This is a genomic window from Williamsia sp. z34 (assembly GCF_059553395.1).
The window spans coordinates 57,140-172,482 of sequence record NZ_JCANWW010000005.1; the positions used below are offsets into that span (position 1 = coordinate 57,140).

95 protein-coding genes and 1 pseudogene (2 of these 96 running past the window's edge) are annotated in these 115,343 nt (G+C 65.7%); 52 read left to right on the top strand and 44 right to left on the bottom strand.

What is annotated here, in order from left to right; genetic code table 11:
* The 6 genes from AC51GT_RS13870 to AC51GT_RS13895 form a co-directional block, all read left to right on the top strand.
* Positions 1-524 carry the 3' portion of an FAD-dependent oxidoreductase gene (locus AC51GT_RS13870; protein WP_496329145.1) on the top strand. 802 nt of this gene lie to the left of the window's left edge, so only the last 524 of its 1,326 coding nucleotides appear in the window; the start codon falls outside the window, past its left edge; the stop codon is at positions 522-524.
* 209 nt (positions 525-733) lie between these two features.
* Complete coding sequence (locus tag AC51GT_RS13875; protein WP_496329146.1) at positions 734-1,774, top strand: ABC transporter substrate-binding protein; 1,041 nt, start codon at positions 734-736, stop codon at positions 1,772-1,774.
* A gap of 36 nt (positions 1,775-1,810) precedes the next feature.
* A complete protein-coding gene (locus AC51GT_RS13880) occupies positions 1,811-2,599 on the top strand; it encodes an SDR family NAD(P)-dependent oxidoreductase (protein ID WP_496329147.1) in 789 nt (262 codons plus the stop codon).
* The gene (locus AC51GT_RS13885) at positions 2,596-3,762 is read left to right on the top strand and encodes an ABC transporter ATP-binding protein (RefSeq protein ID WP_496329148.1); all 1,167 of its coding nucleotides are present in this window, start codon (positions 2,596-2,598) and stop codon (positions 3,760-3,762) included. Before AC51GT_RS13880 ends, AC51GT_RS13885 begins: the two co-directional genes overlap by 4 nt.
* Positions 3,759-5,459 carry an ABC transporter permease gene (locus AC51GT_RS13890; RefSeq protein WP_496322590.1) on the top strand — a complete coding sequence of 567 codons (1,701 nt, stop codon included), beginning with the start codon at positions 3,759-3,761 and terminating at the stop codon, positions 5,457-5,459. The genes AC51GT_RS13885 and AC51GT_RS13890 overlap by 4 nt, the downstream gene beginning before the upstream one ends.
* Positions 5,460-5,498: 39 nt before the next feature.
* Positions 5,499-6,263 (top strand): SDR family NAD(P)-dependent oxidoreductase, encoded by a 765-nt coding sequence (locus AC51GT_RS13895; protein WP_496329149.1) that lies wholly within the window; start codon positions 5,499-5,501, stop codon positions 6,261-6,263.
* 82 nt (positions 6,264-6,345) lie between these two features.
* Here the strand turns inward: AC51GT_RS13895 and AC51GT_RS13900 are convergent, their stop codons facing one another.
* The 14 genes from AC51GT_RS13900 to AC51GT_RS13965 form a co-directional block, all read right to left on the bottom strand.
* Entirely contained in the window at positions 6,346-7,362 is a 1,017-nt protein-coding gene (locus AC51GT_RS13900; protein WP_496329150.1) for an MBL fold metallo-hydrolase, read from the bottom strand.
* A gap of 10 nt (positions 7,363-7,372) precedes the next feature.
* Positions 7,373-7,708, bottom strand: a complete 336-nt coding sequence (locus tag AC51GT_RS13905) for an EthD family reductase (RefSeq protein WP_496322593.1) — start codon at positions 7,706-7,708, stop codon at positions 7,373-7,375.
* Between the two features lie 69 nt (positions 7,709-7,777).
* Entirely contained in the window at positions 7,778-8,401 is a 624-nt protein-coding gene (locus tag AC51GT_RS13910; RefSeq protein ID WP_496322594.1) for a TetR/AcrR family transcriptional regulator, read from the bottom strand.
* Between the two features lie 48 nt (positions 8,402-8,449).
* Positions 8,450-9,961, bottom strand: coding sequence for a class I adenylate-forming enzyme family protein (locus tag AC51GT_RS13915; RefSeq protein ID WP_496329151.1), 1,512 nt, complete (start codon positions 9,959-9,961; stop codon positions 8,450-8,452).
* 48 nt (positions 9,962-10,009) lie between these two features.
* Positions 10,010-11,059, bottom strand: a complete 1,050-nt coding sequence (locus AC51GT_RS13920; protein WP_496329152.1) for an NAD(P)-dependent alcohol dehydrogenase — start codon at positions 11,057-11,059, stop codon at positions 10,010-10,012.
* Positions 11,059-11,847, bottom strand: a complete 789-nt coding sequence (locus AC51GT_RS13925; protein WP_496329153.1) for an SDR family NAD(P)-dependent oxidoreductase — start codon at positions 11,845-11,847, stop codon at positions 11,059-11,061. Before AC51GT_RS13925 ends, AC51GT_RS13920 begins: the two co-directional genes overlap by 1 nt.
* 34 nt (positions 11,848-11,881) lie before the next feature.
* Entirely contained in the window at positions 11,882-12,640 is a 759-nt protein-coding gene (locus AC51GT_RS13930) for an SDR family NAD(P)-dependent oxidoreductase (protein ID WP_496329154.1), read from the bottom strand.
* Entirely contained in the window at positions 12,637-13,839 is a 1,203-nt protein-coding gene (locus tag AC51GT_RS13935; RefSeq protein ID WP_496329155.1) for an acyl-CoA dehydrogenase family protein, read from the bottom strand. The genes AC51GT_RS13930 and AC51GT_RS13935 overlap by 4 nt, the downstream gene beginning before the upstream one ends.
* Before the next feature lie 29 nt (positions 13,840-13,868).
* Entirely contained in the window at positions 13,869-14,765 is an 897-nt protein-coding gene (locus AC51GT_RS13940; protein ID WP_496329156.1) for a phosphotransferase family protein, read from the bottom strand.
* A 77-nt stretch (positions 14,766-14,842) separates the two neighbouring features.
* Positions 14,843-16,051 (bottom strand): acyl-CoA dehydrogenase family protein, encoded by a 1,209-nt coding sequence (locus tag AC51GT_RS13945; protein WP_496329157.1) that lies wholly within the window; start codon positions 16,049-16,051, stop codon positions 14,843-14,845.
* 29 nt (positions 16,052-16,080) lie between these two features.
* On the bottom strand, positions 16,081-17,232 hold the full coding sequence (locus AC51GT_RS13950; protein ID WP_496322602.1) for a thiolase family protein: 1,152 nt from the start codon (positions 17,230-17,232) through the stop codon (positions 16,081-16,083).
* Complete coding sequence (locus tag AC51GT_RS13955; protein WP_496322603.1) at positions 17,229-17,627, bottom strand: Zn-ribbon domain-containing OB-fold protein; 399 nt, start codon at positions 17,625-17,627, stop codon at positions 17,229-17,231. Before AC51GT_RS13955 ends, AC51GT_RS13950 begins: the two co-directional genes overlap by 4 nt.
* Positions 17,628-17,661: 34 nt before the next feature.
* Entirely contained in the window at positions 17,662-18,450 is a 789-nt protein-coding gene (locus tag AC51GT_RS13960; protein WP_496322604.1) for an enoyl-CoA hydratase/isomerase family protein, read from the bottom strand.
* 95 nt (positions 18,451-18,545) lie between these two features.
* Positions 18,546-19,688, bottom strand: a complete 1,143-nt coding sequence (locus tag AC51GT_RS13965) for an acyl-CoA dehydrogenase family protein (RefSeq protein ID WP_496329158.1) — start codon at positions 19,686-19,688, stop codon at positions 18,546-18,548.
* A 94-nt stretch (positions 19,689-19,782) separates the two neighbouring features.
* On the opposite strand from AC51GT_RS13965, the gene AC51GT_RS13970 reads away from it, so the two are divergent.
* Together AC51GT_RS13970 and AC51GT_RS13975 are read left to right on the top strand one after the other, a co-directional pair.
* Entirely contained in the window at positions 19,783-20,160 is a 378-nt protein-coding gene (locus tag AC51GT_RS13970; RefSeq protein ID WP_496322606.1) for a nuclear transport factor 2 family protein, read from the top strand.
* 3 nt (positions 20,161-20,163) lie between these two features.
* A complete protein-coding gene (locus AC51GT_RS13975; RefSeq protein WP_496329159.1) occupies positions 20,164-20,538 on the top strand; it encodes a hypothetical protein in 375 nt (124 codons plus the stop codon).
* A 123-nt stretch (positions 20,539-20,661) separates the two neighbouring features.
* Here the strand turns inward: AC51GT_RS13975 and AC51GT_RS13980 are convergent, their stop codons facing one another.
* Both AC51GT_RS13980 and AC51GT_RS13985 read right to left on the bottom strand, forming a co-directional pair.
* Entirely contained in the window at positions 20,662-21,654 is a 993-nt protein-coding gene (locus AC51GT_RS13980; RefSeq protein WP_496322608.1) for an adenylate/guanylate cyclase domain-containing protein, read from the bottom strand.
* The gene (locus AC51GT_RS13985) at positions 21,651-22,889 is read right to left on the bottom strand and encodes a TetR/AcrR family transcriptional regulator (protein WP_496322609.1); all 1,239 of its coding nucleotides are present in this window, start codon (positions 22,887-22,889) and stop codon (positions 21,651-21,653) included. The genes AC51GT_RS13980 and AC51GT_RS13985 overlap by 4 nt, the downstream gene beginning before the upstream one ends.
* Before the next feature lie 148 nt (positions 22,890-23,037).
* On the opposite strand from AC51GT_RS13985, the gene AC51GT_RS13990 reads away from it, so the two are divergent.
* Positions 23,038-24,246: an acetyl-CoA C-acetyltransferase gene (locus AC51GT_RS13990; protein WP_496322610.1), complete on the top strand. Its 1,209-nt coding sequence runs from the start codon at positions 23,038-23,040 to the stop codon at positions 24,244-24,246.
* 60 nt (positions 24,247-24,306) lie between these two features.
* Positions 24,307-26,484 (top strand): 3-hydroxyacyl-CoA dehydrogenase NAD-binding domain-containing protein, encoded by a 2,178-nt coding sequence (locus tag AC51GT_RS13995; protein ID WP_496329160.1) that lies wholly within the window; start codon positions 24,307-24,309, stop codon positions 26,482-26,484.
* Positions 26,485-26,566: 82 nt separating this feature from the next.
* Here AC51GT_RS13995 and AC51GT_RS14000 read toward each other — a convergent pair whose 3' ends face one another.
* The 4 genes from AC51GT_RS14000 to AC51GT_RS14015 are packed head-to-tail and all read right to left on the bottom strand — an operon-like array spanning position 26,567 to position 30,259.
* Entirely contained in the window at positions 26,567-27,343 is a 777-nt protein-coding gene (locus AC51GT_RS14000; RefSeq protein ID WP_496329161.1) for an SGNH/GDSL hydrolase family protein, read from the bottom strand.
* Positions 27,344-27,366: 23 nt separating this feature from the next.
* The gene (locus AC51GT_RS14005; protein ID WP_496322613.1) at positions 27,367-28,431 is read right to left on the bottom strand and encodes a DUF8320 family protein; all 1,065 of its coding nucleotides are present in this window, start codon (positions 28,429-28,431) and stop codon (positions 27,367-27,369) included.
* Positions 28,416-29,618 (bottom strand): sensor histidine kinase, encoded by a 1,203-nt coding sequence (locus tag AC51GT_RS14010; RefSeq protein ID WP_496329162.1) that lies wholly within the window; start codon positions 29,616-29,618, stop codon positions 28,416-28,418. Before AC51GT_RS14010 ends, AC51GT_RS14005 begins: the two co-directional genes overlap by 16 nt.
* On the bottom strand, positions 29,615-30,259 hold the full coding sequence (locus AC51GT_RS14015) for a helix-turn-helix transcriptional regulator (RefSeq protein WP_496322615.1): 645 nt from the start codon (positions 30,257-30,259) through the stop codon (positions 29,615-29,617). Before AC51GT_RS14015 ends, AC51GT_RS14010 begins: the two co-directional genes overlap by 4 nt.
* Before the next feature lie 561 nt (positions 30,260-30,820).
* Here AC51GT_RS14015 and AC51GT_RS14020 point away from each other — a divergent pair.
* The 7 genes from AC51GT_RS14020 (at position 30,821) to AC51GT_RS14050 (ending at position 38,596) form a co-directional block, all read left to right on the top strand.
* On the top strand, positions 30,821-32,083 hold the full coding sequence (locus AC51GT_RS14020) for an ABC transporter substrate-binding protein (protein WP_496322616.1): 1,263 nt from the start codon (positions 30,821-30,823) through the stop codon (positions 32,081-32,083).
* 198 nt (positions 32,084-32,281) lie between these two features.
* Positions 32,282-34,297, top strand: a complete 2,016-nt coding sequence (locus AC51GT_RS14025) for an ABC transporter permease (RefSeq protein WP_496329163.1) — start codon at positions 32,282-32,284, stop codon at positions 34,295-34,297.
* The gene (locus AC51GT_RS14030) at positions 34,287-35,111 is read left to right on the top strand and encodes an ABC transporter ATP-binding protein (RefSeq protein ID WP_496329164.1); all 825 of its coding nucleotides are present in this window, start codon (positions 34,287-34,289) and stop codon (positions 35,109-35,111) included. Before AC51GT_RS14025 ends, AC51GT_RS14030 begins: the two co-directional genes overlap by 11 nt.
* Positions 35,108-35,863, top strand: coding sequence for an ABC transporter ATP-binding protein (locus AC51GT_RS14035; RefSeq protein WP_496329165.1), 756 nt, complete (start codon positions 35,108-35,110; stop codon positions 35,861-35,863). Before AC51GT_RS14030 ends, AC51GT_RS14035 begins: the two co-directional genes overlap by 4 nt.
* Positions 35,864-35,976: 113 nt before the next feature.
* On the top strand, positions 35,977-36,591 hold the full coding sequence (locus AC51GT_RS14040; protein ID WP_496322620.1) for a TetR/AcrR family transcriptional regulator: 615 nt from the start codon (positions 35,977-35,979) through the stop codon (positions 36,589-36,591).
* A gap of 27 nt (positions 36,592-36,618) precedes the next feature.
* The gene (locus AC51GT_RS14045) at positions 36,619-37,470 is read left to right on the top strand and encodes an alpha/beta fold hydrolase (protein ID WP_496329166.1); all 852 of its coding nucleotides are present in this window, start codon (positions 36,619-36,621) and stop codon (positions 37,468-37,470) included.
* 208 nt (positions 37,471-37,678) lie between these two features.
* On the top strand, positions 37,679-38,596 hold the full coding sequence (locus AC51GT_RS14050) for a L,D-transpeptidase (protein ID WP_496322622.1): 918 nt from the start codon (positions 37,679-37,681) through the stop codon (positions 38,594-38,596).
* A gap of 79 nt (positions 38,597-38,675) precedes the next feature.
* Here the strand turns inward: AC51GT_RS14050 and AC51GT_RS14055 are convergent, their stop codons facing one another.
* Together AC51GT_RS14055 and AC51GT_RS14060 are read right to left on the bottom strand one after the other, a co-directional pair.
* Entirely contained in the window at positions 38,676-40,682 is a 2,007-nt protein-coding gene (locus AC51GT_RS14055) for a M13 family metallopeptidase (protein WP_496329167.1), read from the bottom strand.
* Between the two features lie 31 nt (positions 40,683-40,713).
* A complete protein-coding gene (locus tag AC51GT_RS14060; protein WP_496329168.1) occupies positions 40,714-41,391 on the bottom strand; it encodes a PAS and ANTAR domain-containing protein in 678 nt (225 codons plus the stop codon).
* A 386-nt stretch (positions 41,392-41,777) separates the two neighbouring features.
* Between AC51GT_RS14060 and AC51GT_RS14065 the strand changes: the two genes are divergently transcribed.
* From AC51GT_RS14065 to AC51GT_RS14075, 3 genes are all read left to right on the top strand, one after another.
* Positions 41,778-42,647, top strand: a complete 870-nt coding sequence (locus AC51GT_RS14065) for an ABC transporter permease (RefSeq protein ID WP_496322625.1) — start codon at positions 41,778-41,780, stop codon at positions 42,645-42,647.
* Between the two features lie 80 nt (positions 42,648-42,727).
* Positions 42,728-43,783, top strand: coding sequence for a taurine ABC transporter substrate-binding protein (locus AC51GT_RS14070; RefSeq protein WP_496329169.1), 1,056 nt, complete (start codon positions 42,728-42,730; stop codon positions 43,781-43,783).
* Complete coding sequence (locus tag AC51GT_RS14075; protein WP_496329170.1) at positions 43,767-44,564, top strand: ABC transporter ATP-binding protein; 798 nt, start codon at positions 43,767-43,769, stop codon at positions 44,562-44,564. The genes AC51GT_RS14070 and AC51GT_RS14075 overlap by 17 nt, the downstream gene beginning before the upstream one ends.
* A gap of 73 nt (positions 44,565-44,637) precedes the next feature.
* Here AC51GT_RS14075 and AC51GT_RS14080 read toward each other — a convergent pair whose 3' ends face one another.
* Positions 44,638-45,408 carry a pirin family protein gene (locus AC51GT_RS14080; RefSeq protein WP_496329171.1) on the bottom strand — a complete coding sequence of 257 codons (771 nt, stop codon included), beginning with the start codon at positions 45,406-45,408 and terminating at the stop codon, positions 44,638-44,640.
* Between the two features lie 170 nt (positions 45,409-45,578).
* On the opposite strand from AC51GT_RS14080, the gene AC51GT_RS14085 reads away from it, so the two are divergent.
* On the top strand, positions 45,579-47,222 hold the full coding sequence (locus AC51GT_RS14085) for an NTF2-like N-terminal transpeptidase domain-containing protein (protein ID WP_496329353.1): 1,644 nt from the start codon (positions 45,579-45,581) through the stop codon (positions 47,220-47,222).
* Between the two features lie 10 nt (positions 47,223-47,232).
* Here AC51GT_RS14085 and AC51GT_RS14090 read toward each other — a convergent pair whose 3' ends face one another.
* The 3 genes from AC51GT_RS14090 to AC51GT_RS14100 all read right to left on the bottom strand — a co-directional run bounded on the left by AC51GT_RS14090 (position 47,233) and on the right by AC51GT_RS14100 (position 50,504).
* A complete protein-coding gene (locus tag AC51GT_RS14090) occupies positions 47,233-48,594 on the bottom strand; it encodes a phosphotransferase family protein (RefSeq protein WP_496329172.1) in 1,362 nt (453 codons plus the stop codon).
* Positions 48,594-49,865, bottom strand: coding sequence for an acyl-CoA dehydrogenase family protein (locus tag AC51GT_RS14095; RefSeq protein ID WP_496329173.1), 1,272 nt, complete (start codon positions 49,863-49,865; stop codon positions 48,594-48,596). The genes AC51GT_RS14090 and AC51GT_RS14095 overlap by 1 nt, the downstream gene beginning before the upstream one ends.
* Positions 49,866-49,940: 75 nt before the next feature.
* A complete protein-coding gene (locus AC51GT_RS14100; RefSeq protein WP_496329174.1) occupies positions 49,941-50,504 on the bottom strand; it encodes a TetR/AcrR family transcriptional regulator in 564 nt (187 codons plus the stop codon).
* A gap of 121 nt (positions 50,505-50,625) precedes the next feature.
* On the opposite strand from AC51GT_RS14100, the gene AC51GT_RS14105 reads away from it, so the two are divergent.
* Complete coding sequence (locus AC51GT_RS14105) at positions 50,626-51,462, top strand: alpha/beta fold hydrolase (RefSeq protein ID WP_496329175.1); 837 nt, start codon at positions 50,626-50,628, stop codon at positions 51,460-51,462.
* A 4-nt stretch (positions 51,463-51,466) separates the two neighbouring features.
* Here AC51GT_RS14105 and AC51GT_RS14110 read toward each other — a convergent pair whose 3' ends face one another.
* Positions 51,467-52,207, bottom strand: a complete 741-nt coding sequence (locus AC51GT_RS14110; RefSeq protein ID WP_496329176.1) for an SDR family oxidoreductase — start codon at positions 52,205-52,207, stop codon at positions 51,467-51,469.
* An 87-nt stretch (positions 52,208-52,294) separates the two neighbouring features.
* Between AC51GT_RS14110 and AC51GT_RS14115 the strand changes: the two genes are divergently transcribed.
* Positions 52,295-53,170, top strand: a complete 876-nt coding sequence (locus tag AC51GT_RS14115) for an RNA polymerase sigma-70 factor (protein ID WP_496329177.1) — start codon at positions 52,295-52,297, stop codon at positions 53,168-53,170.
* Between the two features lie 13 nt (positions 53,171-53,183).
* Here AC51GT_RS14115 and AC51GT_RS14120 read toward each other — a convergent pair whose 3' ends face one another.
* A complete protein-coding gene (locus tag AC51GT_RS14120) occupies positions 53,184-53,582 on the bottom strand; it encodes a DUF3054 domain-containing protein (RefSeq protein WP_496322635.1) in 399 nt (132 codons plus the stop codon).
* A gap of 30 nt (positions 53,583-53,612) precedes the next feature.
* Positions 53,613-54,752 carry a lysylphosphatidylglycerol synthase transmembrane domain-containing protein gene (locus AC51GT_RS14125; protein WP_496322636.1) on the bottom strand — a complete coding sequence of 380 codons (1,140 nt, stop codon included), beginning with the start codon at positions 54,750-54,752 and terminating at the stop codon, positions 53,613-53,615.
* A 125-nt stretch (positions 54,753-54,877) separates the two neighbouring features.
* On the opposite strand from AC51GT_RS14125, the gene AC51GT_RS14130 reads away from it, so the two are divergent.
* From AC51GT_RS14130 to AC51GT_RS14150, 5 genes and pseudogenes are all read left to right on the top strand, one after another.
* Positions 54,878-56,143, top strand: coding sequence for an AI-2E family transporter (locus AC51GT_RS14130; protein ID WP_496322637.1), 1,266 nt, complete (start codon positions 54,878-54,880; stop codon positions 56,141-56,143).
* A gap of 9 nt (positions 56,144-56,152) precedes the next feature.
* Positions 56,153-57,376, top strand: a complete 1,224-nt coding sequence (gene macS / locus AC51GT_RS14135; RefSeq protein WP_496322638.1) for a MacS family sensor histidine kinase — start codon at positions 56,153-56,155, stop codon at positions 57,374-57,376.
* Positions 57,376-58,047 (top strand): response regulator, encoded by a 672-nt coding sequence (locus tag AC51GT_RS14140; RefSeq protein ID WP_496329178.1) that lies wholly within the window; start codon positions 57,376-57,378, stop codon positions 58,045-58,047. Before macS ends, AC51GT_RS14140 begins: the two co-directional genes overlap by 1 nt.
* A gap of 94 nt (positions 58,048-58,141) precedes the next feature.
* Entirely contained in the window at positions 58,142-60,175 is a 2,034-nt protein-coding gene (locus tag AC51GT_RS14145) for a DUF2339 domain-containing protein (protein WP_496329179.1), read from the top strand.
* A 267-nt stretch (positions 60,176-60,442) separates the two neighbouring features.
* Positions 60,443-61,369 (top strand): annotated as a pseudogene (locus AC51GT_RS14150) (alpha/beta hydrolase).
* A gap of 28 nt (positions 61,370-61,397) precedes the next feature.
* On the opposite strand, the gene AC51GT_RS14155 reads toward AC51GT_RS14150, so the two are convergent.
* Positions 61,398-62,042 carry a TetR/AcrR family transcriptional regulator gene (locus AC51GT_RS14155; RefSeq protein ID WP_496329180.1) on the bottom strand — a complete coding sequence of 215 codons (645 nt, stop codon included), beginning with the start codon at positions 62,040-62,042 and terminating at the stop codon, positions 61,398-61,400.
* Between the two features lie 65 nt (positions 62,043-62,107).
* Here AC51GT_RS14155 and AC51GT_RS14160 point away from each other — a divergent pair, with 65 nt between their 5' ends.
* The gene (locus AC51GT_RS14160; protein ID WP_496329181.1) at positions 62,108-63,487 is read left to right on the top strand and encodes an MFS transporter; all 1,380 of its coding nucleotides are present in this window, start codon (positions 62,108-62,110) and stop codon (positions 63,485-63,487) included.
* 81 nt (positions 63,488-63,568) lie between these two features.
* On the opposite strand, the gene AC51GT_RS14165 is transcribed toward AC51GT_RS14160, so the two are convergent.
* The 3 genes from AC51GT_RS14165 to trmB form a co-directional block, all read right to left on the bottom strand.
* Positions 63,569-66,895 (bottom strand): MMPL family transporter, encoded by a 3,327-nt coding sequence (locus tag AC51GT_RS14165; RefSeq protein ID WP_496329182.1) that lies wholly within the window; start codon positions 66,893-66,895, stop codon positions 63,569-63,571.
* Positions 66,896-67,006: 111 nt separating this feature from the next.
* Positions 67,007-67,750, bottom strand: a complete 744-nt coding sequence (locus AC51GT_RS14170; RefSeq protein WP_496322645.1) for an NYN domain-containing protein — start codon at positions 67,748-67,750, stop codon at positions 67,007-67,009.
* Positions 67,747-68,580 (bottom strand): tRNA (guanosine(46)-N7)-methyltransferase TrmB, encoded by an 834-nt coding sequence (gene trmB, locus AC51GT_RS14175; RefSeq protein WP_496329183.1) that lies wholly within the window; start codon positions 68,578-68,580, stop codon positions 67,747-67,749. Before trmB ends, AC51GT_RS14170 begins: the two co-directional genes overlap by 4 nt.
* 126 nt (positions 68,581-68,706) lie before the next feature.
* Between trmB and AC51GT_RS14180 the strand changes: the two genes are divergently transcribed.
* From AC51GT_RS14180 to AC51GT_RS14205, 6 genes are all read left to right on the top strand, one after another.
* Positions 68,707-69,585, top strand: coding sequence for a hypothetical protein (locus AC51GT_RS14180; protein WP_496329184.1), 879 nt, complete (start codon positions 68,707-68,709; stop codon positions 69,583-69,585).
* Positions 69,576-70,985: a hypothetical protein gene (locus AC51GT_RS14185; RefSeq protein ID WP_496329185.1), complete on the top strand. Its 1,410-nt coding sequence runs from the start codon at positions 69,576-69,578 to the stop codon at positions 70,983-70,985. The genes AC51GT_RS14180 and AC51GT_RS14185 overlap by 10 nt, the downstream gene beginning before the upstream one ends.
* A gap of 85 nt (positions 70,986-71,070) precedes the next feature.
* Complete coding sequence (locus AC51GT_RS14190; protein ID WP_496322649.1) at positions 71,071-71,433, top strand: DUF6802 family protein; 363 nt, start codon at positions 71,071-71,073, stop codon at positions 71,431-71,433.
* Between the two features lie 480 nt (positions 71,434-71,913).
* Positions 71,914-73,743 (top strand): phosphoenolpyruvate carboxykinase (GTP), encoded by a 1,830-nt coding sequence (locus tag AC51GT_RS14195; protein ID WP_496322650.1) that lies wholly within the window; start codon positions 71,914-71,916, stop codon positions 73,741-73,743.
* Between the two features lie 332 nt (positions 73,744-74,075).
* On the top strand, positions 74,076-74,858 hold the full coding sequence (locus AC51GT_RS14200) for an ABC transporter ATP-binding protein (protein WP_496322651.1): 783 nt from the start codon (positions 74,076-74,078) through the stop codon (positions 74,856-74,858).
* Positions 74,858-77,395: an ABC transporter permease gene (locus AC51GT_RS14205; RefSeq protein WP_496329186.1), complete on the top strand. Its 2,538-nt coding sequence runs from the start codon at positions 74,858-74,860 to the stop codon at positions 77,393-77,395. The genes AC51GT_RS14200 and AC51GT_RS14205 overlap by 1 nt, the downstream gene beginning before the upstream one ends.
* 98 nt (positions 77,396-77,493) lie before the next feature.
* Here AC51GT_RS14205 and AC51GT_RS14210 read toward each other — a convergent pair whose 3' ends face one another.
* Positions 77,494-78,264, bottom strand: coding sequence for a class I SAM-dependent methyltransferase (locus AC51GT_RS14210; protein ID WP_496329187.1), 771 nt, complete (start codon positions 78,262-78,264; stop codon positions 77,494-77,496).
* Between the two features lie 93 nt (positions 78,265-78,357).
* Here AC51GT_RS14210 and AC51GT_RS14215 point away from each other — a divergent pair, with 93 nt between their 5' ends.
* Positions 78,358-79,512, top strand: coding sequence for a glycosyltransferase family 4 protein (locus tag AC51GT_RS14215; protein WP_496329354.1), 1,155 nt, complete (start codon positions 78,358-78,360; stop codon positions 79,510-79,512).
* On the opposite strand, the gene AC51GT_RS14220 is transcribed toward AC51GT_RS14215, so the two are convergent.
* The 3 genes from AC51GT_RS14220 to AC51GT_RS14230 are packed head-to-tail and all read right to left on the bottom strand — an operon-like array spanning position 79,502 to position 83,124.
* On the bottom strand, positions 79,502-79,951 hold the full coding sequence (locus AC51GT_RS14220; RefSeq protein ID WP_496322654.1) for a nuclear transport factor 2 family protein: 450 nt from the start codon (positions 79,949-79,951) through the stop codon (positions 79,502-79,504). The two genes, AC51GT_RS14215 and AC51GT_RS14220, sit on opposite strands and share 11 nt — an antisense overlap.
* Positions 79,948-81,678, bottom strand: coding sequence for an MmpA family trehalose lipid delivery protein (locus tag AC51GT_RS14225; protein WP_496329188.1), 1,731 nt, complete (start codon positions 81,676-81,678; stop codon positions 79,948-79,950). The genes AC51GT_RS14220 and AC51GT_RS14225 overlap by 4 nt, the downstream gene beginning before the upstream one ends.
* A 9-nt stretch (positions 81,679-81,687) precedes the next feature.
* The gene (locus tag AC51GT_RS14230; RefSeq protein WP_496329189.1) at positions 81,688-83,124 is read right to left on the bottom strand and encodes an aminotransferase-like domain-containing protein; all 1,437 of its coding nucleotides are present in this window, start codon (positions 83,122-83,124) and stop codon (positions 81,688-81,690) included.
* A 28-nt stretch (positions 83,125-83,152) separates the two neighbouring features.
* Here AC51GT_RS14230 and AC51GT_RS14235 point away from each other — a divergent pair, with 28 nt between their 5' ends.
* From AC51GT_RS14235 to AC51GT_RS14245, 3 genes are read left to right on the top strand one after another with little or no spacing between them, the layout of a single operon-like run.
* Positions 83,153-84,163 carry a DMT family transporter gene (locus AC51GT_RS14235; RefSeq protein ID WP_496329190.1) on the top strand — a complete coding sequence of 337 codons (1,011 nt, stop codon included), beginning with the start codon at positions 83,153-83,155 and terminating at the stop codon, positions 84,161-84,163.
* Positions 84,164-84,176: 13 nt separating this feature from the next.
* Positions 84,177-85,379 carry a lipopolysaccharide biosynthesis protein gene (locus AC51GT_RS14240; RefSeq protein WP_496329191.1) on the top strand — a complete coding sequence of 401 codons (1,203 nt, stop codon included), beginning with the start codon at positions 84,177-84,179 and terminating at the stop codon, positions 85,377-85,379.
* On the top strand, positions 85,376-86,356 hold the full coding sequence (locus AC51GT_RS14245) for an LLM class F420-dependent oxidoreductase (RefSeq protein ID WP_496322660.1): 981 nt from the start codon (positions 85,376-85,378) through the stop codon (positions 86,354-86,356). Before AC51GT_RS14240 ends, AC51GT_RS14245 begins: the two co-directional genes overlap by 4 nt.
* Before the next feature lie 3 nt (positions 86,357-86,359).
* Here AC51GT_RS14245 and pgfA read toward each other — a convergent pair whose 3' ends face one another.
* Complete coding sequence (pgfA, locus tag AC51GT_RS14250) at positions 86,360-87,700, bottom strand: cell envelope lipid trafficking protein PgfA (protein ID WP_496329192.1); 1,341 nt, start codon at positions 87,698-87,700, stop codon at positions 86,360-86,362.
* Positions 87,701-87,825: 125 nt separating this feature from the next.
* On the opposite strand from pgfA, the gene AC51GT_RS14255 reads away from it, so the two are divergent.
* A complete protein-coding gene (locus AC51GT_RS14255) occupies positions 87,826-89,076 on the top strand; it encodes an acyltransferase family protein (RefSeq protein WP_496329193.1) in 1,251 nt (416 codons plus the stop codon).
* On the opposite strand, the gene AC51GT_RS14260 is transcribed toward AC51GT_RS14255, so the two are convergent.
* From AC51GT_RS14260 to AC51GT_RS14270, 3 genes are read right to left on the bottom strand one after another with little or no spacing between them, the layout of a single operon-like run.
* Entirely contained in the window at positions 88,984-93,153 is a 4,170-nt protein-coding gene (locus AC51GT_RS14260; RefSeq protein WP_496329194.1) for an alpha-(1->3)-arabinofuranosyltransferase domain-containing protein, read from the bottom strand. The genes AC51GT_RS14255 and AC51GT_RS14260 overlap by 93 nt on opposite strands.
* A 29-nt stretch (positions 93,154-93,182) precedes the next feature.
* On the bottom strand, positions 93,183-93,383 hold the full coding sequence (locus AC51GT_RS14265; RefSeq protein WP_496322664.1) for a DUF2613 family protein: 201 nt from the start codon (positions 93,381-93,383) through the stop codon (positions 93,183-93,185).
* Positions 93,380-93,955, bottom strand: coding sequence for a universal stress protein (locus AC51GT_RS14270; RefSeq protein ID WP_496322665.1), 576 nt, complete (start codon positions 93,953-93,955; stop codon positions 93,380-93,382). The genes AC51GT_RS14265 and AC51GT_RS14270 overlap by 4 nt, the downstream gene beginning before the upstream one ends.
* 90 nt (positions 93,956-94,045) lie before the next feature.
* Here AC51GT_RS14270 and AC51GT_RS14275 point away from each other — a divergent pair, with 90 nt between their 5' ends.
* Entirely contained in the window at positions 94,046-95,233 is a 1,188-nt protein-coding gene (locus AC51GT_RS14275) for a glycoside hydrolase family 3 N-terminal domain-containing protein (RefSeq protein WP_496329195.1), read from the top strand.
* A gap of 80 nt (positions 95,234-95,313) precedes the next feature.
* The gene (locus tag AC51GT_RS14280) at positions 95,314-95,910 is read left to right on the top strand and encodes a TetR/AcrR family transcriptional regulator (protein ID WP_496322667.1); all 597 of its coding nucleotides are present in this window, start codon (positions 95,314-95,316) and stop codon (positions 95,908-95,910) included.
* An 81-nt stretch (positions 95,911-95,991) separates the two neighbouring features.
* Here the strand turns inward: AC51GT_RS14280 and AC51GT_RS14285 are convergent, their stop codons facing one another.
* Both AC51GT_RS14285 and AC51GT_RS14290 read right to left on the bottom strand, forming a co-directional pair.
* Entirely contained in the window at positions 95,992-96,903 is a 912-nt protein-coding gene (locus AC51GT_RS14285; protein WP_496322668.1) for a MaoC/PaaZ C-terminal domain-containing protein, read from the bottom strand.
* Between the two features lies 1 nt (position 96,904).
* Positions 96,905-98,275 carry a 3-oxoacyl-ACP reductase gene (locus AC51GT_RS14290; protein ID WP_496322669.1) on the bottom strand — a complete coding sequence of 457 codons (1,371 nt, stop codon included), beginning with the start codon at positions 98,273-98,275 and terminating at the stop codon, positions 96,905-96,907.
* A gap of 152 nt (positions 98,276-98,427) precedes the next feature.
* On the opposite strand from AC51GT_RS14290, the gene AC51GT_RS14295 reads away from it, so the two are divergent.
* Complete coding sequence (locus tag AC51GT_RS14295; RefSeq protein WP_496322670.1) at positions 98,428-99,789, top strand: acetyl-CoA C-acetyltransferase; 1,362 nt, start codon at positions 98,428-98,430, stop codon at positions 99,787-99,789.
* Between the two features lie 166 nt (positions 99,790-99,955).
* Here the strand turns inward: AC51GT_RS14295 and AC51GT_RS14300 are convergent, their stop codons facing one another.
* Positions 99,956-100,759: an S-methyl-5'-thioadenosine phosphorylase gene (locus tag AC51GT_RS14300; protein WP_496329196.1), complete on the bottom strand. Its 804-nt coding sequence runs from the start codon at positions 100,757-100,759 to the stop codon at positions 99,956-99,958.
* 66 nt (positions 100,760-100,825) lie between these two features.
* Here AC51GT_RS14300 and AC51GT_RS14305 point away from each other — a divergent pair, with 66 nt between their 5' ends.
* The 9 genes from AC51GT_RS14305 to AC51GT_RS14345 all read left to right on the top strand — a co-directional run.
* Complete coding sequence (locus AC51GT_RS14305) at positions 100,826-101,704, top strand: siderophore-interacting protein (RefSeq protein ID WP_496322672.1); 879 nt, start codon at positions 100,826-100,828, stop codon at positions 101,702-101,704.
* Positions 101,705-101,903: 199 nt separating this feature from the next.
* The gene (locus AC51GT_RS14310; protein ID WP_496329197.1) at positions 101,904-103,682 is read left to right on the top strand and encodes an ABC transporter ATP-binding protein; all 1,779 of its coding nucleotides are present in this window, start codon (positions 101,904-101,906) and stop codon (positions 103,680-103,682) included.
* Positions 103,679-105,472: an ABC transporter ATP-binding protein gene (locus tag AC51GT_RS14315; protein ID WP_496329198.1), complete on the top strand. Its 1,794-nt coding sequence runs from the start codon at positions 103,679-103,681 to the stop codon at positions 105,470-105,472. Before AC51GT_RS14310 ends, AC51GT_RS14315 begins: the two co-directional genes overlap by 4 nt.
* Positions 105,473-105,712: 240 nt before the next feature.
* On the top strand, positions 105,713-107,014 hold the full coding sequence (locus tag AC51GT_RS14320; protein ID WP_496329355.1) for a lysine N(6)-hydroxylase/L-ornithine N(5)-oxygenase family protein: 1,302 nt from the start codon (positions 105,713-105,715) through the stop codon (positions 107,012-107,014).
* On the top strand, positions 106,995-107,249 hold the full coding sequence (locus tag AC51GT_RS14325; RefSeq protein ID WP_496322676.1) for an MbtH family protein: 255 nt from the start codon (positions 106,995-106,997) through the stop codon (positions 107,247-107,249). Before AC51GT_RS14320 ends, AC51GT_RS14325 begins: the two co-directional genes overlap by 20 nt.
* Positions 107,249-107,656, top strand: coding sequence for an aspartate 1-decarboxylase (gene panD, locus AC51GT_RS14330; protein ID WP_496322677.1), 408 nt, complete (start codon positions 107,249-107,251; stop codon positions 107,654-107,656). Before AC51GT_RS14325 ends, panD begins: the two co-directional genes overlap by 1 nt.
* A gap of 69 nt (positions 107,657-107,725) precedes the next feature.
* The gene (locus AC51GT_RS14335) at positions 107,726-108,670 is read left to right on the top strand and encodes a methionyl-tRNA formyltransferase (protein ID WP_496329199.1); all 945 of its coding nucleotides are present in this window, start codon (positions 107,726-107,728) and stop codon (positions 108,668-108,670) included.
* A gap of 133 nt (positions 108,671-108,803) precedes the next feature.
* The gene (locus AC51GT_RS14340) at positions 108,804-109,814 is read left to right on the top strand and encodes an ABC transporter substrate-binding protein (RefSeq protein ID WP_496322679.1); all 1,011 of its coding nucleotides are present in this window, start codon (positions 108,804-108,806) and stop codon (positions 109,812-109,814) included.
* A 176-nt stretch (positions 109,815-109,990) separates the two neighbouring features.
* On the top strand, positions 109,991-115,343 hold the 5' end (the start) of the coding sequence (locus AC51GT_RS14345) for an amino acid adenylation domain-containing protein (RefSeq protein ID WP_496329200.1). 6,527 nt of this gene lie beyond the right edge of the window; the window shows 5,353 of its 11,880 coding nt (coding positions 1-5,353); its start codon is at positions 109,991-109,993; its stop codon lies off the right edge, out of view.

Sequence of the window (115,343 nt, forward strand, 5' to 3'; positions counted from 1 at the left end):
CGATGGCCCTTCTGGACCAGCCGGAGAGTCGCGGACTGCTGATCGCCGATGCGCGAGTGCACCGGGACTGGATGCTGGCGTCCTACGTCGAGGGAGCCGTTGCTCTCGACAAATTCGAGTTGGCCGGCAAGCGCGGCGGCCGGGTGGGTATGGCCGAAGAGCTCGAAGAGCTCGAGTACCTGCCCGAGGAGTGGGGCTACGACGGTGTCGCCATAGCTGCGGCGATCACCGAGTTCAATCGCGCCGCCGAGGGCGGTCAGGACCTGACGCCCGGGCGGGAGCGGGATCGCGAACCGCTCGCGGAGGGTCCGTACTACGTCATCGAGACGGTCCCGGCCGTCACTTTTCCCTTCCACGGGATTTTGATCGACGACCAGGCGCGAGTCCTGGACACAGCGGGCGTTCCGATACCGGGCCTGCTTGCGGCCGGATCGGATACCGGTGGTCTGTGGCACGAAGCGTATGCCGGCGGCATCGCATCGGCCCTGGTCTTCGGGCTGACCGCGGCCGCCACGGCTTCCTGATCAGCGGATCGGGTGGGCCTGCTCGGAGCGTGGGATCGCCACTGCACCCAGAAGTGAAAACAAATTCAGTTCAATTGTCCGAAAGTGATTGACACCACAGCCGACGAACAGTAACTTTCAAACTGAAATCAGTTCAGGGAAGATGTATGCGGATCCCGAACTCCCACGCACGTTCAGGGCTCGTCGTCGAGCCCGAAGGGACCAGGAACATGAACACCCTTTCCAAGGCAATCGGGGCCGCGGCCACAGTCTTTGCGTTGCTCGGCACCGTCGCGTGCGGTGGCTCGTCGGGTTCATCGAACGCAGCCGTCGACGGAAGTTGGGACGACGTCGTGGCGGCGGCCAACGACGAGGGCAGCGTGATGCTCTACTCCAGCCAGAAGCCCGCGAACCTCGAAGCGCTCAAGGTGGCTTTCGAGGCGAAATACCCCGAGATCACCATGGAGTTCGTGCGTGGCACCGACCCGGAGATCAACCCCCGGGTCGAGACCGAGAGCAAGACGGGCAAAGGCACCGCCGATGTCCACATGCTCACCGACGCGTCGTGGATCAACACCGCCGCCGAATCGGGTGCGTACTCCGCGGAACTCCTCGGACCCGCTCTCCGGGCGCCGGCGCTCGAACCCGAACGCAGTGTCATCAACAATCGGTTCTTCCTCACCAGCGCCGCGGTCTTCTCGATGGGGTGGAACACCATCGCGGTACCGAATGGGTTGAGCACTCCCGACGACATCATCGATCCCGCATACAAGGGCAAGATCGGCATCGTCAACCCGACCGGAATCGCCTCGTACGTCGACATGTACCGCTTCTTCGCCACCAACTACGGCGAGGACTACTGGAAGCAGCTCGCGGCCCTGAATCCCCGCGTCTACCCCAGCGCACTCGGTGTCGCCCAGGCGCTGACCTCGGGTGAGGTGGTGGTCAGTCCTTCGGTTCAGCCCCTGGTGACCGAGGTGAAAGCCGGCGCGCCGGTCGACTGGGCCCTGCCGGCCAAACCCTGGGGAACGCCCTGGTACACACAGGTTCTCAAGGCTGCCCCGCATCCGAACGCGGCCCAGGTGCTCGCAGACTTCTTGGTGACCGTGGAAGGCCAGACCGCCTTGAATGACGGCTATGCCGCGGTTCTCCCCGACATCCCGGGCGCTGTTGCCCGGGCGCAGGACATCGCTTCTCCCGAGACCGGCGATCTCACCCCGGAAAAGGTTGATCAGTACTCCCAGGAGTGGTCGAAGCTCTTTCAGAGCTGACGCCCTGCGGACACGAACCCGAAAGGTACGACGAAGATGGATGACACGGCAGCTTCGCTGCGCGGAATCAACGTATTGGTGACCGGCGCGTCCGGCGGAATCGGTGGCGCGAGCGCCGAACTGTTTGCGGCGCAGGGTGCGACGGTGTACCTCACCGATGTCGATGACGCAGCGGGGCAGGCCCGGGCGGATGCGCTGGGGCCGAATGCTCACTACCTCCATCTCGATGTGACCGATGAAAGTGACTGGGCGGCAGTCACATCGGCCATGGCGGCGAGTGGTCATGTGCTCAACGTCCTGGTCAACAGTGCCGGTGCGGCAATCAAGGCGCCACTCGAACAGACGTCGCTGGACGGGTTCCGGAAGATGATCGACCTGAACCTGGTCGGTACCTTCCTCGGAATCAAGGCCGCGGCCGAGGCGATGACCGCCGGCGGTTCGATCGTCAACCTGGCCTCACTGCGCGGCGTCCTGGCCACCGCGGAACTCGGTGCATACGGGGCCGCGAAGATGGGTGTGCGCGCACTGACAAAGGTTGCGGCACTGGAGCTCGCCGACCGGGGCATCCGGGTCAACGCGGTCTGCCCGGGCAGCATCGAAACGGAGATCACCTCGGTTCCGGACTTTGCCGCCGATGACACCGTGGCCTACGTCCGCAGCATTCCGATGCAGCGGCGGGGCTCGTCCGAAGAAGTGGCGAAGTCGATCCGCTTCCTCGCCACCGACGACAGCGCATACATCACCGGAACCGACCTGATCATCGACGGTGGTCAGGCAGCGGGCGTCCGGACACCGAAGATCTCGACAGAAGGAGTCGCGAAATGACCTCTCAATTCAAGGTTTCGGGTCTGAAAAAGACCTACGGAACGAATGTGGTCGTCGATGAACTCGACCTCGACATCGAGGAGGGCGAGTTCCTGGTCCTGCTCGGACCCAGCGGATGTGGCAAGACCACCACGCTGCGCTGTCTGGCCGGACTCGAGACCCCACAAGATGGGTCGATCGCGTTCGGGGACAAGATGGTCTTCGATTCCGCCGCCAAGCTCAATGTTCCTGCGCACAAGCGCAATATCGGCATGGTGTTCCAGTCTTACGCGCTGTGGCCGCACATGACGGTCCGCGAGAACATCAAGTACCCCCTCAAGGTCCGCAAGCTGAAGCAGGCGATCTCGGAGGGTGCGGTCGAGGCCGCAGCCGACATGGTCGATTGTGGGACGCTGCTCGATCGGTACCCCTCCCAGCTCAGCGGTGGCCAGCAGCAACGCGTCGCGGTGGCCCGTGGGCTGGTGGCCCAGCCCGACCTGGTGTTGTTCGACGAACCGCTCAGCAACCTCGATGCCCGGTTGCGAGACCAGGTGCGCTCACAAATTCACCAGCTACACCGGAAGCTGGGTTTCACAGCGGTTTTCGTCACCCACGATCAGGCGGAGGCGTTTGCGCTCGGTGACCGGCTGGCGATCATGAAGTCGGGCAAGATCGAACAGTACGACGCCCCGGAACACGTCTTCGAGAAGCCGGCCTCGGAGTACGTGGCCGCGTTCATCGGGATGGGTAACCGGCTCGAACTCAAACGGGGTCACGATGGCTGGATCACCAGCGCCGGTGACATCATCGATCTGAGCGGCGCCGTGGTGCGCGACCGGGCCGACGAGGGTCAGAGTGCGGTCGCCAGGTTCCGGCCGGACGACGTCTTCCTGCACGGGTCGCTCTCCGATGTGCCGGCCGGCAATGTCGCACTGCACGCAGAGTTGGTCGATCACGAATACGGTGGCCGGTACTTCGATGTGATGGTCAAGACCGGAACCGAGCAGCTGTCGTTGCGGGCCAGGGCTTCTGATCACGGAGCTCGGCTGCGTCAGACAACGGCCGGTGCGCCGATGGTCATCAGCTTCTCACCGGACAGTCTGCGGGTCTATGGTGATCCGACCGGTTCCTCGGCAGCCGACCCCGGCCTGGTCGCGGTGGGCAGCGGGAGCATGCCGTCATGACAACTGTCACCGCAGCGGCACCCGCGCGATCTTTCACGATCCCTTCCCACTGGCGGGCCCGGATCGGATACTTCGTGATCCTGGCGGTGCTGGCGTACCTCGTCGTGCTTCCGATGGTCCGGTTGCAGATCCTGGCCTTCGAAGACGGTGCCGCGGGGTACAAGACCCAATACGGTCGTTATGACATCGCGAAGACGCTCTGGACCACGGGAGCGCTGGCCGTCGGCTCGCTGGTGATCGCGATGGTGCTCGGCACGCTGCTGGCGTACGCGGCCAGTCGCCTTCCGCAGAAACTGGCCTGGCTCAAGGTCATCCCGATCCTGCCGATCGTGATGCCAGCGGTCGCCAACATCGTCGGCTGGGCATTTCTGCTCTCGCCCGGGCCCGGCTACCTCAACGTGCTGCTCCGGAAACTTCCGTGGTGGAGCGATCTCGAATCAGGGCCCGTCGATGTGTACAGCGTGCCGTGGATCATCATCCTCACCGGCTTCGGACTCACGTCGTTCGTCTACCTGTTCGTCAGCTCGGGGATGCAGAACATCAGTTCCGAACATCTCGAGGCAGCGCAGACCAGCGGCTCGTCGACGGCCGGGATCTTCTTCAAAGTCGTTCTCCCACTGTTGCGCCCATCGCTCATCTATGGCGGCGGTATTGCGTTGCTGCTCGGGCTGGGACAGTTCACCGGACCGTTGATGCTCGGCCAGAACAGCGGCGTGAAGGTGCTGACCACCGAGATGTACCTGCGGGTCTCGCAATCACCCTCTGACTTCGCCGCCGCTGCGGCAGCCGGGTCACCCCTGGTGATCTTCGGCCTCGCGGTGGTCCTGATCCAGAAGGGGCTGCTGGGCAACCAGTCACGGTTCGTGACCCACGGTGGAAAGTCTTTCGTCAATCCCACCGGAGGCGGAAGGTGGGCCGCTGCCACGATCGCGATCTTCTCGCTGTTCGCGTTGGTGCTGCCGCTGATCGGCCTGATCATCGTCTCCCTGACTCCGTATTGGTCGGGTTCGCTGAGCTGGGATCTGTTCACGCTGGCCAACTACCGAGAACTCTTCGAGACCAACGCGATCGTGGAATCGGTCATCACCAGTGTCGTGACATCGATCGGGGCCGTGGCCGTCTGTATCCCGATCGGCTATCTGATCGCGAATCTCCTTGTGCGAGGACGCCGGTTCAAGATCCTCGGCCTGATCGCAGATCTGATGACGGCCCTGCCACTCGGTATCCCGGCGGTGATCTTCGGTGTCGGCTTCCTGATGGTGTACACCGAGCCGCCGTTCATCCTGTACGGCACCCGGACGGTGATCATCCTGGTCTACATCGTGCTGATGCTGCCGTTCGCGGTCCGCATGCAGATGACATCGATGCTGGCGCTGGGCAACACCTACACCGAGGCGTCGGCCACCAGTGGTGCCTCGCCGATGGTGACCACTCTGCGAATCATGTTGCCGCTCATGCGTCCCACGATCCTCAGTGCCGTTGCGTTGATGTTCATCCTGCTCACCCATGAGTTCGCCGCCTCACTGCTCGTCCGGGCATCGACCACCCAGGTGATGGGCACCCTGCTCTATGACATGTGGCAGAACGGTTCGTACCCACTGGTCGCTGCGATGGCACTGCTGATGACGGCGGTGACCACCGTGGGTGTTGCGATCGCGATGCTCTTCGGTGGACGTAACGTGCTGAGCAAGCTGTAGACGGGCGGGCAAACTGTGAGCCAAAAGGATTCAGGGACCATGACTTCGATGAATACCCGACTGCTCGACAAGGTCGTCCTCGTGACGGGGGCCACCGGCGGGATCGGCATCGAGATCGTCGCCCGACTGGCCGCGGAGGGCGCCCATGTGGTGGTCACCGATGTGGACGGACAGGCATGCGAGGCGTTGGTTTCTTCTCAGGAGCAACCCGATCGGCACCAGCCCCTCGCTCTCGACATCACCCAGGAATCGCAGTGGCAGAGCGTCGTCGAATCCGTCCGCGGGCGATACGGGCGCATCGACGCCCTGGTGAACAACGGCGCCATCGGCAGCCTGGAGACCGTGGTCGATGAGGACCTCGAGCGATACAACCGGGTCATCGCGGTCAGCCAGACCGGTACCTGGCTGGGGATGAAGCATGCCGGCGCGGCCATCGAGCAGAGCGGTGGCGGCTCGATCGTCAACATCTGCTCGATTCTCGGCAGCGTCGGCGGACTGGGTAACAGCTTCGCCTATGCGGCCGCCAAGGGGGCCGTGCGGACGATGACGAAAAACGCTGCGCTGCACTGGGCCACAAAAGGGGTGCGGGTGAACTCCCTGCACCCCGGGTTCATCGAGACGCAGCCCCTGCTGGATCGCTACGCGGGCAGCGATCGGTACCGGTCGATGGTCGCCCACACCCCGATGGGGCGGCTGGGCCGGGCGTCGGAGGTGGCTGCGATGGTGGCGTTCCTGGCCGGCGATGACTCGACCTACGTGACCGGTTCGGAAATGTACGTCGACGGCGGCTGGACCGCTGACTGACCTCACCACAATCGTCCCGAATGGTGATGCCCGAGGGAATATTTCCCTCGGGCATCGCTGTAGGGGATGACTATGGTGAGAATCAGCAACCGCTGAAGAGATCCACACCGTTGTCGGTGGTCACCGTCAGCAGATCGCGGTCGACCAGTACGTCGAGATGGGCGAGGGTCTCGCATGTGGCGACCATCTGATTGAACGAATCCAGCTCGGCGAATCTGCGGTCGCGACGCGTCCAGGTCAGTGCCCGGGCGACCCGGAGGCCAGTGCTCGGACCCAATTCGATTACGGCACTGCGGGTCTGCTCGAGTCGGCGATCATGATGGGCCAGCAGTTCCAGGCAGCGGGCGTGTACGTCGCTGCCGACCGGTCCGTGCGCGGGCGCCATGGTGCTCTCGGGGTGGTCGAGGAGCATTGTCAGCGACTGCAGATACCGGCCCAGAGGGAGTTCCCAGTCGCCGAGTTCGAAGCCGATGGACGGCGTGATGGTCGGCAGAACGTGGTCTCCGGTGTAACAGAGACCTCGATCGATGTCGTGAAAGATCAGGTGGCCCTTAGTGTGTCCGGGAGTGTGCACCGCAACGATGGAATGTCCGGGGATGTCGATCGGCCCGGTGGAGAGCCAGTTGTCCGGCAGTTCCCAATCGCCGGCGAAAAACGGTTCGTCGATCGAACTGCGGTAGGCCTGCTCGGCGATGGCCGTGTCACCGGCTCGGTGCAACTCGCGGATCGAACTCTCCGGGACGTTGCTGCCCAGCCGGGCGATCGCCTCGATACCGGGTGCCTCTGCGCGACCCAGATGAACCCGAGATCCATGGCGGCGGCGCAGTTCTACGGCAAAGGTGTAGTGATCGCGGTGCACATGGGTGACGTAGACGTCGTGGATGTCCGCCGGTGTGCGCCCGATCCGGGTGAGTGCGGCGGAGAGCTCATCGTGGGTCGAAGCCCGGTGCCAGCCACCGTCGATCAGGGCGAGCCCGTTGCTGGTCTCCAGGGCGTACACATTGATCGCCCGCAACCCGTCCTGCGGCATCTGCAGTGGGATCCGGTGCACGCCATCGGTGACCTGTGTGCACCCGGCCTCGGCCCAACCGGCGCTCATGCTCCGGCGGTCATTCCGCGCCGGTGGCGAGTGGGACCATCGTCTTCTCGTCGCCGTACCACATCATCCGGCGACCACCCATGGTGCCGACGTGGTCGACGGCGGCCTGCCACTGTGGACTCGCAAGGGCGGTTTCGAGGGCTTCTCGCGATTCAAAGCTCAAGACGGACAGGCCATCCCAGCCTTCCGAGCGGCCACCGAACGATTCGAGCAGCTCGGTGTGCTGCCAGCGCAGCAACCCCGGCAGTGGATAGGTGACCTCAGCGTGTTCGCCCCGCCACCACGTCATGAACTGCTCATGCGTCCAGTCGGTCGGTCGCGCTGCGATGAGGATCAAGTTGTACATCGAATCTCCTAAGTGAATTCAGTTCATTACGCTCGGCCGACCGAAGAACGGCGCCGAGCGAAGGTGTGATTACTTACTGACGACCCGGACGGCGGCCTCGGTGACCAACGTGGTGATCTCGTCGAGCGTGATCTTGCCGCCGGGCCGATACCAGCGCCAGATGCTGATGACCAGGGCGAGCACGAGGCGGCCCAACAGATGTGGGTCTGAATCGACGAAGTCCCCGGACTTGATGCCCCGGGCGATCAGCTCGGTCCAATCGTGCTCGATCTTGCCGACGAGTTCACGCGATCGGAGGCGTTCGTCCTCTTCTTTGACGGACTGGCGCTCGGTGGCGAGCAGATCCATGTGGTTCTGCAGGATTCGGCGCTGGGAGGCCTCGGTGGGGGATGCCTCCAGCGATGCCGCAACCGCCGCGCGCAGTGCCTCCACCGGATCGGTCACGCCTGCGGTGGCGGCGGTGAACCGTTCGGCCGACTCGGCCAACTCGAGGCGCATGATCGTCAGCAGGCAGTGCGCTTTGGACTCGAAGTAGTGGTAGAGCGCGGTCTGGCCGATACCTACTTCGTCGGCGATCGACGCCCATTTGGTGTGTTCGTAGCCGACTTTGCCGAACTGGTCGATCGCCACCGATAGGATCAGGGTTCGTTTGGATCGCGGACTCTCGCGACGAACCTCGGTATCAGTGGTCATTGGGCCCCCTGGGGTCTGGCATGTACACGTGTCTTCTGACTCTACCTCTCACTGAGGTGAATTAGGGTCAATTTTTGATGCGAGACCGGTGGCCAGACTCACCGCATCCGGTCGCGACAGCTTGCCCACGCGGTTCTGGGGCAAATCGTCGACCGTGAAGAGGTATTCGGGCCACTTGAACTTCGGGAAGTCGGCGGCCGCGAGCTGCTGCGTCGCGGATTCCAGGGTGAGTTGCTCGCCCTGGGTGACCACCAGTGCGGCCGCGCGCTCGCCGAGCATGTCGTCGGGGACCGGGACCACACATACCTGGACGACACCGGGTAGTCCGGCGATGGCCGACTCCATCTCGTTGATGTCGATGTTGCGGCCACCGCGGATGATGATCTGTTTCTGGCGGCCCATCACCGCGATGGTGCCGTCGTCGCCGACCTCGACCAGGTCGCCGGTGGGCAGGAATCCGTCGGGAGTCAGCGCGGGTGCAACCGGGCTGCCGCCGCGGGCATAACCGATGAACATGGACGGCCCCTTGACCTGGGCGTCACCGATCTCGCCGGCGGGCACCGGGACACCGGTGGTGTCGACGGCCCGCACCGTGGTGCCGGGAAACGGGCGGCCGTCGCGTCCGAGTCGGATCGCTGGGGGATCATCGAGCGCAGGGGTGGTGTGTCCCAGGCATTCCGACATCCCGAAGACCCGCAGGAACACGGTTCCCAGTGTGGTCTCGGCGTTTTCGAGGGCGCGCTCGTTCATGGGTCCGCCGCCCACGGTCAGCGCCCGCATGTTCGAGAGCCGGCCCTGCGAACCCTCGGTCACCGACAGTTGCAGTGCCATCGTCGGGACCAGCATCGTCCAGGCGACACGGTGTGTTTCCATCGCGTCGACCGCTGCGGCGGGTGACCACTTCCCGATCGTGACAAGGGAACCGCCGAGATACGCCGGTAGGTACATGCCGAAGCAGAAAGCCGCCACCGACGACAGCGGGACAAAGGCGCCGATGGCCTCACCCGGCCGGAGTCCGACGGTCTCGATCGTGCTCTGGCAGGCGTAACGGATGGCCTCTTCCGATTGCACAACGCATTTCGGGCGTCCGGTCGAACCCGAGGTCATCGCGATCGCAGTGCCACCCTGCCAACGACCGATGTCCCCGAAACCGTTTGTGCCCGAACGCAGCAGACGGGTGTCGAAGGCCTGGATGGAGTTTTCGAACCGTGCGGTGTCCACACCCCAATGCGCCAGCGACGCCGGGTCACCGACAACGATGTCCGGTGCGATGTCTTCCAGTGCCAGCTCGAACTCGGATTCGGTTGCGTGCGGGCTGAACACGGCGACCAGACCGCCCCGCATCCCGACGGCCAGCGCGGTGGCCAGGGTCTGCCAGGTGTTGTCGGCCTGGATGAGTGCGGTCGGCGGTGCCTCGTCGATGGCGGCGATGCGTTCGGCCAGTTCGCGAGCAGCATCGACCACCGTCTTGAGGCTGTGGTTGCCGAGTTCGTCGATGACGGCGATGGAGTCCGGGTCGGCCTGGGCCCGGGCGACCATTTCCTGTGCAAGTTTTTTCACTGCGCTGTCTCTTTCGGGTTGCTGTCTTGTGTCGCGTGCAGGGGGAGCTCAGAGCCCGGGGACCAGAACTCCTCGGCCGGCGAAGGCGCCGGAACGTAGTTGTCGGTAGGCCTCGGGGATGTCTGCGAAACCGAAGCTCGTCACCTCGGAGTGCAGGGTGCCCGCCTGTGCCAACGAGACCACCTCACGCAGATCTGCGGTCGTCCCCCAGAACGGGGCATTGATCTGCCAACCGCTGGGCATACCAAGGTCTTTGCCGACGGCCAGCCGACCACCGGCGGTGCCGACGACGACAATCCGTCCGCCCGGGCCGAGCAGTGCCGGTGCCGGGCCGATGGTGGCCGGCGCGCCGACGAAGTCGAAGATCACGTCGGCGCCGCCCAGTGCGATGATGTCGGCGGCGGCGTCGTCGAGGCTCACGTGGCAGGTCCGAGCGCCCAATTCGATTGCCAGGTCATGAGCTTGGGCACGATTGTCGACCGCGGTGATGTGCCGGACCCCGAACGCCCGCAGGATCTGCACCGCCAGGTGACCGAGTCCACCGATTCCGACAACCACGGCAACGGTCTCCCTGTCGATCAGATCCCTGTGCGTGCGAATTGCGTGGTAGGCGGTCAGCCCGGCGTCGGCCAGGGGCGCGGCCTGTTGCGCGGGCAGGGATCCGGTGGGGACGAGTACATCGGCGGAAGGGGCCAGCATGAGTTCTGCGAGCCCGCCGGGGCGACCGAGGCCGTTGCCGATCGGGGAAAGCCGACCGTCCGGACGGGGCGCGAGGTCGAGGCAATAGTTCTGCCGCCCGCGCCGGCAGTTGCGGCAGGCCCGGCAGGACCAGATGCCGTGTACGACGACTTCTTTGCCGAGCAGGGTGTGGTCGCCGTCCGGTCCGGTGTCGACGACGGTCCCGGCCACCTCGTGTCCGAGCGTCAGCGGGAGGGGGTAATCGAAGCGGTCGGTGGGGGAATCCATGACACTGAGGTCGGAGCGGCACAATCCGGCCGCCCCGACCTTGATCAGGAGTTGTTCACCGGTCGGTGCCGGGTCGTCGATCTCCCGGACCACCGGCGGTCGGCCCCATTCGGTGAGCTGAACGGCCAACATCAGCGGGCGGTCCAGCCGCCGTCGACGATCAGGGTCTGCCCGGTCATGTACGAGGAGGCGTCCGAGGCCAGGAAGAGCACGGCGCCGTTGATCTCGCCGTCGGTACCGCCTCGACCGAGCATGGTGTTGCGACGGACCCAGCCGGCGGACTTGTCGTTGCTGAACAGGCCGTCGGTCATCTCGGTATCAAACCAGCCGGGCACGACCGCATTGACGCGGATACCCCGACGACCCCATTGCCCTGCGAGTTCGCGGGTGAGTCCGAGAGTGCCCGCCTTCGACGCGGCATAGCTGGCGCCGCCGATCGGAGCGGTGGACACCAGCCCGATCACCGACGAGATGTTGATGTACGAGGCCGTTTCGCCCTCCGACAGGCGGGTGGACGCGTACGTCGCGAGATGAAAACCCGCGACGAGGTTGACCTCGAGGATTGAGTTGAACCCGTCGGCCGTTTCGTCTTCGGCATTCGGTGGTCCGGGCATACCCGCATTGTTCACCAGGATGTCGAGGCGACCGGAGTTGTTGTAGGCCTCATCGACGAGGGCCCTGCGGTCGTTGTCGTCGGTGACGTCGCAGCGGACCGGGACGATGCCGGGTACCTCGTCGGCCAGTGCGTTGAGCCGGTCGAGCCGGCGGGCCGCGGCATACACCGTCGCACCGGCGCCCGCGAGTGTCCGGGCGAAACCGAGTCCGAGTCCGGACGAGGCGCCGGTGACGATCGCGGAGCGACCGGACAGCCCGAACATCGAGGACAGCATCGAGTCCGATCCAGAGGTGTTGTCAGTCATCACTTCTCCCGTGCTTCACAGTTCGACGTCGGCATCAGTAGACCGCGGTTCGGCCACCATCGACGGGGATGATGGCTCCGGTCGTGTAACCGGCTGCGTCAGAGGCCAGATGGGTCACCATGCCGGCGATCTCCACCGGCAACCCCAGTCGGCCGGCGGGCAGGCGATCGACGATCTTTCCGATGAACTCGTCATCCCAGTTCTCGGCCATGTCGGTGGCGAAACCGCCTGGCATCACGCAGTTCACCCGCACGGTGGGGCCGTACTCCTGCGCGAACGCCCGGGTCAGGGCATTGAGACCGTTCTTGGCCGCGGCGTACATGGCCTCGGGAGGACTGGGGCGTTCGGCGCCGATGCTCGAGATGTTGATGATCGATCCGCCACCGGCCTTGACCATGCGCTCACCGGCCACGGCCATCAGTCGGAACGGACCCTTGAGATTGACCTCGATCGTCTTGTCCCACAGCCCTTCGGTGACCGAGACGAGGTTCTCGGCCAGCGGCGCGATACCGGCGTTGTTGACGACGATGTCGAGGCTGCCGAACTGCTGGATGATCTGATCGACCGCCGGCTCGATGCTCTCCCACCTGCCCACGTGCAGGGCGAAGGGATGTGCGGTGCCCGGCCCGCTGTCGGCGAGTGAGGCAACGGCTGCTTCGCAGGCCTCGATCTTGCGGCTGGACACGATCACGGTGGCCCCGGCCTCGAGGAGGCCCTTGGCGATGGCAAGTCCCAGACCGCGGCTGGCGCCGGTGACCAGGGCGACCTTGCCGGTCAGGTCCGATGTGCTCATTTGTGCTTCTTCACTTCCAGGCGTGCGATGGTCCGCAGGTGAACTTCGTTGGGGCCGTCTGCGATCTGCAGCGCACGGGTGATGGCATGCAGGCGGGCGAGGATGGTGTCGTCGCTGACGCCGGCGGCACCGTACGTCTGCACGGCGCGGTTGACCACGTTGTGCGCCACCTCCATGGCGGAGACCTTGATCGCCGCGACCTCTGAGCGGGCCGACGCATTGCCCTTGGTGTCCATCAACCACGCGGACTTGAGGACGAGCAGACGGATCTGGTCGATCTCGATGCGGCTGCGGGCAATCCACTCGCGGACGACACCCTGATCGGACAGCGGCCCGCCAAAGGCGATGCGCTCCAACGACCGTTTGCACATCATGTCCAGCGCGCGTTCGGCCATACCGATCGCCCGCATGGCGTAGTGCATCCGGCCGGGTCCGAGTCGTCCCTGGGCGATGGCGAAACCATCACCCTCGGCACCGAGCATGTTGCCGGCCGGCACCCGGACGTCGGTGAACTGGACCTCGCCGTGTCCGAGGCGATCCTTGAATCCGAACATCGGCAGATCGCGCAGGACTTCGATGCCGGGGGCGTCGGCGGGCACCAGGATCATGCTCTGCTGGCGGTAGGTGGGGCCCTCGGGATCGGACTTGCCCATGAAGATGATGAGCTTGCAGTCCGGGTCCATGACGCCGGAGGTGTACCACTTCCGGCCGTTCAGGATGTAGTCGTCGCCGTCACGGGTGATGGTCGAGGTGATGTTGGTGGCATCCGAGCTCGCGACAAACGGCTCTGTCATCGCAAATGCCGAACGGATGCTGCAGTCCAGCAACGGCTTGAGCCACTGCGCTTTCTGCTCCTCGGTGCCGAACATGGCCAGGATCTCCATGTTGCCGGTGTCGGGGGCCGAACAGTTGATGGTCTCGTTGCCGATGATGGAGCGTCCGACGATCTCGGCCAGGGGTGCGTATTCGAGGTTGGTGAGTCCGGCTCCCAGGTTGTCGTGGCACATGAACAGGTTCCACAGTCCCTGTTCGCGGGCGATGGCCTGCAGGTCGCGCATGATCTGCGGTTGCTCGTGCGGGTTCTCGTTGGCCGCGATCTGCTCGTCGTACACCTTCTCGGCGGGGTAGACGTGCTCGGCCATGAAGGTTTCGAGCTTGTCTTTGAGTTCCTCGGTGCGGGCGGAATAGGCGAAATCCACGGTGACTCCTGTGGTTTGGGTGTGTGCGTCTACCGGCGCAGCAGGGCGGTACCGGTCTCGATCAGTCTGTTGATCGTGGCCGGGAGTTTTTCTTGGTCGGGGTCGTGGTGGCGTCCCTCGCGGTGGCGGCGCAGGTTGTGTCCCATGATCGCGGCCATCTTGAGCCGGCCAAGTGCGTTGAACCAGTTCTGATCCGGCAGATCCGAGGATCCTCCGGTGTAGAGCGACATCAGCTCGTCCTCGCTGGGCAGACCGGGGACCTCTCGTCCCACCTCGGGGAAGTTGCTGCCGTCGGCGAAGACCAGGAACCAGCCCAGTTCGACGCGCGGATCGCCGGCACTCCAGATCTCCCAGTCGATCAGGGCGACCGGTTCGAGTCCCTGCGACATGATGTTGCCGAGGCGGTAGTCGCCGTGCACGAGGGTGGGTGTGATGGGCTCGGGGATATCGGCTTCGAGCAACGCGAGCAGCTCGGCACCGCCGACCACGAGCTCCGGTGGGACTGCGCCCAAGGTCCGTGCCCAGCGTGCCAGTTCGTCTGCGGGGGACAGTGGTTCGGCCAGTCCGGGTATCGTTGCGAGGTCGACCGCGTGCAGGAGAGGGAGTACTTCGGCAGCGCGGCGCATGCGGGCGGCGGCGAGTTCGGGTTCCACCGCCGGATCGTCGAGCACCGGTTCGAGTGATTCGCCTGCGACGAACTCCATCGCGAACCAGGCCGGTTCGGTCTCGTCGACCGTGACGATGCGGGGTACGGGGACATCCGTGTCCTCCAGCGCCTTCAGGATTGTGGCCTGGCGCAGCATGTCATGGCGCCCGATCGAACGCTGACCTTCGGGAACCGCCTTGATCACCACGTCGGGGCCGGAGGTGCTGACGCGATAGGTCAGCCCGGAGTGTCCGCCGGGCAGCACCTGGAAATCAGTCATCGTCAGTCCGCAGTCGGACTGCAGCCGCTGTGCGACTCTGGATTTCAGATGCTGTCCCGCCCCTGTTTCTGGGGATGTCATGGTCGCGGCTCCCTCGGTAGGCCGAGCACCCGCTCGGCGATGATGTTGTGCTGGATCTCGTCGGTGCCACCGGCGATCTTGTAACCGGGGGCACCGAGTACGTGCTCACTCCAGGCGTATGTGCCCCATCGGCCGGAGTCGGAGGCGAGGTCCCGACCGAGCAGCATGCGGGCGACCTCGGAGGTCCGGGCCATCGTGTCGGTGGCAAGTAGCTTTCCGAGTGAGGCCTCCGGGCCGGGGTCGTTGCCGGCGACCACCGCGCCGGCCACGCGCATGTTGCTCACGCGCTGCAGGTAGCTCCGGGTCACCAGGTCGGCGACCTTGTCGCGCTCGATCTCGGTCAGTTGACGTCCCAGGTTCTGGGCCAGTGCCACAGCCTGATCGGCGTTGGCCAGCCCGAGGTTGCCGCCGTCGAGACGTTCGGCCGCCAGGACGGTCAGGGCGACCTGCCAGCCCTTTCCGACCGGGCCGAGCCGGTAGGTGTCGTCGAGGACAACGCCCTCGAGGTACACCTCGTTGAATGAGCTGCCGCCGGTCATCTGCCGGATCGGTCGGATGGTGACACCCTCGGCATCCATCGGGACCAGGAAGACGGTGAGGCCGGCATGCTTGGCGACGGTCGGATCGGTACGGCAAACCGCGACACCGAAGTCGGACACCGGTGCGCCCGAGGTCCAGACCTTGTGGCCGTCGATCTGCCACGAACCATTCTCGCTCTGAACAGCTTTGGTGCGGACGGCGGCGAGGTCGGAACCGGCTTCGGTCTCGGAGAACAGCTGGCACGCGATGAGATCGGTGCGCAGCATCGCCCGCACGTAGCGTTCCTTCTGATCTTCGGTGCCCCACTGTGCAATCGTCGGCGCGACCAACTGCTGTGTCACCGAGAACATCTCGGTGCGACGGGGGATGTCGAAGGACTCTTCCGCGCGACGGAAGGCCAGGACGTAGGACAGCGGGAGGTCGCGGCCACCGTACTCGGCAGGCCAGTTCAAGGCGCCCCACCCGGCGTCGTACTTGAGCTTCTCGTAGGCCGAGATCTTGTCGGTGTGTTCGCGCTCCTGCGCGGCGGTCCAGTTCTCGAAGACGGCCACGGAGTCGGAGCCGGTTCCCCAGACCGTTTCGGTGCGGGTCGATGCCACGCTCTGCAGCCACGCGACGGCTTCGTCGGTGAAGGTGGCGAGGTCGGGGAGGGTTTGTGCTGTCACTGGATTACCTTCTGCGCCTGGGGGTCTTGTCAAACGGTCAGAACGGTGCAGGCGCTGATACCGGGAGCGCCGTACACGTGGGTGAAGCCGACTCGGGGAGTACCCGGCACCTGACGGGCGCCTGCCTCTCCGCGGAGCTGGGTGACGATTTCATGGACCTGCCGTAGGCCGGATGCCCCGATCGGCTCGCCGTTGGCGATACATCCGCCATCGGTGTTGATCGGTATCCGACCACCGATCTCGGTTGCACCGGCTGCGATCAGTGCTTCCTGCTCGCCGGGTTCACAGAAACCGCATTCGGCCATGTGCATGATCTCGGCACCGCTCTCGGTGTCCTGCAACTGGGCGACGTCGACGTCCGCCGGGGTCAGCCCGGCCTGCTCGAATGCGGCCTTGGCGGCATCGGCGCTGACGCTGGTCGGTTCCCCGGTGCCCTGGACCGCGGGGCTGAAGACCTCGAACGATCCGAATCTCCTGGTGCGGTGCGTGATCGCCCGCAGATGTACCGGTGTGCGGTCGATCCGGGCGAGGGCCTCGGCGCTCGCGACGACGATGGCGGCCGCGCCCTCGCCGGGAGAACAGAACATGTAGCGCGTCAACGGATCGTTGACCATGTCGGCATTGGCGATGGTCTCGGCGGACATCGGTTCCCGGCGCCAGGCGTTGGGGTTGAGAGTTCCGTTGCGGTAGGCCTTTTCGGCCACCCGGGCCAGGGTGTCCGCGGAGATGTCGTACTTCCGCATGTAACGCGAGATCTTGGCGCCGAAGAACTGGGTGGTGACCATGAGGCCGGCATCGCCGTAACTCTCCGGCAGACCCCACTCTTCGGGGCGTGGGTCGAACGCGCCGCGGGGGTGTTTGTCGAAGCCGACCGCGAGTGCGATGTCGGCGGCGCCTGCCCGCACGGCGTTGACCGCGGAGAACAGTGCGCTGCCACCGGTGGCGCAGCCGTTCTTGACGTTGGTGAAAGGGATTCCGGTGAAGCCCAATTCGGCGACGAGGGTGTCGGCGAGGCCGGATCCGTCGCTGCCGCCGAACGCGACCTGCACATCGGGCCAGGTCAGTCCGGCATCGGCGAGCGCGCGATTGATCGCGGTGACGGCCATGTCGCGTCCGGTGACACCGGGCTGGCGTCCGAACTTGGAGAGTCCGGCTCCGACGATGGAAACAGGCTGTGTCACTGGGAAGCTCCTTGCGTGGTGAAGCGTCCGACCGCGAACCGGGGCACCGGTGAGCTTGCGATCAAGCTCACCGGAGCCCGGTCCAGTTCGGTGAAATCATCACAGTCGAGGATTGCCTCGACCTTGATGCCTTCAGGGAGTTCGACGTAGCCCACTGCGAAAGGTGTGAATCCCTCTGCAGGTGGGACATACGGCGGCGACTTGGGAGGGAAGCGCTGGATCGTGTACGCCCACACCACACCCTCGGTGCTCAGATCCAGTGGATCTGCGGTCGGGGTCACGCATCTGCTGCACATCGTGCTCGCCGGGAATCCGACGGTGCCACAGGTGGAGCATTTGCTGCCGCGGAGTACCGCGGCGGTGGAGGTTTCCGACGACGTCGACGCCTCGTCCATGTCTATCCCTTCGGGTTGAAGATCTGACGGAAGATCAGCGACCGACCCACTTGGGCTCGCGCTTTTCGAGGAATGCGGTGACGCCTTCCTTGCCGTCTTCGGACTGCAGGGCGTTGCCCACAGCGAGGTGTTCCATGACCATCAGCGACTGGATGTCGGCGTCGAGGCCCCGGTCGATGCACATCTTGGTGAGCTTCATCATGAACGGGCTCTTGTCGGTCAGAGTCGCGATGAAATCCTCGACGCGCTGGTCGAGCTGATCGGCCGGTGCCGAATCGTTGATCAGGTCGAAAGCGGAGGCTTCCTGACCCGAGAGCAGCTTGCCGGTGAGCATGAGCTCCTTGGTCTTGCGGATGCCGATCATGCGGGGCAGGCGGTAGATCGGGCCGGCGCCACCGAACAGTGCGCGGCGGATGTGGAAGTCACCGATCTTGGCGTCGTCAGATGCGATTGCGAAGTCACACGAGATCATCAGCTCGAAGCCGCCTGCGGTGACGTAGCCCTCGAGGACTGCCACCGAGGGGGTGTTCATCGAGTAGAGGCGGTCACAGACCTTGGCCGAGAGCACGGCGACGTCCATCGCGGTCGTGCTGCCGATGAAGTCGGACAGCAGCTCATCGAGGTCGAAGCCCGAGCAGAAGGTGTTGTTGACGCCGCGCAGGACCAGAACCTTGAGGTTCGGATCGTTGTCGACCTCGACGATGATCTCGTCGAGACGATGCAGCAGTTCCACGGTGACCGCGTTCTTCTTGTGCGGGCGGTTCAGCCACACGCGGGCAACTTCGCCGTCTTTCTCCAACAGGATGTGATCAGTCTCGATCATGATTGAGCCTTTCTGTCGACCTTCAAAGTTGAACTGGATTCACTTCAGTATTGACCACGGATATGCGTGGCGTCAATACCCAACCTGAACTGGGTTCAGATTCCGATCAGGTTGGCGATCCGGGCCCGGTGGGCGCGCGAATCTCCTTGTAGTGCTTCGTTTCCCATCGCCCGACGGAAATAGGAGTGGGCGGGGTGCTCCCACGTGAAGCCGACACCGCCATGGAGCTGGACGGCTTCTGCGGCCGCACCGATGGCGGCATCGGTGCAGACCGCCCCGGCCACCGCGATGGCCAGGCGGGCGCCGGCCGGGTCCTCGTCGTAGACCGCGGCGGCGTAGCGGCAGGCCGAGCGGGCACGTTCGAGCTCGCGCAGGACGTCGGCCAATCGGTGTTTGACGGCTTGGAACGACCCGATGGGTCGTCCGAACTGGTGTCGGGTCTGGACATACGCGACCGTCATTTCCAGCAGTGCGTCGACGATGCCGGTGTTCTCGCAGGCGAGCGCGAGCGTCGCGAGGTCCTGCAGCCGGGTGCGGATCTGATCATGATCGGCGGCGGTGGTCAGTGGGATCGCCGGAGACTCGCGCAGTGTGAGATCGGCCAGTCGCCGGGTCGGGTCGATGACCTCGCGACCGGATGCAGACAGGTGTTCGCCCGAGGTGGTGGCGAACAGTCGGCGGCCCGCGGTGGTGTCGGCGGACAGGATGATCACATCGGCGCCGGCGCCGCCGAGCACATGCGTCGCTGTGCCGGACAGTGTCCAGGTGTTGCCGTTCTCGTGGGCCCGGACGTCGTCGGTCTGGGCCGTCAGGGAGCTGACCGTCGCGATCGAGGTGCCGGCGAGGACGTTGTCGAGCAGTTCGGATACAGCGTTGTCGGTGGTGGCCGACAGCAGTGCGGCCACGCCCACGGCGGCGGAGGTGTAGACCGGCTCGCAGACCAGGCTGCGGCCGCATTCTTCGAGGATGATCCCGAGTTCGACCATGCCGTAGCCCAGTCCGCCGCGCGCTTCGGGTACCGCCAGTGCGGTCACCGACATGTCGTCGACCAGTTGCTGCCACAGGGTGGACGAATAGCCGAGGGGGGAGTCGGCCGCGGCGCGCACCTGCTCGATGCTGCTGTGTTTGCCGAACAGGCCGCGGATCGCGTCCCGTAGCTCGGCCTGCTCGGTTCCGGGGGTCAGCGTGGAGGGCTCAGAGCGAGGCCAGGGTGCCTCGATGGCTGTGGATGTGGACATGTCGCTCCAATTGACGTGAGTTCAGTTCGTTTTGTTGTCACAGTAACCCGGCATGCTCTCGACAAGGAAGGGTTAACCGAACTAAGTTCATTTCATGAGTATCGAGATCGAGAAGTACTACGCCACCGTCGACAGCGGTCGCCTCGAGGATGCTGTCGCGATGCTGGCCGACGACGTCGAGTTCGCCATGGTCTTGCCCACCGGTATCAAGCACGACCGGGGTCGCGCGGTCATGCTCGGATATCTGCAGGGGCGTCCGCCGGTGGAACGCAAACACGTGGTCCAGCGGGTTGCCGTCGCAGACGACCTGCAATTCGCCCACGGTGCGGTCACCGACGACGGCGTGACAACCGGATTCTTCGTCGGTGTGATGCATCTCGGCGCCGACGGACTGGTCGACCGCTATCAGGTGTCGTTCGATGCCGAGTTCTCGCTGTTGCCGTCCGCTGTTCTGACTGTCGAAGGAGCCTGACCCATGACCGACACCGCCGTCTCCACCCCGATACTCGCCCAGTGGTTCGAATACATGGATTCAGACGACCCCGACCGGGTGCTGACCATGGTCACCGACGACTTCGAGATGTCGGTGCAGTTCTCCAAAGGTGGTGGCCAGGCCGCGGAGTTCGTCGGCGACCACGCCGGTCTGATCGCCTACCTGGCCCAGCGGGAGAAGAGCGTCCTGATCCATCACATCGATGCGGGTTCCGTTGTGGGACAGGTGGAACTGGTCCTCGGGCGGACGGTGCGCGACGGCGGGTTCGAAGCGTCCTTCAACGCGTCGGCGCAGGTCGACGACGAAGGCAAGGTCCGGCGTCTGCTCATCTGTCGCACACCCGAGTTGCAGTTCTGACCCACGCCGTCGACCGTGCCGAAATCACCGTCGACCGTGCCGAAGTTGCACGTGCACAACCGATTTTGGCACGCTCGACAGTCGTTTGGGCACGCTCGACGGTGATATCGGCACGCTCGGCGGTCAGGTGGTGGGTCTGTCTTTCGGTTCCAGCTTCTTGTTCAGTTCCAGGGTGCGGGCCCGAAGTCGTTTGTAGCCACGGACATTCAGTGGTCCGATGGATTTGAAGAAGTAACGTTCGTGCTGGGCGGCCGACGCCAGTGTGGTGTCGACCAGGATGGTGCCGGGGCGAGCTGCACTGGTCAGCCGGGAGGCGATGTTGACGGGTTCTCCGAAGATGTCGCCGAGGCGGGTGAGAACGGTGCCCAGCGCCATCCCGACCCGGAGTGGCGGAAGATCGTGCTCAGCGGAAAGCAGTTGCAGGGCAAGGCCGATCTCGGCGGCGATGATCGGGTCCTCGACCTCGAACATGACCGCGTCACCGATGGTCTTCACCACGTGACCACCGCGCAGGGTGATCGTTTCGTAGGCGTTCGTCTCGAAGCGGTCGAGTAGATTGTCGAGTTCGGTCATGTCGAGCTGGCGCGAGAGGCTCGTGTATCCGACGATGTCGACGAATCCGATCGTGAGGGTGCGGTTCACCCCGTCGGTGGTGGCCAGGGCGTTCTGCAGCGCCGAGGCCAGATGCCGCCGCCAGACGAGCGTCTGCACCCGCTGTACCGCTTTCACCATCGTTGCCAGATCGAGGCTCTCCCTGCCGGATTCGGTGTCGGACCGGATCCGCTCGGCGATGTTGTGTGCCTCCCAGTCGGTCAGGCGTGACATGGTCTGGCCGAGGGCGCGGGCCATCGCCACCTCGAACTCGAGCGGTCGATCCGCGTCGACGGCGTGGATCAGTTGCAGGGCCTGCACATCATCGGCGGTGAAGAGCCGGTCGTCGCTGTTGTCGATCGTGAAACCGAATGCGGTCCAGACGCGGCGGGCGTGCTCTTCCGAGATGTTCAGGGCTGCGGACATGTCCTCGAGTGTGAAGAGCCGCTCACCACCGAGTAGATGCGTTTCGATCGATTCGGCGGTGATCCCGGCGCGGCCCGCGATATCCGGCGGCGGGGTCATGACGCGGATCGAACCGCGGCCACCGGGGTCTGCGGCAACCCGAGGACGCCCTTCATCAGGTAGGCCAGCAGCGCCGGCATCTCGGGACGAGTCCAGTTGCGTCGCAAGCGCATGGCGTCATTGGCGATGGTCAGTGCTGCGTGCACGGTCACTGCGGCCTCCGGGGTGGGAAGGTCGGTCTCGATCTGTTCGACCAGGTTGACCCAGCGTGCCACGTACCGGCGCTGATAGGTGATCAGATCGCCATTGTCGAAGCTCTCGAGCACACTTCGGCTGTTGAAGGACACGGACAGATCGGGTGTTGCGGTGAGCACCTGGACGTAGGAGTCGATCAGGAGGCCGAGCAGTGTGGTCGGGTCCTGGGCCACCGAATAGGCGGCGATCGCGCTGGCCTCGAGTCGGTTGGCGCTGCGCTGGCTGATCCCGATCAGGATGGCCTGCTTGCTCGAGAAATGGTTGTAGACACTGGGTCCGGAGATCCCGACCGCCTCGCCGATCTCGTCGACACCGACGGCGGCGAAACCACGGTGGGCGAACAGCGCCGCGGCGGCGTCGAGGATTTCGTCCCGTCGGCCGGAAGGCTCGGCCAGTGCCCTCGGCAGGGGTTCGATGGGCCGGGCCAGGCCCGGACTCAGTTCGACGACGCGGTCGACCAGTGCAACCAGTCGGGCCACCGCACGCGCGGTGGAGATGCGGGTGCGGTGGACCGACACGCTGCCGTTCACGCTGAGGATTGTCCAGGCGAGCTGGTCGATGTCGCGGGCGGATAGGTCGGTTCGATGCGAGAAGACCGCGCCGGACCACCGGTGCAGGACCTTGTGGGTCCGCCGGGCCACCTCGTCGTTCTGCTCGGGCGACAGGTGGGCCGACGACCAGCGCCACAGCGCCGCGGCATTCGGGTTGGTGACACCGAGGACACAGAGCTTCTCGATGGCCTTGTCGATGGGGACCTCCCCATCGACGGCCGGGGAGAGCGCGGTGTCGGTGCAGCTCTCGATCTCTTCGACACCGGCCATCACCGCGGCGAAGAGGATGGCTTGTTTGTCCGCAAAATGGCGGTAGATGGAGGGTCCGGTCACGCCGGCCGCCTTGGCGATGTCGGTCACCGACACATGGGCGTACCCGCGCGCGAGGAACAGCTCGGCCGCGCGGTCGACCAGTTGGCGTTTGCGGTCGGCGGGGCGACGAGTGCGGCTCGCGGTCCGGCCTGATCCGACATCGGGGTTTGCAGACATTGTGAATCAACCCTAGCGCATGGGCACACCCTTGAATGCATGTTTGTACTCGGGGTATGGTCAACTAAGTTACAGCGCGTTAGCCTTGTGATTGTTTCGGGCGGGCGCGACGAACAGCGCAGTTCATTCTTTGAAAGGAACCCCCAGCGTGACTGATGCATACATCTACGAGGCCATTCGTACGCCTCGTGGCAAGCAGCGGAAGGGCTCGCTGCACACCGTGAAGCCCGTCGACCTCGTGGTCGGCCTGATCAACGAACTCAAGGTTCGCTTCCCCGACATGGACCCCGCCGACATCAACGATGTCGTCCTGGGCATCGTGTCGCCGGTCGGCGAGCAGGGCGCCGTGCTCCCGCGTACCGCAGCACTCGTTGCCGGACTCCCCGAGACCGTCCCCGGAACCCAGGTCAACCGCTTCTGCGCCTCCGGCCTGGAAGCCACCAACCTCGCTGCCCAGAAGGTCGCCTCGGGCTGGGATGACCTGGTCATCGCCGGTGGTGTCGAGTCGATGTCCCGCGTGCCGATGGGCAGTGACGGCGGCGCGATGTTCACCGACCCCACCACCGTCTTCGACCTCTATATCGCCCCGCAGGGCATCGGTGCCGACCTGATCGCCACCCTCGAGGGCTTCTCGCGGGAAGACGTCGACGCCTACGCCGCGGAGTCGCAGCGCCGCGCCGAGGCTGCCTGGTCGGCCGGCTACTTCGCGAAGTCGGTTGTCCCGGTCAAGGACATCAATGGCGTCACCCTGCTCGATCACGACGAGCACCGCCGTCCCGGCAGCACCGTCGAGAGCCTCGGCCAGCTGAAGGCCGCTTTCGCGGGTCTGGCCGCCATGGGTGGCTTCGACGACGTCGCGCGACAGAAGTATGTCAACGTCGAGAAGATCGATCACGTTCACACCGGCGGCAACTCGTCGGGCATCGTCGACGGGGCAGCCCTGGTCCTGGTCGGCAGTGAGGCCGCGGGCAAGAAGGCCGGGATGGTTCCGCGTGCTCGCGTCGTCGCCACCGCTCAGACCGGCAGCGACCCCACGATCATGCTCACCGGCCCCACCCCGGCCACCGAACTCGTCCTCAAGAAGGCCGGCCTGACCACCGACGACATCGACGTCTTCGAGCTCAACGAAGCGTTCGCGTCCGTGGTCATGAAGTGGATGAAGGACCTGAAGATCCCGCACGAGAAGGTCAACGTCAACGGCGGCGCGATCGCCATGGGTCACCCCCTCGGTGCCACCGGCGCGATGATCCTCGGCACCTGCCTCGACGAACTCGAGCGCACCGGCGGCCGCTACGGCCTGGTCACCCTGTGCATCGGTGGCGGCATGGGTGTCGCGACCATCATCGAGCGCATCTGAATCAGCTGACGCTGGTATTGACAGGCTTCTTCCAAACCTTCACGAAAGAACCTTAAAGTTATGACTGACAACATGATTCGCTGGGAGCAAGACGGCGACGGCGTCGTTCTTCTCACCATGGACGACCCCAACCAGGGCGCGAACACGATGAACGACCTCTACGTTTCGTCGATGGCGGCCACCGTCGATCGCCTCGAGGCAGAAAAAGACAACATCACCGGTGTCGTCATCACTTCGGCGAAGAAGACCTTCTTCGCCGGCGGCGACCTCAAAGACATGACCTCGGACAAGAGTGGCATCGACAAGGTCGAGATCGCCACGCAGACCACCGACTACGCGAACGGCATCAAGGCCGTACTGCGCCGGCTCGAGACCCTGGGCAAGCCGGTTGTCGCCGCCATCAACGGTGCTGCACTCGGCGGTGGCCTCGAGATCGCGCTGCACGCCCATCACCGCATCGCGGCCGACGTCAAGGGCACCCAGATCGGCCTGCCCGAGGTGACCCTCGGCCTGCTGCCCGGTGGCGGTGGCGTCACCCGCACCGTGCGTCTGCTCGGTATCCAGAACGCGCTGATGAATGTTCTGTTGCAGGGCAACCGTTTCAGCCCCACCAAGGCCAAGGACACCGGTCTGGTCGACGAGGTCGTCTCCTCCGTCGACGAACTGCTCCCGGCCGCCAAGGCCTGGATCGCCGCCAATCCCGAAGCCGCACAGCCGTGGGACAAGAAGGGTTTCAAGATCCCCGGTGGCGCACCGACGAGTCCGGCTCTGGCGCAGTTGCTTCCGGCCATCCCGTCGCTGCTCCGTCAGCAGCTCAAGGGCGCACCGATGCCCGCGCCGCGCGCCATCATGGCCGCAGCCGTCGAAGGTGCGTATGTCGATGTCGATTCCGCCGATCTGATCGAGACCCGCTACTTCGTGTCCCTGGTGACCGGTCAGATCGCACAGAACATGATCAAGGCGTTCTTCTTCGACCTGAACTACATCAACGGCGGCGGTTCGCGTCCCGAGGGCTACGAGAAGTTCACCGCCAAGAAGGTCGGCGTCATCGGCGCCGGAATGATGGGCGCGGCCATCGCCTACGTATCCGCCAAGGCCGGTATCGAGGTCGTCCTCAAGGACATCAACATCGAAGCTGCCGAAAAGGGCAAGGCCTACTCGGTCAAGCTCGAGGAGAAGGCGCTCTCGCGTGGCAAGACCACAAAGGAGAAGTCCGACGCCCTGCTGGCGCGGATCACCCCGACCGTGGACGCGGCCGACTTCAAGGGTGTCGACCTGGTGATCGAGGCCGCATTCGAGTCGGTCGAGGTCAAGAAGCAGGTCTTCGGTGAGATCGAGGACATCGTCGAACCCGACGCCGTGCTCGGCTCGAACACCTCGACGCTGCCGATCACCATCCTGGCGGAGGGTGTCAAGCGGTCCGAGGACTTCATCGGCATCCACTTCTTCTCGCCGGTCGACAAGATGCCGCTGGTGGAGATCATCAAGGGCGCCAAGACCTCTGACGCGGTCCTGGCCAAGGTCATCGACTACACCCTGCAGATCCGCAAGACCCCGATCGTGGTCAACGACAGCCGCGGCTTCTTCACCTCGCGGGTCATCGGCACCTTCATCAACGAGGCCATCGCGGCCGTCGGCGAAGGCGTCGAGCCGGCGTTCATCGAGCAGGCGGGCGCACAGGCCGGTTACCCGGCACCGCCACTGCAGCTGATGGACGAGCTCACGCTCACACTGCCGCAGAAGATCCGCAAGGAGACCGAGAAGGCACTCGCAGCCGAGGGCAAGCCGGTTCCCCAGCATGGCTCGAATGCGGTGGTGGACAAGATGGTCGACGAGCTCGGTCGTCCGGGCCGCTCCGGTGGCAAGGGCTTCTACGAGTACGACGAGGCCGGCAAGCGCGTTCAGATCTGGCCCGGTCTGCGTGAGGCGTTCTCCTCGGGCAGCACCGAGATTCCCTTCGAGGACATGAAAGAGCGCATGCTCTTCGCCGAGGCCATCGAGACCGTCAAGTGCTTCGACGAGGGTGTCCTGACGTCGGTGCCCGACGCCAACATCGGCTCGATCTTCGGCATCGGCTTCCCCGCGTGGACCGGTGGCGTGATCCAGTACATCAACCAGTACGAGGGTGGACTGCAGGGCTTCGTCGATCGCGCCCGCGATCTGGCGAGCAAGTACGGCAGCCACTTCGAGCCGCCGCAGTCGCTGGTCGACAAGGCAGCCAAGGGCGAGAAGTACTGAGCAGCACGCTGATTGGCGTGGTCTGAAGCCAAAGCCGCGGCCCGGTTCCTCCGAAAGGGGAACCGGGCCGCGGTTTTTCTTTTCAGATCGGCGGCGGTGGGATCACCGGCGACAGCTCGGGACGTTTGGCGCTCATCCCGTCGCCCGTCGAGACGCCGCGCAGTCGGCGGATCATCCACGGCACCAGGAAGGCCCGTGCCCACTGTGCCTCACGGATCATCTTTTGCGCCAACGTCATCGGCTCGGCAGGAGCGAGCGAGACGCCCCACTCCGGGTCACTGCCGGGCAGGCCGAGCGCGTGGGCGGCGCCGGCGGCGAACCGCTCGTGCCCGAACGGCGAGGCGTGCAGTCGATCGAGTGACCAGGACCGGGTGTCGACCAGTACCGGTGCCTCGTGGAGATCGACCAGGATGAAGTCATAGGCGGCGGCGAACCCGCGCATCATCTCGTTCAATGCGAGCAGGCGGGGTTCGAGGCGTTTGGCGATCGGCACCGTCTTGGCCATGTTCGGATAGGTCGAGATGATCACCGTCGCCGACGTGGCGGCCAGCCGCGAGTAGATGTGGTCGAGATCGTGATGAACGTCGTCGAGCGTCGAACTCGCCAACACATCGTTCATCCCGAGCGGGGCGGCGATCAGGTCGGGAGACAGTGCGATCGCGGGCTCGAGCTGCGTATCGCGGATCTGGCGGGTGCGGCGTCCCCGTACCGCGAGGTTCGCGTAATGCAGGTCGGGGTTGGTCAGCGCGAGTTGTTCGGCGAGGCGATCCGCCCATCCGCGGTGGCCGGCGACGTCGTCACCGTCACCGATACCTTCGGTCTGGCTGTCACCGATGGCCACAAAACGAGAGAAATGCACCCAGGAAGTCTAAGGCGTCCGATTCACAGCCGGGGTGCCAACGCTTTGCCGTTGTGGCCGTACTCCACCCTGGTGGTGTCGTCCGGTGTGCTGTGCAGGACCGTGACCAGGGCATCCCGGTGCGGCGGGAGGACCCGGATGGTGAGGGTTCCGGTATCGGCGCGGATGAGGGCGTCGGTGATGGCGCGACAGATCTCGGTACAGACCTCAGGGGGCGCGGTGTCCAGGCCGTGGTCGTCGAGCAGCACCACGTCGACGCCGCGGGAGCGGGCCTGCCGGGCCACGGCCGGGATCGGGGGCCGGTCGAGAGCAGGCGCGCGCAGCGAGTCGCGGAGTCGGGCCTCGACCAGCTTGGCCGCGAGCCGTTCGTCTTCGGTCAGCGGCCGGGATTCTTTCATCTGCTCCAGCAGTGGGCGGGCGAGTTCGTCGAGTTGGGCGAGCCGGGCGTCGCGCTCTTCGAGGATTGCCTTGCCGGCGGCCTCGGCCGCCACCCGCAACGTCCCCTGGCGGCGCAGTTCGAAGATGCTGCGGGCCGCCGGACGGATGGTCCACGCAAAGAACGTGGCCATCAGCAGCGGTGCGAGATTGATGACCGAGATGGAGAGCCCGTACAGCGCACCTTCGCCGGCCATCGCCGTCCACACCATGCAGCTGACCAGTGTCGCCAGCATCCCGATCCACGCCCACAACGGACGTCCGCGTACGGCCATGTAGGCGTAGATGGCCGTCGATGCCCCCAGCGTCCACAGCGGTAGGTGGCCTTCCAGGGGTAGTGCTGTCGTCACGAGATTGAGGTTGATGGCAATCGGGCCGACAGCGGCGAGACACACTGCTGCGGGCGCCGGCAGGGGATCCCCGGGGATGGAGATCAGACTGATCGCGCCGATGCTGACCACAATCCATGCGGCGAACTCGTACCACAGGCCGCCTGCCGGTGGATCCGACCAGCTGACCACCGCGAACGTGATCACGTATGCCGCCACGAGAATTCGCGCGGCGGGGGTGTGCAGTCCGAGGAGTGAACCCGCGTCACCGACCGACCTCGGGTCGTCGATTGTGGTCCGGGTCAGCGTCATCGGCTTTCCCATCCCAGGTACACCCGCGTGCCGGCGCCGGGCCGGGTATCGAGGTGCGCCGTGCCACCGGGAAGGTTGCGCATCCGGCCCAGGATGCTGACGGCGATACCGAGGCGATGCGGGGCAACGGCGGCCGGATCGAAACCGATGCCGTCGTCGGCCACCACCACGCCGAGCCCGGTGTCGGTGATGTTGACATCGACGGTGCGGGTGGTATCCGACCCTGCATGTATCTGGCTGTTGCGTAACGCTTCCGACAATGCCGAACCCATCGTGCGGACCACATCGGCGGGCAGGGCTGCCACCTTCTTGTCCGGATACTCGGAAACGCGGAACAGGGCCTGGTGGTCGGCGTCCACACACGCCGCGCGGAGGTGAGTGGTCGCCTGTTCGGGCGAAAAGTATTGGTCCGGGGCCGATTCGGTTCTGATGTTGTCCAGTTCTTCGAGTGTGGTCGCCGCCATCGCACTGATGATCTCCGGGGGCTGACCCCGGGAGGCGACCAGGAACGTCGACATCACACTGTCGTGGATCAACGCGTCGAACCGTTCGCGCTCGACCGTGCGGGCATGGCCGGCTGCCGCCATCGCAGCGGCGGCATATGTTGTCTCGGTGGTGGAATCGAGGAGGCGGCCGGTCCGCATCGCCATCGCACCACCGCCCACGAACAGGGTGCAGAACATGATCGCGAACATGATCTCCGGAGCCAACACCCAGGCCGAGGAGTCACCGCGGGCGTAGAAGTTGATCAGTTGGACCGCGGTACACCCGACCACCAGATGCGAGAACACCAGTACCGGTGGCCATACGATGACGGCGGCCAGGCTTGCGACACCCGGGAAGAAGGCCAGCCAGACACCGTCGCCGTCCTCGATGGGCGGGCCGTTCCACGCCAGCGGCCAGGTTGCTGCCGCGATCAGAAAAGCGACGGCCGCAACACCGCTGAAGAACTTCATGGGTTGGGGGTCCGACCGAAACGACAACGCCCCCGGCAGCATTCCGGACCCGAAGACGAGCAGTACGTTGACGGGCGTCCACCACCAGTCCATCCGGGGCGCCAACATGCTGATCGCGGGCAGGAGGATGACGAGGTAGGCCAGATAGCCGACGCTGATGAAGCGCGCGAACATGCGAACGAGACGAAGGGTGTTCTCCCCACCGCCGAGATTGCCGGAGTGGAAAAGCGTTTGGCAGCTCATGGTTCCGGCGCCTCCGGCATCGGAAGCAGGCCGTCTTCGACGGCGCGCTTGTAGAGCTCGATCTTGGTTCCGGCCGGCCGGCCGGCATCGGCGTACTTGGCCCGGATCCGGGCCAGATAGTCGTTGACGGTGTGCGGCGTCAATCCGGTCAGTCGGGCGACACGATCTGCCTTCTCGCCCGAGGCGTACAGACTCAGGACGTCGCGCTGGCGAGGACTCAGGCCGACATCGGGGAGTCCGGGGTCGGCGTCGATGGCGGCGGCCCACTCGGTGGTCACGACCTGGCGACCGTCGGCCGCTGCGGCGATCGCCGCCACCACGACCTCGGTCGATTCGGTCTTCCTGACCACACCCAGCACACCGGCTTTGGCGGCCAAGCGCACCAGGTAGGGGTTCTCGGCGCCGGTGAACACCAGCGCCTGCAATCCGGCCGCGCGGAGTTCCTCGACGTTGGCGGTGGGAGAGGATCCGTCCGACAGGCGTAGATCCAGCAGAACCAGATCCAAATCGGCATGCAGAGCGAGTAGTTCGGTGACCGTCGGGGTGGCTGCGGCCACGACCAATCCGGGATGGTCGGCAAGCATGGCCTTGAGTCCCAGGACGACCGACGAGTGGTCCTCCACCACACCTATCCGCTTCACGTCACGCCACTCCGCTGTTCTCGGTCTACCGTCGTCGGCCTCATGTCCGGGTTGGACGAAGGTCACTGCTGCGACACCGGCTGATTCGGGCCCGGGCCAAGGTTTCTTCAGTGCCGAACCGATCCCGACAAAATATAGACGCTGAACGGGTTATCAGTATCAATCCCGAGGGTCCTGTGATCGTTCGGCTCACAAAAGTAAGCCCTACGGGCTACGACATTTAGTGTTCCAAGCGAATTACAAGAATATGCCCGCTCCTACCCGCTGAGCTCGGCATTCTATGCAGGGTCGTGACCATTTCGGGTTGATTCACATCGACGGATCAACGTCCGAACTGCACCTTGACACGCCTGTAAGGCAGGGGCTACTTTTCGAGTGGCCCAGATCACACCCGGGATGGGCACGACGGATGGCAAGAACGCTATTCGGTTGCAACCCCGTGTAACTCGGAGGGTCTGGCCGGGATCAAAGGTGCGCCTGAACATCGCCACTCGCCACTCGCGGATCGATGTTGTCGACGCATATCCATTGCGACCACTCACCGCCGGGAAAGGCATTGAAATGCGCAAGAGAACCGGCCGAATAGCGGCAGCATTTGTTGCGGCGGTGTGTGTCTTTTCCGTCGTCTCCTGTAGCGACGACAGTGATTCCGACAGCGACAACAGTGCGTCTCCGTCGGAGAGCGGCATCAAGGCGGCGGGTGAGTCGATCAAGGTCGGCTTCCTGAACCCGTCCAATGGCCCGATCACCCAGCCGGGTGTCGAGACCGGACAGAAGGCCGCCCTCAACTACATCAACAACGAGTTGGGCGGCATCGCCGGGCGCCCGATCGAGGTCGTGAACTGCGCAGTCGATGTCACGGCACCGGAATCGACCATCGGCTGTGCCAATCAGCTCGTGCAGGCCGGAGTCGTCGCGGTGATAGACGGATACGACGCGGCATCGAGTGCGGCCCTGCCGATTCTGCAATCGGCGAGTATCCCGATGGTCGGCCAGATTCCGTTCGACTCGGTCACCGGTTCGTCGCCGGAGAATCGGGTCTACTTCGGGCCACCGCAGGCCTCGTTCCTGATCGGTGTCATGCAGTCGCTGAAGCAGCAGGGAAAGAACTCTCTGACATTGGCGAACGTCGATGTCGCCGCGGCTCATCAGACATTCGACCGAATTCTCAAACCCCTTGGCGCGCAACTCGGTCTCGAGGTGAGCAGCATCTACTATTCGCCCACCAACCCGAACTACACCGCACTGGCCTCGACCATCAACTCGGGTGATCCCGATGTCGGTGGCCTGTTGACGTCGCAGACCGATGCCAACTGCACCAAGCTGGCCCAGTCGCTGCGCAGTGTCGGCTTCCAGAACACGATGTTCCTGGCGGCCTGCACCGAGTTCATCGACACGATGGGTGCACAAGCGGTCGGCGCGCAGACCTACTCGCCGATCTGGCTGGAACCGGCCAAGGATTCGGCACCGGCGCCGATGCAGGAAAACCTCGACATCACAGAGGAATACGTCGACGAGGCGGGTGGCAACGGGGGCTTCTACGCATACGGCACCTTCGCCACCTTCGTCGACTTCGCCAGGACCCTGGGTGCGGCCGCGCCGACGGAGGTCACCGGACCGACTGTTCTGGCCGCGCTGAAGGCCGTCGACGGTTACCAGAGCTGGCTGGGACCGGTGCTCAGTTGCGGTAAGGCGACAAGCCCCAACTGCACCACGGAGATGTTCGTCTTCGAGGTGACCGGTGACAAGAAGACCGAACCCATCGGGGGTGGGTTGATCCAGCCGAACCCGCAGGCGCTGGCCATGATTCCCGGCGCCAGCTAGCAACGGGGTTACAACGCAACAGATTCGGGGGTGTGCGGCGCGGCAGAGGCCGGGCGGCGCACCCCCGAATCGTCCCCCGCACAAGCGCCGCGTGGGGCGATTTTTCGGGCGCAACAACCCGGGCGGTCCGGTGCGCATGTTCGCACCCTGGCGCCCACCCATGAATCACACGAGCGGGAGTGAGGTGGCCACGGTCTCATGAGTCAGTTTCTGCAGTTCGTTTTCCTCGGCCTATCTGTCGGTGCGATCTATTCGGTCTTCGCGACGTCCCTCGTCGGGATCTACGCCGCGACCGGAGTCATCAACTTCGCACAGGGGTCCATCGCCCTGTGGGCGGTGTATGTTGTTGCCGCACTGCGTACCGATGGCACGTTCGTGCTGCCGATCGGCAGTATCTCGCTGGGTAGCGAGGACGATCCGACAGCGATGGTCCCGGCGATCATCATCGGCGTGGCCACCGCGGCGATCTGGGGGCTGCTGGCCCATCTCCTGATCTTCCGGCCGCTGCGGCGTGCCCCGGTCCTGGCGCAGGTGGTCGCCTCGGTCGGATTGATGCTCTTCATCCAGGCCCTGGTGTCCCTGCGCTTCGAGACCGATTCGCTGATGGCGCTGCCGGTCTTGCCCGAGAAGACTTTTGAACTCGCCGGTGCGGTCATCAATGTCAGCGACCTGCTGCTGGCGGCCACCGCAATCGTCATCGCGGGACTGTTCTGGGCATACTTCCAGCTGACCACCCTCGGAGTGGCCACGCGGGCCGGTGCCGAAGACGAACTCGCCGCCCGGCTCGCCGGATACTCGCCGGACCGACTGGCTGCCATCGTCTGGGTCATCAGCGGCGCGGCGTCCGGTTTGATCGTCGTCCTGGGTGCCTACACCATCGGATTGGACTCGGCGAGCTACACCTTCTACATCATCCCGGCCCTGGCCGTCGCACTCGTCGGCCGCCTGACATCGTTCGGAATCGCCTGCGCGGCCGGGCTTGTACTCGGATCATTCCAGGCGGTCATCCTGTGGGCCGGCACACTCGAGTGGTGGCCGAGCTGGGCGCAGACCGGTCTCGGCGACGCCGTCCCGTTCGTCATCGTGGTCGTTGCCCTGTTCCTGCTCGGTGGAAAGATCCCGTCACGCGGCTCTCTCGGGGAGGCGAAGATGCCGGCGGTGACCATTCCGCGTATCCGCCCGATCCCCGTCGTCGTAATGATCGCGGCAGTGGTGATCGCGGTTCTGTTGACCTCGGGCAGTTGGCGTTTCGGAATTGTGACCTCGATGATCCTGTCTCTCATCGCACTGTCGCTCGTATTGCTCACCGGCTATCTGGGGCAGATCTCACTGGCCAGCATGGCCTTTGCCGGTACCGCCGGGTTCGCGTTGTCGAAGGTGACCATCAACTGGGGCGTGCCCTTCCCGTTCAGCATCCTGATCTCGGCGCTGCTGGCTACCGCGCTGGGTGTGATCGTCGGCGTTCCGGCCCTGCGCATCCGAGGCGCGCAACTCGCGGTGGTGACTTTGGCTGCAGCCCTGGCCATTCAGAGCTTCATCTTCAACAACCCGTCGATCACGCCGTTCGAGGGCAACTTGATCGAGGATCCGAAGCTCTTCGGGTGGGACCTGTCGGTGCGACAGGGGACCGAACTGACGACCATCGAATTCTCGATGATGGTGTTGGTGGTTGTCGGGGTGCTGACGCTGATCGTCCTGCGATTCATGGCGGGTTCGACCGGGCGCGCATTTCTCGCGGTCCGTTCCAACGAACGGGCGGCGGCGTCGGTGGGGATCAACGTCGCGGCGACCAAGTTACTCGGGTTCGCCCTGTCCGCCTTCCTGGCCGGTGTCGGTGGTTGCCTCATCGGCTACAGCCGCGGGCAGTTGTCGGCGGCGTCGTTCACGGTGATCGTCGGTCTGGTCTTGCTGGCCATGACTTACGTCGGCGGTATCACCTCGGTCTGGGGTGCATTCATCGCCGGCATCATCGGTCCGCTCGGCGTCGGATACGTATTCCTCACCCAGACACTCGATCTCGGACAGTACTACCAGCTCATCGCCGCAGGCAGCCTGCTGCTGATGGCCGTGCTCAACCCGGTCGGGGTCGTCGGCGCCGTGCAGGAGACGGTGACGCACATCAAGACCAGGTTCGGCACTTCGTCACCGGCCCAGTCGCCACCACCACCCCCGAACGACAACTCCGAACCGAAAGCGAGTTCTCATGTCGGCTGAAAACACCACGTCGCTGCTGCAGGCCCGTGATCTCTCGGTGCGATACGGCGGCGTGGTCGCCAACGACAACATCGCCCTGTCGGTCGAGGCCGGGGAGATCGTCGGATTGATCGGGCCCAACGGGGCCGGGAAGACCACGTTCGTCGATGCCGTCACCGGATTCACCAGATCAACCGGCGAGGTATCGCTGGCCGGGACCCGTATCGAGAAGCAGAGTCCGCATCGCCGGCGCAGTGCCGGAATGGCCCGCACCTGGCAGGCCGGCGAATTGTTCGTGGACCTGACAGTTGCCGAAAACCTCGCTGTCGCAGTGCAACGTCCGGGGCTGCGAGCTCTGGTCGCCGACGTGTTCACCGGGTCGAAACCACCGGCGGCCACGATCGGCGAGGCGCTGGCGATGGTCGGGCTCACCGACGTCGCCGACCGACGGCCGGGCGAATTGACCCTGGGCCGGCAGAAGATGGTGGGTGTGGCCCGTGCGCTCGTGGGTGGCACGCGGCTCGTGTTGCTCGATGAGCCGGCGGCCGGCCTCGACACCCACGAGAGCAAGGCATTCGGTGCCGAACTGCGGCGGATCGCCGAGACCGGGATCGGCATCCTGCTGATCGATCACGACATGTCGCTGGTCTTGGAAGTGTGTGACCGGCTGTATGTCCTGGACTTCGGACGGGTCATCGCTTCCGGGGCACCGCAGGACATCCGGGACAACCCGGAGGTAATTGCGGCGTATCTCGGCAGCCCCGAGGTCACCGAGGCCGACATCGATCTCGACGGCGCACCCGGCGTCGGACTGCAGAAAGGGGACGCCGGATGAGTACAGGTGTTGTTACGCAACCGGTTCTGACGATCGAGGGAATCACCGTCGGATACGACGGCGTGCCCGCCGTCCGGGACCTCGATGCGCGTGTGCATGCGGGTGAGATCCTGGCACTGCTCGGTCCGAACGGGGCGGGCAAGACCACCACGCTGCTCGCGGCGGTCGGGGCGTTGCCGGTGATGGCGGGGACCATCACAGCGCTCGGGGAGCCGTTGGACAAGAGGATCGAACGCAACGCCCGGCGCGGCGTCACGCTGGTGCCGGACAATCGAGGTGTCTTCCACAAGCTCTCGGTCTCCGACAACCTTCGACTGGCGCATCGCAAGGGTGGCGCCGATGTGGACGTCGTCTTCGAATACTTCCCGAAGCTCAAAGGTTTGCGGGGACGCAAGTGCGGCAACCTCTCCGGCGGCGAGCAGCAGATGCTGGCCCTGGCCAAGGCGTTGTTGCCCCGCCCCAAGGTGTTGCTCATCGACGAACTCAGCCTGGGACTGTCGCCGATCGCGGTGAAGGATCTGCTGCCCCGACTACGCGCCATCGCCGACGAACAAAAGATGGCGATCGTATTGGTGGAGCAGCACATCGACCTCGCGCTTGCGATAGCGGATTCGGCGATCGTGCTGCACCACGGTCGGGTGGCATTGTCCGGTCCCGCAGCCGAACTCAGTGCCCAGCGTGAAAGGGTTGAGGCCGCATACTTCGGTCTGGTCGACGGCCCCGATGATGAGGCGGCAGCCTCCGCAGGCTGAGACAAAACCGTATACCCGTAGAGGAAACGATTGTGTCGAACACGCCACGCGCGTCCGCAAGTCGGTCCAAAACCACTCGGAGCACCCGTAATCGGCCGACCGACAGTGAGCTGATGGATGCTGCGCTGGCCGTGATCGCCGACGTCGGTGCCCGGCGGGCGACCATGGACATGATCGCCGAGCGTGCGGGCACGTCCCGGGTCACGCTGTACGCGCACTTCGGTTCTCGGGATTCGTTGGTCGACGCGGTACTCGATCGCGAGATGAGCACGCTGACCCGGTGGAAACTCGCCGCCTATGACCAGGGCGACGAGATGGCCTACGGCGACCACACCCGGTACTCGGTGGAGGTCCTCTTCGAATACGCACGCCGCAATCCAGAAGGGTTCCGGGTGTTGCTGACGAACCGGGAGGAACATCGCGAATCCGCGCGGCAACTGTCGGCCGCATTGGAACCCAGACTCGCGCAACGTCTCCGGGCTGCGTTCTCCAAACGTGGGCACCACGTCGGTGTCGGGGTCGACGTCCTGGCCTCGATGCTGATCGGGATGACCCTCGATGTCGCCCACCGCGCGGTGATCGTGGCGGGGGCGAGCATCGATACCGCCTGCGAGTTGGCGGTGTCATCCGCGCTGTCGGTCCTGCGGACGGTGGATGTGGTCCAGTTGCAGGCGATCGACCGATCTCTGGGCGCAGAAACGGTCGAAAACCACCCAAGTGGTACATGAAACTGGAACACGTTCTAGTCTGGTTCGGTGGACGTGACATATGAGACCAGCAAGCGAGAACTACCGACCGATGCCGGCGTGCTGCGCTATCACGAGGCAGGGTCGGGACCACCTCTGATCCTGCTCCACGGGTCGGGCCCGGGTGTCACCGGTTGGCGGAATTACCGGGGCAACATCGGTGTCTTCGCGCAGACCCACCACTGCTACGTCCTGGAGTTCCCGGGGTTCGGGGTCAGCGATCCGGTCAAGGGTCATCCGGTCCTGACCGCCGGTTCGTCGGTGATCCGATTCATGGACGCCCTCGGTATCGAGTCGGCGCCGATCATCGGCAATTCGATGGGCGGCGTGGTCGGCGTCAACCTGGCGATCAAGAAGCCGGACCGGGTGAGCAAGCTGGTCACCATCGGTGGTGTGGGACCCAATGTCTTCAGTCCCGGTCCGAGCGAGGGTCTGCGGTTGCTACAGGAGTTCACCGATGCGCCCGACCGCGAGAAGTTGATCCGCTGGCTGACCGGAATGGTCTACGACCGGGACCTGATCACCGAGGACTTGATCGAGGAGCGCTGGGAGGCGGCGATCAATCCGGACGCGCAGGCCACCGCCCAGATGATGTACGGCTCGGCGGCATTCGAGATGCAGCAACAGTTCATGGCTGCATCCGATACCCCGCCGTACTGGTCGATGATGCACAAGGTGAGCTGTCCGACGCTGTTGACCTGGGGGCGCGATGACCGGGTCAGCCCTCCCGACATGGCGATGCTGCCGATGCGGCTGATCCCCGACGCCGAGCTGCACGTCTTCCCGAAATGCGGTCACTGGGTGATGATCGAGGCCAAGACCGCGTTCGAGGGTGCGGTTCTCGATTTCCTCTCGCGCTGAGGGCGGGCCGTCGTAGTCGTCCGTTCTGACGGCACTTACCAGCGTATTCGGCGGTTTCATTGACATCTGACGACCGATCCCGTCGTGGTCGGGGGAGTTCGTGATGAATGGTTGCGCGCTGACGTATCTTGGGCAATCTGGCGCCGATCGCCGTTTCCGGCGCAGTGGGCACGCTCTGTTGCACAGGCGATGATCAAAGGGACGTTGCATGCAGCTCGGCATCATCGGTGGCCGCCTCGCGGGGCGTGTGGTGCTGGTCGTTGTCAGCGGCACCCTGGTCGCCGGTGGTTCGGTCGTGTCGGTGCAGGCTGATCCACTCTGGCCGGGCGGTCCGGATGTTCCGGGGTTGTCCACGCCGCGCATCCCATTGCCCGATCCCGGCGCAGTCAAACCGTCCGATGAGCAGCCGTTGGCGCGCGCCAACTTCTCCACTCCCGTACTCGATCCGGTCGACGGTGAGACCGTCGGCATCGCCCAGCCGGTCATCATCTCGTTCACGGCGGCGATCGGGGACAGGGAGACCGCCGAGAAGGCGATCCGGGTGTCCACCGAACCCGAGGTCGACGGCGCCTACCGCTGGGTGGGCAACAGAGAGCTGCGCTGGAAGCCGGCCGGATTCTGGCCGGCCGGAACCAAGGTCAAGGTGCAGGCCGGAAGTGCGGCCGCAGGGTTTTCCGTCGGAGAGGAATGGGTCGCAACGGCCGACGACAACACCCACACCATCACGGTGTCCGTCGACGGCACGACGGCACGCACCATCCCGACATCCATGGGCGCCAACGAGAATCCGACACCCAACGGCGTCTACACGGTCGGTGAGCGGTTCGCCGACATGTACCTGGACTCCTCCACGTACGGCGTGCCGGTCGATTCGCCGGGTGGCTACCGCACCTATGTCGAGTACGCGACGCGGTTGTCGAACAGTGGCATATTCCTGCATGCGGCGCCGTGGTCCGTCGGCCAGCAAGGCAATACCAACGTCTCGCGTGGTGGCCTCAACGTGAGTACCGACGACGCGCGATGGTTTTTCGAGAATGCCCCCAAAGGTGCCCCGGTCGTCGTCCAGAACACCGTCGGCGGAACAGTTGATCCCGCCGACGGGCTCACCGACTTCACCGCTCCCTGACCCCGATGATGTGGCCTTTTGGCGAACAAACCCGCAGGTGGACGCCGCCAAAAGGGCACATCATCGGGGTGGGGGAGCGCTACCAGATGTGGACGCGTTCAGGTTCCGGGAGATACAGGGCGTCGTCGGCCCTGACATCGAACGCCTCATAGAAGGCATCGATGTTGCTGATCACGCCGTTGCAGCGGAACTCCGGCGGTGAATGCGGATCGATGGACAGCCGACGGATCGCCTCGGCATCCCGAGTCTTGGTGCGCCACACCTGTGCCCACCCGTAGAACACCCGCTGCAGGCCGGTCAGTCCGTCGATCACCGGCGCGGACTTGCCGTCGAGCGCGATCTGATAGGCGACCAGCGAGATGGACAGACCGCCGAGGTCGCCGATGTTCTCGCCGATGGTGAACTCGCCGTTGACCTTGTACTTCTCGTCGAGGCCCTTGGGTGTGAAGTGGCTGTACTGCTCGATGAGTTTCTTTGTCCGGGTGCCGAACTCGGCGCGGTCGGCGTCGGTCCACCAGTCGATCAGGTTGCCGTCACCGTCGTACTTGGCGCCCTGGTCGTCAAAACCGTGGCCGATCTCGTGCCCGATCACCGCGCCGATCCCACCGTAGTTCGCGGCATCGTCGGCCTCGGGATCGAAGAAGGGCGGCTGCAGGATCGCGGCCGGGAAGACGATCTCGTTCATTCCCGGGTTGTAATAGGCGTTGACGGTCTGCGGCGTCATGAACCATTCGTCGTGGTCCACCGGCTCGCCGATCTTCGCGAACTCCCGATCCTCCTCGAAAGCGCTTGCCCGAGCGATGTTCCCGAACAGGTCATCGCGCTCGATGGTCAGCGACGAATAGTCCCGCCACGTCGCCGGATAGCCGATCTTGGGGGTGAACTTCTCCAGTTTGACGAGCGCCTTCTCGCGGGTCGCCGGGCTCATCCAATCAAGGTCGGTGATGTTGCGGCGGTAGGCCTTCACCAGATTCTCGATGAGCTCGTCCATCCGGGCCTTGGCCTGGGGTGGAAAATGCTTGGCGACATACAGTTTGCCGACGGCGAACCCGAGACCCTGTTCGACCAGGCCCACACCGCGCTTCCAGCGGTCGCGGATGACCTCGGAGCCGGTGAGGGTCTTGCCGTAGAACGCGAAGTTCTCGGCCACGAACTCGTCGGACAGATACGGCGCCGCCGAATGCAGCAACCGCCATTGTGCCCAGAGTTTCCACTCGGCCAGGTCGCGCTCGGCGAAGAGCGCCGCGACGCCGGAGATGAACGAAGGCTGTCCGACGACCACTTCGCCGAATGTTTCCCCGGCCGGGGTGCTCAATCCCGCGGTCCAGGCATCGAGATCGAAACCGGTTGCCTCGGACTTGAATTCCGCCAATGTGCGCAAGTTGTAGGTGAGGTCGGCGTCGCGGCGGCGGACAACGTCCCAGTGCTGCGCGGCGATCGCCGTCTCGAGGTCGACGACGGTCGCGGCGGCACCTTCGGGGTCGTCGAAACCAGCCAGCCGGAACATCTTTGCGACGTGTTCGCGGTATGCGGCGAGCGACTCGGCGTGGTTCTCTTCGCGATAATACGATTCGTCGGGTAGTCCGAGCCCGGACTGTGTGATGTGGACGAGATAGCGATCCGATGCCTTGGCGTCGGTGTCGACGTAGTAGCCCAGCAGGCCGCCGATGCCCCGGCGCTGCTGCGCGCCGATCAGGCGGGCCAGCTCGGTGCGGTCTGCTGCGTCGGACAGCGCTGCCAGATCGGCCCGGATCGGTTCGATGCCGAGTGAGTTGATCCGTTCCTCGTCCATGAAGCTGGCGTACAGGTCGCCGATCTTCTGGGCGTCACTGCCGGGTTCCGGCGAGGACTCGGCGCACTCGGTGATCAGGTCGCGGACGTTTTCCTCGGCGCGATCGCGGAGCACATGGAAGGCGCCGTCCACGGCCCGGTCGTCGGGAATCACGTGGTCGCGTAACCACACGCCGTTCACGTGTTCGAACAGGTCGTCTTGGGGCCGCACGGAATCATCGACCCAGCGCAGGTCGATTCCGGACCGGGGATCCGGCGATTCGGTGGCGGCAGCGGTCTCGGTTGATGAAGTCACCAGACCATCCTGGCACTCCTCGGCCGGTTCGTCAGCTGCCGTTGAGCGCAGACCCCTCCCGCTGGTGCGCGGTGAGCAGCAGATGGTCGAATGCGCGACGGCTTTCGTCGCTGACCGGAACCGCTCCGACCGCTGCATCGACGATGCTCTGGGCCAGCGCGCGAAGTTTGGTGTTGGTCTGCTGTGAACGCCAGGTCAGCACCTCGAACGCCCGATCATCAGAGATGGCGTAGGTGAGCATCAACATGCCCTTGGCCTGCTCGATCACCGCCCGGGACGCCGCGAAATCCTTGACCGCGGCGTCCATCGTTTCTTTCAACTCTGTTTTATGTGCCTCTGTAAGGTCCACATAGAACCCTTCGGTGCCGATCAGCTTTCCGGATGGGTCGGTCATCCGGTCGCCGATCACGAGTACGTGACGAACCCTGCCGGCGCGGTCGATGATGCGATGGCGGCTGCTGAACGCCTTGCCCTCGAGAAGTTCGTGGACGACGTGCTCGACGCGTTGACGGTCTTCGGGGTGTTTGTGGGACAGCAGTAGTTCAGTGGTCGGGGTGACCTCGCCGGGGCCGTAGCCGTGGATCGCGGCGACCTCGTCGGACCAGAACCACTGCTGCGCTTCGATGAGGAAGCGGAAGCTGCCCGCATGCTGAATGACACCCCCGAGCACTTGTTCGACCTGCTCGGTGCCGGTGCTGTCCCGCTCCATCACTTGCTCCCTCGTGCCCTCTGGCAATGGTTGTCGGTCGCCTGACAATCGTCCCAACGGACGTGATCGTCTGGCGACACAGCTCGCGATCCGACGAGCTAACGATTATGTAACACGAAGCTGCGATGGCAGAAGGCGACCGCCTGCCACATACCAGCTATGAACTTACCGGTAAAGGATTGAACCCGGACCAAATCCAACGCCGCGGGCGGGGGAAGTGCTGGGCTAACGTGACGCGGTGTTCATGACAACCCCGGTGCGCATGCTCTCGGTGGACCTCTGCCGCCTCGAGTCGCAGAACTGTTGTCGGTGAGCATCTTTCCGTAGGCCGTCCGCTCGGGAGCCTTCGGTGTCATTCCCTCTCCATCAGTCACCAGGGGTCCGCAGTGTCCGTAGTTCCCGCCATCGAGAAGCCGTCGGAAACCGCCGGCCCGGATGCGCCGCTCTCCCGCCGTCGGGGGACGCGTGTTCGGCCGTTGTTGTCGCGGGTCGGACTGCCGTTGCTGTCCCTGGTCGTGTTCGTCGCGCTCTGGCAGCTCGTGGTCGGTCTGAAGCTGTGGAACGAGACGCTGGTGCCGCCCCCGTCCGCGGTGTGGGACGCCTTCGTGAAGACCTCGACCACCACTGACGGTGTGCGGGGATACGCCGGCAAGTACCTGTGGGAACACCTGCTGATCAGCCTCGAGCGGATCGGTTACGGCATCGCCATCGGCATCCTGGTGGGAATTGCCTTCGGCCTGCTGATGGGTACCTTCGGCAAGATTCGTGCGTTGTTCGAACCCTGGATCACCTTCCTGCGCACGTTGCCGCCACTGGCCTACTTCTCCTTGCTGATCATCTGGCTCGGCATCAACGAGGAACCCAAGATCACGCTGCTGGCGATCGCCGCCTTCCCGCCGGTTGCGGTGGCGACCACATCGGCCGTCCTGGCGGCGCCGCAAGGTCTGGTCGAGGCCGCGAAAGCGCTGGGTGCAAGCAAGTTCGACGTCATCAAGGACGTGGTGGTCCCATCGGCACTGCCGGAGACGTTCACCGGTATCCGCCTCGCGGTCGGCGTTGCGTACTCGTCGCTCGTCGCGGCAGAACTCGTCAACGGACTTCCCGGTATCGGCGGAATGGTCAGGGACGCATCCAATTACAACAACACGCCGGTGGTCCTGGTCGGGATCATCGCCATCGGAGCCTCCGGGCTGATCATCGACGGACTGCTCCAGCTCATCGAGCGCAAGACCGTCCCCTGGCGCGGCCGGGTCTGATCGCGGCCGCCCACCGATTTCTTTCGTACCCCCTGTTTGTGCAACGTCGAGTCCCACTAGAGAAAGAACCCCCCACTCCCATGAGTCGCTCCCTCATATCTGCTCGCCTACGCCGGCGACGGGTCACGTTCGTCGCCGCGCTGTCCGCCCTGGCCCTCACGCTCGGTCTCGCCGCCTGCTCCGACGACAGCGACGGCGGCAAGACGATCACCATCGGCTACCAGTCGTTCCCCAGCGGAGACCTGATCGTCAAGAATCAGAAGTGGCTCGAAGAGGCCCTGCCGGATTACACCATCGAATGGACCAAGTTCGAGTCCGGCGCCACGATCAACCAGGCCTTCATCGCCAACTCGATCGACATCGGCGCCATCGGATCGAGCCCGGTCGCCAGAGGCCTGTCCGGGACCTCACCGATCGAATACAAGGTGGCGTTCGTGCTCGACGTCGCCGGGGACAACGAAGCCCTCGTCGTACGCGACGGGACCAACATCAACAGTGTTGCCGAACTGAAGGGCAAGACCATCGGCACCGCACTGGCGTCGACAGCGCACTACAGTCTGCTCGTCGCACTGGAACAGGCCGGACTGTCGGCCGACGACGTCAAGATCGTCGACCTGCAACCCCAGGCCATCCTCGCGGCCTGGGAACGGGGTGACATCGATGCCGCCTACACCTGGCTGCCGACCCTCGATGAGCTTCGCAAGACCGGTAAGGACCTGGTCACGAGCCGGGCGATCGGTGAATCCGGCAACCCCACCCTGGACCTCGGGGTGGTGTCGAACCAGCTGATCTCCGACGACCCCGCCGCGGTCGACGCCTGGCGTAAGGTGCAGGCCCGGGCGCTGGACCTGATCAACAACGATCCCGCGGCCGCCGCGGGATTCGTCGGACAAGAACTCGGCATCAGCGCCGACGAAGCCCTTGGCCAGCTCAAGCAGGGCGTGTTCCTGACCCCTGCACAGATCGCGTCGCCGCAGTGGCTGGGTACACCCGGCGCGGTGGGCAACCTCGCGAACAACCTGCTCAGCGCGGCCGAGTTCCTCGCGGCGCAGAAGCAGATCGAGAAAGCGCCGACTCTGGAAGAGTTGCAGCAGGCGATCTACGTGGAAGGCCTGCCAGGTGCCCTCGACCAGTGATGACCGGTCGGTGAGCGCGGTCCGGCTCGACGCCGTGGAGCACCGCTACGGCAGCGGTCCCGATGCGGTGACCGCAGTGGGTCCGGTGTCCCTTGACGTCCCGGCCGGGGAGTTCCTGGTCCTGGTCGGGGCCTCGGGGTGTGGCAAGAGCACGTTGCTGCGACTGATCGCCGGCTTCGAACAACCCACCGCGGGTGCGGTCGAGGTGCTCGGGCGCGCCCCGGTCCCGGGAGAATCGGCCGGGGTGGTGTTCCAACAGCCACGGCTGTTCCCGTGGCGGACGGTGGGCGGCAACGTCGACCTGGCGTTGAAGTACGCCGGTGTGGCGAAGTCCGAGCGGACCACCCGGCGGGATGAATTGCTCGAACGGGTCGGGCTCGAAGGTACGGCGGAACGTCGCATCTGGGAGATCTCGGGAGGCCAGCAACAGCGCGTCGCCATTGCCAGGGCACTGGCGGCGGAGAATCCACTGTTCCTGCTCGACGAGCCGTTTGCGGCTCTGGACGCCCTGACCCGTGAGCGGTTGCAGGAAGATGTCCGGTCCGTGAGCACGGACACCGGCCGCACATCGGTATTCGTCACCCACAGCGCCGACGAAGCGGTGTTCCTGGGTTCGCGGATCGTGGTGCTCACCAAACGGCCCGGCAAGGTCGCGCTCGACCTGAAGGTGGATCTGCCACGCGGTCACGTCGACTACGACGAACTCCGCAACTCGAGCGACTACAACGCGCTGCGATCGGAGGTCAGCCACGCGGTCAAGGCCGCTGCGGTTGCCGCCTGACCACCGTCCATCGGCCCGCTCGACGGTGATATCGGCCCGCTCGACGGTGATATCGGCCCGCTCGACGGGGGGTTCAGCCGCCGAGGGTGCGGTGCATCTCCCAGACGAGGACCTCGGTGGCGGTGATCGCGGTGAGACGTTCACCGCCGCCGCCGGTGATCCGGACGGTGTCCCCGGCGTGGAGGTCGTCGGGCATGGGTTCGAGCCGGGCCGACCCGGAGGCGATGAAGACGTGTCCCCAGGGCAGATCGGGCAGGGTCACCGATTGCCCGGCGTCGAGCCTGGCGACATGGAAGGCCACCGAGTTGTTGCCGATCCGGATGGCCGAGTCATAGGCGGGTATGCCCGAGGCGACGGTCACCAGCGACCCGGACCGCAACTCGTCGGCGACATCGAGTTGCTCGTAGCCGGGTTCGGTACCGGTGTCGTCGGGCAGGACCCACATCTGGATGTAGTGCACCGGCTCGGCGCCGGTCGGAACCGGGCGGCCGCCGCGGACCAATCCGCCCCGCCAGGTGTCGTTGCGCTCGGAGTGGGTGACACCGCTGCCCGCGCTCATCCGTTGCGCCAGACCGGGATAGATGGCGCCCGCATGATCCATCGAATCCTGGTGGACCAGCGACCCTGACAGCACCCACGTCACGATCTCCATATTGCGATGCGGGTGGGTGTCGAAGCCTTGCTGTGGCGCAACGGTTTCGTCGTTGTGAACCATCAGGACACCGTGATGTGTGTTGTCCGGATCGTAGTGGTCGCCAAAGGAAAAACCGTGCCGAGAATCGAGCCAGTCGAGACCGGTGACAGGTCGATCATTCGAGCGAAATGCAAAATACCTGGAGCTCACCTTTTCAATACTCCACCCCCAATCCGCGATGGTGCAAAAATGGCAGAAGGCGTCTGACACAGCCGGGATGCCAAGGATTAAGGGTAGTTACAGGATCGTGACGACCTCGTAAGCAAGTTGGAAACCACATTGGTGCCGTTCACCCTGTTACAGGAGTGAAAATTGTGACTATGCATCGTTCCCCGGGCCGCCTCGCGGCCACCTCCGTTTTCGCGCTTGTCTGCGCGCTCGCCGTTGCTTCCTGTGGCAACTTCGGCGAGTCCACCGACACGGGTGCCGGAGCGATGCTGAGCGACTTCGCGAAGGCCATCGAAGACCAGGATCCCACTGCCACCGCGTTGCTGACCTCGTCGCCGGAATTGGCCATGAAGTCCTATGAGGCAACGTTCGAGGAGATGGCCGCGGAGAAGGTCGATGTCGATGTCCAACGGGCCGAAGAATATTCCGACGGCACCGCAACTTTCGAGGTCGAGACCACTTGGATTCTCGGTGACGACCGCGAGTTCCAGACGACCACAGAGGGGTCGGCGCGCAAACTGACCCCGGGCTGGCGGGTGCAGTGGGAGCCAGGTCTGCTCGCCGAGGACCTGTCGACCGGCGGCAGCCTGCGCCAGGTCCGCACCGATGCCACGCCGGCGCCCGCGGTGCTCGACCGTTTCGGCAAGCGGATGCTCACCCAACAGACGATCAACAACATCATCCTCGACCCCACGGCGACCGGTGACGTCGTCGGTTCCGTCGCGAGGCTCGCCAGGACCATCGAGCCACTGGCCCAACTGATCACCCCGGACGTCATCAACCGCCAGCTGGCCGACGCCGACAACAGGCCGGTGACCGTCGTGTCGGTCCGTGAGTCCGACATGATCGCGCTGGCCGGCGATCCGGCGTCCATCCCGGGGGTGTCGATCGCCAAGGAACCCAAGCTGGTTCTGCTCGACCGCCGGCTCGATTCACCGGTCTTCGACGGTGTGCGCGACTACTGGCAGGCGATTCTCGACGCCACCTCGGGCTGGGCCGTGCAGGGTGTGGCACCCGGCCAGGCACCGGTGCAGCTCGCCGGCGAGCAGGGACCCCCCGGACCCGACGTGACCACCAACATTGATCCGAACATCCAGCTCGACGCCCTCGACGCCGTGGTCGAGGTGGCGCAGCCGGCCTCGATCCTGGTGGTGGATGCGAATACCGGACAGATCCGGGCGTCGATGCGCAACGACCAGGCCGAGGTCTCCGACATCCGGATCGACAAGAAGTACACCCCGGGCGCGACCCTGGGCCCGGTGGCCGACGTGATCAACAGGGCGGCCGGTTCTGACGATGCCAAGGCCGAAGCGCTGCTCGGTCCGCTGGGACTGGGCGTCGACTTCACGGTCGCCGGTGTACGCCCCGCATCTGCCGCCGACGAGAAGCCCATGGTCAAGCCGATGACCTTCCGGTCCGAGGATCTGCGGGTGTCGGCGCTGAACATGGCGACGCTCGGTGTGGCCGTTGCGCGCGGGAGCTCGGTGGCCCCGTCCGTGATCGCCGGTGTCGCCGGACAGGTCGAAGGCGGTGAACTCGGTGCCGTCGATCCCGAGGTTCTCGCCGCGGTCGAGGGCGCGATGAAGGCCACCGCCGCCGACGGTGGCGCCAGCGACCTGGTCAACGCACCGGGCCTGCGAGCCCTGGTGGGCACCAACGGACCCCAGGGACCCGGCTGGTTTGTCGGGATCCAAGGTGACCGGGTGTTCGTCGTCTACTGCGAAGGCGAGAAGTCCGGTAGTGCCGCACTGGCGGTCGCGCAGCGTTTCCTGACCCCGCGGCCGCACGCGCAGTAGAACCGGACCCTCACAGCTCCAGATACCGCGGGTTGGCCACCATCAGCCGATCGGTGACCGCGGCCCGCACCACCGCGATGACCCGCGGGTCCTGTGGGTTCACCTCGCCGGCTCGGATCGCCAGTGCCAACTCGGCTTCGGAGTCGAAGCCCAGGTCGGCCAGCGCGTGGCGCTGACGATCGAGCGGGGCCGGCCCGGCGTCGAGTTCACGTTCGACGATGTCCAGCACGTTCGCGGCGACGCGGGCCCCGAATCGGGTTGCGTCCCCGACATCGTCACCGGCCATCACCGCGGTGCGAAGAAACTCCGACACCGCGTTGACGAGCTCGGCGGCGGTGGGACGTCCGTAGAGCCCGGGTTCGTTTGCCGGATCGGGTGGATCGGCCACCGCATCGGTCGGCCGGCCCAGTGCGAGGAGGATGTCGTGCTCCTGTTCGCAGACCCGTCGTCCGATCGCCGCGAGTTCCACCGACCGCTGTCTGCCCGACAGATGCCGCTGCGCCATCTGCGCGCAGACGATGCTCCACCACACGGTGCGGTAGAGCTGCCACCACCGCACTGCCTCGATGTCCGGTCGCGCTCCGGCGATCTCGGCGTAACCGTCGAGCAGTTCGTCGGCGGTGCCGAATCCACCGACCTCCGGGGCGGTCCCGAACCGCCAGCACTTGACCAGCAGCCAGCCGAGATCTTCGCGGGGGTCGCCGATATGGGTGAGTTCCCAGTCCAGGACCGCCTCGAGTCCGGCGTCGGAGATGAGCAGGTTCCCGTTGCGGAAATCGCCGTGCACCACCGTCTCCGGAACCGGTTCCGGCCGGTACAGCGCGAGTGCGGCCAGCGCGATCTCGGTCACCGCGGACGGGGTGTCGAGGTCTAGATACGACTGCCGCAGTTCGTCGAGGCCGCTGCGGACCCCGCTCCGCAGTGCCGGCACCGCATCCGGCGGGATCGAGTGGATACGGGCCAGGGTGCGGCCGAGTTCGGCGGCCAGGCCCGCACGCGCCCCGGCATAACGGTCGTCGCGCAACAGTTTTCGCGGAATCGTCTCACCGTCGATGTACTCACAGATGAGGTACGGGGCACCGAGTGCCTCGGTGTCGTCGGAGAAGTCGATCACCCGGGGTACCGGGACACCGGCCTGCGCCGCCGCCGAGATCGCCTCCGATTCACGGCTCATCCCCTGCGGTCCGTGCGGGGCGCCGGGCTGACGTCGCAAGATCAGCCGCTGCGATTCGGCTCCGCGCCGGCAGGTGAACGACCAGGTCTCGCTGTTGGCCCCGGCGGTCAGCCTGCGCAGATCCGCCACCTGCGCGTCCTCGCCGAGGACCGCGCCCAGAGCCCTGGCCAGGAGGTCGGCGATGTCGTTCTGCGCCATCAGCTCTGGGAGGTGGGTCGGTTACGGCGGGGACCGGCGTAACCGAACAGATAGCCGGCGATCTTACGGATCTGTACCTCGTCGGAACCCTCGGTGATCCGGTATCGGCGGTGGTGCCGGTAGATGTGCTCGAAGGGCATGTGCCGGGTGTAGCCCATGCCGCCGTGGACCTGGATGGCCTGGTCGGCGGCGTCGCAGACCAATCGGTTGGCGCGGTAGTTGCACATGGAGACACGGTCACTGATCTCCGGATGGGGGAGCCGGTCCATCTCCCAGGCCGTCTTGCGAACCAACCCGCGGACCATCTCGGCCTCGGTGTGCAGCTCGACCAAGGGGAACTGGATCGCCTGGCGACTCGACAGGGGAGCACCGAAAGTGATCCGCTGCCCGGCATATTCGACACTGCGGTCGATGCAGTACTGGGCCGCACCGACCCCCGAGGCGGCCTGACGGATCCGGTTCTCGTGCACAAACGTCTGCGCGACGGCGAGTCCCTCGCCTTCTTCGCCGAAGATCGCCGAGTCCGGGACCTCGACGTCGGTGATGGTGACCTCGGCGTGGTCGGTGGGCATGTTGAACGTCCACCATTGGAAGTCGACCGAGAATCCGGGGGCGTCGGTCGGAACAAAGAACGCCGTGATTCCCCGCGCGTCACCGTCTTTGCCCGATGTCCGGGCGAACACCACATCGTGGGTGGCGTTGTGCATACCCGAGTTGAAGCGCTTGCCGCCGTTGATGACCCACGAGTCACCGGCCCGGCGGGCGGTGGTTTCCATCCACGTGGCATCGCTGCCGTGATCGGGTTCGGTCAGGCCGAATCCGATCCGGGCCTCACCGCGGATCATCGGTTCCAGGAACTCGTCTTGCTGCGCTGTGGTGCCATGGCCGAGCAGCATGTGGGCGAACGGGAAGTTGCCCACGATCGACGATTCGTTCTGTAGGTCGTTGTGCAGGCCGAGGCCCTTGTGCGCCAGGTGCTCCCGGATGATGGCCATGTCCAGGTTGCTGCCACCGCGACCACCGATCTCGGTCGGCAGGGCGTACCGCAACCAGCCCGCCTCGTCGGCGAGCCGGCGCATCTGCCCGAGCAGCTCTTCCCATTCGGGACGTGGAACGCCGCCGCCCTCGAAATCGGTCCGCGCCCACTCGCGCCGGTGGTCGAAGAAGCGGATGTTGTCGTCTGCTTCTTGCAACGGCCGGATCTGCGTGTCGATGAACTCGTCGATCTCACGCAGGGTGGTGGTGATCGCCTCGGGGACGGCATAGTCCACGGTCGGGGTCCTTCCCGTTGACGGGTGTTGCGGTGAACAATCGTTCAGGGCGACCGTAACGGGTTTTGGGGACGATCAAAGGGGTATGGCCTGGTCGATCAGAATCACGGCGGCGGACCGGGCATGCCGGGCGACCTCGGGATCGCCGCAGATCGCCGACATCGATTGCGCCCCTTCGGCGAGGATGGTGAGTTGGATGCCGAGTGCCTCTTCGCCTCCGGCCTGTTCGACCAGGTCGGCCATCAACCGCTGGAACGCCTGCTTGTGTTCCCGGACCGCGGCGGCGACGTCCGGGAACGTCGCCCCGAGTTCACCGAAGGCGTTCATGAAGCCACAACCCCGATAGTCGTCCTGACCGAACCACTCGAACAGGAAGTCGTAGATCGCCAGGATCTTGTCGCGGGCCGTGGGAGCCGACTCGGTCGCCTGGGCAACCGCGGTCTCCCACATCTTCCGGCGGTGGTCGAGCACCGCGAGTACCACGTCGTCCTTCGACGGGAAGGTGGCGTAGAGCCGCTTCAGTGAGACCGATGCCTCTGCCCTGATCTGCGCCATCGTCACCGCCTGGATCCCATGGCTGTAGAAGAGCCGGTCGGCGGCTTCGACGATCAGCTCGCGCGACTCTGCATTGTTTTTCATCGGTACCGCCTTGCGTGGAGAACGTTCATTCTCTACAGTAGCAACCACGTCAGAGAATGATCATTCTCCGGCGGGTGTGATCCCGAACCGCTTGTCCCACTCGACGCTGAAAGGCGATGCCATGCCGTACGTCACCGTTGGAACCGAGAACACCACGAACATCGATCTCTACTACGAGGATCACGGCACCGGGCAGCCCGTCGTGCTGATCCACGGATTCCCCCTGGACGGGCATTCCTGGGAGAAACAGAGCGCTGCGCTGCTCGACGCCGGATACCGGGTGATCACCTACGATCGTCGCGGCTTCGGGCAGTCGAGCCGGCCGACCGTCGGATACGACTACGACACCTTCGCCGCCGACCTGAACACCGTCCTGGAAACGTTGGACGTGAAAGATGCCGTCCTGGTGGGATTCTCGATGGGCACCGGAGAGGTCGCCCGGTACATCGGCAGCTACGGCTCCGGCCGGGTCGCCAAGGCCGCCTTCCTGGCCTCGCTCGAGCCGTACCTGCTCAAGACCGACGACAACCCCGACGGTGCCGCTCCGCGGGAGTTCTTCGAGGACATCGTCGCGAGCATCAAGAAGGACCGCTACGCCTACTTCACCGAGTTCTACGCCGGCTTCTACAACACCGATGAGTTCCTCGGGACGCGGCTGAGCGAGGAGGCGTTGCGCAACAGCTGGAACGTCGCCGCCGGATCCGGGGCCTTCGCCTCGGCGGCAGCGCCGTTGACGTGGTTCACCGACTTCCGCGGTGACATCCCGAAAATCGATGTGCCCACCCTGATCGTCCACGGCACCGCAGACAACATCCTGCCGATCGACGCCACCGGACGCCTGTTCTCTCGCCTGTTGCCCGAGGCGGAGTACGTCGAGATCGAGGGCGCCCCGCACGGCTTGCTGTGGACGCACGCGGACGAGATCAACGAGGTGCTGCTGAAGTTCCTGGCGCGCTGAGATATCACCGGTATTTCTCGACGAGGTACTGCTCGAAGTTCCGCTGCCCGAAGGGGGTTCCGGGAACCAGGTTTTCGCCATCGGAAAAGGCCTTGAAGAGCTTGCCGGGCACTCGCAGCGGCAGGGGTGGGCGGTGCGAACGCCGGGCCTTTCTCCAGGCGGCGAGCAGGTCCGCGGCAGTGCGCTGCTGTGGTCCGCCGATGTCGTCGACCCGGCCCGACGGTGCTTCCTCGGCGAGTTCGACCAACCGGGCCGCGACGTCCTGCGGGGCGATCGGCTGGAACCGGATCGACGGGGTGAGAAGCACCGGCAGGAATCGCTGCGCACTGAACAGGGTGTCTACGAACGGGTGGAACTGGGTGGACCGCTGCAACGTCAACGGCACGCCGGAATGCAATGCCAGTTCTTCGATGTCGAGGCGCTGACGGTAGAAGGACATCGGGATCTTGTCGATGCCGACGATCGAGAGCAACACAACATGCCGGACGCGGGCATCCGCCGCCGCGGCGAAGAGGTTCTCGGCGATCCGAATGTCTTTGGCACCGTTGGTCGTCGCGAGGTGGATGACCGTGTCGACGCCCGATATGGCAGCGGCCAACCCGGCACCGCTGTGCAGATCGCCGGCGACCAGCCCCGGTCCGCTCCGGCGGCTCAGGGCCCGGACGTCGTGGCCCTGCGCGCGTAACCGGGCGGTGGTGGGGGTCCCGATCGTCCCGGTGGCCCCGGTGATCAAATAGGTCGTCATCGTTCGATCCTCTCGCCGACTGCGTTTGGCTGGTATTGGTTGAGACCGACGGCAGAACGCGTTCGTGACGAGAACGGGGTCGGAGTGATGCAGGACACGGCATTGGCCGCATTCGAGAAGGTCCGGCCCCGACTGTTCGGCGTCGCCTACCGGATGATGGGGTCGGTCACCGAAGCCGACGATGTACTACAGGACGCCTGGTTGCGATGGCAGGGGGCAGACCGGGACGCGGTGCGCAATCCCGAGGCGTTCCTGACCACGATCGTCACCCGGCTCTCGCTAAATGCGCTGACCTCCGCGCGTGCGACCCGCGAGACCTACGTCGGCTCCTGGCTTCCCGAACCGGTGTCGACGGGCGATGACCCGGCCCTCGGTGCCGATCGTGCCGAGGCGCTGGAGCTGGCCGTGGTGATGTTGCTCGAACGTCTCGACCCGGCCGAGCGGGCGGCCTACGTGCTCCGGGAGGCTTTCGCATACCCGTACCGCCAGATCGGAGAGGTGCTCGCTGTCAGTGAGGCGGCGGCCCGTCAGCTCGCTCATCGGGCCCGGGGGCACATCGGGCGCGAACGTGCCACCAAGATCGACCCGGTCGAACGCGAGCGCATCATGACGGCGTTTGCAGCCGCGGCGACCTGCGGGGACCTCGCCGCGCTCGAATCGGTGCTGACGGCGGACGTTGTCTCGATCAGTGACGGCGGTGGTGTTGTCAGTGCGGCCAGGATGCCGGTGGTCGGCCGCGCCAAGGTGGCCAGGTTTGTGCTCGGGGCGCTCGCGAAGTTCGCCGCCGGTTCACATCCGGTAATGGTGCAGGTGAACGGAAGTCCCGCAGTGCTGACGGTGCGCGACGGTGAACCGGACACATTGCTGGCGTTCGAGGTGGGACCCGAAGGGATCAGCAGACTGCTGTTCGTCCGGAATCCGCACAAACTCACGCAGTTGCGGGCCCTCCACCAGCGGGTGTAGTGCCTGCCGTGGATCAGGCAGTGACGGACCGGCGGATCATCCTGATCCGAACGCCGCGCCATCCGAGCAGGAAGACGCCGAGGACGATCGTGGCGACGATGATGAAGCTCAACGCCACGCCCTGGTGGAACTGCTGACGCAACAGCATGCCGATGGCGACCGCGCCGACCCAGACCAGCACGCCGTCCGGGAACAGGCGTTCGGGCCGGAAGTCATAGGTGTGACCGTGGTCGGAACGCATGTGTGCGTAGAGATAGGCCAGCGACCATCCGATCGCCGCGCCGAGCGCAAAGGGCCAGGCGGTACTGAAGACGCCTTGGACGGAGAGGCCCTCGTCATGATTCATCCGGCCGATGAAGGCGAAGACGATTACCGCCAAGAGGTCTGCAAAGGCGGTGAACAATCGGCGCATACCCGCCACGTTAGCGGGCACCGGGTGCGTTCAGCGAACCGTGTCGGGCGGTGATTCGCCGTCTTCCGGGCTCTCGCCTTCGGGCGATGTCGACTTGTTGCGTCTGAGTTCGGCGTCTATCTCTGCCTCGATCTTCACTTCGACCTCGTCGGGGCTTTCCAGGGAGCGGTATGTGGTGCGGAACTTCACGAAGATCACCACCCAGCCGACCAGCGAGACCAACAGGTAGCTGATCATCCGGTACACCAACACGGCGGTCACCGCTTCACCGGCGCCCATGCCCGCCGAGGTGAGCGCGGGCACCAGGACCCCGTCCACGACGCCGAGGCCACCCGGGAGCAACGGGATGGCAGTACCCACGGCCTTCGACGCGGCATAAGCCACCATCAGCCCTGAGATACTCGGCTGACCTCCCACGGCGTAACACGCAAACGCCAGACAGGCGACGTCGGCGACCCAGTTGAACAGCGACCAGCCGAAGGCGGTGGTCGTTTCCCTGGGTTTGAGCTGGACGGCCTTCAGTTGCCGCAGGATCTCCTGCCAGCGCTCGACGCCGTGGTCGGCGGCCTTGTCGCGCGTGTTGTTGATCCAGCGCAGGAGTGTGACACCGAGGCCCTCGACCGAGTGTGGGTGGCGCGCGATGTACTGGGCCACGACCGCAAACGCCAAAAAGCCGCTGATCGAGAAGATGATCGAGAACGGGCTGGTCTGGGCACCTGCGAGCAGTGCGCCACCAAGGCCGAGGACTGCGAGCCCCACGCCCATCAGCAACCCGGACATCACCACCTGCCAGGAGGCGACCACCGGAGTGGCGCCCCACCTGCGGGTTTCGCGGTAGGTGAAGGCCGGGGAGAGGACCTGACCGCCGGGCATCGTCTGGCTCAGCGAGTTCGCGGCCAGGACCACCGACAGCGACTGCCACTGCTTGACCTTGAGGCCCGCTGATCGCAGCAATGCGCGCTGGACCTGGGCGAAACTGTCCATCGACAGCATCGCGGCCAGAATGCACAGCGCAACCCACTCCCACTCGATCTCGTCGAGGTGAAACCACGTTTCCCGGAGCTTGGGCCAGACCAGGTAGGCCTCGACGCCGAGGATCACCAGAACGAGTGCGAGTGTCAGCCAGCGCACCCACCAAAAGCGGCGGCGGGGTCTGTTCGTCGCCGTCATGATCTGCAGCCTAGCGGCCCAGAGTGTCCGACTCGGTGACAGGAGGCATGAATGTACGAACCGACGCCTCTGGCGAACGGTGTTGTCCAGCGCGCACAGGCCACCTTCAGTCTAGTGTTGCGCTGGTGAGCGAGGCGAAAAACTTGAGTAGTAGTGACGTAGTCGACAGTCACCCGGCCGACCGCCTCAAAGTGCACCCCGTTGTCCGCGCTGCGGCCGAATGGTCCTGGCGATTGCTGGCGATAGCCGCCGGACTGTTCGTGGTGTCGATGGTCGTCTCCGAATACGAAGAGGTGTTCGTACCGATCGGCCTGGCGGTGCTGGGCACCGCGTTCCTTGTCCCGGTCGTCGATTGGCTCGACCGTCGCGGCATTCCTCGCGCGCTCGCGGTTCTGGGGACGTTGCTCGTCGCCATCGGATTGCTCGCGGGGATCATGGCTTTCGTCGTTCAGCAGTTCATCGACGGGCTTCCGGAGCTGACCGAGCAGATCACCAAGACCATCAACGAGAGCCGCAGCTGGCTGGTCGACGGACCCTTCAATCTCGCCGAGGACCAGATCGCACATCTCGGCGATGACGCCATCAAGGTCCTGAAGGACAACCAGGACAAGGTCACCTCGGGCGCATTGTCGACTGCCACCACGGTCGGGGAGATCGTCACCGGCGCGTTCCTGATGCTCTTCCTGATGATCTTCTTCCTCTACGGTGGCGGTCAGATCTGGCGGTTCCTGACCCTCGCGGTGCCGGTGACATCCCGCGAAAAGGTCTGGGAGGCAGGACAAAACGGTTTCGGTTCGCTGGTCGGATACGTGCGGGCGACCGTGGTCGTGGCGGCCACCGACGCGATCGCCATCGGAGCCGGCCTGGCGATCCTGCAGGTTCCGCTGGCCTTGCCGCTGGCCTCGCTCGTGTTCATCGGTGCATTCATCCCGATCGTGGGCGCGCTGGTGACCGGTGGGCTCGCGGTGCTGGTCACCCTGGTCACGCAGGGCTGGATTGCCGCCCTGATCGCGCTGGCTGTGGTGATTGCGGTGATGCAGCTCGAAGGCCATGTCCTACAGCCGTTCTTGCTCGGACGGTCGGTGCGGTTGCATCCGGTGGCGGTGGTGCTCGGTATCGCCGCGGGCCTGATCACGGCGGGCATCGTCGGTGGTCTGCTGGCCGTGCCGGTCATCGCATTCTTGAATACGGCGGTCCGCACGCTGGTGGCGAAATCGCACCTTGTCGAAGCTGATCCGGATCTCGCGGAGTTCGCCGCGGTCACCGGCGGTGAACACGACCGGATGTACGAGGCCACCCCGGACAAACCGAAGTGGGACGAGTTCGATCCCCTCCGGGCCTCCGGCGCGACACCGGACAACGAGCAGGACCACGCGGGCGAGTCCAGCTGAGGGCGTGGCGTGACCCGATCCTCGAGCGCACTGCGGCGACCATCCGGCACCGACGACGATCCGGTGGCGCCGCTGTGGCGCGGCGCCCAGGTGTTTCGTCTCCTGAGTTACCTCTACGCCTTGGGTTTTCAACTCGCTGTCTACGACGACTACGAGCGGGCGGGCTGGAGCTGGTTCTGTTTTGCACTGCTCACGCTGTGGACGGGCGCCAGCACGATCCTTTATCTGAAGGGACCCGGGCGTCGCTGGGGCTGGGTCGTCACCGATCTGGTGGTGGCCTGCGGTCTGATCGTCGCGACCAGAGCGCTGGCCTCGGCGCAGTGGGCCGCGGACAACCAGTCGTTTCCGACCACGTTGTGGGCGACCAATGCAGTTGTGGCCGCGGCGATCCTGGGCGGTCCGGTGGTGGGCGCGGTCTTCGGTCTCGCGGTCCGGGTGGCCAGCGCTGTGGCCAAAGGTGGCTACGACCTGAACGTCGGACGGGATGCGACCGTGGTGGTGTTGCTGGCGGTGGGTGTCGGCGTCGGGCTGGCCGCCAATTCGGCACGTCGCAATCAGGAGCGGATCACCCGGGCCCTACGCCTGGCCGCGGCGGCGTCGGAACGGGATCGGCTCAGCAGGCAGGTGCACGACGGGGTGCTGCAGGTCCTGGCCCTGATCAGCAGAAGGGGTGCCGAGATCGGTGGAGAGACAGCCCAGCTCGCGCAGATGGCCGGCGAGCAGGAGCGTTCGCTACGCCGGCTGATCGCCGACATCGAACCGCCGCTGATGGACAAGGGCGCGGCCGAGGTGGATCTGCGCCTGCTCCTGCGACCCCACGCCGACGATCTGGTGACGGTGAGCGAACCGGGAGAACCGGTGCTGCTGGACCACTTTCGGGCAATCGAACTCGAGGCGGCGGTCGTCAACGCGCTCGACAACGTACGGTTGCACGCCGGGCCCGGAGCGCGGACGTATGTCCTTGTCGAAGATCTCGATGACGAGGTCGTGGTGAGCATCCGTGATGATGGGACCGGTATCGCCGACGGCCGCCTCCGTGAGGCAACCGCCGCGGGTCGGCTGGGTGTGTCGCAGTCGATCGTGGGCCGGATCGAAGCACTCGGCGGTACGGCGGAACTCGACACCGGCCCCGGTGAGGGAACCGAATGGGAACTCACGGTGCCGAAAGGGACGGGTCATGCAGGGCCGGGTTCGGACCCGGGTGTGACGAACAAGGACGAGGGGCGGATCTGATGGCCGATACGGGGCAGGGAATGCTGCGGGTGATGGTGGTCGACGACCATCCGATGTGGCGCGACGGAGTTGCCCGCGACCTGTCCGACGCGGGGTTCGACGTCGTGGCCGTTGCCGACAGCGTGGCCGCCGCGACCGCACGTGGCCGTGCGGTTCGACCGGATGTGGTGCTGATGGACATGCAGTTGCCCGACGGCAACGGAGCGCAGGCCACCGCCTCGATCCTCGAGAACTCTCCCCACACAAGGGTGCTCGTGCTCTCGGCGTCAGATGAACGCGACGACGTACTCGAGGCGGTCAAGGCGGGCGCCTGCGGCTACCTGGTCAAGAGCGCATCGAAGGAAGAGTTGCTGGCGGCGGTGCGGTCGACGGCGGCCGGACAGGCGGTGTTCACCCCGGGGTTGGCCGGCCTGGTACTTGGCGAGTATCGGCGTATCGCCCGCGACCCCGGTCGGGCCGTCGACGCGCCGGCCCTCACCGACCGGGAGACCGAGGTGTTGCGGTACGTCGCAAAGGGGTTGAGTGCCAAGCAGATCGCGTCGAAGCTCACCCTGAGTCACCGGACCGTGGAAAACCATGTGCAGGCGACCCTGCGAAAGTTGCAGCTGGGCAATCGGGTCGAGTTGACCCGTTACGCCATCGAACACGGACTCGACACCGAATCGGAATGAGCCGCCCGGCGGCCCGTCCCCTCGTGGTAAGTCCCTAGGTGAACCGAGTAGTGCTACTCATCCGCGACGACGCCCGCCCCGCGACGATCGATACATGACCCAACCGAACGAAGCTGTCATCAGCCGACTGTCCACTGAGTTCACCTCATTGTCGAATCAGTTTGCTCGTGTGTCGGGCGATCTGAACGAACTGCATTCCGTGCTCACGCAGCTCAAAGAGCAACCAGTACGCCCGCAGGCAACCCCACCACCTGCACCGGTCCTGCATCCCCAACCTGCGCCGGCACCGCAACCGATCCCGCCGTCGGTGGCACAGGTCCCGCCGATGTCGGCGCCGGTCCCACCGCCGCAGGCCTGGCCGCCGCACCCGAAAGCCCCTGCGGCCCATCGGTACGGCGCGCCTGCCCCGAGATCTCAGGCCCAGCGCCCACCGGCCCCCACCGCTCCCTACGCATCGCACCACGGTGCCACCGCCCCTCGACCGCCCGGACCCCCACCACCGGCCACACCGACACTGTGGCAGCGGTTGACCGCTGAATCCGGCGGTGGCCTGATCGGCAAAATCCTCGCGGTCGCCGGTGTGACGGTGACGTTGATCGGCGTGGTGATGATGCTCGTTCTGGCCGCGCAGGCCGGAATCCTGCGGCCGGAGATCAGGGTCGCGGCCGGTGGCGCGCTGGCGATCGCGCTCATCGTGATCGCGATTCGGATGGCACAGCGTCCCGGCGGACGGGTAGGTGCGATCGCACTGTCGTCCACCGGGATTGCCGCTGCTTACCTCGATGTTGTTGCGGTGACCCGGATCTACGACTGGCTACCCGATTACGGCGGGCTTGTTCTGGCCGGACTGATCACGTTCACCGGATTGTTGTTGGCCCGTCGCTGGGATTCGGAACATCTGGGACTGCTCGTCCTGGTGCCGGTCTTCATCCTCGCTCCCGTGCTCACCGAGGGACCGTCTCTGTTGTTGGTCGGATTCATGTTGGCCATGGCGATCGGATCGTTCCCGATCCAACTCGGCCAAGACTGGATCTGGTTGCACGGGGTCCGGGTCATCGCCGGAACGTCGGCGCTTCTCGCGTGGATCGCGGCAAGCGTTGTCGGAGGCGACACGCACGTCGTGTCGGGGGCGGTCGCAATGGTCGTCCACGCCGCATTCGGGACCATCACCTCGGCGGTTCTGGTGCGTGGCACCAGGTTGCCCTCGCTGACCGCGCTGTTCGGTTGCGCCACCGCACTTCCGATCCTCCTGTCGCCCCTGGTGTTCGACCGGACGGTCGCTGCGGGACTGATCTGGGGATCGGCCGCACTGCTGCTGGCGGTGGCGTTGACAGCTCGTGGCCGGCACTCCCACATCCGGCACATCTACGCAACAGGTGCTGCACTGGTCGCGGTCATCGCAGTGGCGGTGGCCTTCGAGGGTCCGGTGACCGCCCCGGTGCTGCTCGCGATGTCGATCGTGATCGCGGTGGCCGCACGGCACGATCTGATCGGACGGATGATCGCCACGGCGATCGGAGTTCTCGGCGGGTTCGGATACCTGGCCATCTCTCCGCCGGAGCAACTGTTCGAATCGTCTGAACTCGCTGTTTCCCATGCTGTTTCGGTGATCGTTGCCAGCCTTCTGGTCGTGGCTGCCATCTGGATCCTGATGTGGTCGTGGTACCGGGCCGCGGAACGTCATTCGGCCGGGAACGTCCAGATCTTCGGAATCCTCGGCGCACTGGCCTCGCTCTACGCCGTGACCGCGTTGACGGTGAGTGCCGGCGTCGCGCTCGGTGGTCCCGACGGAGGGTTCCTCGGCGGCCACGTGGCGGCAACCATCTGCTGGATGGTCGTCGCGGCCGGTCTGTTGGTCATCTCCATCTCGATCGCGAAGGGTCGCCGGATGTTCGGTGGCATCAGCCGGAACATCGTTGTGGGCGCCGGACTCCTGCTGGCCGCGGCGGCAGTGGCGAAGCTGTTCCTCTTCGATCTGGCGACCTTGAATGGCATCTTCCGGGTCACGGTCTTCATCGTGGTCGGCCTGATCCTGTTGGCGCTGGGTTCGGGATACGCCCGGGCACTGGGGCAGGGCGGCGCGACGTCTTCACCGGATCAACCCTCGCCGCAGCCCATGGGTGTCTGACACCCTCTGGCACAACCGGATTGCAGTCCCCTTGAACCCCCTGGTCCGTCAGCCTTATGGCGGCGGGCCAGGGGGTTTGTCAGGTGGGACCGGCCGCGACGGTACATCCGATGGTGGTGTTCCGGTGCGGACTGGGTGCGGGATGATCCGGTGGACAACAGCTTCGGTCAGCGGTCTCGACCCGGCTCTGTGTGCGCCCGGCGCGCAGTGCTCATGAAGCCGGAAAGCGAGTTGTCACAACTGCCCCCATCGTCAAGACTCGGGTGCATGAGCGTGATCGAATATACCGAGGTCGACCGGTACGCGAGCTTCCTTCCGGAAGATCGTCGCCGGTCCATGCGTCCACCGACCACCACCTGGTGGCCATGGCGCGACCATCGGGTGCACATCGCCCGGGCGGTGGCGCCGGAGGCGTCGGCCCGAGTGCTTGTCGTCCACGGCGCCGGTGGGCATGCGGGCGCGCTCTGGCCGTTGGCCGGCGTCATCGCCGCCGAGAACATTGACGTACTCGTGCCGGATCTGCCGCTGTACGGCAGGACGCGATGCCCCCAGCGGCGTGCGGTGCGGTACCGACACTGGGTGGATCTGCTCTGCGGCCTGGTGGTCGCCGAAAAGGCAGCGGACCCGCGTCCGCTGATCCTGTTCGGCGCCAGCATGGGTGGACTGCTGGCCTATGAGACCGCAGCGCGGACAGGCATTGTCGATGCGGTGATGGCAACATGCCTGCTCGACCCGAAAGATCGCACGGCGCGAGAGAGCGCCGCACGTCTGCGGGTCATGGGGCGTAGCGCACCCCGTACGTTGCCGATGCTGTCGCGTGTCGCCGGTGATGTGGCAGTACCGATTCGCTGGCTGTCGCCGATGTCGGCGATGAGCAATGATCCCGAGCTCGCGAGGTTGTGCGCCTCGGATCCGATGGGCGGCGGAAGCCGGGTGCCACTGGGATTTCTGGCCGACTGGTTCACCTTTGAGCACACCCCGCCCGAGCGGTATCGCGGTCCGGCGGTGACGCTCGTGCATCCCGGAGCCGACAGGTGGACTCCGCCGGAGAACAGTGAACGTTTCGCCAAACGTATTGCGGGAACGAAACATTAGCTGCGGTTGGAGAATTGCGGACACTATCCGGTGGAAGAACCCGGACTCACGCAGCTCGAGGCGGCCGTGCGGTCGGTGCTGGATTCGGTGACGGCGTAGGCGCGCGCCCGGGCCTCCCGGCCTCGGATCAGCGGGCGTAGGCCCGCAGGAATGTGTCGAGACCGGCCATCACGGCGCGGGTGAAGTCGTCGTCGCTGATGGTCACCGTCCCCAGCCGGCTCATCTCCGGCAGTTCCGCGCTGATCAGGGCGAGGAACTGACGGGCGGCCAGCGCCGGGTCGGGGATGGACAGATGGCCGGCCCCGCTGAGTCGGGCGAGTTTGTCCGCGAGCAAGGCGAGCACTGGCGCGGCGGCATTGTCGAGAACGTATTGATAAACCGACGGGTCTCGGACGACCGCCGCGTGCAGCTGTCGGTTGAGTGAGATGGAGCAGTGGCTGCGCCCGCAATCGGCCAGCCGCAGGGCGGCCTCGGACAAGACCTGCCGCCACGCGACGCAGTCGGGATCGATCTCGAGGACGGCTTCGGTGGCCCGGGCGTTCAGGGTCTGGGCGGCAAAGGCGACATGATCGCGAAACAGCTGTTCTTTGCTCCCGAAGTGGTTGTAGATGGTCGGCTTCGACACCCCCGATTTGGCCGCCACCGCGTCGATGCTGGTGCGCTCGTATCCCTCATTGTCGAAGATCTCACCGGCCGCTCGCAGGATGGCCTCCCGCTTGCCCGGACGCAGTCGTCTCGCGGGTTGTTCGCCGGTGACCTGCGTGGACGTCATGGTTGCAGATTCTACCCGCCACCGACTCTTGACTACACTAAACGGTGTAGTTTAGTTTGATCGACATGGCCATAGACGTGGAGAAGCCGCCGGCCGGACAGTCCGAAAAGGCTCCGGCGCTGATCATCGTGCTGTTGGCGCTCGCCGCCTTCATGGCCGTACTCGACGGCACAGCCGTCACCACCCTTCTCGACCAGTTCGGGGAATCCTTCGATGCGCCGATGACGTCGGTGGTGTGGGTCGTCGCGGGCTACCTGCTGGCGGCCGCGCTGGTGCTGCCCGTCTCCGGCGCTTTGCTGGAGAGGTTCGGCGGGCGCAAGCTGATCGTCACCGCGCTGTTTCTGTTCGTGGCCGGCTCGGTACTGACGACTGCGGCCTGGTCGATCGAGAGTCTGATCGCCTTCCGGGTGCTCCAGGGTTTCGGTGGTGGATTGCTGGAGCCGACGTCGCTGAGTCTGGCGGCGGCGGTCGCCGGCAAGGAACGCATGGGCAAGGTGATGGGGCTGCTCTCGATGGTGATCAATTTCGCGCCCATCGCAGGGCCCCTGCTCGGCGGCTTCCTGAGCGGCCCGGACACCTGGTACTGGATCTTCTGGATCAACGTACCGATCGGTGCAGTGATCCTGGTGGGTGCGTTGATGTTGCTGCCGAAGCGGACGCCGGGTGAGGTGGGCGCGGCCGGCCGGCCGGACATCAGGGGACTGTTGTTGCTGTCGCCGGGCTTTGCCGCCGTGCTCGTCGCGGTGGAGCAGGCCGGCAGTGGATCGCCCTGGCGGATAACGATTCCCGCCCTTGCCGGGGTCGCACTACTGGCCGGCTACGTCTGGCACGCACTTCGTACACCCGAGCCGGTGATCGACCTCCGGATGCTCACCAGGTCGCGCGGCTACGCGGCAAGTCTCGGTGTGATGGCGATGGTCGGTTTCATCATGTATTCGCAACTGGTGATGTTGCCCGAATTGGCCCGCAACGAGTTCGGGCGAGACGGTGCGATGGCGGGGATCATCGTCGCGTCCCTGGGTCTGGGACTGTTGTTCGGCATGAGTGTCGCAGGGGCACTGAGCGATCGGATTGGGCCGCGCCCGCTGGTATCCGGCGGGGGTGCACTCACCGCGGCCCTGATGTTGTCGGTGGCGCTGACCATCGATGTGATCGCACTGCCGGTGTTACTCGCCCTGTACGTGTTGATCGGCGTCACCTTCGGATCGGTTGCCTCGCCGACCTTCTCCAACGTCTACCGGGTGGTCCCGGAAAGTGCGGTGCCGCAGGCCACCACATCGCTGTTCATCACGGTCCAGCTGGCCGCTGCCGCCGGTGCCACCCTGATGGGTTTGTTGCTGTCGGGGTCGTCGACCGACTGGGCGGTGAACCTCGGTGTCCTCGCCGCTGTGGCGGGCACCGCCGGAGTAATCGCACTGTTGCTGCCGAAACAGTTGTCGCAGTAGGGGATACGGCGGTCGAGGGGACGCGGCTGAAACCAGTACCGGCCGACCGTTCGGTGAACGGCCGGCCGGTACCGGTGTCGATCAGTTGTCGGAGTCGTTGCCGCGACGGAGGAGATCACGGACGCTGATCTGCCCATCGCCCCGACCGCGGGCCCGCCGCCCACCGCTCGACGAAGAATCCTCGGACTCGACGTCCTCCGGTTGTTGTTGCTGCTGCGGCTGCGGCTGCGGCGGTTGTGGCGCCGGAGTCGGTGCAGCGGGCTGCGGCCGGTTCTGCCGCGGCGGAACCGATTGCGCCGGGTTGCGCGGTGCTGCCGACTGCTCCGGATTGAGCGAGGCGATCAGCGGCGCCCCACCGTGCGAACCCAGTTCCGGGCGACGCCGCAACGGGCTGCTCTGCTCACCGTCGTACGGACCGGTCGTCGTGGGACCTCGACCCGAAGGATCCTGTCGCCCGGCCGGAACCGTTCGGGGACCGGGACTTCGGGGCTCGGCGGGCCGACTGGTCGGTCCGGTCGTGCCGCCGGACTGGATCGGTTGCGGACGCGGTGGGCGACCCGGCTGACGCGTCGGTTCGGATCCCCCGACGGGAGTTCCGTTGGTGGGCATCGACGGGCCGGTTCCGGAACCGTTGGTGGCCGGGCCATCGTTGCCGCCCAGGCGGATACCGCCTGCGCCCAGGCTCCAGCCGCCGGTGTCGGGCCCATTCCTGCGGGCATCACCCCGACTGGGTGTCCGGGGGACGACCGGATCGGAATTGGGCGCCGGACGACTCGGTGAACGCCGGATCGGTCCGCTGACCGGGGGCTCCGACGGACGGGCAGGACGGTGTACCGGACCGGAATCGGTCCGGGGTGCGGGCATCCGGCCGGTGGGTGCGGGCGCCTGACCATTCCGGTTCGGCAACGCCGCGGTGGAACCCGGTGACGGTGGCACCCGGGGACCCGACGGCCGGTCCGGATCGGATTGGCCGCCACCACGTCCGGAACCGGGCGATGGGCGAGGACCCTGGGGTGGCCGATTGACGGGGCCGGACTGCCGGGTGGGGCCGGCGGCGGCACCGACGGCGACCGGTTGTTTACGGTCGGTGGCCGAGGATGTGCGGAAGGCAGAGGTGGGTGCCTCGGCGACAACGGCTCCCGCCATGCGGTCACCGCGGGCGGCCTGAGCCGAACGGCCGGCACCGATTTCGTCGTCGAGGATCGTCTCTCCGAGCCCGATCTTCTCCTGCACCTTCTTCATCCACTGCGGAGCCCACCAGCAGTCGTCGCCCAGCAGTTTCATGATCGCCGGCACGAGCAGCATGCGGATGATGGTGGCGTCCAAGATCAACGCGGCGATCATGCCGAACGCGATGTACTTCATCATCACGATCTCCGACAGACCGAACGCCCCGGTCACCACCACCAGGATCGCGGCGGCAGCGGTGATGATCCGCCCGGTGTGCGCGGTGCCCCGTCTGATCGCATCGGTGGTGCTGGCACCCTTCTGTCTCTCCTCGACCATGCGGGAGAGCAAGAACACCTCGTAGTCGGTCGAGAGGCCGTAGATGATGGCGATGATCAGCACGAGGACCGCAGACATCAGCGGGCCAGGGGTGAAGTTCGCGATCGATGAGCCGTGACCGTCGATGAAGATCCACGTCAGGATGCCGAGGGTGGCACCGAGGCCCAATGCCGAGACCAGCGCCGCCTTGATCGGCAACACCACCGAGCCGAACGCCAGGAACATCAGCAGGCTCGTCACCAGGATCAGCATCACCACCATCAACGGCAGGTCGGAGAGCAATGCGTTGATCGAATCCTGGGTCAGTGCCGGCGTTCCGGCGACGTACATCTGCAGACCCTGGGTGTCGATCGCCCGGAGTTCGTCGACGGCCTCACCGGCTGTGTTGATGTCGATCAGGCCGGCCGACATCTCGACGAGGTCGCCCTCGGCCAGAGCCCCGTCGAGGGTGAACTCCTTGGTGAAACCGGGGATCTCGTTGGCCTGATCGGCGATCGCCTGCAGTTTGGCCGCGTCGTCGTTGCTCTCGGGGTCGTAGAGGATGACGAGCTTGATCTCTTCGGCACGCTCGGTGGGGAAGAACTCGTCGAAGTGCTGCTGTGCGACGCGGGTGTCGTTGCTCGGCGGCAGGTACTTCTCGGTGATGCCGCCGAACTGGATGCCGGCGAACGGGATGATCAGGGCCAGGAGCAGCAGGACCACGGGGATCGCGATCTTGAGCGGATGCCGCATGACCCAGCCGGCGAGCTTGCCCCAGAAACCGTCCTCGACCTCTTTTTTGGTCTTGGTCCGGCGCAGGAAGGAAAAGCCCCACATGTCGATCCGGGGACCGAGGATCGACAGGATCGCGGGCAGGACCGTCAGGGAACAGACGGCGGCGAGGGTGACCGACGCGATCGCACCGTAGGCCACCGACTTCAGGAAGCCCTGCGGGAATATCAGCAGACAGGCCAGCGCGGCCACGATGATCGTCGCCGAGAAGACCACCGTCTGCCCGGCGGTCATCACGGTTCTTCGAACCGCGCTCGGGGTGTCATAGCCCTCCGCGAGTTCCTCTCGGAAGCGGCTGACGATGAACAATCCGTAGTCGATGGCAATGCCGAGCCCGATCAGCGTCACCACCGATTGGGCGAAGACGTTCAGTTCGGTGACCTGGGCCAGGACCTTCATGATGCCGAGCGAGCCGGCGATCGTCAGACCACCGACCACCACCGGCAGACAGGCGGCGATCACCCCGCCGAAGATGAAGAACAGCATGATCGCCACCAGCGGCAGCGCGATGATCTCCGCGCGTTTGATGTCCTCGTCCATACCGGCCGACATCGCGCCCGAGACCGGTTGCAGACCGGCCAACTCGAACGTTGTGCCAGGTAGGTTGTACTTCGTCGCGAGATCGTCGAAGAACGGGGCGACCTTCTTGTAGTTGTTCAGGATCGTGGTGTCATCGTCACCGCGGATGCCGATACTGATGAAGGCGTGTTCGAGGGAGTCATCGAACAACCGGTCCCGGATCTGTTGCTGAGCGCCCTTCTGGAACTCGTTGGTCGTGGCGGAGAACGGGTCGATGATGCCGGGATCGTTGCGGTCGACGATGTCCGGGTACTGCGCCACCAGATCCTCGACGATCTGCTCGACCTTGACCCCGAAGGCCGGGTCGTCGACCTTGGTGCCGGCCGGCGGCGTGACCAGCAGGATCACGTCCGACTTGTGGTCGCGGCCGAGGATCTCGTCGCGCAGCTGCGAGCCCGCGACGGACTCGGAACCGGGATCGAACCAGCCGGACTGACTCAGATGCTTGTTCAGGTCGAGACCGTAGAGGCCGAGACCGGCCATCAATGCGACCATCACCGCGATGACCGCAAAGCGCATCCGGTACACGAAGTTGCCTATGGCACCAAACACCGCAGCGTCCTTTCTGTACTCAGGCCGTCATTGTGGTCGCGCAGATTCTCATCGGCGGATAGGTGGTCACATCGGGGACCGGGCGTGCACACCACTGTGGATAGTTTGCTTTCAGTTCTGGCGGCCGGACAGCAACGCTGTGAGCGGCCGGAAGGGAGCCAACCAGGCGCCTTCCTCGGGAAGCGAATCCAGGTTGATCCGCGGCAGGGGCTCGCGGAACACACCGGGGATGTCCTCAAGGTCTACAAACTCCAAACTCTCCGACGTCAGTGCCCACGCGGCGTGTTCCCGGAAACCGAGTACCTGCACGGGCACACCATCGGAGGCCACATCGAGCAGCAGCTCCCGGAAGGCCTGCCCGTCCGCCGATGCGACGATCAGACCGGCCAGCCCCACAGTGTGCCTACGCAGCTCGATGTGGTCGAGCATGTCCGAGTCCACGTCGCTGTCTTCATCGACCTTGGGCTTGGCAAAAACAGCAAAACCAACATTACGCAACGCCTCGACCCAAGGCCGGACCACTTCGGCGGTACCAGGGGCGATGTTGGTGAAGACGGTGGCCTCGGGGATCGGTGAGTAACCGACCTTGGGACGGTCCTGACCTTCGGCGGCCACCCGGGGCACCGATGCGGAGATGTCCGCGGTCCGGCTCAGCAGCCACCGGCCCAGCGCGTCGAATCGGGGCCGGTGAGCTGCGGTGGGACGGCCACCGAGGATCGAACCGAGCCCCATGTCGAGGTTGGGGGCATCCCAGATCAGGAGGACCCGCGATTCCTGGCTCGCGCCCGAGATGGTGTGGGCGACCGAGTTGTCGGGTCCGCGGGCGGCGTCATCGCCGTACGACGCGGGGCTCATCGGGGCACCCGTGTGAGAACGAACTCAGTGACCGGGCGACCTTCGACCGCGGCCCGTCCTTCGAACTTGGTGACCGGGCGCTGCGTGGAGAACGGGACCTTCTCGTCGGTCGGGACCAGCAGGGACTGCCCGGCGAGGACCTCGGCGATCGATTCGGCGTACTCGGCGTGGTCGGTCGCGATGTGCAGTGCGCCACCGTCGGCCAGGACCTCGGCGATCAGTGCGACGGTCTCCGGTTGCAGTAGCCGCCGCTTGTGATGCCGGGCCTTCGGCCAGGGATCGGGGAAGAACACCCGGACCCCGGTCAGCGATGCCGGCGCGAGCATGTTCTTCAGGACGATGATGGCATCGCCCCGGATGATCCGGATGTTCGTCAGGTGTTCCCGGTCGATGGCTCCGACGAGCTGGGCGATGCCCGGCCGGTAGACGTCGACCGCGATGACGTCGTTCTCGGGTTCGGCGGCCGCCATCGCCGCGGTCGAGGTACCGGTTCCGCAGCCGATCTCCAAGATCAGCGGTGCACTACGGCCGAACCATGCGACGGGATCGATCCGTTCGGTTTCGCTGACGTCGCGGCCCACGGACGGCCACAGGCGCTCCCAGTTGGCCTGCTGGGTGGGGGTCAGACTGCCGCGCCGGGTCCGGAAACTGGTCACCCGGGGATAGAGCCGGGCGCGTTCGCGGCGCTGGGCCTCATCAGCGGCCGAGGGGGAGGTATCGGCGACCTCCGGCAGGGCCGGGGAGGGGACGTCGGATTCGGTATCGACGCCCTGGTCGGTGTCCGCATTCGGGTTCGAGCGTGGGCTGGTCACCGGCCCATAGTCCCGCATTACGCACGGATGTGACAGCAGGGGTTGACCAACCACCTGCCGATTGTTACCTGCAAGTGACCGGAACCATAGCGACACGCGCCGCGTCTGACCTGTTGGCGGCTGGTTTTCCTCCGGGAGGGTGAATTGGATCAATCAGATCTGCGGATCGGGGATGCGGCGTATGCCGATCTGGCGGTTCGGCTGCAGACGTTGTCTGCGCGGGTAGCGGGAGCCGCCGACCTCGAGCGGTCGGTGGCGGAGCTGCACGGTCCGCTGCGGGTGGCGGTGACCGGACGTTTCGGTACCGGTCGTGACACGCTCGCCAGCGCCCTGCGCCGCCGCTTCGACGTCAGTCCGATCGGCCCCGGCGACAACCCCGAGGACGCCGACGCCCGGCTCCATCTCCTGGCGGGCTGGCCCCGGGCCGACGACATCGTGGCGCTGGCGGGCAGTGACCCCCGAGGCAGTCTGGTGCTGCTGGGGAAGGCGGACAGTCTGGGATCCTGGCCGGCAGCGCGGACCCGGGCTGCGGAGTGCGCCCAGGAACTGGGCCGACCGGTGATCCCGGTGATGCCGCTGCTGGTGGTCGCCGATCTCGGTGAGGATGAGATCGACCTGCTCTCGGAGATGGCCGCGGCCGGCGAACACGTGCCGCCCATGCAGGCCACATTCGTCGACGTCGGCGGACCGGGGCAGCGGCTGCAGCGGATGGCGTTGCTGCGTCGTCTCGACGCCTACGGAATCGCCGCCGCGATCGCGGTCCTGCGCCACACCCGCTGCTCGGCGGCGGAGATCTCCGAGCTGCTCATGCAGCGCAGCGGGCTCGATGCGTTGATCGAGCCGCTCCGGGCCTTCGCCGCCGCCGCTCCGGCCGTACGCCTGCGCCGGGTGGCAGCAGAACTCGAAATCCTTGCCGCACAGGGTGTTCTGCGCGACGAGATCGAAGATCTGCTGGCGGGATCGATGCTCGCCGCCGCGACGGTGGGGCAAACTGCGGCACCGGAGGCCCTCGGATGGACGTGATGCAGATGAGGTCGGTCATCGCCGAGGTCGCCGAGTTGACCGGAAGCGGGCTGGCCGGCATCGACGCAACCGATGTCGTGGTCGGCGGCACCGGCAAGGTCGGGGTCACGTCGGTGACCCGGGTCCTCGGTGACCACGGAGTGCGGGCCCGGGAGTTGTCCGAATCGGGGCGACGGGCGGCGGTGGCGTTGCTGATCCTCGACCCGTCGTCCGGGGTGTCCGACACCGAGGTCGACGTGGTGCGGCGATTGAGCGGATGCGCGTCCCTGGTGGCCGTGGTCTGCAACAAGATCGACGCCTACTGGGATTGGCCGACGTTGCTGAAGGTCAACCGGGGCATCGTCGACCCCGACGGCAGGATGCCGATCTTCGCCGTGTCGGCGGCCGCGGCGCTGGCGGGTCACCAGCTCGAATCCGGGTTCGATGAACTGATCGAGTGGCTCGACGACCAGGTGAACGGTCCGGCCCGCCCGGAACGACTCGAATCCCTCGAAGCGGAACGGCGCCTCGACGACCTCATCACCGAACTCGCGACCGAGCCCGGCGACCCGGCCGCGGATCTGCTGGCGCAGCGCGCGACCGTCATCGCCTCCCGTGACCGTGGCCGGTCCGACCGGCTGGCGGCGCTGCGCGGGGGCGTCAACCAGATCCGGGCGGCAGCCGTCACCGAACTCGACGATGCGGCACGCGAGCTGTCGGCCGCTGCCGCGGCCCGGGCGTCCGCAGTGAACCGACCGGGCGCCGAAGAGTTCGAGCGGTGGCTCCGCGGAAGGCTCACCCGACTGCGGGATCGGGCCCAGCAGCGCTTCGACGAGGACCGCAGTGCGCTTGAATATCGGGCGTTGCTCGGCCTCGAACCAGTGGGACCACCGCCGGCCCGCCCGTCGGTGCCCGTCGAGTTGCCGCCGGTGCCCCCGAAGGGTCGAGGCGTGGAGGAGGCCTTGCTGGTGGTCTTCGGTGCCTCCGCCGGACTCGGTCTGGGCCGGCTCCTGGTCATGCCCCTCTCCGCGGTCCACACGCTGCAGTGGATCGCGATGCCGCTGACGCTGCTGCTCGGGGCCGCGATCGCGGTCGGATTGGTGCGGTTGCGGCGCCTGTCGTCGTTACGAACGTCCATGGCGGCCTGGGCAGGCGAAGCGATCGCCACCACGCGCGGTCGCCTCGAACAGGATGTGGCGCGTCAGGTGCAGGCCGCCGAATCCGTGATCGGCGGCAGACTGGCGCGGTTCTACGAGCGTCGGGCGCAGACGGTGTCCGACCAGGTGGCCGAACTCGACATGCGGATCCGGGTGGGCCGCCGGTCGGCCCCCGAATCACGGCAGCAGGATCTGCGCCGACTCGAGGCGGCGGTCCGGGCGCGGGACCGTCTCGACGAGGTCCTCGTCGCCATCGGTCACTGATCTGCTCGGCGCGGAACCAACGGACTCCTCCGATGCGTCCAAGGCATCGGACCTGCGACCACTACAACCCCCGGGGGCGCACGAGATGGATGGCGAGTTCGGACCCGAGTTCTGTGACGATCCGGTCGATCGGGGGCCGGCAATTCACGCGGCCGCCGCGATCACCCCCGACCTCGTCGGGGGGAGCGATCCGTACGACAACCTGTGGATCGTCGAGAACGACAGGGTCTGGGATCTCGGTCCCGCCGATCTGGACACCGACGCAGACGGGGTGGCCGACTCCCTGACGCGCACCGGTCCGGCGGGGATGACGGTCTACACCGACAGCGATCGTGACGGACAGGTCGATCTGATCACCGAGGTGAACCGCGACGGCGGATACCGGACGTCACGGCTCGATCCGGACAGCGGCCGATGGACGGCCACCGACAGCGGTCGACTCGAATAGGGAATTCGTGAGCTCCCGATAAATGTGTCGTGCAAACAAATCCGATATTCACGAAGATCAACTCGATCGGAAATGCCTTGTTTTAGTTGCGTGAAGTAACTCGTTGGCCCGACAAGGAGCGAATGCGCGGGGCCTTCCAACCGAACCCGGTGCCGCGGTCGGTGGAGGTGGTGCCACCAGCTCTTCCCTCCTGGTCACGACTGCGCTCACGTGCGAAATCACGGAGGAGCCGGTGGATTTTCACGGACAGCGCTAAGCTCGAATAGCCGATTTCGCGATTATTGTCACAGCTGTAACTTGGACTGCGATCAAGTATTTGATCACCTCGCGTGATGAGATGTGCCGTAACGCACGTACCCGATTGACCGGATCGGGTGCGGTCGAAGTAATCTGACAACGCACCCCACGGAGGGGCTGACCGGCGCAGACGCACACCTTGGCGTTACCGACACCGGCCGGTCACCAGCAGGAGAGATAACAATGACTTCAGCGACAATTCCTGGTTTGGACCCCGACAGCGCTCCCACGTCGCACTCTGAGCTCCTGGCTTGGGTGCGGGAGATCGCCGAACTGACCCAGCCGGACCAGGTTGTCTGGTCTGACGGCTCCGACGCCGAGTGGGATCGCCTCACCGCAGAGTTGGTGGCGGCAGGCACCCTGACCAAGTTGAACGAGGAGCGCAAGCCCAACTCGTTCCTGGCCCACTCCGACCCCGCCGACGTCGCGCGGGTCGAGTCACGGACCTACATCTGCTCGAAGAACGAGGTCGACGCCGGCCCGACGAACAACTGGGTCGATCCGACCGAGATGCGCGCCACGATGACCGACCTCTACCGCGGCAGCATGCGCGGACGCACGATGTACGTCATCCCGTTCTGCATGGGACCGCTCGGCTCGGACGACCCGAAGCTCGGCGTCGAGATCACCGACTCCGCCTACGTCGTGCTCTCGATGCGGATCATGACCCGCGTCGGACCCGAAGTGATCGCCGCCCTCGGTGAGGACCGGTTCTTCGTCAAGGCGCTGCACTCGCTGGGCGCGCCGCTCGAAGCCGGCCAGCAGGATGTGCCGTGGCCGTGCAACTCGGAAAAGTACATCACCCACTTCCCTGAGGACCGCGAGATCTGGTCCTACGGTTCCGGCTACGGCGGCAACGCGCTGCTGGGCAAGAAGTGCTACTCGCTGCGGATCGCCTCGGCGATGGCACACGACGAGGGCTGGCTCGCCGAGCACATGCTGATCCTCAAGCTGATCAGCCCGGAGGACAAGGCCTACTACATCGCGGCCGCGTTCCCGAGCGCCTGTGGCAAGACCAACCTCGCGATGATCCAGCCGACGATCCCGGGCTGGCGTGCCGAGACCCTGGGCGACGACATCGCCTGGATGCGTTTCGGTGAAGACGGCCGGCTGTACGCGGTGAACCCCGAATTCGGTTTCTTCGGTGTCGCTCCCGGCACGAACTACAGCTCCAACCCGAACGCGATGAAGACCATCGAGGCCGGCAACACGCTCTACACGAACGTGGCGCTGACCGACGACGGCGACATCTGGTGGGAGGGGCTCGAGGGCGAGCACAAGCACCTCATCGACTGGCGGGGCAACGACTGGACGCCGGATTCCGATACGCCCGCGGCGCACCCGAACTCGCGGTACTGCACGCCGATGGCACAGTGCCCGATCATGGCTCCCGAGTGGGACGACCCGCAGGGTGTGCCGATCTCGGCCATCCTGTTCGGTGGCCGTCGCAAGACCACGGTCCCGCTGGTCACCGAGGCCCGCAACTGGCAGCACGGTGTCTTCATGGGTGCCACGGTCGGCTCCGAGCAGACCGCAGCCGCCGAGGGCACCGTCGGTGCCATCCGCCGCGATCCGATGGCCATGCTGCCGTTCCTCGGCTACAACGTGGGCGACTATCTCAACCACTGGATCGACCTCGGCAAGAACGCCGATGAGTCCAAGCTGCCGAAGGTCTTCTACGTCAACTGGTTCCGTCGCGGCGACGACAAGCGCTTCCTGTGGCCAGGATTCGGTGAGAACAGCCGCGTGCTGAAGTGGATCGTCGAACGCATCGAGGGCAAGGCCGGCGGTGTCGAGACCCCGATCGGGATCGTGGCCACCCCCGAGTCGCTCGACCTCGACGGACTCGATGTGTCCGCGGCAGACGTCGCCGAGGCCCTCGCGGTCGACAACGACGAATGGCTCGGCGAGATCCCGTCGATCGAGGAGTGGTTCAACTTCGTCGGCGAAAAGCTGCCCACCGGTCTGCAGGACGAGTTCGACGCCCTCAAGCAGCGATTGGGCGCCGAGTAGTCCGAGGTCTCCTCAGACCGCATTGCATTCGCACAAGCACCTACAGGCACCGCCTGTGGGTGCTTGTGCATTATTGAGGTGGATCGTTAATCGGTTGCGTGTGATGATCGGGTTCATCCCTACTTGTCAGGACGAATCCAGATCGGTGGCGAACGCGGCCGGCGGAGGATGTGGGGGGAAAGATCAGGGTGGTCCCCGATGATTCGGGGGCGCCCGGGCAGTCACTATTTGTACTGCCCGACAGGCCGGCATCTTTCGCTGTATCCGCTCATCGCGAATCGGCGACGCCAGAGTTCGTCCATCACTGACCCGACATCGAGAAAGGCCAGAACATGACTGCCCCACCGACCGCAGTTGCAGCCCGCGCGACCGATTTGAGGAAGGTGTACGGCAGCGGCGACACGCAGGTGGTCGCGCTCGCAGGTGTCTCCGTGGACTTCGTCCGCGGTGAGTTCACCGCGATCATGGGCCCGTCGGGTTCCGGCAAGTCGACGCTCATGCATTGTCTGGCCGGCCTCGACACCGCGAGCAGCGGCTCGGTGAGCATCGGCGACACCGACCTGTCCGGCCTGTCCGACAAACAGATGACGATGCTGCGCCGCGACCGGATCGGTTTCGTGTTCCAGTCGTTCAACCTGGTGCCGACCCTGACCGCACGTGAGAACATCACGCTGCCGATCGACATCGCCGGCCGCAAGCCAGACCAGGAGTGGTTCGACACCGTCATCGGCCGCCTCGGCATCGGCGATCGCCTCGACCATCGTCCCAGCGAACTGTCCGGTGGACAGCAGCAGCGGGTCGCCTGTGCGCGCGCGCTGGTCGGCCGACCGGAGATCATCTTCGGTGACGAGCCGACCGGCAACCTCGACTCCCGTTCCTCGGGCGAGGTGCTCAGCATTCTGCGGGCCTCGGTCAGCGAGTTCGGCCAGACCGTGGTGATCGTGACCCACGATCCGCGGGCGGCCAGCTACGCCGATCGCGTGATCTTCCTCGCCGACGGTCAGATCGTCCAGGAACTCCGGAACCCCGACGCCGACGAGATCTTCGAATACATGAAGAACCTCGACGAGACCCCGTCGACCGGAGGCTTCGCCAAAGCTCCCCGGGAGCTGTGATGGCCTCGAACACCATGCGAAAGGTGTCGCTGAGAAACCTTGCGGCACACAAACTCCGGCTCGTCCTGACAGTGTTGTCGGTCGTGCTGGGCACGGCGTTCGTGGCCGGCTCGATGGTCTTCACCGCGACGATCTCCTCTGCCTTCGACGGGATCTTCGACAAGGCCGCGCTCGGGGTGGACACCCAGGTCTCGCCCAAGGATTCCAACTCGTCCGGCGTCCCGGATTCGGTGCTGACCCAGTTGCAGGACAACAAGTCCGAACTCGGTATCGCCAAGATCCTGCCGACATATTCCGGACCGGCAACCATCGCCAAGAAATACGGTAAGGCGTTGCAGACCGGGGGTGCGCCGAGTGTCGGCAGCGCCTTCGTGCCGCCGGAGCAGCGGTTGTCGGATGTCGAGAGCGACCTCATCGAAGGTCGCGCACCCGAGGCGCCGAACGAGGTGGCCCTCAACAAGTCGTCCGCCGAGGACGCCGACCTGCAGGTGGGTTCGACCACCAAGGTCGCGACCAGCCGGGGCAGCGATGCGCCGGTGGAGGTCACGATCGTCGGAATCCTCGATATTCCCGGGGCGACAAGTGGTTTCACGAACGTGCAGTTCCTCGAGTCGACGGCGCGGGACTTGTTCACCGATGGTTCGCACTCGCAGACGATCGATCTGCAGGCGGTGGCCGGGGTCAGCGCTGACGAGCTCAAGTCGCGGGTGGCCGGCCTGCTCGGCGACGACTACAAGCTGCGGACCGGCGACCAGGTCCGGCAGGACGAGAAAGACAACGTCAACCAGTTCCTCGATGTCTTCAACTACATCCTGCTGGCGTTCGCCGCCATCGGTCTGATCGTGGGAACGTTCATCATCTACAACACCTTCTCGATGATCGTCGCCCAGCGGGTGCGAGAGTTGGCTCTGCTGCGGGCGATCGGCGCGAGCCGAAAACAGGTCACCCGCTCGGTATTGCTCGAGGCGTTCGTCGTCGGATTGATCGGCGCGCTGGTCGGGTTGGCCGCCGGCATCGGTATCGCGGCGTTGCTGCGGGCGCTGACGGCATCAACCGGGCTTCCGAGCACGTCGCTGCAGGTCGGCCCGTCGTCGATCATCGCCTGCCTGGTGGTGGGTATCGGTGTGACGATGATCAGTGCGTATGCGCCTGCCCGCCGGGCCTCCAAGGTGTCGCCGGTCGAGGCGATGCGGGAGAGTGCGACCGACGGTCAGGCCTCTCTCAAGGTCCGGACCATCATCGGAATCGTGTTGGGTGTCATCGCAATTGTGTTGCTGGCAATCGGTGCGTCCGGGGAAGGCGGCAATGCGGCCGCCACGGTCGGCCTCGGTGCGCTGGTGATGATCTTCGCGGTGGTCTTCGCCTCCCCGGCGCTGTCCCGGCCGGCGGTCCGGGCACTCGGTGCGGTGCTGGCCCGACCGTTCGGCAAGATCGGGCAGCTGGCCCGGACCAACGCCGTCCGTAACCCGAGGCGTACGGCTGCAACAGCGTTCGCGTTGACGCTGGGACTGATGCTGGTCGCGGTCATCGGCACGCTCGGATCGACCTTCAAGGGCACGATCGACGACGCGATCGACACCGGGTTGAACGCGAACCTGATCGTCTCGGGTTCACAGGGAAGTGGGTTCTCGCCCTTGGTGAGTGAGGCCATCGGGGACATCGACGGTGTCGAATCCGTGGTGTCGTTCGGTGCGGTCCAGGCCGAGGCCGACGGTGAATCGGTCTTCGGTTTCTCGCCGAACGGCGACATGTACTCCGTGACCCCCTACAAGATGGTCGACGGTCCGACGACGATCGAGCCGGACGGCATCATCTTCAGCGAGCGGGTGGCCAAGGAGAACGGTTTCAAGGTCGGCGACGTCGTCGAGTTCAGCAACTATGACGGAACTGTTGTCCCGGTGACGGTGACCGGCATCTTCGAGGACAACCCGCTGGTCGATCCGTGGGCGATGGGCACCGACGCCTATGAGCGGCTGATCCCGGAACCGTTGCGGACGGACGTGTTCGCGGCGGTCAAGACCGTTCCGGGTGCCGATGTCGATCAGATCAGCGAACGGATCGAGGACGTCACCGCCGACTATCTGACGGTGAAGGTCCAGACGCCGTCGGAGTTCAAGGGCGAGCAGTCGTCGCAGATCGATCAGATGCTCAGTGTGCTGTACGCGATGCTCGGACTCGCGCTGGTGATCGCGGTGCTCGGCATCGTGAACACGCTGGCGCTGTCGGTGATCGAACGCAAACGAGAGATCGGTATGTTGCGGGCGATCGGCATGGCCAGGTGGCAGGTGCGCCGGACCATCTACGTCGAATCGTTGCTCATCGCGATCTTCGGTGCGGTCCTGGGCGTCGTGCTCGGTGTCGCGTTCGGTTGGGCGCTGGTGCGGACCCTGCGGTACTGGGGTCTGGGAGATCCCGTCCTGCCGACGGGTCTGATCATCATCACCCTCGTCGGGGCGGCCTTTGTGGGTGTGGCCGCCGCGTTGTGGCCGGCGTCGCGCGCGGCCAAGACCAAACCGCTGGAGGCGATCGCCGAATAGCCATCCCGACAGCGGGTCGTCACCGATCCGCTGTGCCCAAGCCCCTGTGCCGTGTCCCGGTGCAGGGGCTTGGTGCATTTTCGACGCGAGGTCGCCGGTCAGTTCTTGCGGAACATCAGGACCAGGTTGCTGCCCAGGAGTTCTCGCAGCACCGGCACCCGCATGATCCACCACATCCGGCCGGGCAGATAGCGCGGGAATGCGGCGAGGAGCGTGGCCTGTTCGGCCGGGACCGAACGGGCCCAGCGCAGACCGTCCGCCGCGGTCACCTTGAACAGGGATGTGCCATAGAGGTTCTTCGGGGGATGACCGTGTTTGCGGGTGTACCGGCGAGCGGCCCGGGCACCGCCGAAGTAATGGGTCAGACCCATCTCGTGGCCGCCGAATGGGCCGTACCAGAGGGTGTAGCTCAGCAACACCAGTCCGCCGGGTTTGGTGACCCGCAACATCTCTTCGGCCATCGTCCACGGATCCCGCACGTGTTCGGCCACGTTCGACGAGTAGCAGATGTCGACGCTGCCCGAGAAGATCGGCAGCGCCATGCCCGAGCCCCGGACACTGGCGGGTTGGGGGAGTCCGGCCGCGTGCATCTCGGTGGCGTCCGGTTCGACGGAGACGTAATCGGCGCCACGTGATCGGAACACCTCGGCGAAGTAACCCGGGCCGCCGCCCACGTCGAGGACGGTCAATCCCTCGAGTCCGGTGTGGTTGACGTCTTGGTGCAAGGCCTCGATGAGTTCGACGGAGTCGTCGGCCAGTGCCCCGTAGAACCGGTCCGGATCAGGCTGTTCGTATCGGAAATGGTTCAGCAGAGCAGCCGATCGCGGCAACGTTGCCCGCTTTTGCGCTCGGGAAGTGGCAGCGTTCACGGGCCAAAGGATACGGGTGGTGCAGGTCCGCGGCCGCGGCCGCTACCCTGTCTGGAAGTGAAACCCGTCGACGCCACCCCACCGAAGGCACCTCTGCGTGAGGTGCTGTTGCTGTGTTGGCGCGACAGTGACCATCCGCAGGGTGGCGGCAGCGAGCGCTACCTCGAACGGGTCGGCGCCGAACTGGCCGGTCGCGGGGTGAAGGTGACATTCCGGACTGCGGGATACCGGGGTGCTCCGGCCACCGAGTCGCGGGCCGGGATGACGGTGTCCCGGGGTGGTGGACGCCTGAGTGTGTACCCACGGGCGATGGCCGCGATCCTGGCCGCCCGTATCGGCCGCGGATCGCTGGCCGGGATCAACCCCGACGTGGTGATCGACACCCAGAACGGGATCCCGTTCTTTGCGCGCTGGGTGAGCCCGGCGCCGGTGGTGGTGCTGGTGCATCACTGCCACAAACGGCAATGGCCGGTGGCCGGTGCGCTGATGGGCAAGGTCGGCTGGTTCATCGAGTCGTGGCTCTCGCCGCGGGTACATCGCGACGCGCAATACCTGACCGTCTCCCTTCCCTCGGCGGAGGATCTGGTCTCGATGGGTGTGGATGGCGAGCGGGTGGCCGTGGTTCGCGCCGGGACCGATCCGTCGCCGGTTGCCGTACCTGATGTGCCGATCGAGTCCGACTCACCTCGGCTCTGTGTGCTGTCCCGGTTGGTGCCGCACAAGCAGATCGAACACGCACTCGAGGTGACGGCCCGGATCTCGGTGACCCGTCCCGACGTGATGCTCGATGTGATCGGCGACGGATGGTGGTCGGAAGAGTTGCGGGCCAAGGCGTCTGACCTCGGGATCGATGAGCGTGTGGTGTTCCACGGGCACGTCAGCGAGGAGCGCAAGCATCAGCTCCTGGCCGGTGCCGCGGTACACCTGATGCCCTCGCGTACCGAGGGCTGGGGGCTGGCGGTGATCGAGGCCGCGGGGTACGGCGTCCCGACCGTCGGCTATCGGTCGTCGCGTGGTCTGACCGATTCGGTGGTCGATGGGGTGACCGGCGTGCTGGTCGACAACATCGACGAACTCGGCACTGTGACAGCGCAATTGCTCGACGAACCGGCATGGCGCCAGGATCTGGGCAACAAGGCGCGCGAGCGTGCCGGTGGCTATTCGTGGGCGGCAGCCGCGACCGGCGTCACCCAGGTGCTCGCCGCGGCAGTGGCCGGCAAGCCGATCTCCGGACTCGTCAAAGGTTGAGTGCCGCTCCGGGTTTGCAGGTGAAACTCGGCACGTCGTCGAGCGAGAGCGTCGCCTCGTAGGTGCGCTGGTAGCCGGTGGCGCAGATCTTCCAGCCCTGCGGGGTCCGACGGTAGCGATCGCTGTAGAAGGCCGCGCCGAACAGCATGAACTTGAAGTCGGTCACGATCACCCGGTCCTGCAGGTACCACTGACCGGTTGCCTCGTCGCCGTCCACGGTGATCTCCGGATGATCGGCGCGATGTTCGGTGATCACCGCCGGGCCCACCGACGAACGCATGAAGTCCACCAAGGTGGTGCGGTCGCGAAACGACAGGCTTTCACCGTATTCGCCGGTGACATCGGTGGTGAGTGTGTCTTCGAAGTCGTCCCACGCCTTGGTGTCCAGGGCCCGCAGGTAGCGGTACTTGACCTGTTTGATGGCTTCGATGTCGTTCACTGGCTGACCTTCTTCCGGCGGCTTGATCGGTGCGCCCATTGCAGCACAATCACCACAAACCCATTGGCGATCAGCACAATCCACAACAGGTGCGCACTCCAGACCAGTGCCCGGTCGACGGCGGAAGCGGAGAACGTCCGAGGATCGGGGATCCGGTGGACGCGCAGGTCGGGACCGTCGAAAACCTGGGTGGTCCCGGCCAGCGTCCGCTGGGCCGGTGCCTCGGCAGGGAGCCGGCCCTCGACGAGGATCCACCCGACACCGAGATCTGCGAGGACCTCCGGGGAGGCACCCGATAGCAGAGCCGATTCCGCGGCGGTGGCCCGTGAATCGGTGCGATCGACAACCGTGCCGCCGACCAGGAGTTCTCCGGTCTGCAGCACGTCGGCGCGCAGCAGCCGGGGCGCCGGGTCGAGCGAGACGTGACCGGTGAACTCGTAGCGCCGGTTCATCCCGGTCGGTAGCAGCAGGACGTCGCCCTCGTCGGCCGGAATGAGGTCGGCGACCTGCTGCCAGTCGGCCGGATAGGTACTGACGGTGAGCTTGCCGCCGACACCCCACGCGAGGTCGGGCAGTGGCGCGATGATGAGAACCGCTGCCACCGTGGCCGCGAACGCCCGTGGCACCCATCGCCCGCACGTCTGCACCGCTGCGGCGGCGGCGAGCGCATACAGGGGGACGGCCAGTGCGGTCCACTTCTGGGTGTCACGCAGCAGACCTGCACCGGGGATGGTGTCCACCGCCCACTCGAGGACCGCGATGCCCGGAGCGGTGGCCGCTGCGAGGACGAGCACCATCGTCACCACGGCGAGGGCCGCGGCCGCGGACACCAGCGGATTGCGCCGGCGGCGACAGAGCGCAGGCAGCCCCGCGGCGACGACGATCAGCAGCAATACCGTCGCGACCGCGGCCCAGCCGGAGGTTCGGCTGGCCGGGACGGCGCCGGCATTCCAGATACCGCCGAGCCCGAGCACCGAACCGACCGTGCCCAGGCCGGGCTCGGCGCGGGCGGCGAAGACCGACACGGAGGCCGGATCAGCTGTGGCAGTGCCGGATCCCAGCAGCGAGGAGATGATCCAGGGGAGTGCCGAACACACCCACAGCGCCGCGGTCACCGCCCCGGTCCGCACGGCGACCCGGCCCGGATCGCCGATCGCGGACGGGACCACCAGCGCGGCGATCAGGGTGAACAGGGCGAGCATCGAGCCGGTGGGCGTCAGGCCGGCCACGGCCAGGGTGGCCGCCAGCATCGACCAGCCGGTGAAATCTGGGTGTCGGCGAACCCGGTTCGCGCACAAGAAGATCCAGGCGACTGCGGCGTAACCGAACAGCAGACTCCAGTGTCCCTGCAGAAGACGTTCTGCGACATAGGGATTCCAGATGGCGATCGTGGTACCGACCAGCATGCCCGGTAGGCCGACCCCGGGTAGCGCCACCCGGACCAGGCGACCGTAACCGGCCCCGGCCAGAACCAGCGCCAGCGTCGTGAGCACCTTCACGACGAGCCCGCCGTCGACCACCTGCGAGGCCAGCGCGATGAACCAATCCTGCGGGACTGCGCGTGGGGCGCCGACTCCCAGGCCGATCGTCGAATCGGTGAGATGCGATCGGGGCGTGCTGACCATGTCCGCGATCAACAGGTGACCGGAACCCAGCAGCGGCGCGGTGATCACCAGTGAGAGGGTGGCGCTGGTCAGCCACAGCGTGATCCAGTGCCCGCGGGTCATGAACGGACCCTAACGGACTGATGTGTGGGCGCCGGATCCGGTGACTCCGGACTCGGAAGGGTTCAGGACCCGGGCCAGGCGGGCCACCGCTTCCCCGATCATCGGAACCGGTGTCTCGCCGTAGGTCAGGCGCAGATGCGAGTGATCGAAACCGCCGGGAAACCAGGGGTGGCCCTCTCCGACCAGGACACCTTCGGCGTGTGCGGCGGCGGTGACATCACGGTCGTCGACACCGTCCGGCAGCCGCACCAGCAGGTGCATCCCGCCGTGTGGCACCGCGGTTACGGAGATCTGCGGGATCAGCCGGGTCAGCGCCCCCACCAGGGCATCTCGGCGCTGCCCGAGTGCCCGCCGGACCATCTGGTTGTGGCGGGGCCAGGCCGGTGACCGCAAGAACTCCACCGCGGTCTCCTGGATCGGCCCCGACACATAGAAGTCGTCGAGGGTCTTGGCGGCCCGGAGTCGCGCCAGTGCAGGGCCCCTGGCGTAGAGCGCCGCCACGCGGATGCCCGGCCCCACCGGTTTGGTCAGGGAACGGATATGTACCACATGACCATTCGGGTCGCCGCTGATCAACGGAGCCGGTGGCTCGCGGTCGATACCGAGGTAGCGGGCGTATTCGTCCTCGATCACGAACAGCGAGTGCTGCTGCGCCAGCGACAACACCTCGCGGCGACGGCTGCTCGAGAGGGTGGCGCCGCCTGGATTGGCGAAGACCGGTTGCAGCACCACCAGGCGGCTACCGGTGCGTTCGATGGCGTCGGCGAGCAGGTCGGTCCGGATGCCGTCGGAGTCGGTGGGTACCGGGATGACGTCCGCCCCGTGGTTGCGCGCGACGGCGATGATGCCGGTGTACGTGGGGCTTTCGACGATGATGGGATCTCCGGGACGGACCAGGGCCCGGATCGCGACCGACAGTGCGCTCTGACCGCCTGCGGTCACGATCACCTCGGAGGCGTGGACGCCGTCGATCTCGGAGGCGAACCAACGGCGTAGTTCGTCGCTGCCCTCGACCGGATAACGGCCCCAACTCGGGATGCGTTTGATCGCGCGGGTCATCGCGGCGTCGAGCGCTGCGCGGGGGATCAGTTCGTCGTCGAGGTAGCCGCCCTTGAGACGGATGACATCCGATCCCGGAATCCGCCACAGGTCGAGTGTCCTCGTGAGTTCCGGGGGTACTCGGCTGCCGAGTATCGGTTCCTGCCAGGAGGTGTCGGCAGGGGTATGCGGCGGGGGTGCGGCCGCGACGAAGGAACCGGCGCCGGGACGGACGTCGACCAGGCCCAGGGCGGCGAGTTCTCTCAGGACGCGGTGTACCGAGTTCGGTGACACCCGGTGCTGTTCCTGGAGCACGCGGACGGATGGGAGTCGCGTGCCGGGGCGGCTTTCGGCGATGATGCCCCGAAGACTTTCGCGGAGAACCGATACTCCGCTATCGTTCAACATGAACACAGATGATAACGGTTCGCCCGGAATGGCGATAGCGGATAACGCCGGCCGGCCCCGGATCCTCCCGGCGGGAGTCCTGCTCGGCGGACTCGGCATCCTCGCCTTCAGCTTCTCGTTGCCGATGAACAAACTCGCGGTCGCCGGAATCGATGCCTACACCGTGACCGCCCTGCGGGCGGCCTTCGCCGGCCTGCTGGCCCTGGTCTACCTCTTGATGCGGCGTCCGTCGATGCCCGGACGCCACGATGTGGTGTTGCTGGTGTGCTCCGGAATGGGTGTGGTGGTGGGGTTTCCGCTCTTCTCGTCATTGGCGCTCGAACGCATCGATTCGGCCACCACCGCGGTCATCAACGGGCTCTTGCCCGCATTGACCGCGACGTTTGCCGCGCTGGTGGGCCGTGAGCGCCTGCCGCCGGTGTTCTGGATGGCGACCGGCGCCGGTGTTGTCGTCCTGACCGCGTACCTGCTCGCCACCAGTCCGGAGGGTCTCGGGGGCTTCTCGCTGGATTGGGGCCACCTGTGGATGGTGCTGGCCACGATCAGCGGCGGATTCGGTTACGCCTGCGGTGGTTCGGTCGCCAAGCGGATCGGCGGGGCCCAGAGCATCTCGTGGTCGCTGGTGTTGTTGCTGCCGCTGTCGATCCCGGCCGCGGTCGTCGGGATGCTGTTCGGGACGGTGTCGCTGACCGCCTCCGTGGTCGCCGGGATGGTCTACCTCACCGTGATCTCGCAGTTCCTTGGATTCTTCGCCTGGTACGGCGGTCTGGCCCGCGGCGGCATCGCCCGGATCGGCCAGCTCCAGCAGATCCAGCCCCTCCTGACGATCGTGTGGTCGGCCCTGTTGCTCGGCGAGCGACTCGACGCCTGGATCTATCTCGTCGGACTCATCCTGAGCCTGCTCGTCTGGGTCGCTCAGCGGGCCCGACTCCAGACCACGGCTCCCCCGCAAATTCGCGCCACATACGTGCGTTCGCGCCCGTTGCAACCGGCGCGTGTGCAGGCAGGTGGCGCGAATTCCTCTGACGACGGGCCCTGAGACACTGAACGCCATGGCGAATCGGATGGCGGGTGTCGGGGGTGTTGCGGTCGGCACGATGGTCGCCAACATCTGCGGATACCTGATCCACCTGCCCGCCGCCCGCTGGCTGACCGAGAGTGACTACGGCGAGTTCGCCGTCCTGCTCCAGTCGATGCTGATCCTCGGGGTCCCGGCGCTGGCCCTGCAGGTGGTGATCGCCCGGGAAGTGGTGCGGGGCCGGGCAACTGCCGATCTGATCTCGATCACGTTGCGCACCACGGTCGCGGTGCTGATCGCCGCGGTGATTGCGGTCCCGGGGATGATGGCGATCGCCGATACCGGTACCGCCGCCACGATCGCGGCGTTCGCCACCGCCCCGCTGCTGGTCCTGATCGCCGCCGGACAAGGAATTCTGCAAGGGCGGCAACACTTCTCGATCCTGTCGTGGGTGCTGGCCGCGGTCGGGATCCTGCGGACCGTGCCGGGCATCGTCATCCTCGCGGCCGGCGGTGGTGCCGCCGGTGCGCTGACCGCAACCGCCGGTGGTGCCGCGCTCGCCGCCGCGGGTGTCTGGGTCGCGGTGACGCGGACGACCACGGTCCCGGCCGCACAGGGCGGGTCCGCGCAGGCACTGGCGCTGTCCATGGTGCTGCGGGCCTCCCAGGTCCAGCTGGTACTCATCGCACTGTCGTCCGCCGACCTGCTGCTGTCCCGGCCGGTGCTCGGTGAACAGGACGCCGGCGTCTACGCCTTCGGGACCATCGCGACCAAGGCCGCCTTCTGGTTGCCGCAGGCGATCGGGGTGGTGCTGTTCCCGCAGTTCGCCGACGCCGCGCAGTCGCGTGAGGCGTTGAAGACCGCGGTCATCTGGCTGGCCGGGATCGGTGCGGTGGTGGTGGCCGGCGCCGCCATCTGCGCGCCGCTGGTCCCGGTACTCGTCGGCGACGAGTACCGTCCGGTGGTCCCGATCCTGTGGGTGTTCGCACTCACCGGCAGTGCCCTGTCGATTCTGCAGGTGGGCCTGCTCGCCGCGATCGCCGCCGACCGCACCCTGGTGGCCGCACTGAGTTGGGTGGTCCTGGTGGCCGAGATCGTGGTGATCGTGGTGTGGGCACACAGCATCACGACGCTGGCGGTGACCGCCGCGACCTGTGCGGTGATCGGGACCGGCCTGACTTTTGCTGCGCTGACAACACATCGCCGGATGGGCAACAGTCGTACTGTGGATGCATGAGCATCCGACTCGGTTATCAGATTCCCAATTTCACCTATCCCGGTGGCGTCGCAGAACTCTTCCCGACGGTCATCGCGCAGGCCCAGGAAGCCGAAAAAGCGGGATTCGACACGGTTTTGGTGATGGACCATTTCTACCAATTGCCGGGTATCGGTGATCCGGACGAACCGATGCTCGAGGCGTACACCACGCTGGGTGCCCTGGCGACCGCGACGTCGACGATCAATCTGTCGACCCTGGTCACCGGCAACACCTATCGCAATCCGGCGATGCTGGCCAAGACCATCACCACGCTCGACGTGATCAGCGGCGGACGCGCGATCCTCGGAATCGGTGCCGGCTGGTACGAACTCGAGCACTACGAAATGGGTTACGAGTTCGGTACATTCACCGAGCGGTTCGAACGCCTCGAAGAGGCCCTACAGATCATCGAGCCGATGTTGCGCGGCAACAAGCCCGAACTCGACGGCAAGTGGTACCAGGCCCACGGCACCCGCAACCATCCCCAACTGCGTACCGACCTGCCGATCATGCTCGGCGGTGGTGGCGAGAAGAAGACGTTCGGGCTCGCGGCGCGCTATGCCCAGCACCTCAACATCATCGCCTCCGTCAGTGAATTGCCGCGCAAACTCGAGGCACTGGCGAAACGGTGCGAGGAGGTCGGCCGGGACCGCAGCACGCTCAAGACGAGCTTTCTGGCGACCGTGATCCTCGATCCGGACGGTGACAAGGCGCGTGAGACCCTCGTCGACATGATGAAAGTCCGCGGACTCGACAGCGACGTGATCGGGGCCGATGAATGGGCTGCGGCCACGGATCGGTTCTTTGTCGGCTCACCCGAGGAGGTCGCGGTGCAGCTCAAGACCCGGGTCCTCGACGTCGGCATCGACGGCATCACCATCAACATGATCTCCAACGGCCATGTCCCGGGGATGATCACCCTTGCCGGAAAAGCGTTGTCCCCGTTGGTCAACTGACCATCAGGAGCGGCGGGGCGGCGACCAGTCGCTGAATCCGTCACCTTCGTCCCGGATGATCGGGATCTGCCGGGTCTGATCCGGATCGTAGGGTTGCTGCCCGTACTGCTGTTCCGGATGGGTGGATCCCGGGTGGGTGGAATCCTCGGGGTGCCGCTGATCCGGATCGGCGGGTCCGTCGGCGGCCACAGCCGGCTTCGGGTCGCCACCGGAACGGAACAGCAGCCAGATACCCAGCGCGAGCAGGACAACCCCGACGATGCCGAAGATGATCGGGATCCAGCGAGCCCACAGCGTGATCGGATCGCTCAGACTCTTTGCGTCCGAAGCCAATTCCTCTTGCGTGGTCTGGTCGTACGAGAAGACGACGTCCAGCGCGGTGAGGCGGTAGTCGATCATCTCCTTCGGTGAATCATCGCTCACGTTCAGCTTGTAATCCTGCCGAATGTGTTGCCGCTCATTGAGAATCGTTCCGCTGACCGGATCGACGTAGAGGTCGCGGGTGCTGGTCTGCACCAGCGAGGCCGGCAACTTGTCGCTGTTGCGGTAGTCGGGGAATCCGCCGTACCAGCCTGCCGTCTGATCGAGGGAGGTGTTCGGCAACTGCTGATCGTTGGCATCGACGAGTGTGCTCAGGTCGACCTCCGGAACCTCTTGGGTGAAGTGGTAGGCCTTCACGCCGTGGATCTCGGTCTTGTCGTCGACGTACGTCAGCGGATTGGTGGTCCGGGTCGTCAGGTCGAAGTACTGGTACTTGTCGCTCTTCTCGACACCGAACGGAAAGCGGTACTGCAGGCCGGTGCGGTCGGGGAGGCTGACGCTGTTGTCGCTGGCGTCGACCTTGACCTCGGACTGTCCGCCGCCGGAGATCGCGGGTTCGGCGGTCTCTCGGTTGGTGGTGACGAGGTCGCGCGTGGCGGTCAGCAGGGAGGACATGCAGCCGTCCTGCCCACCGGTCGCCGACGGGGTGATCGTCTCATCGCCGCTGGTGTACGAGTCGATCCTGGTCGAGTTGCCGGCCTGGAAGGTGACGATGTTGCTGTCGGCCGGGTCCACCACGATGACCCGCTGCTGCTGCGTGAGACGGGCGTCGGAGACCTCCGCGCGGGCCTCGTCGACCGAACAGCTGTTGAAGATCTTGGCCGGCTGGGAGTCACTTCCGGACACCGTCGGCTGCGGCTGGCTCGTCGCGACGCTGGTGATGTCGAGGTCCATCGGGGTCTTCTTGAGCGTGTCGACGAAATAGAGCGGCAGCGCGATGGCCGCCACCAGCAACAACGTTCCGAAGAAGATCGCGACCGGACCTGCGAGGTCCTTTGCAGACATCCGTGGCGTAGGTGCCATCCGGCGGTTCTCCTTCGAGGGTTGGGCGGCAAGGCTTGCAGCACAGCGAGACTAACAGTCACAGCCCCGGCCTTCAGTGCCTTGAAGCCGCCGGCACCCGGCGCGCCGGGTACTTTGGGCACATCATGAGCTCTCAGCGGCCGGTCGCCGGTTTCAACCGAGCACTCGAAGGCATGCGTGCGGTCGCCGCCGTCGGTGTCATTGTCACGCACGTCGCTTTCCAGACCGGCTCGGTGGATGGAAGCATGTTGGGAGCGGTCTGGGGCCGGTTCGATATGGCGGTGGCCCTGTTCTTCGCGCTCTCCGGCTATCTCCTGTGGCGTCCGCATGCCGAAGCCGCCAGGGACCCGCGCCGGAAGGTGGCCTCGACCTGGCGATATCTGCGGCACCGGGTGGTCCGGATCTGGCCCGCCTACGTGGTGGTCGTGGTGGTGGTCCTGTGTCTGCTCCCGGATGCGCGACCGGCGAGTTTCACCGTCTGGATCGCGAACCTGACGTTGACCCAGGTCTATGTGCCGTTGACGTTGACCGCCGGGCTGACCCAGATGTGGAGCCTGTCGGTGGAGGTCAGTTTCTACCTGGCGCTGCCGTTGATCGCCTGGTTGATGGTGCGTCTGCGCGGGACTGCGGCACGGTGGCGGATCCCGGTGCTGGTCGGGACCGGGATCATCAGCCTGGGCTGGGCCTGGGTGGCCGATACGCTGCCGTTGGCAGCCGGGGTCGAGGCCAAGAACTGGCTGCCCGGCCACCTGCCGTGGTTCCTGTGCGGTCTGGTGCTGGCCGAACTGGGAACAACGAGTGCGGTCGGCATTCGCGGATGGTTCGTGCGCCTGGGGAGCCGGCAGTGGTTGATGGCCGGTGTGGCGGTGGTGGCCTTTGCGCTCTCGTGCACCGAACTCGCCGGACCGACCGGACTGGCCCCGCTCGAGCCGTGGCAGTTCGCGGTCAAGATGGTGTTGGGCGTGATCATCGGTTTCGCCCTGATCGCCCCGCTGACACTGGTTCCCGGCCGGAGCCACCGATTCCTGGACTCGGCGCCGATGCAGGCGCTGGGCCGATGGTCGTACTCCATCTTCATCTGGCATCTGGTGGTGCTTGCCTGGGTCTTTCCCCTGGGCGGGATCGTCCCGTTCTCGGGGTCGATGTTCGTGGTGTTCACGCTGACCCTGCTGTTGACCATCGGGGTGTCGGCGGCCTGCTATGCGTGGATCGAGGAGCCGACCCGGCAGTGGTTGCGCGAGCGCGAGGCGCGCGCGGCAGCGGCCGAAGCCGGGCGCGAGAGGCTATCGCCGAAACCGGTACCGCAGGCGGATCAGCCACCGCGGCACATCGATCGCCAGCCACGCGAGGAGTACGACCGCCAGCAGAGCCGGTAACTGAACCCACCAGTCCCAGCCGGTGTAGCCCAGCGACGAACGCCACGGGCCCGAAGCCAGCCCAAAGGTCGCCAGCAGCATCATGATTGCGACGATCCCCGCGCCGAAGTTCCGGCGTCGGCCACGGCGGGCGAGCACTGCCGTGACGGTGACCGTGCCGGCGACAACCGCCGAGACGACCAGTCCGACCGCCCCGGTCAGCAGGTAGACGGCGCCCGCCAACATCAGCGGAGCGACGATGCCGGCCCGGATCGGCTGTGCCACCGGGGTGATCGGCGCCGGTGAGCGGCGGGTCGGCAGCAGTGTGGCGACGAACAGCAGTGCGACGAGCGCCAGACCGATCCCGATGGACCACCGATATGGCTGGTCGAGCGGGAACGTCAGCGAGATGGCGCCCGCGTACCCGGCCGGGATGATCCAGCCCTGCTGCCAGCCGTTGACGGTCAATGATTCGAGCGTGCTGTCACCGGCCCGGGCCTCCCAGCCGGGGTTCGCGCTCTCGGGAACGATCAGAACCCGCTCCTCGGATGCGGCGGCCACCTCGACCCGGCGATCGGTCGCGTCCCAGCGGGTGACCGTGGTCGGGTCCGGGACGGCGCGCGGGATCTGCGCCCCGGCGGCGGTCAGTGTCACCGCCGAGACCGAGAACGCCTCGCCGGGGTTGACCGCGAGTTCCTGTTCACCGGCCGGGAGTTCAAGAGCCGTGGTGCCACAGAGCGTGGCCCGGATCGGTGCGCCCGACCGCAGTGCCGCTGCGGTGGTCTTCAGTGAGAAACGCGCGGCGGTCCCGGCGATGGTGAGTCCGGGGCCCTCGAAGCAGTTCACCTCGATCGGCCGGTCCGGGTCGGCCGGGGGCAGGTCGGCGCCCAGCACCTCGACCTCGGCGATGCCGGTCGGGGCCAGGTCGGCGAACCCGAGGCTGTTCGCGTCGAGGATCTCCCGCTTCTGAAGGATCACGATGGTGATCGCGGAGGTCTCATGTGGATCGAGTGCGATGACGCCGTCGTCGCCGACCTCCCGAACCTGTCGGCCGTTTCCGAGATCGACGCCGACCAGCAGGGGATCGGCGGGGAACTGCCGGGACGGGACGGTGATCTTCAGGCCGTCCACGACCTGTGGTGTCGGCAATTGCAGCCGGAGTGTGGGGTCGGCGTCGCCGCTCTCGCCGGCGCGGGCGATCCAGCTGGTGCCCGGATCACCGTCGACGGCGGCAGACGGTCCGCCGCGGGGATCGATCATGGCCGATTCACCGGACGCGGTGATCTCGGTGGGGTCGGAGAGCAAGGCGGTCAACGCTTCTGACGGTCTGGCGGTGACCGTCACCGAGGGTTCGACCGTCACGGGGGACGGGACCGACAGCACCCGGCCGAAGGTGCCCGGCTCTTCGGTGGGCAGGCTCAATGAATCCGAGCAGAGCGTCACGCCGCCGTCCGGGACGCAGGCCGCGCGGCCGGGTAGTTCCGGTCCGAGGTCCCATTGTGAGACCTGCTGACCGGCAACCAGTTCGGGGAGCACGATCCGGTGCCGGATCGGGAGGACCCGGTCGGTCGCGGCATCCCGCAACTCGACCTCGGAGATCACGAATTGATTTCCGGCAGTGTGGTTCTCGGTGTCGACGGCGCGGATCTGCACCCACCGGGTCGGTCCGCTCGGCGGGACGACCCTGGTCACGGTGCCGGGAGAGACCCCGGAGGCGACGGTGCTGCCGGCCTCGGTGGTGATCAGCAGGGTCGAGACGCCGGGTCCCAGGGCTGTTCCCAGGGTGATGTCGAGGGCGAGCCGCTCGCGGGGCTCGGCGAAATCGAGCTGCAGCCACTGCCCGACCGCGGAGTCCAGTCCGCGGCTGACCCAGCTGGTGTTCGGGTTCTGATCAAAGGCGGCCGAAGGTGCAGAGCCCGGGGAACTCTGGCCCAGTTGCGTGGCATCGGAGGCTGATCCGGATGCGCTGACCGACAATTGATCGGACCGGCCGTCGAGCAGCCATTCGCCCTGTACCAGGGGCTGGCCGTCGACCGGATAGTCGGCCACGGCGTTCTGCGTCAGCCGGGGGTCGTCGGGGGTGCGGATGCCGGAACTGTGGTCGTCGACGCGGCCGAAGTCGACCTCCCGGTTGGTGGGTGTGTCGGTGACAACCATCGGGACCTCGGGCAGGCCGGCCTTGTCGGCATCGGACTGCAGGACGACCGGTCCCAGCGGCGGCTCGTCGGCGATCGCTGCGTTGTTCTGCAGCTGGGCCAGGGATTCGGGCCCACCGGCGACACGTGGCATCGCGTCCAGCGGGACGGTCGCGGGCCGGGTTCCCGGGAAGGCGACGCTCGAGTCGACCCGGAAGATCTGGATCGCGGGCAGTTTCGGCCGCAACCCGCTGTCGGACACGATGTCGTCGTCGATGGTGGGGGCTCCCACCTCGGGGCCGAATGTGGCGACCCGGCTCATCCCGGGTGATCCGGCGATCGCATTCTGCGCCAGCACCGGACGGGCAGATCGGGAGGTGGTGGGATCGAGGTCGGCGCGGACCACCACGTAGGAGATGCCCTGCTGGGCAAGGGTCGCGGCCAGTCCTGGCATCGGCGTGCCGGCGGCGATCGCCCGTTGCACCGAATCCATCGCCCGGATCGCGCCCGGCGGGGTCAGCGGGATGGCGTCGCGGACAGCCCACGGCTCGTCGGCCAGGACCTGCAGCGGTTCGTCGCGGGTCAGGCCCCAGGTCTGGTTGGCGAACGGAGAGCCGGGCACCACCATCGCACGACGGTTTTCATCCGCACCGTTGTCGTCGAGCCAGTCGGCGGTGTCCTCCCAGTACGACGGGATGGCGCTGTAACTGCCGGGCGCGGCGAGTGATCGGGTCCAGACCATCGAACCGGCGGCGAGGAGGGCGACCAGCACCACGACTGCGGCCGCCACCGGCTTCGACCGTTCGGGGTGCGCGAACGCGACCCGCATACCCCGCCAACCGACGGTTTGCGGGGTGGGAACCCGGGCCAGCAGGTGTGCGATGCCCAGGGCCAGCGGGATCCGGATCAGCGGTTCCCACTTGTGGACGTTGCGCAGTGGGGCGCCGGTGCCGTCGAGGAAGACGCGAATCGATTCCCCGATGGGCGATCCCAGCTGGCCGGGGTAGCCCAGGCAGATCAGTAGCAGGCCGACGATCAGGATGACGGTCAGGCGGCCCCGCGCGGGCATCGCCCGCATCGCCAATCCGGTGAGCCCGGCCGCGGCCAGGACGCCCGTGGCCACGACCGCGGCGGGTTGGGAGACCAGTCCCGCACCGGCCACGCGTTCCGGGGAGACGAACGGCGTCCACGCGCTGGTCCCCCGGAGAACCTCGGTCAGAGACACCCATTCGGTGGTCACCCGCGACGATTCGATGAAGTCCAGGAACGGGGGGCTGACCTGCGACAAGATGAGAAGCGGCACGATCCACCAGAGGCAGGCCATCACACCGCCGAACAGCCACCAGACGCCGAACCGCCACCAGCGGGCGGCACCGCCACGCAGGGGTGTGTGCAACAGCCACCAGATGATGGCCGCCGACGCCGCGGCCAGGGTTGCCACCGCGTTGACCGCGCCCATCAGGGCGAGTGCGCAGGCGGATTCGAAGGCCAGGCGGCGAGGGGTTTTGGTCGGCACCTGATGATTGAGTGCCATCACCACGGGGGCGAGGACCCAGGGCGCCAGCATCATCGGCAGGGTCTCGGACGAGATCGAGCCGAGGGTGGTCAGGACCCGGGGACTGGTGACGAAGACAAGGGCCGCGAAGATCCGGGACCACCGTGAACCGACCCCGAGGGCGTCCGCGAGACGGACGAACCCCACGAATCCGACCCACAGCAGGACTGCCCACCACAGCCGTTGGGTGATCCACGCGGGTATCGACAGCAGATCACCGAGCGCAAAGAACGCGCCGTGGGGAAAGAAGTACCCGTAGGCCTGGTTCTGCACCTGCCCGAGCGGTGCGATCGACGACCACAGATGCGCCGCCCGACCGAGGAATCCGAGTGGATCCCCGGTCAGGTCGAGTTTGGTGTCGGCCGATATCAGGCCAGGGGACTGGAGGAACGACGCGAACAGCGCCACGAGAGCTGCATACAGCAGTCCTCGTTTGGTCAGTTTGTGACTCCGGCGTTGTCTCGGGTGCCGTAGTCGACAGTTCCCTCGACAAAGCCGCTTCCAGCGTCGAAGCTGTTCACGTCCGTGGCCGGCGAATCCTCGGACGTGAGCACGCCGCCCAGGAAGACAGCGGCGATGGCGAATACAACGCCCAGAACTCCGGCCACAGCGCCCGCAATCAGGCGGTTGTTCATCATGGGTGCGAAGTTACCATCCTGGCCTTCGACCTACGCAGTGCGCGTGGGTCTTCGGTCCGCCGGTCGCATCCGGCGGGGACCACCAGGACCGGACGATGGCAGTGCTTGAGGACGTGCTCGGACACGCTGCTGTGCAGTAGTGCCCGCAGACCGGAGGCCCCGCTGGTGCCGGTGACCAGGATGTCGACCTCGAGTGTGTCGGCGGCGTCGACCAGTGCGGCCCATACGGTCGAGTCGACTTCGGCCAGACGGCCCTGCGCGTTGAGGCCCGCGGCGATGGCCCGCTGGACGCCCTGGGTGTTCCGATCGCGCGCCTCGTCGTGCAGTGCGTCGTCGATGCCCTGGTCGACCACCGAATGCAGGACCGGCTGCATACCGCCCGACAGTGCCGAGAGCCGCGCGCTCTGGTGCACGCCCGACTCCCATGCGGTCACCACGAAAGCGGTGTGGGATTGCAGGAACCGACCGGCATAGTCGATCGCCCGATCGGCGTTCTCGCTGCCGTCGTAGGCGATCATGATGGTGTCTTGTCCGGTGTGCCCCGGTTTGTCGGTGGTTTGCTGCCCGGACATGGTGTGCCTCCTGTACAAGGTCCTCCGAGGTCGAGGATACCCGTCGAATGTAATGGACATCACACCACGATGCCGTGCAAGACTCGTTTTATGTTCTCCAAACACCGTCCCCGCCGCACCATGGCCGCGTTGACGATCGTCCTCGCCTCAGTTCTGGCCGCCTGTGGTGACGGAGATGAACCCGAGGAGCTGTTGAGCAGCGGGGAGTCGTCGTCGAGCTCGGCCGCGCCACCTGCGACATCCGGTACGCCGATGGTGACGCCTGCGGTCTGTGGCGCCTCCGAGTTGGAGGCGATGTCGCTGCGGCAAAAGCTGGCCCAGTTGCTCATGGTGGGGGTCACCGGTACGTCCGATGCGCTCGATGTGGTGCAGCGTGAGCAGGTCGGTGGAATCTTCATCGGCAGTTGGACGGACCTGTCGATCCTCACCGATGGTGGCGTGGGCGCGGTGCAGGATGCTGCGGACTTCCCGGTGATGGTCTCGGTGGACCAGGAGGGTGGCCGGGTCTCGCGGTTGTCGTCGCTGGGCATCGACGGACCCTCGGCCCGTGAGATGGCGCAGACGATGACCCCGGAGCAGGTGCGCGAGCTGGCGACGTCGCAGGGGCGGCAGATGAGTGAACTGGGCATCACGGTGGACTACGCGCCGGTCGTCGATGTCAGTGCGGAGTCGGACAACGAGGTGATCGGGGACCGCTCGTTCAGCGATGATCCCGAGACGGTGACCATCTACGCCGAGGCGTACGCCCGGGGACTGCAGGACGCGGGCATCATGCCGGTGTTCAAGCATTTCCCCGGACACGGCAGCGGTTCGGGGGATTCGCACACCGGCACGGTCGCCACACCGCCGCTGGCGGAACTGCAGACCAGCGACCTGGTGCCGTACCGGACCCTGGTCACGATGCCCGGTGTCAGTGTGATGATGGGACACCTCATCGTCCCGGGACTGACCGGCCCGGACACCCCGGCGAGCATCAGCCCGGAGGCGATTTCGCTGCTGCGTGAGGGCACCGGCTACGACGCACCGCCGTTCGATGGCCCGATCTTCACCGACGATCTGTCCGGGATGGCGGCGATCTCGGCGAAGTACGGCATCGAGAGGGCGACCACCCTGGCGTTGTCCGCGGGTGCCGACATCGCGCTGTGGCTCTCGACGGACGCCGTCCCGGCGGTTCTGGACACGTTGACCACGGCGGTGAACAGTGGTGAACTCCCGGCCGATCAGGTGGACTCCTCGGTGGTCCGGGTACTGCGCGCCAAGGGTGTCCTGGACTGCTAGCGGGGGCCCGCATCTGAGCCCGGAGGAACTTACCGGCTGGTAAGATGCACAGGATTCGAACGTCTAGGGAAGTTGGTGTCGTGGCCGGAGGAACCAAACGCTTGCCGCGCGCCGTCCGCGAGCAGCAGATGCTCGATGCCGCGGTGCACGTCTTCGCCGCCAACGGCTTCCGTGAGACCTCGATGGATGCGATCGCCGCGGAGGCGGACATCAGCAAACCGATGCTCTACCTCTATTACGGGTCCAAGGACGAACTCTTCGGTGCCTGCATCAACCGCGAGGGCGCCCGGTTCATCGAGGCGATGAGCGCCGGGTTCGACCCGAACCTCAAGCAGCGCGATCAGGCCCGGACGGTCATCTACGACTTCCTGCACTATGTGCACAACAACCGGGAGTCGTGGCGGGTGCTCTACCGGTTGGCCAGCGGGCAGGCGAAGTTCGCCGGTCTCGTCGCCGCCAGTCGGGCCCGGCTGATCGAGATGGTCGCCGACCTCCTCCGTCGCGGCACCACCGTCCCGCATCCGAGTGACACCGACTTCGAACTGATGGCCGTGGCGCTCGTCGGTGCCGGTGAGGCCGTCGCCGACCGGATCTCCGAGGGCGACATCGACCTCGACTCGGCTGCCGACCTGATGGTCTCGATGGGCTGGCGCGGCCTGGCCGGAGACCGCCCCTAACCCCCGATGATGTGCCCTTTTGGCGAACATAATGCCTGGTCGGCACCGCCAAAAGGCCACATCATCGGGGTTTGGGAGCCGTCAGCGGAGGGTTGCGGTGAGGTGAGGGTAGCCCTTTTTCGGGTTCAGGACGGAGATGTCGAAACCGGCGAAGGGTCGAGCTCCGGCTCCGCCTTCGTCTCCACCGTCAACCCGTTTGGTGTAGACATTCACCTTCGCCGGCAGGATCAGGGGCTTGCCGAACTTCACGTTGTAGGTGACGCGGTCACCGAGTTGTCCCTCGGTGTTCGCCACCACCCTCGCTGCCGTCCACATGCCATGCGCGATGGCCCGGGGGAACCCGAACGCCTTGGCGCTCAGGTTGCCGGTGTGAATCGGGTTCCGGTCGCCACTGGCTGCGGCGTATTTGCGGATCAGGCCCAGGTTGGCGACCAGGGTGGCGTCCGGCGGCGGGGGCCGATGTTCGGCCGGCGCCGGCGGACGTGGTCCATCCGACAGGCTGGTGTGCTGCTGGCTCAGGAACGTCGCCGTCTGCCGGGTGACCAATTCGCTGCCCACCGAGAACTCGGAGATGACGTCGACGAGCATCCCCTTGCGATGCTCACGCAGGTTCTCGGCGTGGGTCTCGATGGTCAGTGGCTCACGGACATTGATCGGGCGCAGTCGCTCGATGTTGTTCTCCATGTGCACAGAACCGATCGCGGTCAGCGGAAAGTCCTTGGCCACAAGTAGTTTCATCACCAGCGGGAACTGCAGCACGAATGGGAACGTGAGCGGAAGGGTGTCGCCGTATTGCTGGCCGGTGCACGCGCAGTAGTCACGCAGCTGACCGAGGTCGACCTCCACGTCCGGCAGGCGCAGTACGGTGTCGGGCAGTACGGCATCAGGGGACACCCGCCCGGACTTGCCGACCACCGGGAGCATGGCGGTCACGGCGCGACGATAGATGTCGCCGGTGGCCGGAAAGTCCTTCAGGGTAACGGTTTTCGACATATCAGGCCCCCAGCATGCTCTGACCACAGACGCGCACGACGTTGCCGGTGACAGCACTCGAGGCCGGGTTGGCGAAGTATGCGACCGTCTCGGCGACGTCGACGGTCTGTCCGCCCTGCTGCAACGAGCTGATCCGACGGCCGACCTCGCGGGTGGCCAGCGGGATCGCGGCGGTCATCGCGGTTTCGATGAACCCGGGAGCCACGGCATTGATGGTGATCTTCTTCTCGGCCAGGATCGGAGCGTAGGTGTCGACCAGGCCGATGACCCCGGCCTTGGAGGTGCCGTAGTTGGTCTGGCCGCGGTTGCCGGCGATGCCGGCGATCGACGACACATCGATGACCGAGCCGCCTTCGCGCAGTGCGCCGGCTTCGAGCAGATCGTCGACAAGTTTTTGCGGCGCAATCAGGTTGACGCCGATGACCGAGCTCCAGCGGGCGTCGTCCATGTTGGCGAGCAGCTTGTCCCGGGTGATTCCGGCGTTGTTGACGATGATGTCGAGGCCACCGTGGCGGGACAGCACGTGTTCGGCGATCTTGGCGCCGGCGTCGGGCGCGGTGACGTCGAGTGGCAGCGAGGTGCCGCCGACCTTGTTCGCGGTGGCGGAGAGTGCATCACCGGCGGCCGGGATGTCGGCGGCGATGACGTGGGCGCCGTCGCGGGCGAGGACCTCGGCGATGGTGGCGCCGATACCGCGGGCCGCACCGGTCACGAGCGCGACCTTGCCCTGCAGCGGCTTGTCCCAGCTCGCCGGGGCGACGGCGTCCTTCTCATCGACGCGGATGACCTGGGCATCGACGAACGCGGACTTGGCCGAGAGCAGGAATCGGAGCGTTGATTCGAGGCCGGACAGTCCGGTCTTGGCGTCGGGCGAGACGTAGACGAGCTGCGCGGTCGAGCCCTTGCGCAATTCCTTGCCCAACGACCGGGTGAAACCTTCCAGCGCGCGTTGGGCGATGTGTTCGTTCGGTGTCTTCGCGAGTTCGGGTGTGGTGCCGATGACCACGAACCGGGCGCAGCTGCCGGTCTGGCGCATGGCCGGACCGAAGAATTCGAAGAGCAGCGACAGCTCGGACGACTGGGTGATACCGGTGGCGTCGAGGACCACGGCGCCGAGCTTGTCGGCTCCCCGGCCTGCGGTGTTGTTCGTGATCAGCTCATATCCACTGTCCGGGTCGCCGAGCATCTCGCGCAGCGGCTCGATCAATCGGCCGTTGCCGCCGAGCAGGACGGGACCGGTGAGGGCGGGTTCGCCGGCCCGGTAACGACGGAGATGGGGTGGCTGCGGAAGGCCGATCTTCCCGGCGAGGAACGACCCCGGGCCGGAGTTCACAAACGTCGAATACAGGTCGGTGGTTCCGTTGGAAGGCACGTGCACTCCTTGGGTTCTCAAGCGGGGTTTCGGACGCATCGGTGTTGTTTGCACCACCCGATCGGGGGTAACCCCCGGGGCGGAGTCGACAACGAACTTACTCGGGAGTAAGAATACGCCATAAGAGCCATCCACAACTTGGGAGATCCGCAGTGGCAACGAATAACGGCGCAACGAACAACGGGCCTGACAACGGTTCCGCAGACACCAGCGGTGGCGGCGCCACATCGCGCAAGACCCGCAGCGTGCGGCCGGTGGCGATCGTCGGCGGCAACCGGATCCCGTTTGCCCGCCAGGACGGCGCCTACGCCAAGGCGAGTAACCAGGACATGTTCACCGCCACGCTGAACGGGCTGGTCAGCCGGTTCAACCTGCAGGGACAGCGACTAGGGATGGTCGCCGGCGGAGCCGTGCTCAAGCACTCCCGCGACTTCAATCTGATCCGCGAGTCGGTGCTGGGATCGGCGCTGTCCCCGTACACGCCCGCCTTCGACCTGCAGCAGGCCTGCGGCACCGGCCTGCAGGCGATCTCGGCGGTTGCCGACGGCATCGCCACCGGCAAGTTCGACGTCGGCATCGGCGGCGGCGTCGACACCACCTCCGATGCCCCGATCGGCGTGTCCGAGGGCATGCGGCAGGCGATGCTGGCCGTGAACCGGGCCCGCAGCACGCCCGCCCGGATCAAGGCGATCGCCAAGCTCCCGACCTCCCTGGGCATCGAGATCCCGCGCAACGGAGAGCCGCGCACCGGGATGTCGATGGGCGACCACGCGGCCATCACGGCCAAGGAATTCGGCATCAAACGGGAAGATCAGGACGAACTCGCCGCGGCCAGCCACCAGAAGATGGCCGCCGCCTACGACCGGGGATTCTTCGACGACCTCGTCACGCCGTTTCAGGGCCTGACCCGCGATCAGAACCTGCGTCCGGGCAGCACCGTGGAGAAGCTGGCCACACTCAAGCCGGTATTCGGTGTTTCGCTCGGCGACGCCACGATGACGGCAGGCAACTCCACGCCGTTGACCGACGGCGCCTCGGCGGTGTTGCTGAGCACGGACGAATGGGCCGCGCAGCAGAAGCTTCCGGTGTTGGCACACCTCGTCGACGTCGAGACGGCCGCGGTCGACTACGTAAACGGCCCCGACGGTCTGCTGATGGCCCCCACTTACGCGATCCCGCGGCTGCTCGAGCGCAACGGTCTGACCCTGCAGGATTTCGACTTCTACGAGATCCACGAGGCGTTCGCGTCGGTTGTGCTGTGCACACTGGCCGCGTTCGAATCCGACGAGTACTGCAAGGAGCGCCTCGGCCTCGACGGCGCACTGGGCAGCATCGACCGCTCGAAGCTGAACGTCAACGGCTCGTCGCTGGCCGCCGGTCACCCGTTTGCCGCCACCGGTGGACGGATCGTGGCCCAGGCCGCCAAGCAGATCAGCGAGAACGGTGGGGGCCGTGCCCTCATCTCGATCTGCGCTGCCGGCGGGCAGGGCGTCACGGCCATCATCGAGGCCTGATCCCGGGCAATCCGGACGGCCGAAATCTCCTTGGCGAGAATTGCTCGATGACCGTGTAACGCCTCACAGAACCTCGGCGATGAACCTGATGACTCCGGTTGAGCTACATGACCCCCGACCCTGTAGCTCAACCGGTGTCGTTGTATCCGGGCCCGTTCGGCCCGGGTCAGGAGATCGGGTTCATCACGGACGCGATCTCGTGTTCGCCTTGCGCGCAATGGCATTCGGACTGTCGGGCGGCCTCGCGGATCGCTGTGGTCAACACATCGCGCATCAGGCTCAGGCCTTCTTGGAACACGGCGAACACCTGTGAGGCCATCACTCCCTCGCCGGCCACCAGACCGGCGTCGGTGTCGGTGACCAAGGCGACCGAGGCGTAACACATCTTCAGTTCCCGGGCCAGCACGGCTTCGGGCTGACCGGTCATGTTGATCAGGGTGAACCCCTGGCCCGCATACGCCCGGCTTTCGGCGCGGGTCGAGAACCGTGGCCCCTGGACCACCACCATCGTGCCGTCGACGACGGCTTCGGGCGCGGCGGTGGACAACACCCTCCGCAAGGTGGGGCAGTAGGGGTCGGCGAACGCGACGTGGACGGCCGGTCCGTCGAAGAAGGTCTGGGCCCGGCCGGAGGTGCGGTCCACGAGTTGATCGGGGATCACCATGGTCCCGGGCTCGAGGTCTGGGTTGAGCCCGCCGACCGCGCAGGGCGCGAAGATCCGGCGTACACCGACCGACCGCAGGGCCCAGGCGTTGGCCCGATAGGGAACGGTGTGCGGTGCATATTCGTGGGACAGCCCGTGCCTGGGAAGAAATGCGACCGGCACGCCGTCGACGTCGCCGATGGTGATCGCGGCACTCGGGTCGCCATACGGGGTGTCGACGATGACCTGCCGCGCGCCGGGTTCGAAGAACGAATAGAAGCCGGATCCGCCGATGATCCCGATACGTGGCTCAGTGTCTGCGCTCATGGATTCAGCCTGCCTCAGCCGATCAACCCTGTCGAAACGTGTATCGCTTAGGCTAGCCTTCCTCCCATGGGTTTTTCACGTGCAAAAGTGGTCGAGGTCGCGGAGCTGAATCCGCGTTTGCGGAGGATCCGACTGGAGGTTCCCGACCTCGCCGACATTGCACTGCCCGAGCTCGCCGACGAGGTCGTCGGCATCTATTTCCCGGTCGACGGCCAGGACTCGCCACCCGACATGGAGTGCCGGGACGGGATCTGGGGCTACTACGACGTCGATCCGGTGCCCGAGGGCCGTAACTACACGGTTCGTGGCATCGAGCCCGGCACCAACGTGATGACCGTCGATTTTGTTGTCCACGACCACGGCGTCGCCACGATGTGGGCGCAGCGCGCGAAGGTCGGCGACGAGGTGGCGATGTCTCACGGACGTGGGTGGTACCGCCCCGAACCCACCACCGACTGGCAGTTGCTGGTTGCCGACCTGGCCGGATTGCCCGCGCTGGCGCGAATCATCGAAGAGCTGCCCGAGGGAGCGCGCGCCACGGCGATCGTGGAAGTTGTCGACGAAAGCGACCTCGACTACCTGCCCTCGCGAGATGGCGTCGAGCTCATCTCACTGGTGGGCAGTGGCAACGGAAATGGGGACAGCCGCCTCGACGTCGCGGTCGAGGAGTTCGAGCATCCCGAAGGCCGCGGCTATTGCTGGTTCGCCGCCGAGGCGAAGGCGTCGCGTGCGGTGCGCAAACATCTGCGCCGCCAGTTCGGCTGGAAGACCGAGCAGTGCGACATCATCGGGTACTGGCGTTTCGACGGTGAGAAGTGGGCGCGCAAGTTCTCCGAACAGGGCGCGCAGGCGCTCGAGGTGTACACGAAGGCGCTCGCCGAGGGGAAGAGCCCGAAGGTCGCCAACGAAATTTACGACGATGCGCTCGAGCGGGTCGGGTTGTAGCAGGCACGTTCTGCCCGCGCCCGGGACGATTGTGCGCCCCGGGGTGGTACTAGGGTGTCGCCACGAGTGCAGATCGGGCATCTGACGGGGTGCGGGCGACTCACCAGCGCAGATATCCGATCTGCGAAATGACTGATCTGCGAAATGACTGATCTGCGCGACGACTGATCTGCGCGACGACTAGGGCCGGAGGCTTCGGGTGGATTCTGACAGGTACGACCCCGGTACCAGGTTGCCGGTGTTCCTGGTTCCACCCGCGGAACCGGTTCGTGGCAAAGAGATTCGGGTCGACGCCGACACGACGCCGCGGCGGTTTGCCCTCCGCACGATCTTCGGTGCGGGTAAGTACACGATCCCGGCCGCGATCCTGATGGTCGGCCATTTTGTCGGCGAGGCGCTTGTCCCGGTGATCATGGGTATCGCCATCGACCGGGCGGTGGCCACCGGCGACGTCGGATCGCTGGTGATCTGGCTGATCGCTTTGGCCGCCGACTTCGTCCTGTTGTCGTATACCTGGCGCTTCGGTGAACGGCTCGCCGTCTATGGGCAGACGATGGTCGAGCACCAGTTCCGGATGCGCGTGACCGATCGGATCCTGAACCCGATGGGGATGGCGGGCCCGGCCCGTCTGCCGGGTGTGTCACTCAACATCGCGACCTCCGACGTCAACCGGTTGTCGATGGCGGTCTTCATCGCGGTGTTCCCGATCGGTGAGATGGCCGCGGTGTTGGTGGCCGGCGGCGTACTCCTGTTCATCTCGTGGCCGCTGGGCCTGGCGATCCTGGTCGGAACCCCGGTGCTGCTCTGGATTCTCGATCTCACCGGAGGCCCGCTGCGGGCGCGGACCGAGCAGGAACAGGAGGTGTCCGGGGAGGCGGCAGGCACCGCCACCGATCTGGTGGCAGGCCTGCGCATCGTGAAGGGTCTCGGTGCCGAAGCCGAGGCCGGACGCCGCTACCGGGCGGCCAGCTCGCGGGCCCGCGACGCCGCCATTCGCGCCGGGCGCACGCAGGGTGCGTATACCGGTGTGATGCAGATGATTTCGGCCCTCTTCGTGGTGGGCGTGTGCATCGCGGCGGGGCTGATGGCGCTCGACGGGAAGGTGAGTCTGGGTGAACTGATCACCGTGGTCGGGCTCACCCAGTTCATGATGGGGCCGTTGAACAACTTGGGCACCAACTTCGGCCGGGTCTGGAACAGTGCGGTTCCGTGTGCAAAACGGGTGCTGTCCGTGTTGCAGGCGGATCCGGCGACGAGGACCGGCGACGTCCGAGATGCTGTCGGGGCGTTGTCGTTCCACCATGTCACGATCGGTCCGGTCGAGGATCTCGACCTGACGCTGCCCACCGACGGTGTGGTCGTTGTCGTCTGTCCCCCCGAGGTCACCGAGGCCATCAGTTCGGTGCTGTCCAGGAGGGCCCATCCCGATTCCGGGCAGGTGACGGTCGGCGACATCGATCTGTTCGATCTGCACGGCGAGGTGACCGGCGAGCTGATCCGGACCGTGCCGCACGCCCCGGACCTGTTCGAGGGCACGGTGCTGGAGAACATCGGTGCCGGGGTGCCCGAAGGGCCCGATCGTGATTCGCGGATCACCAGAGCGATTTTCGCGGCCGCCTGCGACGATGTCGCGGACGTACTGCCGAATGGCTTGGAGACCCCGGTCGGTGAGGCCGGCCGGATGTTGTCGGGTGGTCAACGTCAGCGGGTGAGTCTGGCCCGGGCGCTGGCCGCGGATTCGGCGATCCTGGTGCTCAACGATCCGACCACCGCGGTCGATTCGGTCACCGAAGCGACCGTTGTCTCCCGCCTGCATCAGGCGCGGGCCGGCCGGACGACCGTGGTGTTCACCAATTCGCCTGCGTTGCTCGAGATTTCCGATCAGGTGGTCATCATCGAAGGCGGGCGACTGATTTACCAGGGTGCCCTGGCGGACGCCGAGTCGATGCTCGCCGGAACGCTCGGGGGTGGCCGGTGAGTACCCCGATGTCGAACTCGAAACTCATGGTCACCGATTTTTCGTTGACGATGCGGTATCTGCGGACGCAATTGCGTAGGCACACCGCGCAACTGTTGCTGCTTGCGGTGGTCATGACCCTGGCCGCCGGTCTGGGTCTGGTCACCCCGCGTTCGCTGGGCACGATCATCGACATCGTGAACGGCGACAGCGGCAATGGCGATGCCGCCGAGATCTGGCGGCTGGCCGCCGTCATGGCGGCCTCCGCGGTCGGTGCCGCGATCTTCGCGGCCCTCGGAGTCGTGTTGTCGGCCAGGATATTCGAGGCGATCCTCGCCGACCTGCGCGAGGAGATGATCGCGGCGTCACTGACGTTGAAGCTGTCGCGGATCGAGGGCGCAGGCAGCGGTGACCTGGTGTCGCGGGCAACGGCGGATGTCAGCACCGTGAGTGAGGCGATCAGCAAAGCCGTGCCCGCGGTACTGACCGCGGTCTTCACCATCGGTGTCACATTTGTCGGATTGGCCGCCCTCGACTGGCGATTCCTGATCGTGATCCTGTTGGTGATCCCGGTGTACGTCAACGGGATCCGGATGTATCTGCGGCACGCCCCCGTGCTCTATGCGGCGCAGCGCGAGGCCACCGCGGACCGGGCGCATCACGTGCTCGGTGCGATCCAGGGGCTCGAATCAGTGCACGCATTCCGGTTGTCGGCTCTGCTGAACCGGCGGATCGATCGGCACTCGTGGGAAGTGGTCCGCTGGTCGATCCGGGCGAGTGTGCTCTTCAGTCGCCTGGGTGTCCGGGTGAACACCGGCGAATTCGTCGGCATGACAACCATTTTGATCGTGGGATTCTTCCTGGTCGACGGGAACTCCCTGACCATCGGCGCGGTCACCGCGGCGATGTTGTTCTTCCTGCTGCTCTTCGACCCGATCGGCATGCTGCTGTTCGTTGTCGATGACCTGCAGTCCGGCGCGGCAGCGCTGGGCCGGATCGTCGGAGTGATCGAAGAATCGAAATCGGTGCCGGACCCCATCGCGCCGGGCGCGCCGAAACCATCGGCACCGCTGCTCGAACTGGAGGGCATCAGTCACGGCTATTCGGCCGAACACGAGGTGTTGCACGACATCTCACTGACCCTCGTCGACGGCGAACACGTCGCGGTGGTGGGACCATCCGGTGCCGGAAAGACCACCTTGGCGACGATCGTGGCCGGTGTCCATCGGCCGACGGTCGGCCGGGTCCGGCTGGCGGGTGTGGACATCGCGTCGGTGGAACCCTCGGAACTGTCCCGTTCGATCGCCCTTGTCACGCAGGAAGTCCATGTCTTCGCAGGCACACTGGCAGCCGATCTGCGGATGGCTGCGCCCGAGGCCACCGACGAGGACCTGTCCGCCGCACTCGAACTCGTCGGCGCCGGTGGGTGGGTGCGCAACCTGCCCGACGGTATCCGGACGGAGGTGGGTTCGGAAGGACACCAGCTCACACCGATGCAGTCACAGCAACTCGCGCTCGCGCGGCTCGTACTGCTCGATCCCAAGGTTGCGATACTCGATGAGGCGACCGCCGACGCGGGCAGTGTCGGTGCCGGGGTACTCGAGGAGTCGGCGCAGGCCGCCCTGAAGGGCCGGACCGCGTTGATCGTCGCGCATCGGTTGAGCCAGGCCGCCCGCGCCGACCGGATCGTGTTCATGGAGCGTGGCCGGATCGTGGAGGTGGGTACGCATGCAGATCTGGTGGCGCGGGGAGGTCGCTACTGCGAGCTCTGGAACGCCTGGTCGCGGGGACGTGGGGTGTCGAGCAAATAGTTGCGGATCAGGCCGGTCGATATAAAGCCTATATAAATCTGAGTTACCCTGGGTAGAAATATCAGGCTAGGCTAACTGTGTATTTCTGGTGGTCGATACGGCCCCTGCAGATCGATCAGCAGACGCCACAGGTAGGAGAGTGCTCATGGTCCACGACGTGCGCAACAGATGCACCGGTACCCGACGGGATCCGGCGAGCCGGGAGCAGACGCCGGCCGCACGGGGATCGGCGGCCAATTCATGAACGCCGAGTTCGACGTCGTGGGCGTGGGTTTCGGTCCTTCGAATCTCGCCCTGGCGGTTGCACTCGAGGAGCACAACCGTGATTGCGATCCCGCCGACCGGATCACCTCGTGCTTTGTCGAGAAGCAGAGCCGATTCGGATGGCACCGGGGGATGTTGTTGCCGGGGACCACGATGCAGATCTCGTTCCTCAAGGACCTGGTCACGCAGCGGGACGCCACGAGTCGATATTCCTTCCTCAACTATTTGTCCCAGCGCGACCGGTTGACGCATTTCATCAACCAGCAGAGCTTCTTTCCCACCCGGATCGAATTCCACGACTACCTCGAATGGGCGGCGGAGCAGGTGGATGAACTGGTTCTGTACGGCGCCGAGGTGACGGGTGTGCGCCAGGTCGCAGGCGCGTTCGAGGTGTGCATCAGTGGGCGCGCGCCGGTCACCGCACGCAACGTGGTGGTCGCGGGCGGCCTGCGGGCCAAGCTCCCGGACGGTGTCGCCTCGAGTGCTCGGGTATTCCACAATCATCGACTGCTGGATCACCTGCGCGTCCTGCCGACGCCCACACACCACCGGTTCGTGGTTGTCGGGGCCGGGCAGAGTTCGGCGGAAGTTGCCGCTTACCTGCATGATGCGTATCCGGAGGCAGAAGTTCACGCCGTCTTCGGAAAGTACGGCTACACGCCGGCCGACGACAGCCCCTACGCCAATCGCATCTTCGATCCGGAGGCGGTGGTCGAATTCCACAGCGCTTCGGTCGAACTCCGTCAGCAGCTGCTCGACTATCACCGGGCCACCAACTACTCCGCGGTGGATCTGCCACTGATCGAAGAGCTCTACCGGCGAGAGTATTCCGAGCGGGTCTCCGATAGCCGCCGACTGTTTGTGCACGGGGCATCCGAGATCGCCGACGTGTCGGACTACGGAGACGGCGTCACCGTCCGGATCGGTCACCGGACGACCCGGGATCACACCGAAATCGATTGTGATGCGATAATATTCGCGACCGGATTTCAGCCGGTGGCCCTTGCGGAGCTGCTCGGTCCGCTGGCGGATGAATGTCAGGTCGACGAGCAGGGCAGGCCGCTCATCGATCGCGAGTACCGCATCGTGACCAATGATGGGGTCGAAGGCGACATCTACCTCCAGGGCAATACCGAACACACGCACGGACTGACATCGACCCTGCTCTCGAATCTTGCTGTGCGAGCGGGCGAATTGGTGAACTCACTGGCCGGCAGACCGCGTGTCGGTGATATGGACACGGAAGGAGTGCCCACTCTTGTCGACAAATCCTTTTGATGACGAAGACGGAACGTTCTATGTGGTGGTGAACGGCGAAGAGCAGTATTCGTTGTGGCCGACTTTTGCGACGGTGCCGCCGGGCTGGACAATAGTGCACGGAAGTGATGGGTCGACGTCGAGGCAGTCGTGTCTCGATCACGTCGAACAGCAATGGACCGATATGCGACCGAAGAGCCTTCGGGACGCCATGGACCTCGCGCCCGCGCAGGTCGCATCGAGTCCGGGGAATTGATGTTGCGCACTCTGGTGAACGGAAAAATCCACCGCGCCACCGTCACCCAGGCCGATCTGCATTACGTCGGATCCGTCACCATCGACGAAACCCTTTTGAAGGCGGCGGATCTCGTCGAGGGCGAGAAGGTCACCATCGTCGATATCACCAACGGGTCACGGTTGGAGACGTATGTCATCACCGGCGCCGCCGGCAGTGGGGTCATCTGTATCAACGGTGCCGCGGCCCATCTGGTGGACCCGGGTGATCTGGTGATCATCATGTCCTATGTCCAGCTCGACGAGGCCGAGGTACTGGTGCACGAGACCAAGGTGGTCCACGTCGACGGGAACAACTCGATCGTGGCCCTGGGAAATGATGTGGCGCAGCCGGTTCCGGGTGCGGTTGATCAGATCTCGTCGCGGTGAGACAGTAATACCCGCGGTGAACCCCGTCCGGTGTCGAAGTGACCGGGCGAACTCTATGGAAGGTGAACGATGCGTGTCGTGATGTTCGGGTATCAGACGTGGGGGTACAGGACCCTCGAGGCGCTGATCGGATCCGATCACGAGGTCGCCCTGGTGGTGACCCACCCGGTGAGTGAGCAGCGGTACGAGTCGATCTGGGCCGATTCCGTGGAGGATCTGGCCCGGTCGAACGGGGTCGAGGTAGAACTCGCCACCCGGCCGACGGCGGAGTTGATCGACCGTGTGAAGCTCGCCGAACCCGACATCATCGTCGCCAACAACTGGCGAACCTGGTTGCCCAGGGAGCTGTTCGACCTCCCGCCACATGGCACCCTGAATCTCCATGATTCGTTGCTGCCGCGGTTCACCGGTTTTTCCCCGGTGATCTGGGCGATGATCAGCGGGGCATCCGAAACCGGGTTGACGGCACACCGGATGGACGACGATCTCGACACCGGAGATGTGCTGGTACAGAGGTCGGTTCCGATCGGGCCCACCGACACCGCGACCGAACTCGTCGGTGCCACGATCGATCTGATCCCCGAGGTGCTGCTCGATGCGCTCTCGCAGATCGAGTCCGGGACCGCGACGTGGACGCCACAGAACCTGGACGATCGGACATTCTTCCACAAGCGGTCCGAGCGTGACAGCCTGATCGATTGGTCCTGGCCGGCAGAGGATCTCGATCGGCTCGTCCGGGCATTGTCCGACCCCTACCCGAACGCGTACACGTTTGCGCGCGGTCAGCGCATCCGGATCACCAAGGCGCGGGTTTCGCGGGGAGTCTACGGGGGTACCCCCGGCCGGATCTTCATCAAGGAGGGTGACGGCATGGTGATCGTGGCCGGCCCGAACGCGCATCGGGGCCAGAACCATGGCCTGGTGCTCGAACGGGTTCGCACCGATGACGACGTCGAACACCACGCACTGGACTTCTTCCCGCACGGCGGCGGATACCTGTCCGGCGACGCATAGATCAACTCGCGGCGACCCCGCGTCGGCCATTTGAACCTATACAGAGAGTGCCTCAAAAGGTACTATCGCAAGGATCATCTGGATGGCGCAGGGCACGACTGGCTCTGCCTGCAAGTAAAGGAAGTCGCACAAAGTGAAATCCAATAGTCGAGCCACGGGAATGGCGGGCCGGGTGGCGATCCTGGCATTCGCCCTCATGCTCCCGGCCGCATGCTCGAGCGACTCCGATGCCGGTTCGTCTGATGAATCGGCCGTGACGGTCACGGGCGCGTACGGCGAGACCGTCGTCGAAGAGACGCCGCAGCGCGTGGTCGCGATGTCGGCCACCGATGCCGATTTCCTACTCTCCGTCGGCGTGACGCCGATCGCGATTCCGAGTATGCCGCAAACAGATGCGGCGACCAACGGGACGAGCATCTACCCCTGGGCAGAGGGTAAGTACCCGGCCGATACACCGAAGATCGCCGCCCCTTCCACTGATTTCAGCATCGAAGCCGTTGCGGCGCTCGACCCGGATCTCATTGTGGCGACCGGCTTCTGGGGCCTCGATGAGACGTCCTTCGCGGCGCTGTCCGAGATCGCTCCGGTGCTGCATTTCGACACCGAGGCCAACGCTGATCCGTGGCAGGACAACGTGCGCAAGATCGGCCAGGTCGTCGATCGCGCCGACGAGGCGGAGGCGAGCATCTCCTCCGCCGAGGCGGCGGTGGCGACTGCCAAGACCGACAACCCGGTGTTGGCGGGCAAGACATACAACGCGATCATCTCGCCGTCCGAAGATGGTGTGTACGTGTTGTGTTCGACCGACGACAACATGGCACGGGTGATGGCCGACCTCGGGCTCGTGCTCAGTGACTACGCGCAGACCGTCGAATGTGACGGCGGAAAGGGCGAGGTCTCCTGGGAGAACCTGCCCAATCTGGACGCCGATCTGCTGTGGGTGATCCCCGATACCCCCGATCAGGTGCAGGTCCTGGAGGCGCAGCCGCTGTGGCCGACGCTGACCGCCGTGACCAAGGGTGCGGTGGCCGTGGTGCCGAAGACCGAGGGTGTGCCGTTCGCACTCGCCTTCCCGTCGCCGCTCAGCCTTGAGTGGGGCGTGAACCAGCTGGCTCCGCAATTGGCAGCTGCTGCAAGCAAATAGGCGATTCGCGTCAGTGTGAATCGGCGGTGAGCCACCCCGGCCTGGCCGGGGTGGCTCACCGCGTTCTCGGGGCATCCGATCAACCGCCGCCACTTCATATAGCCTAAACTGATAGGCAAGTACGCGTGAGGTCGTGCAGATAGTCCGACCGGGGTGTCACGGAGGGTTCGGTTCACATGACTGACACGTTCGAAACAACCACTGCAGGCGTTGTCCCAGCGGCACCGGGCGGTGAATATGCCGGTGGCACTGTGGATCTGCTTGCCGACGCCGACATCGATGCCGGCTTCGGCCAACCTCCGATCCGCCTGTCGCTCGCGGTGACGGGCGTGCACGGACTTCCGGAACCCACTGTCGCATGGGCCGTTCGACGGTGGTTCAGTCACTACTCGGGCCTGCTGCGCGGGTCGGTGAACGGGCCGGCGCCCGCATACCGGGCGAGCACCGAGCGTGGCGATCTGAGCACCCCGTACCCCGGCGCCGTCGTCGATGCCACCTGCCTCGTCGACACCACCGGCGGTGTTTTGGAACTGATGATCGGCGTCACCACCAACGATCTCGACGAGGTCTGGATCTCCGGCGCCGCCGCCGTCATCCGCCGACTGGCCCACGACCGTCTCGAGAATCGTGAGAGCTCCGTTGCCCTCGGCGATGGGCGGGGCGTACTCGCGCAGTACCTTCTCGAAGCGGGGTCGCCAGAGCTGCTCGAACGTGATCATTGGTCCCAATTCACCACCGAGCTCGAGGAACTCGAGCCGGCGACCATTGCGAGCGACCGGGCCAACCGTGAGACCGGGTCCGCGCACGCGAATTGCCATCGGCTCCGAATCCATGCACCGGCGGCGGACTCCGGGACTTCTTCGAGGGTCGTGGCGGTCGGATCGGTGCTGCGGGCACTCGTGGATGTGCAGGCGCTCGAAGGTGATACCGCCGACGGCGTGCTCATCGACGTCGAGGAGCCGGCCCGAACGGATCGCTGGGCATTGATCCCGGGCCGGATCCGTCGTCGGTTCCCGCTCTTGATCCCGGACGAACTCATCGCCGCCGACTCCGATTCCGAGTACCTCGCAGGCCTGTCCGCCGTGGTGGACATCGATGGCCCGACCGCCGCGGATCACGGCGCGCTGCGATTCACGAATCCCTTGGCCGAAGGCATGTTCGACGATCTGGCCGAAGCCGACATCCTGGTCTCGATCCGCTTCGGTGACGCACTGCCCGCCTCGGATCACCGCGATGGCGAACAGACCGCGTTCGGTCGGTACGCGGTCGTGGTGACGGTCTGGATCGGTGCGACGGCGATCGACGGGCAACGACCGGTGGTCGTCGACGTGACGATTCGCCCCGATGCCCGGCCCGGTGCCGAGGATCTGGCCACGTCCGTGGCGGCCTCTCTGGGTGCCTGGGGTGCCGGACATCTCGATGACGTGGTCGGCCTGGGCTCTGTTCTTGCTGCCGATCCGGTGGCGGCGTCGCTGGTGTCCGTCGATGATGACACCAGCGCGCGTATCGAGGCATTGTTCGGAACGCCGCGAGATGTGTTGCCCGTCTCGGCACTTCAAGAGGGTCTCCTCTTTCACCTGCAGTCCGCGCAGGCGTCGCAGGCGAGCGACCTGTACGCATCGCAGTTCCATCTGACCATCGACGGTCATGTCGATGCGGACCGGATGCGGGATGCGGTGCGTGCGTTGTTGTTGCGTCACCCGAACCTGGCGGCAGGCTTTGTCACGCTCGGTCACCGCACGTTGTCGGTGGTCCCGTCCGTCATCGAGGTCCCCTTCCGTCGCCTGGGTCGCGACGTGTGGCGGAAGGACTTCGACACCGTTGCGCAGGTGTTCGAACGCGAACGCGCCCAGCCGTTCTCCGCCACCGAGCCGCCGTTGATCCGCTTCGTGCTGATCGAGGTCGCGCAGCGCAGTTCGGTACTGTGCGTCACCTTCGAGCACATCCTGGCCGACGGATGGTCCGCGGGCCTGATGATGGATACGCTCCTCGATCTGTACACCGACCCGTCGGGGAGGTCGCTGCCCGAGGCAGTCCCGTTCCGGACCTACCTGCAATGGTTGGCAGGCCGGGATCGGTCTGCGGCCCGCGACACCTGGGGTCGTCAACTGTCGGGATTCGACGAGCCGACCCTGCTATGCCCGGAGGCCGCGACGATCGCGGCGACGACGGCGATGGCCAGGGATCACCACGAAGACCTCTCCCGATCGCTCAGTGACGACATCCGGGTCGCTGCCGCGGCCACCGGCGTCACCGTGAGCACGTTCCTGCAGACGGCCTGGGGTATCACCCTGTCGCGGTTGGTCGGCAAGGACGATGTCGTCTTCGGCACCACCGTGTCCGGTCGACCCGCCGACCTCGAAGGTGCGGAATCAATTGTGGGGCTGCTGTTCAACACCGTTCCGGTGCGGTTGACGCTGCGTCCGGATCAGACGGTGGCCCAGGCGCTGACCGACCTTCACGCGCGCAACATGGACGTCCTCGAACACCCGTACATCGGGCTCGGTGACATGCAGGCGATGGTGGGTCTGCGAACCCTGTTCGACACCCTCTTCATCATCCAGAACCATCCGGGGCGTCGGGAGGGACAGTCCTACGGTCCGGACGGCGAGATGAGCGTCGCCGATGCCGCGCTGACCGACTCGACCCACTATCCGGTCTCCTTCGCGTTGTATCCCGGTGAGCAGATCCACGTGCGGTGCGCCTACCGCGGCGATCTGCTGACCGCCGAACAGGTTGCCGTACTGGTGGATCGACTGCGCGGTGTGCTGCTGGACATGTCGGCGAGTACCGCGTCGCCGGTCGGCAGAATCGCGGTGGCCACCGACGGCGAACTCGCGCTGGTCGCCTCCGATTGGAATGCGACCGCCCGCGAGATCGAACCCGTCACCGTTGCAGAGCTTTTCGATGCCGGTGTGGCCCGGACACCGGACGAGATCGCGCTGCGCTCGGATCGGATGTGCCTGACGTTTGCCGAACTCAGCACGCGGGTCCACCAATACGCCCGCGCGTTACGCGTCCGCGGTGTCGCCCCGGAATCCCGGGTGATCCTGATGCTTCCTCGGGACGAGCGGATGATCATCTCGATGTTCGCGACCTTTGCGGTCGGGGCGGCATACGTGCCTGTCGATTCGGACTACCCGGTCGACCGGATCGGATACATGATCGAGGCCGCCGCGCCGACCCTGGTCGTGACGACCACCGCTCTCGCGGCGCGGCTGGGATCGGTGGACTGTGCCGTCCTCGACCTCGACGATGCGGGTGTGATCAACGAACTCGGTGCCTACGCGCCCGGACCGCTGTCGGCCGAAGAACTCGGTACGCCGGTACATCTGGACAATCTCGCCTACATCATCTTCACCTCGGGCTCGACCGGTCGGCCCAAAGGTGTTGCCGTGCCGTACCGGGGCCTGACCAACATGTACTTCAACCACGCCGAGCGCATCTTCGATCGGGTTGTCGCAGGACAGGGCGGACGCCGGATGCGGATCGCCCACACCACCTCCTTCTCCTTCGACGCCTCGTGGGAGCAACTGTTCTGGCTGCTGGCCGGACACGAGGTGCACGTGATCGACGAGGACATGCGCCGGGATCCGGCCGCGTTGCTCGCCTACTACGACCGCGAGGCGATCGACGGATTCGACGTGACGCCGTCGTATGCGATGTATCTGATCGAGCAGGGACTGCTGGAGCGCGATCGTCCGCGTGGCCTGTCGGTGTCGCAGACCGCGGCCGGCGTCGTGTTCGTCTCGCTCGGCGGCGAGGCCGTACCGGATGTGCTCTGGACCGCACTACGGGAAGCGCCCGGGGTGGAGGGCTACAACCTCTACGGCCCAACCGAATACACCATAAACGCACTGGGCGCCGATGTCGCCGACAGCACCGTGTCCTCGGTGGGGAACCCGATCTTCAACACCCGTGCGCACATCCTGGACTCCGGACTCAATCCGGCCCTCCCCGGTGTTGCCGGCGAACTGTATCTCGCCGGCGCGGGAACCGCGCGTGGCTACTTCGAACAGCCGTCGATGACCGGTCACCGATTTGTCGCCTGCCCGTGGGGCGATGGTGAGCGGATGTACCGCACCGGCGACCTGGCGCGGTGGCGTGCCGACGGCAGCATCGAATACCTGGGCCGGGTCGATGACCAGGTGAAGATCCGGGGCTATCGCATCGAACTGGGGGAGATCGTCAACGTCCTGCTCGACGCACCGGGTGTCGGGCAGGCGACCGTGGTCGTCCGCGACGGTGCCGCCGGTCCGATCCTGGTCGCGTATGTGGTTGCTGCGGAGCATCATCGGCAGATCGACCCCGATGCTCTTCGCTCGCACGTCGCACAGAGACTGCCGGACTACATGGTCCCGTCGGCCTTCGGCGTGATCACCGAGATACCGCTGACCATCAACGGCAAGGTCGATACCAGGGCCCTTCCGGCAGTGGACACCGGCGAGGACGTCCACGTGGCACCGCGCACGGCGACCGAAGAGGTAGTCGCCGAGGTCATCGCCTCGATCCTGGATCTCGACCGGGTATCGGTGGACGACGACTTCTTCGCGCTGGGCGGTCATTCGCTGTTGGCGATGCGGGTGGTCTCGCGGGTCAACGCCGCATTGGATTCGGCGTTGTCGTTGCGAGAGGTGTTCGACAATCCGTCGGTGGCGGGCATTGCGGCGGTGGTGGATTCCGAGGCCACCGGTGCCGGGAGGCTCAAGGTGGCCGACGTGGCTCTCGCAGATGTGGTGCCGGCGTCGTACGGTCAGCAGGCACTCTGGTTGATCGGGCAGGTGACCGGTGCCGGCTCGGTGTACACGATCCCGGTGCTGCTCTCGGTCGGTCCCGACTTCGATCGGGCGGTGTGGGCTGCGGCGTTGACAGATGTGGTGATGCGGCAAGCAGCGTTGCGCACCTTGCTGGTCGACGTCGGTGACGGCGTCCTGGAACAGCACCCTGTTGCCGCGGACGAGGTCGACTCGTGGCTTGCCGTCGAGAACATCGACGTGACGGGCACCGTGGCCTCGGATGTGCCGGAGCGGGTGCAGACCTGGGTGCGGCAACCGATGGACGTGGGCCGCGATTTTCCGGTGCGGGCCGCTGTGTTCTCGGGTGGGTCCGATGGAATCGCCGCGGGTGCACCCACTGTCGCGGCGCTGGCGATACATCACGCGTTCATGGACGAGTGGTCGTTGCCGGTGTTGTTGCGCGACCTCGGTGTTGCGTACGCGGCGCGCAGCCGTGGACAGAATCCGGCATGGGAGCCGTTGGCGGTGTCGTACGGGCAGTACGCACTGTGGCAGCGGGAGTTGCTCGGTGACGGTGATGTGGCGGGTTCGGTTGCGGCGCAGCAGCTGGGCTATTGGGCCTCGCATCTGGCGGATGCGCCGGATCTGTCGATGGTGGCGACCGACCGGCCGCGGCCGGCGCTGGCGGCCTATGACGGATTCTCGGTGGAGTTCTCGGTTGATGATGCTGTGGCGCAGGGTCTCCGGGCGCTCGCGGCGTCGTCGGATGTGTCCATGTACATGCTGGTTCAGG

What these genes read in the sequence shown, in the direction of transcription:
- AC51GT_RS13985 (WP_496322609.1), bottom strand. Translation starts at nt 22,889, where the DNA reads ATGTCTGCAAACCCCGATGTCGGATCAGGCCGGACCGCGAGCCGCACT.
- AC51GT_RS13970 (WP_496322606.1), top strand. Translation starts at nt 19,783, where the DNA reads ATGAGTATCGAGATCGAGAAGTACTACGCCACCGTCGACAGCGGTCGC.
- AC51GT_RS13930 (WP_496329154.1), bottom strand. Translation starts at nt 12,640, where the DNA reads ATGAGCACATCGGACCTGACCGGCAAGGTCGCCCTGGTCACCGGCGCC.
- AC51GT_RS14255 (WP_496329193.1), top strand. Translation starts at nt 87,826, where the DNA reads ATGAGCTCTCAGCGGCCGGTCGCCGGTTTCAACCGAGCACTCGAAGGC.
- AC51GT_RS14285 (WP_496322668.1), bottom strand. Translation starts at nt 96,903, where the DNA reads ATGTCGAAAACCGTTACCCTGAAGGACTTTCCGGCCACCGGCGACATC.
- trmB (WP_496329183.1), bottom strand. Translation starts at nt 68,580, where the DNA reads ATGCGGGACTATGGGCCGGTGACCAGCCCACGCTCGAACCCGAATGCG.
- AC51GT_RS13960 (WP_496322604.1), bottom strand. Translation starts at nt 18,450, where the DNA reads ATGATCGAGACTGATCACATCCTGTTGGAGAAAGACGGCGAAGTTGCC.
- AC51GT_RS14245 (WP_496322660.1), top strand. Translation starts at nt 85,376, where the DNA reads ATGAGCATCCGACTCGGTTATCAGATTCCCAATTTCACCTATCCCGGT.
- AC51GT_RS14110 (WP_496329176.1), bottom strand. Translation starts at nt 52,207, where the DNA reads ATGACGACCTATTTGATCACCGGGGCCACCGGGACGATCGGGACCCCC.
- AC51GT_RS14275 (WP_496329195.1), top strand. Translation starts at nt 94,046, where the DNA reads ATGTTCTCCAAACACCGTCCCCGCCGCACCATGGCCGCGTTGACGATC.
- AC51GT_RS14100 (WP_496329174.1), bottom strand. Translation starts at nt 50,504, where the DNA reads ATGAAAAACAATGCAGAGTCGCGCGAGCTGATCGTCGAAGCCGCCGAC.
- AC51GT_RS14060 (WP_496329168.1), bottom strand. Translation starts at nt 41,391, where the DNA reads ATGGAGCGGGACAGCACCGGCACCGAGCAGGTCGAACAAGTGCTCGGG.
- AC51GT_RS14320 (WP_496329355.1), top strand. Translation starts at nt 105,713, where the DNA reads ATGAACGCCGAGTTCGACGTCGTGGGCGTGGGTTTCGGTCCTTCGAAT.
- AC51GT_RS14200 (WP_496322651.1), top strand. Translation starts at nt 74,076, where the DNA reads ATGACTGCCCCACCGACCGCAGTTGCAGCCCGCGCGACCGATTTGAGG.
- AC51GT_RS13925 (WP_496329153.1), bottom strand. Translation starts at nt 11,847, where the DNA reads ATGACTGACAACACCTCTGGATCGGACTCGATGCTGTCCTCGATGTTC.
- AC51GT_RS14090 (WP_496329172.1), bottom strand. Translation starts at nt 48,594, where the DNA reads ATGGCGCAGAACGACATCGCCGACCTCCTGGCCAGGGCTCTGGGCGCG.
- AC51GT_RS14105 (WP_496329175.1), top strand. Translation starts at nt 50,626, where the DNA reads ATGCCGTACGTCACCGTTGGAACCGAGAACACCACGAACATCGATCTC.
- AC51GT_RS14185 (WP_496329185.1), top strand. Translation starts at nt 69,576, where the DNA reads ATGGACGTGATGCAGATGAGGTCGGTCATCGCCGAGGTCGCCGAGTTG.
- AC51GT_RS14190 (WP_496322649.1), top strand. Translation starts at nt 71,071, where the DNA reads ATGGATGGCGAGTTCGGACCCGAGTTCTGTGACGATCCGGTCGATCGG.
- AC51GT_RS14035 (WP_496329165.1), top strand. Translation starts at nt 35,108, where the DNA reads ATGAGTACAGGTGTTGTTACGCAACCGGTTCTGACGATCGAGGGAATC.
- AC51GT_RS13875 (WP_496329146.1), top strand. Translation starts at nt 734, where the DNA reads ATGAACACCCTTTCCAAGGCAATCGGGGCCGCGGCCACAGTCTTTGCG.
- AC51GT_RS13980 (WP_496322608.1), bottom strand. Translation starts at nt 21,654, where the DNA reads ATGACCCCGCCGCCGGATATCGCGGGCCGCGCCGGGATCACCGCCGAA.
- AC51GT_RS14005 (WP_496322613.1), bottom strand. Translation starts at nt 28,431, where the DNA reads ATGGGAAAGCCGATGACGCTGACCCGGACCACAATCGACGACCCGAGG.
- AC51GT_RS14145 (WP_496329179.1), top strand. Translation starts at nt 58,142, where the DNA reads ATGACCCAACCGAACGAAGCTGTCATCAGCCGACTGTCCACTGAGTTC.
- AC51GT_RS14085 (WP_496329353.1), top strand. Translation starts at nt 45,579, where the DNA reads ATGCATCGTTCCCCGGGCCGCCTCGCGGCCACCTCCGTTTTCGCGCTT.
- AC51GT_RS14270 (WP_496322665.1), bottom strand. Translation starts at nt 93,955, where the DNA reads ATGTCCGGGCAGCAAACCACCGACAAACCGGGGCACACCGGACAAGAC.
- AC51GT_RS13890 (WP_496322590.1), top strand. Translation starts at nt 3,759, where the DNA reads ATGACAACTGTCACCGCAGCGGCACCCGCGCGATCTTTCACGATCCCT.
- AC51GT_RS14125 (WP_496322636.1), bottom strand. Translation starts at nt 54,752, where the DNA reads ATGACGGCGACGAACAGACCCCGCCGCCGCTTTTGGTGGGTGCGCTGG.
- AC51GT_RS13905 (WP_496322593.1), bottom strand. Translation starts at nt 7,708, where the DNA reads ATGTACAACTTGATCCTCATCGCAGCGCGACCGACCGACTGGACGCAT.
- AC51GT_RS14195 (WP_496322650.1), top strand. Translation starts at nt 71,914, where the DNA reads ATGACTTCAGCGACAATTCCTGGTTTGGACCCCGACAGCGCTCCCACG.
- AC51GT_RS14050 (WP_496322622.1), top strand. Translation starts at nt 37,679, where the DNA reads ATGCAGCTCGGCATCATCGGTGGCCGCCTCGCGGGGCGTGTGGTGCTG.
- AC51GT_RS14140 (WP_496329178.1), top strand. Translation starts at nt 57,376, where the DNA reads ATGGCCGATACGGGGCAGGGAATGCTGCGGGTGATGGTGGTCGACGAC.
- AC51GT_RS13880 (WP_496329147.1), top strand. Translation starts at nt 1,811, where the DNA reads ATGGATGACACGGCAGCTTCGCTGCGCGGAATCAACGTATTGGTGACC.
- AC51GT_RS13995 (WP_496329160.1), top strand. Translation starts at nt 24,307, where the DNA reads ATGACTGACAACATGATTCGCTGGGAGCAAGACGGCGACGGCGTCGTT.
- AC51GT_RS14265 (WP_496322664.1), bottom strand. Translation starts at nt 93,383, where the DNA reads ATGATGAACAACCGCCTGATTGCGGGCGCTGTGGCCGGAGTTCTGGGC.
- AC51GT_RS14240 (WP_496329191.1), top strand. Translation starts at nt 84,177, where the DNA reads ATGGCGAATCGGATGGCGGGTGTCGGGGGTGTTGCGGTCGGCACGATG.
- AC51GT_RS14235 (WP_496329190.1), top strand. Translation starts at nt 83,153, where the DNA reads ATGGCGATAGCGGATAACGCCGGCCGGCCCCGGATCCTCCCGGCGGGA.
- panD (WP_496322677.1), top strand. Translation starts at nt 107,249, where the DNA reads ATGTTGCGCACTCTGGTGAACGGAAAAATCCACCGCGCCACCGTCACC.
- AC51GT_RS13965 (WP_496329158.1), bottom strand. Translation starts at nt 19,688, where the DNA reads ATGTCCACATCCACAGCCATCGAGGCACCCTGGCCTCGCTCTGAGCCC.
- AC51GT_RS13940 (WP_496329156.1), bottom strand. Translation starts at nt 14,765, where the DNA reads ATGACTGATTTCCAGGTGCTGCCCGGCGGACACTCCGGGCTGACCTAT.
- AC51GT_RS13920 (WP_496329152.1), bottom strand. Translation starts at nt 11,059, where the DNA reads ATGTTGGCCGTTCAGCTCACCGAATGGGGCCGACCGCCGGTGGTCCGG.
- AC51GT_RS14225 (WP_496329188.1), bottom strand. Translation starts at nt 81,678, where the DNA reads ATGACCCGCGGGCACTGGATCACGCTGTGGCTGACCAGCGCCACCCTC.
- AC51GT_RS14170 (WP_496322645.1), bottom strand. Translation starts at nt 67,750, where the DNA reads ATGAGCCCCGCGTCGTACGGCGATGACGCCGCCCGCGGACCCGACAAC.
- AC51GT_RS13910 (WP_496322594.1), bottom strand. Translation starts at nt 8,401, where the DNA reads ATGACCACTGATACCGAGGTTCGTCGCGAGAGTCCGCGATCCAAACGA.
- AC51GT_RS13900 (WP_496329150.1), bottom strand. Translation starts at nt 7,362, where the DNA reads ATGAGCGCCGGTTGGGCCGAGGCCGGGTGCACACAGGTCACCGATGGC.
- AC51GT_RS14020 (WP_496322616.1), top strand. Translation starts at nt 30,821, where the DNA reads ATGCGCAAGAGAACCGGCCGAATAGCGGCAGCATTTGTTGCGGCGGTG.
- AC51GT_RS14120 (WP_496322635.1), bottom strand. Translation starts at nt 53,582, where the DNA reads ATGCGCCGATTGTTCACCGCCTTTGCAGACCTCTTGGCGGTAATCGTC.
- AC51GT_RS14040 (WP_496322620.1), top strand. Translation starts at nt 35,977, where the DNA reads ATGGATGCTGCGCTGGCCGTGATCGCCGACGTCGGTGCCCGGCGGGCG.
- AC51GT_RS14025 (WP_496329163.1), top strand. Translation starts at nt 32,282, where the DNA reads ATGAGTCAGTTTCTGCAGTTCGTTTTCCTCGGCCTATCTGTCGGTGCG.
- AC51GT_RS14070 (WP_496329169.1), top strand. Translation starts at nt 42,728, where the DNA reads ATGAGTCGCTCCCTCATATCTGCTCGCCTACGCCGGCGACGGGTCACG.
- AC51GT_RS13895 (WP_496329149.1), top strand. Translation starts at nt 5,499, where the DNA reads ATGACTTCGATGAATACCCGACTGCTCGACAAGGTCGTCCTCGTGACG.
- AC51GT_RS14155 (WP_496329180.1), bottom strand. Translation starts at nt 62,042, where the DNA reads ATGACGTCCACGCAGGTCACCGGCGAACAACCCGCGAGACGACTGCGT.
- AC51GT_RS14300 (WP_496329196.1), bottom strand. Translation starts at nt 100,759, where the DNA reads ATGAGCGCAGACACTGAGCCACGTATCGGGATCATCGGCGGATCCGGC.
- AC51GT_RS14115 (WP_496329177.1), top strand. Translation starts at nt 52,295, where the DNA reads ATGCAGGACACGGCATTGGCCGCATTCGAGAAGGTCCGGCCCCGACTG.
- AC51GT_RS13975 (WP_496329159.1), top strand. Translation starts at nt 20,164, where the DNA reads ATGACCGACACCGCCGTCTCCACCCCGATACTCGCCCAGTGGTTCGAA.
- AC51GT_RS14335 (WP_496329199.1), top strand. Translation starts at nt 107,726, where the DNA reads ATGCGTGTCGTGATGTTCGGGTATCAGACGTGGGGGTACAGGACCCTC.
- AC51GT_RS14205 (WP_496329186.1), top strand. Translation starts at nt 74,858, where the DNA reads ATGGCCTCGAACACCATGCGAAAGGTGTCGCTGAGAAACCTTGCGGCA.
- AC51GT_RS13885 (WP_496329148.1), top strand. Translation starts at nt 2,596, where the DNA reads ATGACCTCTCAATTCAAGGTTTCGGGTCTGAAAAAGACCTACGGAACG.
- AC51GT_RS13955 (WP_496322603.1), bottom strand. Translation starts at nt 17,627, where the DNA reads ATGGACGAGGCGTCGACGTCGTCGGAAACCTCCACCGCCGCGGTACTC.
- pgfA (WP_496329192.1), bottom strand. Translation starts at nt 87,700, where the DNA reads ATGGCACCTACGCCACGGATGTCTGCAAAGGACCTCGCAGGTCCGGTC.
- AC51GT_RS14160 (WP_496329181.1), top strand. Translation starts at nt 62,108, where the DNA reads ATGGCCATAGACGTGGAGAAGCCGCCGGCCGGACAGTCCGAAAAGGCT.
- AC51GT_RS14030 (WP_496329164.1), top strand. Translation starts at nt 34,287, where the DNA reads ATGTCGGCTGAAAACACCACGTCGCTGCTGCAGGCCCGTGATCTCTCG.
- AC51GT_RS14230 (WP_496329189.1), bottom strand. Translation starts at nt 83,124, where the DNA reads ATGTTGAACGATAGCGGAGTATCGGTTCTCCGCGAAAGTCTTCGGGGC.
- AC51GT_RS14010 (WP_496329162.1), bottom strand. Translation starts at nt 29,618, where the DNA reads ATGAGCTGCCAAACGCTTTTCCACTCCGGCAATCTCGGCGGTGGGGAG.
- AC51GT_RS14305 (WP_496322672.1), top strand. Translation starts at nt 100,826, where the DNA reads ATGGGTTTTTCACGTGCAAAAGTGGTCGAGGTCGCGGAGCTGAATCCG.